The organism is Streptomyces sp. NPDC041796 (genome assembly GCF_055590785.1).
This window is the reverse complement of sequence record NZ_JBVJAH010000008.1, coordinates 57159-170874: the sequence shown is the minus strand read 5'-3', so window position 1 is coordinate 170874 and position 113716 is coordinate 57159. Positions and strand designations below refer to the sequence as shown.

Here is a 113716-nt window from a genome sequence, read left to right as displayed (position 1 = left end):
CGATGGCGGCCGCGACGCTCGGCGGCGCGATGATCTGGGCGACGTCGCCCCTGGCGAAGACGTGCGCCTGCGGCGGGGTCTCCTCGTCGGCGTTCCTGGGTCCCTCGCCGAGTGCCTGGAGGTCCTTGTAGACGGCCATGCCGCGCAGTGCGGCGGGGCTGTCCAGGGTGCCCGTCCACGTGCCGTCCTTCTCGACCGCGAGCTCGCCGCCCTCGTCCCAGACGAACCCGGCGAGGGTGTACCAGTCCTGCCCCGCGAGGTAGATGCCCTGCGTGCCGCCGGGGCCGTCGTCGAGCTTCTCGGTGTCCTCCAGCCACTGTTCGCGGGTCCTGGGCGGCGTGGTGATGCCGGCCCGGGCGAACAGGTCCTTGTGGTAGATGACGACGCGGTTGGCGGCGTACCAGGGGATGCCGAACTGGGCGCCGTTGATCCTGCCGGGTTCGGCGAGGCCGGGGAGCCACTCCTCGTAGCCGAGGTCCCGCACCGATTCGAGCGTCAGGTCGTGCAGCAGTTCGGTCTCGGCGTACTGGGCGACCTGGGTGTTGCCGACCTCGATCACGTCGGGGGCATCGTCGCTCTCCAGCGCGGCGGTGACCTTCTTGCCGATGCCGGTCCACTCCTGGAAGGTGACCTCCAGCTCGACACCGGGGTGGTCGTTCTCGTAGGCGGTGGTGAACCGCTCCAGGAAGGCGTCGGAGACGCTGCCCTTCATCAGCCACACCGTCACCGTGCGGGTGTCGTCCTCCCCGACACCGGGCAGGACGCCGCACCCGGTCAGCCCGGGCAGGGCGGACATGAGCGCGCAGGCGCAGGCCAGGAAGCGCTTCTTCACGGACGTCACGTAGGCCACCTTTTGCGTGTGCGAGGACAGTGGACCCGACGTGGGGGGAGGCGAAGCGGGTTCGCCGCGGGCGTGATGGCTGGATTTTGGTATAGACCAAGAGGGGGGTCAAGGGGTGAGCGTCGAGGGGCGGGGTCGAGCGGTGGTCCAGGGTGGGGTCAGCCGTGGGTTCAGGGTGGGGTCGAGCGGCGGGTTCGGGGCGGGGCCGAGCGGCGGGTTCCGGGCGAGGTCGAGCGGTGGGTCGGGGGCAACGCGGGGGGCGACGCCCCACCCCTGACCCGTTGCCGCGCGGACCCGGGCGTGGTGGTGCACCGTGGAAGGACGCACCACCGGACGATGACGACCGGGCGAACGAGGAGACCCCATGTCGCACCACACCTACCGCGTCACCGAGATCGTCGGCACCTCGCACGAAGGCGTGGACGACGCGATGCGCAACGGCATCGCGCGTGCCTCGGAGACGCTGCGGAACCTGGACTGGTTCGAGGTCACGCAGATCAGGGGGCACATCGAGAACGGGCGGATCGCCCACTACCAGGTGGGTCTGAAGGTCGGCTTCCGTCTGGAGGAGGGCGCCGGGGCCGCCGACTGATCAGGTCCGCCCCTCCTTCTCCTGGGCCTCCTCGAGCGCCTGGGAGCTCTGGGCCCAGCGGGCCCGTACGACCCGGAAGCCCGCCCGTTCGGCGGCGTCGCAGACCAGTTCGTCGTCGTCGACCAGCATCCGGATCTCGCGGTTCGCGGAGAGCCGGCGAAGGATCTCCAGCTTGGTGACCCGGGCCGGGCGGCGGTCCTGGTTGCGGCGCATGTGGACCGGGCCCTCGGGCAGGCCGTGGTCGGCCAGCCAGGTGAGCGTGTCCACACGGCACCGTTCGGGCCGTCCGGTGAGGTACACCACGTCGCAGTCCTCGGCCGCCTCCAGGCACAGCTCCACACCCCGCGCGAGCGGCGGGTCCTTCGGGGCGGCGGCGAAGAAGGCGTCCCAGTCGCGCGGCCTGCGCTCCAGGAAGCGCTGCCGGTGGCCGGCGTCGGACAGCGTGTTGTCCAGGTCGAATACGGCCAGTGGCCTGCTGATTCGTGTCACGCCCCCAGCGTAGGGAATCCTCACCGGGCAGAGGCGTTGAACCAGGGCGTGAGCTCATTGATCGCTGCGACGCGTCTTTCGGTTCTGGACCGGTCCCGCACCCGCGAGGGCGAGGACGGCCGGGAGGCCCTGCGCGCCACCGTGGACCTCGCCCGCGAGCTGGAGGGGCTCGGCTACCACCGCTTCTGGGTCTCGGAGCACCACGGTGTGCCCGGTGTCGCGGGTTCGGCCCCGACCGTGCTGGCGGCAGCCGTCGCCGCCGCGACGCGCACGATCCGCGTGGGTACCGGCGGGGTGATGCTGCCGAACCATCAGCCCATCGTGGTGGCGGAGCAGTTCGGGGTGCTGGAGTCGCTCTTCCCGGGGCGGATCGACATGGGCCTGGGCCGTTCGGTGGGCTTCACGGACGGGATACGGCGGGCGCTGGGCCGTGACAAGAAGGACGCCGACGACTTCGCGGGTCGGCTGGCGGAGCTGCTGGGCTGGTTCACGGGGACGCAGTCGGCGCATCCCCAGGTGCACGCCCGCCCCGCCGAGGGGCTGCGGGTGCCTCCGTACGTCCTGGCCACCGGCGAGGGCGCGGCCATCGCCGCGGACGCGGGGCTGCCACTGGTGATGGGGGACCTGAAGGGCCGGTCGAAGGTGGTGGCGGCGATCGAACGCTACCGCGCGGACTTCCGCCCGTCCGTCTGGTCCCAGGAGCCGTACGTGATCGTCGCGGGTACCGTCGCGGTCGCGGGCACGGAGGAGGCGGCGGCGCGGCTGCTGATGCCGGAGGCGTGGTCCCTGGCGTACTCGCGCACCCGGGGGGTCTTCCCGCCGCTCGCGCCGCCGGAGCGGATCGAGCGGCTGACCATGACGGACCGGCAGCGGGAGTTCTACGAGTCGGCGCTGTGCGGCCACGTCCACGGCACCGAGGAGCAGGTGCGGGACGCGCTGGAGAAGGTCGTGAAGGAGACGGCAGCCGACGAGATCATGGTCACGACCAGCACGTACGACCGTGCGGCGTTGCGGGACTCCTATGCCGGGCTGGCCCGTGTCGCGGGTCTGACCGGTGCACACGCCTGATCCGGCGGTCGCGCCCGGTGGTGGAGAGCCACCGCGGGCCGGGGGGATCGTTCCGGGGCCTACCGGTGGCGACGGGGGCGGATCGTCGCCACCGGTAGGCCGGCCGAGTGGCGGTGCGGCGGGCGGCCGCACCGCGCCGTACCTCGCGGCGGTCCGGGAACCCTAGGCGGCCGTGTCGTACGTGTAGTGGCGGGTGTGGTCCAGCATGTCGGCCGGGGTGACGTCGTTCCAGGGGCGCATGGTGTCGTTCAGGTCGACGACGTCGGGGGTGCCGGCGGTGGGCAGATAGCCGGAGCGGGGGTGGCGGGTCTGCCAGTCGGCCCACAGCTTGTCGATGAAGGCGTGGTGGAGCCAGAACACCGGGTCGTTCGGGGAGGCACCGGTGGACATGTGGCCGCCGACCCAGACGTGGACGCGGTTGTGGAGGTTGGTGCCGCGCCAGCCTTCGAGGTGGTTGCGGAAGCCGTCGGAGGCGCTGTTCCACGGCGGCATGTCGTACGTCTCCATGGCGAGGACGCTGTCGACCTCGGCGCGGGTGGGGAGTTGACGGCCCCCGGCGCCCAGGGCGCGGCGCAGGTAGTCCCGGCCGTCGACGCGTACGGAGATCGTCCAGCGGTTCCCGGAGCGGGCGAACGGGCCGTCGGTGACCTGGCCGTCACGGGCGCGGCCGGTGCCGCCGAGGAAGTCGGGCGCCCACAGGGACGCGCGGGGCGTGCGGTCCACGGTCCAGTCCCAGTAGGGCAGGGCGACGGTCGGGTCGACGGCCTGGAGGGCCTGCTCGAACTGCAGGAGGAACCGCCGGTGCCAGGGCAGGAAGGACGGCGAGCGGTGCCCGACCCGGTCGCCGCTGTCGGTGTCGCTCATGATGAAGGCGTTGTGGGTGGTGACGAACGTGTCGTACTGGCCGGTGCGCTTGAGCTCCAGCACCGCGTTGACGAAGGTGCGCTTCTCGGTGGCGCTGAGCTGGGCCTGGTTCTTGCGTACGGTCATGGTGGTCGCGGCTCCGGGTGGCGATCAGGCGGTGACGACGGGTACGAGCGAGGCGCCCTGCAGTTCGCGGACCGCGGCGCGGGCGACGGCGCGGGGTGTGGCGAGCGGCTCGTAGTGGTTGATCACGCTGATCCAGGTGCCGTCGGCGTTGCGCATGACGTGGAGTTCCCGGCCGTCGACGCGTACGGCGTAGCCGCCGCCGTGGCCCTCGTGCCCGTGGTGGCCGTCGCCGTGGGAAGCGGCTCCCTGTATATGGCGTCCCAGGTAGATCTCGTCGAACTCCTCGGGTGCGGTGCCCGGGTGGGCGGACGCGGCGGAGGCCTTTGTGGGAGCCGTGAGGGCGCGCCCGGCGGCGAGGCCCGCGGCGGCCGAGGCTGCGACGCCGAGGGCTCGGCGGCGCGTGATGGTGGTCATGGGTAACCCCCTGTGTGATGCGGTGGTCGGGTGCCGCCGGGGGTGTGGTCAATTGCCCCCGGCACGACCCATGACTATCGGGGGTTTCCGGAGCCGGGAATTCCGCACGTGTCGGTGAGCCGTGATTCGGGCAACTCGGTATCTATAGTGCAGAATTGAACGGAGTTGATCTTACTGATGCGAGACAGAAAGAGACCCCGGAACGAAAGTCTTTCAGCGAATGTGGCAACTTCGTGAAAAATCTTTCGCCCCGGGGCGGTTGGCGTGGTAGGGGTCACGCCCTGAGACTGTCCTGATTCAGGTGCGGCGCGGCGCCTTGCGTGTCGCCCGCAGCCACTCCTTGTTCATCGCGGCGATGGACGGCAGCGGGATGCCCTTGGGGCAGGCGGTGGCACACTCACCGGTCAGGGTGCAGCCGCCGAAGCCCTCCTCGTCCATCACGCGAACCATGTCCAGGACGCGCGTCTCCCGTTCCGGCGCACCCTGCGGCAGCACGTTGAGGTGGTTGACCTTCGCCGACGTGAAGAGCATCGCCGAACCGTTGGGACAGGCCGCCACACAGGCGCCGCAGCCGATGCACTCGGCGTGCTCGAAGGCGAAGTCGGCGTCCGCCTTGGGCACGGGCGTGGCGTGCGCCTCCGGCGCCGAGCCGGTGGGGGCGCTGATGTAGCCGCCGGCCTGGATGATCCGGTCGAAGGCCGAGCGGTCCACGACCAGGTCCTTGACCACCGGGAAGGCGGCGGCCCGCCAGGGCTCGACGTCGATGGTGTCGCCGTCCTCGAACGCCCGCATGTGGAGCTGGCAGCTCGTCGTGCGCTCGGGGCCGTGCGCGTCGCCGTTGATGACGAGCGAGCAGGCCCCGCAGATGCCCTCGCGACAGTCGTGGTCGAAGGCGACCGGGTCCTCGCCCCGGAGGATGAGCTCCTCGTTGAGGGTGTCGAGCATCTCCAGGAACGACATGTCCTGGGAGATGCCGTCCACTTCGTAGGTGGCCATGGCGCCGGGGGCGTCGGCGTTCTTCTGGCGCCAGACGCGCAGGGTGAGCCTCATGCGTAGCTCCGCTGGGTGGGGTGGACGTACTCGAAGACGAGGTCTTCCTTGTGCAGGACGGGGGCGTCGCCGGTCCCCGCGAACTCCCAGGCCGCCGCGTACGAGAACTCCTCGTCCTTGCGGGCCGCCTCGCCGTCCGGCGTCTGGGACTCCTCGCGGAAGTGACCGCCGCAGGACTCGGAGCGGTGCAGCGCGTCGAGGCACATCAGCTCGGCGAGCTCCAGGTAGTCGACGACGCGGTTGGCCTTCTCCAGCGACTGGTTGAACTCCTGTCCCGTACCCGGGACCTTGATCCGCCGCCAGAACTCCGCGCGGATCGCGGGAATCCGGTCGAGTGCCTTGCGCAGACCCTCGTCGGAGCGGGCCATGCCGCAGAACTCCCACATGAGCTCGCCCACCTCGCGGTGGAAGGAGTCGGGGGTGCGGTCCCCGTCGACCGCCAGCAGGAGGTTCAGGCGGTCCTCGGTCTCGGCGAGCACTTCCCGTACGACCGGGTGCTCGTCGGTGACCGGCTCCGTGAGCGGGTTGCGGGCGAGGTAGTCGTTGATGGTGGACGGCAGCACGAAGTACCCGTCCGCCAGGCCCTGCATCAGCGCGGACGCGCCGAGCCGGTTGGCGCCGTGGTCGGAGAAGTTGGCCTCACCGATGGCGAACAGGCCGGGGACGGTGGTCTGGAGGTCGTAGTCGACCCACAGGCCGCCCATCGTGTAGTGCACGGCGGGGTAGATCCGCATCGGCACCTCGTACGGGTTCTCCGCGGTGATCCGCTCGTACATGTCGAAGAGGTTTCCGTACTTCTCCTCCACCTTCGCCCTGCCCATGCGCCGGATGGCGTCGGCGAAGTCCAGGTACACGCCCTGGCCGCCGGGGCCGACACCGCGGCCCTCGTCGCAGACGTTCTTGGCGGCCCGGGAGGCGATGTCACGCGGGACGAGGTTGCCGAAGGACGGGTAGATCCGCTCCAGGTAGTAGTCGCGCTCGTCCTCGGGGATCTCGTTCGCCGGCCGCCGGTCGCCCCGCGCCTTCGGCACCCAGATACGGCCGTCGTTGCGCAGCGACTCGCTCATCAGGGTCAGCTTGGACTGGTGGTCGCCGGTGCGCGGGATGCAGGTGGGATGAATCTGGGTGAAGCAGGGGTTGGCGAAGTACGCGCCGCGCCGGTGCGCCCGCCACACGGCGGTGGCGTTGGAGTTCATGGCGTTCGTCGACAGGTAGAAGACGTTGCCGTAGCCACCGGACGCCAGGACGACCGCGTCCGCGAAGTGGGTGGATATCCCGCCCGTGATCAGGTCGCGGGCGACGATGCCGCGCGCCCGCCCGTCGATCACGATCAGGTCGAGCATCTCGGTGCGCGGGTGCATCTCCACGTTGCCCGCCGCGATCTGCCGGGACAGCGCCTGGTAGGCGCCCAGCAGCAACTGCTGGCCGGTCTGGCCCCGGGCGTAGAAGGTGCGCGAGACCTGCACGCCGCCGAACGACCGGGTGTCGAGCAGACCGCCGTACTCGCGGGCGAAGGGCACGCCCTGGGCGACGCACTGGTCGATGATCTCGACGGAGATCTGCGCGAGGCGGTGGACGTTGGACTCGCGGGCCCGGAAGTCGCCTCCCTTGACGGTGTCGTAGAAGAGGCGGTGGACGGAGTCGCCGTCGTTGCGGTAGTTCTTCGCCGCGTTGATGCCTCCTTGCGCGGCGATGGAGTGGGCGCGGCGCGGTGAGTCCTGGTAGCAGAACTGGACGACGTGGTAGCCCTGCTCGGCGAGGGTCGCGCCGGCTGATCCGCCGGCGAGGCCGGTACCGACGACGATGACGGTGTGCTTGCGGCGGTTGGCCGGGTTGACCAGCTTCGCCTCGAAGCGGCGCTTGTCCCAGCGCTCGGCGATGGGTCCCCGGGGAGCCTTGTCGTCGGTGATCGGCGCGCCGATCTCGTAGTCCAGATAGGTCATGTCAGCTCACCACTCCGGTCATGACGGCGACGGGTACGGAGATGAAGCCCGCGGTCAGCACGAGCGCGAGGACGTTGGCGAGGGCCTTCAGGGCCCGGTCGCGGGAGGCGTTGCCCACGCCGAGGGTCTGGGCGGCGGACCAGAAGCCGTGCCGGATGTGCAGCCCGACGGCGAGCATGGCGACGATGTAGATGACGTTGCCGTACCAGGTGGAGAAGGTGGCGACGACGTTCTCGTAGGGGTGGCCGGCCTGGGCGTTCGGGTTCACGGTCAGCGTCGTCAGGTCGAGGATGTGCCAGACGATGAACAGCGCCACGATCACACCGCCCCACCGCATGGTCCGGGTCGCGTAGCTCGCGCGGCGGCGCTTGTGCACGTACGCCGTGGGCCGGGCCCTGATGTCGCGCCTGCTGAGCTGGTAGGCCGAGACGCCGTGGGCGATCACGGCCGAGAGCAGGACCACGCGGGCGATCCACAGCCCCCACTCGTAGTGCAGGACGGGCTCGCCCATCGTGCGCAGCCAGTGGCCGTACGCGTTGAACTCGCCGGGGCCGAAGAACACCTTCAGGTTGCCCATCACGTGTGCGACGAGGTAGGCGATCATGATGAGGCCGGTGACGGCCATGACCGTCTTCTTGCCGACCGTCGAGCGCCAGAACGTGCGCGGGAGGGACGGTTTCCGATCCGTCCGCGATGCCAGAGCCATGGCACCGACGCTAAGCGGCACCCCCTCCAGAGGTCCAAGACATGCTCCGGCTGATCTCCATAGGCTTCGCCTATCGAGCGCTTAAGCTGGGGCCATGCAGTTCCAGCAGCTTCAGTACTTCGTGGCGGTGGCCGAGACCCGGCACTTCACCCGGGCCGCCGAGCGGGTCCACGTCTCGCAGCCGTCGCTGTCGCAGCAGATCCGGGCCCTGGAGAAGGAGCTGGGGGCCGAGCTCTTCAGCCGGGCGCGCGGCAACATCGCGCTCACCGCCGCGGGCGAGGCGCTGCTGCCACTGGCCCGCCGGATCCTGGCGGACGCCGACACCGCGCGTCACGAGGTCCAGGAGCTCGCGCAGCTCCGGCGCGGGCGGGTACGGCTCGGGGCGACGCCCAGCCTGTGCACCGGGCTGCTGCCCGATGTGCTGCGCGCCTTCCACGACCTGCATCCGGGCATCCGGCTGCTGATCGAGGAGAGCGGTTCCCACGACCTCGTCCGTGAGCTGGCGCGCGGGGCGCTGGACCTCGCCCTGGTGGTGCTGCCACTGCCGACCCCGTCACCGGCGCTGACCACCGTCGAGCTGCTCCACGAGGACCTGGTGGTCGTCTCCTCGGCGGCGGCCCCCGCCCCGCGCCGGCCGGTGCGGATCGCGGACCTGGAGGGGCAGCCCCTGGTGATGTTCCGGCACGGCTACGACCTGCGGGAGCTGACGGTGGCGGCCTGCCGGGCGGAGGGGTTCGAGCCGTCGTTCACGGTGGAGGGCGGCGAGATGGACGCGGTGCTCGGCTTCGTCCGGGCGGGGCTGGGTGTGGCGGTGGTGCCGGCCATGGTGGCGGCGCGGGCGGGGCGCGACCTCAGGGTCACGGCGCTGGCGCGGCCGGGGCTGAGCCGCACGATCGCGCTCGCGCACCGCAGCGACGTGGAGCCGCCCCGGGCCGCGCGGGAGCTCCAGCGGCTCCTGCTGGCGCGGCGGGGGTGACGGCGTTCCGGGCGGGACACCCGCCCCCGCCTTCCCCTGCCGGGGGCGGCAACGCCTGAGTACGCGTACTCAGGTCGTCTGCGTCGCTCGTCCCTGCCGGGCCGGCCCGCGTTCTTCGACGATGAGGCGACCCAAGCCCGCGTCGGAAGAGGTGTCCATGAGGCGTGACGTGCAGCTCCGTACTGCCACCCCGGAGGATCTGGAGTGGATCCACGAACTGCGTCACCGGGTGTACGCGCAGGAGTTGGGCCAGCACGCGCCCGATCCGGCCGGCCGGCTCCGCGACGGCCTGGACGGCGACAACGTCTACCTGGTCGCGGCGCGCGGCGAGGCCCGCCTCGGCTTCGTCAGCCTGACCCCGCCCTGGCTGGGCCGGTACGGGCTCGACAAGTACCTGGACCGCGAGGAGTTGCCGCTGCTGGCGAAGCCGGACGTGTTCGAAGTGCGCATCCTCACCGTCGAGCCGCGCTGGCGGGCCACCGCGGTGGCGCCGCTGCTGATGTACGCGGCGCTGCGCTGGATCGCCGGCCGCGGCGGGCGCCGGGTGGTGGCGATGGGGCGCACCGAGCTGCTCGACATGTACGTGGCCGCCGGTCTGCGCCCGGTGGGACGCACCGTCCGCGCGGGTGCGGTGACGTTCGAGGTGCTGACCGGTGAGGTGGCCGCGCTGACGCGGGTGGTGAGGGACCGTTACGGCAGCGTGGTGGAGCGCCTGCGGTCGCGGGTGGACTGGCGGCTGGACGTGGCGTTCGAGCCCCGGCCGGACGGGTGCGAGCACGGCGGCGCCTCGTTCACCGCCATCGGCACGGACTTCCGCGACCTCCACCGGCGCCACCGGGTGGTCGCGGCCGATGTGCTGGACGCCTGGTTCCCGCCCGCCCCCGGTGTGCGGGCGGCGCTCGCGGAAGACCCGGGCTGGGCCGCCCGCACCTCGCCGCCGACCGGCGCCGAGGGCCTGCTGGCGGAGATCGCCACGGCTCGGGCGCTGCCCGTGGAGACCCTCGCGGTGGGCGCCGGTTCGTCCGACCTGATCTTCCGGGCGTTCGGGCGGTGGCTGACGCCGGACAGCAGGGTGCTGCTGATGGACCCGGGCTACGGCGAGTACGCCCATGTCACCGAGCGGGTGATCGGCTGCCGGGTGGACCGGTTCCGGCTGCGCCGCGAGGAGGGCTGGCGGATCGATCCGGAGCGGCTGTCCGCGGCCGTCGGGGCGGGGCGGTACGACCTCGTGGTGGTGGTCAACCCGAACAACCCGACCGGGCGCCACGCACCGGCCGCCGAGCTGCGTGCGGTGATCGCCGGCGCGCCGGAGCGGACCCGCTGGTGGATCGACGAGGCGTACCTCGGCTACGTCGACATGGGCGAGTCGCTGGCGGAACTCGCCGCGACGGACCGGCGGGTCGTGGTGTGCAGCTCGCTGTCCAAGATGTACGCGCTGTCGGGCGTGCGGGCCGCGTACCTGGTGGCCGAGCCGGACACCGCGGCGTCGCTGCGGCGGTGGACACCGCCGTGGCAGGTGAGCCTCCCGGCGCAGCTCGCGGCGGTGGCGGCCCTGCGGGACCCGGAGCACTACCGGGCGTGCCGGCAGCGCACCCACGTGCTGCGCGGGCGGCTGGCCGCCGGCCTGGCCGGGCTGGACAGGTCCCTGGTGGTGGAGGAGTCCGTGGCGAACTTCCTCTCGGTGACCCTGCCGTCCGGTGGGCCGAGTGCCGCGCGGCTGGTGGCCGAGTGCCGCCGCCACGACGTGTACCTGCGCGACCTGTCGCCGCTGTCGCCGGAGTACCGGGGCCGCACCGTGCGCGTCGCGGTCCGGGACACCGCCGAGAACGCGCGCATCGTGGCCGCGTTCGGGGCGGCCCTGGACGCGCTGCGGCACGGCCCGGCCGCGTCCGGTGCGGCACCCGTGGGCCTGCCCGTCGCCGGTGGCGCCCGGTGACCACCGTGGCCTCACTGGCGCCCTTCCTCGGTGGCGCGCTGGCGCTGAGCGGCGTCGCGGTGGCGGCGTCCCGGCGGCGTGAGCTGCTGGTCAGGTGGTGCGCCTGGGCGGTCGGGGTGCCGCTGGTCACGGCGGCGTTCTGGTGGGGCCGCCCGGGTACGGCGGCCATCGCCTGCGTGGTCGGGGTGATCGCGGTGGTGGAGTACGGCGGGCTGGTGCGGCTGGGGCGGGCGGACCGGGCGGTGCTGGCGGCCGCGGTGGTGGGCGTGGTGCTGGCCGCCTGGCTGGTGCCGGGAGAGGTGTTCCGGGTGGCCGCGGCCGGGGCGCTCGCGGTGGCCGCGGTACCGCTCGTGGCCGGTGACGCCGACGACGGTCTGCGCCGGCTGGGTGCCGGGCTGCTGGGGCTGGTGTGGCTGGGTGTGCTGGCCGCGCTGGTGCCGCTCGGGGCGGACGGGCTGGCGCTGTTCGTCGCGGTCTCGGTGGCCGACATCGTGGCGTACTTCGCGGGCCGGAGGCTGGGCGGGCCGCGGTTGTCGCCGCTCTCGCCGGCCAAGCGGTGGAGCGGGACGCTGGCGGGGGCCGTGGCGGGCCTCGGCACACTGGCCGTGCTGTCCGCGCCCGGCTGGCCGATGGCGGTCGCGGTGGCGGTCGGCGGCCCGGCCGGTGACCTCCTCGAGTCCATGGTGAAGAGGGGTGCGCGGGCGAAGGACGCCGGTGACTGGCTGCCCGGTTCCGGCGGCCTGCTGGACCGGATCGACTCCCTGCTCGTCGCGCTGGCGGTGCTGCTGGTGCTGGGCTGACCGCGGGCCGCGGGCTGCGGGCGGCCCGCGGGGAGGCGGGTGGAGGCCGGTCGGGGGCCCGTGCGAGGGCCCCGGGGGGCGGGCCGGGAAGGGCCCGCCCACCCCGGCGGAGGGTCACACCGCGTCGGCCAGGACCAGGGAGTGGATGCGGTCCGGGGCGCCGGGGCGGGCGTAGTACCAGCCCTGGGCGGTGTCGCAGCCCAGTTCGCGCAACTGCTCGGCCTGGGCGCCGGTTTCGACGCCCTCCACCGTCACCGCGAGTTCCAGGCTGTGCGCCAGGGAGACGATCCCTTCGACGATCTTGAGATCGACCGGGTCGATCGGGTGCTGCTGCATGCTCTGGGTGAAGGAGCGGTCCAGTTTCAGCACACTGACCGGGAGGCGGCGGAGGTTGGCCAGGTTGGAGTAACCCGTGCCGAAGTCGTCCAGGGCTATGTCCACGCCCATCTCCGCCAGTTGCCGCAGCGGCTTGAGCAGGTCCTCGTCGGCGCCGATCAGCGCCGACTCGGTCACCTCCAGGCACAGCGCGCCCGGGTCGAGCCCGGAACGCTCCAGGACGTCGACGGTGTCGGCGACCAGGTTGGGGTGGTGGAGCTGCGTCGGCGACAGGTTGACGTTGATGCGCAGGGGTCCGCCGTCCGCGTGGCTGCGGTTCCAGAACCGCGCCTGCCGCACGGCCTCCTGGAGCACCCAGCGGCCGAGCGGCACGATCAGCCCGGTGTGCTCGGCGAGCGGGATGAACCGGTCGGGTCCGAGCACACCGTGCTGCGGGTGGCACCAGCGCACCAGCGCCTCGGCGCCGTGCACACTGCCGTCACCGAGGTGCACCAGCGGTTGGTACTCGATGAAGAACTCGCCCCGGTCCAGGGCCGCGGGCAGTGCGGTGGTCAGGCCGTGCCGGGTGATGGCACGGGCGTCCGCCTCGGGGTCCGCCCGCTCGAAGCGGTTGCCGCCCGCCGCTTTCGCCCGGTACATGGTGATGTCGGCACTGCGCAGCACCTCCGCCGGCCCGCGTTCCCCGGCGGGCCCCTCGACGACGCCGACGCTGCCGCGCACGGTCAGCTCGCGTCCGTCCAGCCGGACGGGCGTGGCCAGGGCCGCGAGGATGCGGTGCGCGAGCTCGACCGCCTGCTGTTCGGTGTCCGTGCCGGTGGTCAGCGCCACGAACTCGTCGCCGCCCAGCCGGGCCACCATCTCGCCCGGCCGGGTCGCGACGCTCTGCAGCCGGTCGGCGACCTCGACGAGCAGCCGGTCGCCGGCCGCGTGGCCGAGGCTGTCGTTGATGGCCTTGAAGCCGTCGAGGTCGAGGTAGCACAGCCCGAAGCGGCTGCCGTCGGTGGCGGCCAGTGCCTTGTCCAGCCGCTCGAAGAAGAGGGTCCGGTTGGGCAGCCCGGTCAGCGCGTCGTGTGTCGCCTCGTACCGCAGCCGCAGGTTGAGCAGCCGGCGCTCGGTGGTGTCCTCCATCAGCGCGAGCTGGTACTGGGGGCGGCCCTCGGCGTCCCGCAGCAGGGAAACCGTCAGGTTGGTCCACAGGACCGTGCCGTCGCCGCGGTAGAAGGGCTTCTCGACCCGGAAGTCGTCCCGCTCGCCGCGCACCAGCTCCCCGTACAGCTTCCAGACGTGCGGCGCGTCCTCGGGGTGGACCCACTCGCTGACCTTGCGGCCGCGGACGTGGTGCTCCAGACCGCCGAACATCCGGGTGAGCGCCCCGTTGACCTCCAGGATGTTGCCCTCGAGGTCGGCGATGCCGATACCGAGGGCGGCGCCCTCGAACACGGCGCGGAAGCGGGCCTCGGTGGCGTGCAGGGCCTGTTCCGCGAAGCTGCGGGCCATGAGCGCCGAACGGGCGATGGCCTCCTGCTCGGCGAGGGTGCGCTCGCGCAGCGCCTGGGCGAAGCCGGCCGCCAGCGCGTGCTGGAGGCGGGAGCAGCGGGCCCGCAGCTCCTCCAGGACGGCGGTCTCGCCGTCGCCCCCGCAGTACAGCACCAGATAGGAGTCGACCACGCCGAGGGTACGGCTGAGCGCGTCCGGGTCGGTGCAGTGGGCGGACACCAGGGCGGCGCCCACGCGGTGCGCGGGCGCCGGGTCGAACGGCCGCGTGTGCAGGGCGTCGCTCAGGTCCCGTGCCAGCGGCAGCAGATGCCGCTCTATCTCCGGGCGGGTCAGCGACGTGGCCGTCACGGGGAAGATGGCCCGGCTCCAGATGGTCGCGAACCGCTGGAGTCTGTCCTCCAGGCCGTCCGGTTCCGCGGCGGAACCGGGGGCCTGCGCCGGCATGTTCACGCCTTGCGCCCCACCCCTGCGAAGCCCGAGAAGGCGTATGGATCCTCCTGGTCGACGGGGTTCTCGGGCCGCCAGTGCGGCATCTGCACGAGGCCCGGTTCGACCATGTCGAAACCGTCGAAGAAGCGTGCCACTTCCTCGCGTGTACGCATGATCAGGGGGTTGCGGATGTCCTTGTAGACCTTCACCGCGCCACCCGCCCGCTCCGGGGGCACCGGGACGCCCTCGTACGAGGCGTGGGTGAGGATCAGGAGGCTGCCGGGCGCGAGGGCGTCGCGCAGTTCGGCGAGGGCCCGGTCCGGTTCGTCGGCGTCCTGCGCGAAGTGCAGCACGGCGACCAGGAGCAGGGCGACCGGCCGGTCCAGGTCGAGGAGGGCGCCGGTCTCGGGGGCGGTGAGGATGTCCTGCGGCTTGCGCAGGTCACCGGCGACGACACCGGCAGTCTCGTTCCCCTCCAGCACCGCGCGGCTGTGGGCGACGGCGACGGGGTCGTGGTCGACGTACACGACGCGGGCTTCGGGGTCCGCGCCCTGGGCGACCTCGTGGACGTTGCCGAAGGTGGGTATGCCGGAGCCGATGTCGAGGAACTGGGTGATGCCCTCACTCACCGCGTACCGTACGGCGCGGCGCATGAAGGCACGGTTGGCCTGCATGATCTTGGGAAGGCCCGGCATGAACTCCATGGCTTTGCGGGCCGCTTCCCGGTCCACCTCGAAATTGTGCGAACCGCCCAGGTAGTAGTCGTAAATGCGGGACACGCTCGGCACCGAAATGTCGATGCCCGGCGGGGCCCAGGCGGGACGCTCCATCGATGTCTCCAACAAGTCGCCACGGGATGCGGCCATGTTCATGGCCAGTGTTCGAGCCGAGGCTACTGATCGCCCGCCTGGAGGGCGAGGGGAAACGGAAATTATAGATCCGTTCTTGGTCACACGTCTCGGTCATCGGACAGCGGCACGTGCGCTTCCGCGGGAGCACGACCGGGCCCGCCGCTCACGCGGGGGGCGTGGGCGGCGGGCCGGCGGGGGGAGCGGGCCGGCTGGGCCGGACCCCCCGAATCGCGACGTACGTGGGGACTCTACTTGGACGTCGCGACCATCTTCCCGGCGGGCGAGACGGCGAACCAGGTGCCGCCGACGCCCTGACCGTTGGTGTCACCGGGCTTCTTGTCGCCCGCGAAGGTGTAGAGGGGCCAGCAGTCGATGGTCTGCTGCTTGATGCCGTCGGGGCGGTTGAACGTGACGTACCCCTTCAGCGAGATCCCTTCGGTGTCGTTCTTGTCGACCGGTTCGACGACGGGCCACTTCTTGAGGCAGTCGTCGGTGCAGGCGGTCTTCATGGGCCACGCCGAGTCCTTCTCGAACCGGTAGACCGTCATACCGTTCTTGTCCACGACGATCTCGCCGAGCTTGGGGTCCTTGCGGACGGACAGACCGGCCAGGTCGGCCGGCGCGCCCGCGCCCTCGCCGCCCTGGTCCTCGGCCGCCCCCTCCTCGGCGGCACCCTCGTCCTCGGCGGCCCCCTCGTCGCCGCCGCCCGCGAGGGCTGCCTTCTTGCCGTCGGGGGCGGCCGCGAACCAGGTGCCGCCCACGCCCTGGCCCTTGGTGTCGCCCGGCTTGCTGTCCTTGACGTACCGGTACATCGGCCAGCCGTCGATGGTGAGTTGCTTGGTGCCGTCGGCGCGGGTCACCTCTCCCATGAGGGAGGCGTCAACACCGGCCGGGGGCTTGGCACCCTCGGCGGGCACGATGGGCCAGGCCTTCGCGCAGTCACCCTCGCAGTTGGACTTGGGCGGGTTCGGCGTGTCCTTGTCGAAGCGGTAGAGCGTGAGGCCCTCGCTGTCGGTGACGACCTTGCCGAGTTCCTTGCTGTCCCAAATGGCGAGCTGGCCGGCCGACTTGGCGGCGGCCTCCTGTCCCCCGGAACCGGCACCGGAGCCGTAACCCGCGCCGGAGCCGTAGCCGGCGCCGTTCTCGGCGGGCGCACCCGCCGGGGCGGCGGCGCCGACCGATCCGGCCGGGGCCTGGTCACCCTTCTCCTGACCGCACGCCGTCGTCAGCGCGAGCACGGCCGCCGCGGACAGCGCGAGCGAGGCGTTCCGCCAGGTCTTCATGTCAACTCCCGTTGTATTGAGGTACTTTGGCGACGCCCCAGGTGCGCCGTTCATGGCCCTATGTACGCGTGGGAGGGCCGCGTGCGTTCAACGCGTCGGAAAAATTTCTCCGGATGCGGTAACGGCCCACGCCCGAAAACCCCTCCATCAGGGGAATTACGACACTTCGGGACGCGCCCGGACCGTTGAACGATCATGCTCTTGCGCGTGTACGGAACCCTCGTCGCGCGGCTCCTGGCGGCCGCCGCCCTCGGCTGGCTGCTGGCCGCCCCCCTTCCCGCGGCGGCCGACAGCTGCGCCGTCGCCCACGTCGGCCCCGGAACCCCCGACCCGGTGGTCGCGGTCGCGGGCGGTGCGACCTGCACGACGGCCCCGGCCCCGTCGCCGAAGCCCCCTCCCCCGCCGGAGCCACCCCCGCCCCCGCCACCCCCGCCACCCACACAGGCGGTGCCGGAACCCCCACCACCGCCACAGCCACCGCCACCTCCCCCGCCACCGCGACCGGCCCCGCCGCCGCCCGCACCGGCCCCGCCCCCGCCGACCGAGCCGGAGCCGGCCGCACCACCCCGCCTCGCACCGCCGCCGCAGCCCACTCCGTCACCGGCCGAGTCGCTGCGCCCGCGACCGTCGCCACCTGCCCCGGTCCCGCTGCCCGCCTACCGGCGCATGCAGCGCGCCGAACCGGCGGGCGGCCCGTCCACCGTCACCGTGATGCTCCTGATCATGGCCCCCGCGGTCTTCGCCGCCGCCATCCTGCGCCCCCGCTCATCCCGCTAGCACGGCCCGGTACCGCCCAGTACCGCCTAGTACCGCCCGGAGAAGACCTTGTCGGAATGGCTTGTCCTGTCCATCGCGATGGCTGCCGCCTGTGCGGTCGTCCTGACCATCGTCGTCATCAACAACCGCCGGATCGGCGATGACGACGACCCGTCCGAGACCCCGGACGTCCTCGAGTACATGACGATGATGATCGGCGTGGTGTACGCGATCGTGCTGGGTCTGGCGATCGCCGGCGTCTGGGAGGGCCGCAGCGCCGCCCAGGAGAGCGTCCGTCAGGAGGCCCAGGCGCTGCACGAGGTGTCCGTCAGGGCGGAGGTGTGGCCCGCGGACGTACGCGCGCGGATCCGGGCCGACGTGGACGCCTACGTCTCGCACGTCGTCGACACCGAGTGGCAGTCCATGGCCGAACGGGGCGAGCTGACCGACGAGGGCACCGAACTGCTGGACCGGGTGCGCCGCAGCGTCTCCGACTACCGGCCCGCCGACGCCCACCAGGGCGAGGCGTACCAGCCGCTGGTGGACCAGGTGGCGGTCGCCGACGACGCGCGCAGCGCCCGTGGCGAGAACGCGGGCGCCACCATGCCGGGGGTGGTGTGGTTCGGCCTGATCACGGGTGCGCTGATCACGGTGGGACTGATCTTCACGCTGCAGATCCGGCGCACCTTCCGCGAGTTGCTGCTGGCCGGTCTCTTCAGCGCGCTCATCGCCTTCCTGCTGTTCCTGATCTGGGCCTTCGACGCGCCGTTCGGCCGCGGGATCTCCGCGACCCCCGACCCCTTCCTGAACGCCTTCCCCCACCTGACGGGCCTCGGAGACTGACCGGCGGCGGCGTGGTGACGTCCGCCGTCCGGGGGACCCCGGTGCCCCATTCGCCCGTCAGCGATCGCGGTTGTGGTAAGGCGCTCCTAGCGTTTCCGGCATCGAGGTGCATATCAGACGCTTTGTGGAAATCCGTTCCGCAGCTGCCCCTCGGGACCCGGAGGATTGACGATGCGCGCGATAGGTGCCGCCTCCGCCGCTCTGCTCGGAGCGGCCGCTCTCGCCCTGACCGCCCCCGCTCCGGCGGTGGCTTCCGGCAAGTTCGCCCCCGGTGACTTCGCCATCAGCCCGTCGACCGTCCAGCCGGGGGGCAGGGTCGTCCTCACGGCGCCCGGCTGCTCCGGCACGGCCATGGCCTCCTCGGGAGTCTTCGACACCGTCACCATCCCGGCCGGCCGTTCGGCGACGGCCACCGTCGACTGGGACGCCAGGCGCGGCGCGGTCTACACGGTGTCCTTCACCTGCGCCGGTGGCACGCCGGGCACCCTCGACCTCACCATCGCGCGGGCCACCAGCTCCCCGACCGCCAACTCGACCGCCGTGCCCACGGTGACCGCGACGCGGACGGTGACCACCACGGCGCCCACCCAGGGCGTACGCGGCGGCGAGGGCGGCAGCATCGGCGGTATGAACGCCGGCGAGCTCGCGGCCGGGACCGGTCTGGTCGTGGCGGCCGCCACCGGGATCATCTACATGCTGCGCCGCCGCGCCGAGAGCCGTCGCCACTGAGCGGCTCCGCCCCTCCCGCGAAGAGCCCCGTACGCCCGTCGCCCCGAGTCCTGGTCGGTCAGGACTCGGGGCGACGGGCGTATTCGGCCGACCGGGAGGTTCGGCCGGTCAGACCTTTCCGCCGTTCAGACGGCGACGGCGGCTGATGAACAGCCCGCCGCCGACGGCCGCAGTGGCGACCAGGGCACCGCCGATGGCCATCTCGGTGGAGCTGGGCGCCATCGAACCGCCGAGGCCGCCCTCGGAGCCACGGCCACGGATGACCGTGAAGGTCCTGGTGACCACCATGGGGTGGTCACTGCACTTGACGGCCAGGTTGTACTGGCCCGGCGTGGCGTGGTCGAAGATCCTGGGCGTGGCGGCCGAGTGGCCCGAGGCGTTGACCGTGAGGGCGGTCCTGGGGAAGGCGTTGGACGTGACCGTGCCGCCGTGGCCGCACCCCATGGCGCTGACCGCGAGCTGGCCACCCTGGTGGACCCGGGTAGGGGAGACCGTGACGTTGGTAGGACCGTTGTTCGCGACGGCCAGCGGGGCGCAGAGCCCGATGGCCGCGCCGGCGGTGGCGGCCACCGCGAGAGCGCGTGAAGCACGCATCGTTGAACCTCCAGTGGAAGACGCCCCGAAGCGGCGCTCCGGGAGGATTCGACGAGTACGTCTTCCACGACGAACCTTCACAAGTCAGTCTGATTACCGCATTTCGGCACTCGTCCACCCCGGTGAGCCGACACGCCGTGCCCGCGCCCGCATATCTGACGGAGCCGCAGGTCACGGACCGTCAGAGGCGGTGCGGGACGTTCCGGACGACGATGACTCGGATGGGTCATCCCCTCTGGCGCGCGCCACCCGTTCGCCCCTCTCCTGATCGCCGGTGCGGCACGGCGCACTTAGCGTGCGTACTACGCCGCGAAGGGAGAACCATGGGCAGGGGCCTGGACCACTGTGGCTTGGAGTCGAGGAGACGCTCACCGTGGGGCGCGCTGGCTCTCGTCATGCTCACCGGTCTCGCGATGATGCGGAACGGCGTCGACATTCAGCCCGGCCCGCCCCAGCCGGCTCCCGCCGCCGTCTCGGAGGGCCGCCGCGTGGGCGCGGCACCCGTCCCGCCCGCCGGGCTGCGGCCGCTCGCGTACGCGCCGGCGTCCCGGATCCGTATCGAGTCGATCGACGTCGACGCGCCCATCATGGACGTCGGGCTGGACCGGGAGGGCTGGATCGACGCACCCCCCGCCCAGGACCCCAATATGGCGGGCTGGTACCAGAACGGCATCTCGCCGGGGCAGCGCGGGACGTCGGTGATCGTCGGTCACGTCGACAACGAGGCCGGCCCGGCGGTCTTCTACGGCCTGGGCTCGCTCAAGAAGGGCAGCCACGTCGAAGTGACGCGCTACGACGGGCGGGTGGCCGTCTTCGAGGTGTACGGCATCGAGGTGTTCTCCAAGGAGGACTTCCCCGGAGTGCGCGTGTACGGCGACACCGGGCAGCCGGAGCTGCGGGTGATCACCTGCGGCGGCGGCTATTCCAAGACCAACGGCTACGACGGCAACGTGGTCGCCTTCGCGCGGCTGGTGGCGACCCGCTGAGCGGGCCGGTGGGCCGCGGGCGGCCCGGCCCGCTCGTGGGGCACCGGGCCGCGGCTCATCGACGCGGCACGGTGAGGTGATAGCCGGCGGCCAGCAGCTCCGGCAGGTAGGTGCGCAGTGCGGCCACGCTCTGGGAGCGGTCACCGCCCGCGTCGTGGGAGAGGACCACCACGCCCGGCCCGGCGCCGTCCAGGACGCGGCGTACGATCGGGCCCGCGCCCGGTTCCTTCCAGTCCAGGGTGTCCACCGTCCAGGCGAGCGGCTCCATGCCGAGTTCGGCGCCGATCTCGAACGAGTGCCGGTTCCAGGCGCCGTAGGGGGCGCGGTACCACAGGGGTGGGGAGCCGAGGGTCCGCTCGATGAGGTCGCTGGTGCTGCCCAGTTCGTCACGGATGCGGGAGGGGCGGAGCCGGGGGATCAGCGGGTGGGACCAGGAGTGGTTGCCGACCACGTGTCCGTCGTCGGCCATCTCGCGCAGCAGGTCCGGGTTCACGGCGGCCATTTCCCCGCAGACGAAGAACATGGCGCGTACGCCGTACCGGCGCAGGATCTCGAGGACGGCGGGGGTGTAGCGGGGGTCGGGTCCGTCGTCGAAGGAGAGGACCATCGACCGGCCGGCGCCGGAGACCCGCAGGAAGGGCCGTTGCCGCACGGGCGGCAGGGCGCGCCGGTAGCGGGGCGGGGCGTACGAGGTCATCGGCTGGAGGCGGTACGAGGAGGGGGGTGCCAGGCGCGGGCCCGCCTGGGCGCCGACCTGGGGTCCGGCGGCGCCGGGGTACGCGGGGGGCGTGGGTCCGGCCGGCCGTGGCGGCGCGCCGCCCGGGCGTTCCAGGGCGAAGAGGCCGAAGGTCGTGGTGGCCCCGAGGGCGGCGGCGATGCGCAGCACCACCCGCCGCCCTGTGGGCATTTGATCTTTTTTCATGACTAATAACTCGCATGGCGGATGCCGTGCGGCCCTCACCCACACCGGCCGGGCATCCGATTGCACCCGATGGGACCAGGGGGCCACGGGCGGTGCCGGGCGGTGCGTGGCGTCTTCCCCGGGAGCCCCGGGTCGGCCATCATGATCCGCCGTCAGCCGATGCCGTCTGCAAAGAGGTGACGCTCATGGCCCGAATCCGTGCGGGGCAGGGAATTCTGCGCCGCAAACCCATCGCACTGATCGAGGAGGGTGTCGAGGAGGAACGGCTCACCCGGACGCTGGGGCTGTGGCAACTGACCGCCATCGGTGTCGGCGGCATCATCGGCGCGGGCATCTTCACCCTCGCCGGTACGGTCGCCAACGGCACCGCCGGGCCCGCGGTGCTCGTCTCGTTCCTGATCGCGGGCATCGCCAGCGCGGCCGCCGCGTTCAGTTACGCGGAGTTCGCGGGGCTGATTCCCAAGGCCGGGTCGGCGTACACCTACGGGTACGCGGTGCTCGGTGAGCTCGTCGGCTGGCTGATCGGCTGGGACCTGTTGCTGGAGTACACCGCCATCGTCGCGGTCGTCGCCATCGGCATCTCCGGATACTTCAACTTCCTGCTGGGCGAGGTGGGCGCGGAGCTGCCCGCCTGGATGCTGGGCGCGCCGGGGACGGGCGAGGGCCACCAGGTCGACCTGTTCGCGGCGGTGCTGTGCCTGCTGATCGCCTACCTGCTCACCCTCGGCATCAAGAACGCGGCACGCTTCGAGACGGTCGTCGTGATCCTGAAGGTGCTGGTCGTGCTGCTGGTGATCGTGGTGGGCTTCTTCCACATCACCACCGACAACTACACCCCGTTCTTCCCGTACGGGCTGGGTGGCGCGTTCACCGGCGCGGCGACCGTGTTCTTCGCGGTCTTCGGCTACGACGCGATGTCGACGGCGGCCGAGGAGTCCAAGGACGCCCAGCGCCACATGCCGAAGGCCATCCTCTACTCGCTCGCCATCTCGATGGTGCTGTACGTGCTGGCCTGCCTGGTCCTGACCGGTATGCAGAACTACACGGAGATCGACCCGGAGAGCGGCTTCTCCACCGCCTTCAAGTCGGTGGGCCTCGACGCACTGGCGGACGTCATCGCGGTGGGCGCGATCATCGGCATTCTGACGGTCATGTTCACCTTCATGCTGGGTGTCACCCGTGTCTGGTTCTCCATGTCGAGGGACGGGTTGCTGCCGCACTGGTTCGCCAAGACGCACCCGACCCGCCACGTGCCGACCCGGGTGACGTGGATCGTCGGTGTCGCGTCGGCGCTCATCGCGGGGTTCCTGCCGATCGGCGAGGCGGCCGAACTGACCAACATCGGCATCCTGCTGGCGTTCGTGGTGGTGTGCATCGCGGTGATCGTGCTCCGCTACAAGCGGCCGGAACTGCCACGGACGTTCCGTACGCCCGGTATGCCGTTCGTGCCGGCGATCGGGGTGATCTTCTCCGTCTGGCTGATCACGTTCCTGCAGTGGCAGACCTGGGCCCGCTTCGCCGTGTGGTTCGCGCTGGGGCTGGTGGTCTACTTCGGCTACTCGTACCGCAAGTCCAACCTGGCGAAGGCCGAGGCCGCGGCCCGGAACCGGGCGGGGGCGGACGGACCGCCCGCGCCGTAGGCCCGCACAGCCGCGCACCCCATGGCGAACGGCCCACCGGGAGAACCGGCGGGCCGTTCCCCATGGTCCGGCCAGCGCCCGGGTGGAACGAACGTGGGACGCAGGGCGGGCGGCAGGCCGGACACCCGTCCGAAGACCAGGACGTGCTCCGGATTCATGGTGTCGTTCCCCGGAGTCGCGATGGTCCCCTCCGACAGGAGGATCCTGATCAACGCGCTCTGCATCCTGGCACGGCGGATGGGAGCAGCGGGGTGAGCGCCCCCGTGCGGTGTGAGCGTTGTGCACGGGGTCAGCCGGCCGACCCGGCGCGGCGCAGGCTGCGGGGAGCGCCGACCGGGCCGGTTCACGATGAGCCGGTGGCACGGCATGATGGTTCGTCCCCCCTGAGCCCCTTTTTCGGGCCGCGCCTACTCCCCCATGACCAGGCCGTCCTTGGCCGCGCCGCGGCTGAGGACGACCTGCTGGATACGGTCGCGCACGACGGTGAGGTTCTGACCGCCCTTGATCGCGGCGTTGAGGTCGACCACCCGGCCCGTCCCGGTGTTGAACCACGTCGGCAGGAACTCCGCCTTCGCCACGTTCCAGCGGCCGCCGGGGGTGGCCGGCGGGGCGAACGTGAAGCGGCCCATGGTGCCCTGGTTGCCGCGCGGGTCGAACGCGCCGCTGTAGTTGATCATGTCGCCGGCGATCTGGTCGCCCATGCCGTAGACGATCCAGGTGCCGTTGACCTTCTCGTACGCCTGGGGGACGTGGGCGTGGGTGCCGATGATCAGGTCGATGTCCGGGCGGCGGCCGGTGGCCGAGGCGGTGAGGCTCCGGCCGAGGTTCACCTGCTGCCGGTCGGGGGCGGTCTGCCACTCGGTGCCCCAGTGCAGGCTGACCACGACGACATCGGCACCGGCGGTGCGGGCCGCCCGCGCGTCGGCGAGGATCTTGTTCTCGTCGATGAGGTTGACCGCCCAGGGTCTGCCCTGGGGCAGCGGGATGCCGTTGGTGCCATAGGTGTACGCCAGGTGGGCCACCGTGGCGCCGCCCGCCTTGAGCAGGGTGGGACGGACGGACTCGGCGGCGGTGCGGGCGGAACCGGCGTGGCGGACGCCCGCCTTGTCCAGGGCGTCCAGGGTGCGGCCGAGGCCCGCGGCGCCGTCGTCGAGGGTGTGGTTGGAGGCGGTGGAGCAGGAGTCGTAGCCGGTGGCGGCGAGGGCGGGGGCGACTTCGGGCGGCGACTTGAAGGACGGGTAGCCGGTGTAGGGACCGCCGTCCTTCCCGTACACCGTCTCCATGTGGCAGATGGCGAGATCGGCCTTGGAGACGACCGGTTTCGCGCCGGAGAGCATGGGGCGGAAGTCGTAGCCGGTCCCGCCCGCGTCCGCCTGGGCCTGCCGGATGATCGAGGCGTGCGGCAGGACGTCACCGCTGGCCACGAGCGTGAACCCGCCCGTGGGCGCGGCGACCGGGCCGCCCGCGGAGGAGGGCACCGGCCGGCCGGCCGGGACGGCCGCGGTGCGCGGCTCCGGTTGCGGACCGGCACAGCCTGCCGCCGCGGAGAGAAGAACGGTGGCGACCGCGAGCGTGGTCCGTCGCGTGGGTGTGAGGGTCATCAGCCGGGCTCCGTGGGGCTTCGGGGTGCTGGGGGAAGAGAGGGGCGCTCCCCCGGATCCCTACGGGAAATGAGGATCAGTCAATCCTTAAATACGCAAAATCATACAAACGCAGTGATGGTGGACTTATCCCTGTGGGTGACCGTTCACCGCGCCATTCACCGCTCGGTGTGACCGCTCGTCGCACGTCCCGGTGCGGCGCCTGTCCCTTCGGGCACGGATGCGTTCGGATACGCGTCGAGGGTCTGAAGTACGGCGGGAAAGGGTGTGACGATGACGACGGCGACCACCGACGAGCGGGCCTTGGAGGAGCTCCAGCGGGAACACGGACCCGCGCTGCTGAGCTTCCTGCTCGGCCTCACGTACGGCGACAGACAGCGCGCCGAGGACCTGCTCCAGGAGACGCTCGTCCGCGCCTGGCAGCACCCCGAGGCGTTCGAGGCCCCGTACGAGTCGATGCGCCCCTGGCTCTTCACCGTCGGCCGGCGCCTGGCGATCGACGCCCGCCGGTCCCGGATGGCCCGCCCCACCGAGATCGGGGACGGCGTGCTCGCCGGCACCCCGGACCCCTCGGACGTCACCGAGTCCGCCGTCGCCGCGCTGGACGTACGGGCGGCGGTACGCGAACTGAGCCCCGAGCATCGCGCGGTGCTGGTGCGGATCTACTTCGACGGCCTCTCCGTGAAGGAGGCCGCCGCGGAACTGGGTATACCGGCCGGGACGGTCAAGTCGCGGTCCCACTACGCGCTGCGGGCGCTCGGCCGGTGCCTGCCCGGCTACAGCCGGACGCTCTCCGGCTCGCTCCCGGCATGACCCCTCCCGCCCCACCGTCCCCTCCGGGCCCGTCGCCGCCCGTGCGTCACCGCTCCGGCCGGAATGTAGGCGAAACCACACCGCCGAGTTGAGCAAAGAGCGGCCCCGGGCCGTGCCTGACGGTAGAGGCTCGTCGTCAAGGACCACACGCACGCGCAGAACGTCCGGGAGAAGGTGGGAACGTTGCGGCCCGAGAGCACGAACGGCACCGGCGGGGGCGGAGGGCTGGCCGTCCCGATGGCCTGGCTGTGTGCCGAGTACATCGCCGATGAACTACTGAGAGCCGGCGGCCTGGTCGAACCGGGCTCACTCGAGTACCAGGCGGGCCGCCGGACGCTCGCGCTCACCGTCTACCTGGGCGACGGCACCGACGACCCGCCCGGTCCGGGCGCCGAGGACCGGCTGGAGGAATGGCTGACCCGCACCGCGTACGGCCACCCCTGGGAGGACTGGGTACGCGAGCGGCTGACCGCCCGCCGGGAACGCGACGGTGACGACGACGAGGGCCTCGCCCTCGCCCGGGAGACCTGGCGCCGGCTGGAGGGCACCCACCTCCTCGCCACCGACCTGGGCGCCCTGTCGGCCGGCCCGGCCACCGGGCTCACGGTCGACGAGTCGGAGGCGGTCTGGCTCCCCTCCTGGCGCCTCGGCGTACCCCTGGGACACCTGGCACTAAGGCTGTACTGAACCGCGGTGCGGCGACCTCAGTGCGGCTGGACAGGGCGCGCGCGGACTCTGGCGGGCAGGTCCTGGTGGCCGCTGCTGGCCAGCATCCTGACCTCGCCCCGGTCGCTTATCTCCGCCAGGACGATGCCGGTGTCGTCCGCGTAGACCGGATGCCCGCCGGCCCCGGTGCGCTCGGTGCGGTGCACCTGCACGACGTCCTCCTGCCCGAAGTCCAGCTCGTAGTGATCATGGATGCTCATGGCTGCCTCCCGGTGAGCGTTCACCGCCACGCACCCGCGTCCCCAAACCAGGACTTTTCATGCCTGAACGGACGCCGGTGGGTCGCGGTGCACACCCGGGCGATACTTGGGGACACGCACCGTGACCTTCATGCCCGCGCCGACGCCCGTCTCGACGACGAGCCCGTAGTCGTCCCCGTACACCTGGCGCAGCCGTTCGTCGACGTTGGACAGCCCGATGCCGGAGATCCGGGGGCGCTCCCCGGCGAGGATGGCACGCAGCACGTCCGGGTCCATGCCGACGCCGTCGTCCTCGATGGTGACGACCGCCTCGGCGCCCGCGTCCTCGGCCGCGATCGTCACCCGGCAGGTGGTGCGGGAATCCTCCAGGCCGTGCTTGACGGCGTTCTCGACCAGCGGCTGGAGGCAGAGGAACGGCAGCGTCACCGGCAGCACCTCGGGCGCCACCTGGAGGGTCACCTGCAGCCGGTCGCCGAACCGGGCGCCCGCGAGCGCCAGGTACTGCTCGATGGAGCGCAGCTCGTCGGCGAGCTGGGTGAACTCGCCGTGCCGCCGGAACGAGTAGCGGGTGAAGTCGGCGAACTCCAGGAGGAGTTCACGGGCGCGCTCCGGGTCCGTGCGGACGAAGGACGCGATGGCGGCGAGCGAGTTGAAGATGAAGTGCGGGGAGATCTGCGCGCGCAGGGCCCGGATCTCGGCCTCGATCAGACGTGTACGGGACCGGTCCAGCTCCGCCAGTTCGAGCTGTACGGAGACCCAGCGGGCCACCTCCGTCGCGGCCCGCGCCAGCACCGCCGATTCGTGCGAGCCGTACGCCACCAGGGCGCCCAGCACTCCCTCCTCACCGGTCAGCGGCGCGATCACCGCCCAGCGCAGGGGGCAGTCCGGCTCGTCGCATGCGGCACGCACGCTCTGGCCCCGCCCCGAGCCGAGCACCTCGGCGACCCGCTCCATCACCTGGCCCCGGTGGTGGTCGCCACCGGGACCGTCCCAGGCGAGCACGGCCGTGCGGTCGGTCAGGCACAGGGCCTCCGTGCCGAGCAGCGAGCGCAGCCGCCGGGCGGCCTTGCGCGCGGTGTCCTCGGTGAGCCCGGCCCGCAGGGGCGGGGCGGCGAGGGACGCGGTGTGCAGGGTGTGGAAGGTGGCGCGCTCCACGGGGGTGCCGAGGTCCAGGACGTCCTTGCCGGCCCGTCGCGCCGTGAGCCGCCCGAGCGCGAACCCGGCGGCGAGGAGCACGGCTCCGGCGGCGGCGAGGGCCGCGAGCAGCGTTCCGCTCATCGGGCGGCTCCCCCGCGCTGTTCCGGCGCCCGGAGGCGTGGCCTGCCCCGTGGCCTGCCCACCAGGTCCTCGGGCAGGTGGAGCCGGGCCAGGATGGCCGGGGTGCCCGCCGGGACGCGGCGGGGCGTGGCGAGCGACACGGCCACCATGGTCAGGAACCCGAGCGGCACGGACCAGACGGCGGGCCACGCCATCAGTGTGTGCGGCCACCCCTCGGGGGCGAGCCCCGCGCGGGTCGCCATCACGGCCGTGAGCGCGGCCCCGCCGCCCGCCACCAGACCGGCCATCGCGCCGGGCGGGGTGAGCCGCCGCCACCAGATGCCGAGGACCAGCAGCGGGCAGAACGAGGACGCCGACACGGCGAACGCCAGGCCCACGGCGTCGGCCACCGGCACGTGGGTCGCGACCAGGCTGAGCGCCAGAGGCACCGCCATGGCGAGCACGGTCGCCAGCCGGAAGTGCCGCACCCCGCGCGAGGGCAGCACGTCCTGGCTCAGCACGCCCGCGACGGACATGGTCAGCCCCGACGCCGTGGACAGGAACGCGGCGAACGCCCCGCCCGCCAGGAGGGCGCCCAGCAGGTCACCGGCCGGCCCGCCCACGACCCGGTCGGGCAGGACGAGCACGGCGGCGTCGGCCGCACCGGTCAGGGTCAGTTCGGGCGCGTAGATCCGGCCCAGCGCGCCGTACACCGGAGGAAGCAGGTAGAAGGCGCCCACGAGGCCCAGGACCACGAGCGTGGTGCGGCGGGCGGTGCGCCCGTCGGGGCTGGTGTAGAAGCGCACGGCGACGTGCGGCAGCCCCATCGTGCCGAGGAACGTGGCGAGGATCAGCCCGTACGTGGCGTACAGCTGGTGGCCGTCGCGGCCGTCCGCCAGCGGCTGCGACCAGCCGAGGGGGTCGTCCCCGGTGGCGGCGCGCTCGGGCACGTGCGCGCCCTCGGGGAAGCGCAGTGTGGTGCCGGCCTCGACACGGTGACTCCCCTCGGTCAGGGTGACCCGGTCCTCCTCGTACACGCTGGAGTCGACCCGCCCGGACACGGTCAGGGTCAGCGGCGCGTCGATGTCGATACGTACGGTGTCGTCGACCGTGACGGCGGTGTGCTCCCGGAAGACGGCGGGCGCGTCGAACCGGGCGCGCGGCGCGTCGTCGCCCCACCAGGCGGCGACCAGGAACAGCGCGGGAACCAGTAGGGCGGTGAGCTTGAGCCAGTACTGGAAGGCCTGGACGAAGGTGATGCTGCGCATCCCGCCCGCCGCGACGGCCCCGGTGACGACGACGGCGACGACCAGCCCGCCGACCCACCCGGGGGCGCCGGTGAGGATCTCCAGCGTCAGGCCGGCGCCCTGGAGCTGCGGCAGCAGGTACAGCCAGCCGATGCCGACCACGAACAGGCTGGCCAGCCGGCGCGCCTCGGGCGACTCCAGGCGGGCCTCGGCGAAGTCGGAGAGCGTGTACGCGCCGGAGCGGCGCAGCGGGGCGGCGACCAGGACCAGCAGGACGAGGTAGCCGGCGGTGTAGCCGACCGGGTACCAGAGCATGTCGGGTCCCTGGAGCAGGACGAGTCCGGCGATGCCGAGGAAGGAGGCGGCGGAGAGGTACTCGCCGCTGATGGCGGCGGCGTTGAGGCCGGGGCCCACGGTCCGGGAGGCGACGTAGAAGTCGGAGGTGGTGCGGGAGATGCGCAGTCCGAGCGCGCCGATGAGCACGGTGGCGAGGACGACGGCGGTGACGGCGGCCACCGCGTAGGTCTGGTTCACGGCCGGTCCATACGGGCTCAGCGGCCTTCCAGGAGACCGGTGAAGTCACGCTCGTTGCGCTCGGCGCGGCGGACGTACCAGCGGGCGATGAGCCAGATGACGGGGTACGCGCCGACGCCGAGGGCGGCCCAGGCGAAGGGCTCGGCGGAGCCGCGCCCGAGAGCCGTCGGGAGGGTGAACAGCAGGGGCAGCGAGCCGACGAGCAGGGCGAGGGTGGCGAGGGCGTAGAGCGCGGCGCGCAGCTGGCTGCGCATCAGGGACCGTACGTAGGTGTGGCCGAGGGTCGTCTGCTCGCTGATCTCGGACCGGGCGGGCGCGTGACCGGGCGGACGGCGGGCGGAGCGCGGCACACCGGTGACCGTCTCGCGGCGGGGGCGGCGCGCGGGTTCGTGCTCTGCGTGCATCGGCGTCCGTGGGTCGGCTGGCGGGGCGGCTGGCTCGGATGGTGGAGTCTACGCAGAAGCCATATCCGAAGGTAGACCCGGTTTTGTCCGCCCCGCGGCTCCGGGGTCCCGGGTCCCGGTGCCGGCTCCCGGGTCCCGACTCCCGGGTCCCGGCTCACGGCTCACGGGTCACGGCCCACGGCTCCCGCGTCCCGGATCCCGGATCCCGGATCCCGGATCCCGGCTCAGGGTTGTCGGCTCACGGCTCAGTGTCCGGGCGTACGCCCGGTGGCGTCACCGAGCGCGATCTCCAGTTCGACGTAGGACTCCTCGGCCCGGCGGTAGGCCACCTCCAGGGCGGCGGTCGTACGGGGCCCGACCAGGCCGTGCGTCGACTCCTGGATCTCGTACAGCACGTCGGCCCAGCGTGCGGCGGCGCTCTTGACGCGGGCGAGCAGGGCCTCGGCCTCGTGCGGTTCGGCCGGCCGGAGGCCCGGCAGGGCGCGCACCTCGGCGAGCAGCGCCTCGATCTCCGTGGTCACGCCCCCGCCCCTCTCCGGTGATCGGCCTGTCGGTGATCAACTGTAGGCGCCGCTCGGCCCGTACCGGTGCCGGAGGGGTCACCCGTCGCCGAACGGCACCTCCCGCGCGTCGAACGGCGGTCAGCGGCGTGCCTGGCGCATCAGCAGGTCGCGCAGGTGACGCGCGTGCCGGCGGCTGACGGCGAGCTCGGCGCTTCCGACCCGGACGGTGGTCGCCCCGGCGTCGAGGCGCAGTTCGTCGATGCGGCTCAGCGCGACGAGGTGGCTGCGGTGGATCCGTACGAATCCGCGCGCCGCCCACCGTTCCTCCAGCGTGGACAGCGGGATGCGGACCAGGTGGCTCCCCTCGTCGGTGTGGAGGCGCGCGTAGTCGCCCCGCGCCTCCACGTACGCGATGTCGTCGACGGCCACGAACCGGGTGACGCCGCCCAGTTCGACCGGGATCTGTTCCGCCGCCGTGGGGGCGATCGCGGGTTCGGCGAGGTCGCGGACGCGGCGTACGGCCTCCGCCAGGCGTTCCTTGCGGACCGGTTTGAGGACGTAGTCGACGGCCTTGAGGTCGAACGCCTGGAGGGCGAACCCCTCGTGAGCGGTGACGAAGACGATCAGCGGCGGTCTGGCGAACCCGGCTATCAGGCGTGCGATGTCGAGGCCGGAGAGCCCGGCCATGTGGATGTCGAGGAAGACGACGTCGATGGCGTCCTCGCCGTCGGGGCCCGCTTCGAGGGCGCGGCCGATGCGGCGGAGCGCCTCGGTCGCGTCGGTGGCGCCCTCGGCGCTGCGCACCCGCGGGTCGGAGCGGAGGAGGTAGAGCAGCTCTTCGAGAGCGGGCTTCTCGTCGTCGACGGCCAGTACGCGCACCATGGTGCGGAGTGTAGGGGTGGGGCGATTGAGCGAGGAACGGCTCGTATGCGTACTGCATGACGTAAGGCTTCACGGAAGCACAGGGCATCGGACGCGTACGCGGGAATGAGGCACCCCCATGAGTCTGCGGGAGCGGCATCACGATGTCGCCGCCTATGCGCTGGGCGTGCTGGAACCGGCCGACGCCCTCCGCTGCGAGGAGCACCTGGCGCGGTGCCCGGCCTGCGCGGCCGGACTCGAGGAATTCCGCTTCACCACTTCGGTGCTCGCCCAGCTGGCGGGCCGGGAGCCGTTGCAGCCCCCGGTGTCGCGGCGGGGCGCGGCGGCCGGGGCGGGTCCGGTGGGCCGCCGGCGGGGCCGTCGTACGCGCCGCCCGCCGGCGCGGCGGTGGCGGGCGCGTGTCGTCGGGGTGGCCGCGGCGCTGGCCGTGGCGGTGCCGGGCGCGGTCCTGTTGGGCGCTCAGGATCCGGGCGGCGGTGATCCGGCGGTACGGCGGGCGGCGGCGACGGACACGGCGACCGGGGCGTCGGCGTCGGTCGCGCTGCGGGAGCGGGAGTGGGGCACGGAGGTGGCTCTGCGGGTGGCCGGGGTGCGGGGGCCCCATGTGTGCGAACTGGTCGTCGTCGGCACGGACGGCCGGGCCTGGCCGGTGATGACGTGGGCGACGGACGAGGGTGAGAAGCCGCTGATGGAGGGGGTCATCGCGGTGCCGATCGGTGAGATCGAGCGGCTGGAGGTGCGGACCGTGGAGGGCGAGCGGCTGGTGTCGGTACGGCCCTGAACCTATTTGAGCAGCCGCGACAGCCTGCGGTCGGCGAGGGGTTTGCCGCCGGTCTGACAGGTGGGGCAGTACTGCAGCGACGAGTCGCTGAAGGACACCTCCCGGATCGTGTCGCCGCACACGGGACACGCTTCACCGGTGCGGCCGTGCACCCGCAGCCCGCTCTTCTTCTCGGCCTTGAGCCGGCCGGCGGCCAGTCCGTGCGAGCGTTCCACGGCTTCGCTCAGGGTGGTGCGCACCGCCTCGTACAGCGTGGTGATCTCCTCGTCGTCGAGGTTCCGCACCGGCTTGAAGGGTGACATCCGGGCGGCGTGCAGGATCTCGTCGCTGTACGCGTTGCCGATGCCGGCGATCAGGCTCTGGTCGCGCAGGGCGCCCTTGACCTGGCGTCGTTCCCCGGCGAGGAGGGCGGCGAAGGCGTCCCGGTCGAAGCCGGCGGCGAGCGGGTCCGGCCCCAGGCGGGCGACGCCCGGCACGTCGGTGGGGTCGTGGACGAGGTGGACGGCGAGCCGTTTGGTGGTGCCGGCCTCGGTGAGGTCGAAGCCGTCGCCGCCGGTGAGCGCGACGCGCAGCGCGAGCGGGCCCTTGCCCGGGCGCGGCGGTCCGGAGGGCAGCACGTCCCGCCACTGGAGCCAGCCGGCCCGGGCGAGGTGGATCAGCAGATGCAGCCCGTCCGCTTCGATGTCGAGGAACTTGCCGTGCCGGCCGACGGCGGTGACGGTCGTGCCGTCGAGCGCGGACAGTGGCGGGTCGTAGGTCTTGAGGACGCTGATGGCGACGGGCAGCGCGCGGGCGATCTCCTTGCCCACCAGGGTGTCGTCGAGGAACTCTCGCAGGGCTTCGACCTCGGGCAGTTCGGGCATGGTTCCAGCCTGCCGCAGGGCGGCGGGGCGCGCCGCTCGGGTCGGCCCCGCTCGCCGGTCAGTGCGGGCCGTCGGTCGCCTTCACGAGTTCCGCCAGTTCGTCGTGGACGGCGGCGGCGAGCCGGTCCACGTCCGGCACGGCCTTGCCGTCGGCGACGAGTCCGACGTGGACGCGCCCGCCGTACGGGGACATCGCCACGGCCAGGGCCTGGCCGCGGGCGAGCGGGGCCATGGGGTGGAGGGCGCGCAGCGGGGAGCCGCCGAGGGAGAGGGTGGAGCGGGGCAGTGGCACGTTGGTGACCAGGACGTCGAACAGCATCCGCGCCGCTCCCTGGGCGAGCGGTGCGCCGAACCGGTGGGCGAGCGGCGGCAGTTGGTCGGCGAGCACGGCGACGGCCCCGGCCCCCCGGGTGGGCCCGGCCGCCTTGTTGCGGTCCATGGCACGGCGTACGGAGCCGAGCCGGCCGAGCGGGTCGGGGTCGGACAGGGGCAGGTCCAGGAGGTACGCGGAGAAGGTGTTGCCGGGGCCGGGCGCGCCGCCGGGGCGTCGCCGGGAGACCGGTACGAGGGCGCGCGGGTCGGTCGTGGGCAGCCGTTCGCCGCGTTCCAGCATCCAGTGGCGCAGCGCCCCGGCGGTGACCGCGAGGAGCACGTCGTTGGCGGTGCCGCCGGTGACCCTGCGCACGCGCCGCACCTCCTCAAGGTCGAGGTCGGCGGTGGCCAGGCGGCGCGTCCCGCTGGAGCCGGCGGTGAGGGCGGGGGTGCCGCGCGGGTCGAGGCGGCTGGCCCGTACGACGGAGGCGCCGACGCCGAGGGCACGGCCGAGTTCCTCGATGCGTCCTCGTGCCGCGCCCGCGACGTGCAGGGGGCCGGGCAGCCAGGAGCGGGGCGGCACGGGGCGCGGGCGGCGGCGGCCGGGCGGCCGGGCGCCGGCGATCTGGTCGAAGATCCCGGCGCCGATGGCGACCGCGCGCATCCCGTCGGCGAGCGCGTGGTGCAGCTTGACGAGCACGGCGAACGGTCCGCCCGGCGCCCCGCTCAGCAGGTACATCTCCCAGGGCGGCCGCCCGCGTTCGAGGGGGCGTTCCATCAGTTCGCCGGCGAGCCGGGTCGCCTCGGCGGTGAACCCGCCGGGGTCGCCGTCCGGCAGGCGGATGTGGCGGACGTGGCGGTGTACGTCGAATGCGGGGTCGACGCTCCAGGCGGCCCCGCCGACCGGCAGCAGGACGTCGCGGACCCGCATCCTCAGCCGGGGGATGGCGGCGGCCCGCTCGGCGAGCAGGTCCAGGAGGCTTCCGGCGTCTCCGGAGTCACCCGGGGCGGGGTCGAAGCGGGCGAGAGCGCCCAGGTGCATGGGGTGGTCGGCCGTTTCCAGGTGCCAGAAGGCCAGGTCGAGAGGTGCCAGCAGCTCACTGCTCAAGAGATCCCCATGTCGTACGAGGGCCGTGGAAGGCTACGGAGCAGCAGTCAATCGCCTTCGGTCGGTTACGGTCAAGTACGATCACGTCACGTAGAGTGAACAACGGGTGTCGATTGATTGTCCGGCCTGCCGGGGATCGTGAACTCGCACCAGACGCATTTGCCACTGCCGCGCGAGTCCACGCCCCACCCATCGGTCAGCCGGTCGACCAGCAGCAGTCCCCGGCCCGAGACACCCGAAAGGCCCGCCTCACGAAGGCGCGGGAGGGCGCTGGAGCGGTCCTCGACCTCGACCCGCAGCCGCCGCTCGGACCCGGCCAGCATCCGGAGGGTGACGATCGCCCCGCCGTCGGTGTGCAGCAGCGCGTTGGTGATCAGCTCGTCGGCGACCAGCTCGATCTCGTCCGCCCTCTCCCCCGCGCCCCAGGCCCGTACCGCCGCCCTGATCATGTGCCGGGCCGAGCTCAGCGCCTCGGGGTCGCTCTGGGCCACGTGCTGCTGGAGGCGGCCGCCGGCCTGCGCGGTGTAGCCGCCCTTGCGGCGCAGCAACAGGATGGCCACGTCGTCCTCGCCGCCCCGCTCGTCGACCACGTCGCACAGGTGGTCGGCCAGCTCCTGGAGGTCGTGCGGCCCGTTGCGGACCAGCGCCGTGAGCCACTGCATGCCCTCGTCGAGGTCGGCGCCGGGCTGCTCCACGAGCCCGTCGGTGTACAGCAGCAGGGCCTGCCCGGGGTCCAGTTCCAGGATGGCGACCGGGTAGTCGAGCCGCCCGAACTCCGCCGACAGACCCAGCGGCATCCCGCCCGGCACCGGTACCCGGCGGCAGCTGCCGTCGGTGTTCCGCAGCAGCAGATCGACATGGCCCGCCCGCACCACCTGCACCACACCGGTCGCCAGATCGGCCTCCAGGTACGTGCAGGTGGCGAACCGGTCGGTGTCCAGCTCGTGCAGGAAGGAGGAGGCCCGGGCCATGACGGTGGCCGGGGTGTGCCCCTCCGCCGCGTACGCCCGGAGCACGATGCGCAGCTGGCCCATCACGGCGGCGGCGTGCGTGTCGTGCCCCTGGACGTCACCGATGACGGCACCGACCCGCCCGCCGGGCAGCGGGATGACGTCGTACCAGTCGCCGCCGATGTCCCGGCCGAGCCGGGCGGACCGGTAACGGACGGCGATCTGCGCGCCGGGGATCTCGGGGATCCGGCGCGGCAGCATGGCCTGCTGGAGCCCTTCGGCGAGGTCGTGCTCCTGCTCGAAGAGCATGGCGCGCTGGATGCTCTGCGCGATGCTGCTGCCGAGGGCGACCAGCACGTTGCGGTCCTCGGGCGAGAAGCCGTTCTTGTCGCTGTAGAGCAGGCCGAGCGCGCCGATGGGCCGGGCCTGGGCGATCAGGGGCAGATAGGCGGCGGAGGTGATCCCGAGCCCGCTGATGTGCGGCCAGAGGATGGGGTAGGAGGTGGCGAAGTCCTCGGGCGACTCGATGAACCGGGGGGCGAGGGTGCGGACGACCTCGCTCATCGGGTACTGCTCGTCCACCCGGGTGTAGCGGGTGCCGGGCACGAAGGAACCCCGGGGTCCGTCGGCGACCAGATGGATACGGCCCGACTCCAGCAGCCCCATCACCAGACTGGTCGCGCCGAGGTGCTCCAGGCCGTGCGAGTCCTTCAGGACGTCGATGACGTCCTGGACGGTCCGGGCATGGGCCAGGGCCGCGGTGGTGGACTCCACCACGCTGGTCTGGCGCCGCCGCTCCTCGTCGACCTCGCGCCGCGCGGTGGACTCGGCGAGCTCCTGGGTGGCGTCCCGGACGATGCCGATGATGCGGCGTGGACGGCCCGTCTCGTCCCGCCGGATGAACCCCTGGGTGTGCGTCCAGCGCAGACCGCCGTCACGCGTACGGATCCGGAAGTACGCGCCGTAGTGGGCGCCGCCGCTCTTGAGGGCCTGCGCCACCATCGAGTCGAGGCGGATGGACTCGCCGGCCGGGACGCGGGGGGCAAGACTCTCGGGCCGCCCGTCGTACTCGGTGACGTCCACCTGGAACACCTCGAGGGCGGTCCGGTCCATATGCATGAGCCCTGTGTCGAGGTCCCAGTCGAAGCTGCCCATGCGGTTGAGGGTCAGACTCAGATCCGGGTGGGCGGGCCAGTCCTCGGGAAGCGACAGGGCATCCGCTGCCGGATCAACCATGGAGCCACTCTGCCATCATTTGTCGGGTTTTTCGACTGTTCGCGTCACCGGCGGAACCATCAGCCCTCGTAGGGCTCCGGTCCGAGGAGCATTCCCTCGGGCTCGCCACCCATGTCCGGCGGAAGGCCTTCCGTGTCGGATACGCCGGGGTCGTCGGATACGCCGGGGTCGTCGGGTACGCCGGGCCGGTCGGGCGCACCGGGTCCGTCGGGTGCATCAGGGCCGTCGGGCGCACCGGGTCCGTCCGGCGCGGCTTCCGGCACACCGGGACCGTCCTGCGGGGCGGGTTCACCGCCCGGGTCGGCCGGACGGTCGCCCGGGCCGTTGGGCGCGGGCATGACCGGTGGCGGCGGAGGTGGCGGCGGGGTGGGGCAGCCGGGCGGGACCGTCAGGGTGCCGGTCGCGGTCGGGCAGTCCGCCGGTGCCACCGGCTCGGGCACCTGGGGCTGCTCCGGTGCCGGTGAAGACTCGAGGTCACGCTCACCGGGGGCGTACGGGGGCGGTACCTCGGGCCGCTTGTCCCGCTCCCCGCCGGTACCCGTGAGGCGTTCGATCCAGGTGTTGTCCCGGAGGTCCACGATGATCAGGCTGTGCACCACCTGCTGGGTGGGCGTGACGATCACGACCCGCCCGGGGTCGTAGCCCGCCCAGGGCCTGCCCCGGTCCACGGCGGCACCGTTCACTCCGGCGGGACCGGCGGCCTCCCGGGCGACGGCCGGCGACCGCAGCGGCCCGCCGCACGCGCACCGCACCCGCGGCGCCCCGTAACTGTCGACGAGGATGGCCGTCCCGGCCTGGAGGACGGACTGGAAGGGCAGGGCCGAGCCGTCGCGGTAGCCGTGGGCCGTGACCCGGGCGTCGGCGCGCAGCACCACCGGGGTGAGGCCGCGCAGCCAGGACGCGACGCCCGCGGCGCCGACGCCCGCGGCCTGCGCGAAGGCCCGCGCCTTGGTGTCGTCGTCGGTCAGGAGGCGGGCCTGCCGTTCGACGTCGCAGCTCGGGGCCGAGCGCGTACCGCCGTAGAGACCGGGCGTGGAGCCGGAGACCATTCGGGGGCCCCGGCTCCCCGCGGTCCGCCGGGGCGGCGCGGGGGGCGTACGCGGGGAGGGGCGGGCCGTCGACGCGGTGAACGGGTGGGGGCCGCGGGCGCCGGCCGGCTGAAGACGCGCGTCCCGCGTGTCCACCGCCGTCCTGGTGCCCGCCGTACCGGAACCCTCGCCACCCCCACCGCCGCAGCCCGTCACCAGCAGCACGGCGGCCAGCAGCAGCGCGGTCGGTACGGCGAATGCGGTCGGCCGGGCCGGCGCGGTGCACCGGCGGCGACGACGTATCGGTGAACGCACACCATCCTCCTCTTCGTGATCCCTGTCTGCCGGATCACGCGGCGCTCCGCAACCGGAAGGGCAGCCCCCGAAGGGGTTTGAATGCGTTCAAGAAGCCTCTGCGCCACGGTGGAGAGCTCGGCGCCGGACCGCTGCGGATCCGCGCGCCGTGCCGGTGGTGTGGGCGGCGTACGGGGAGGACGGCTTCGGGTTCGCGTGCCGAACGCCGGCGGTCACCCCGAGAGCGGTGAGGAGCAGCTCGTGGTGGACCGGCGGCAGGACGGTTCCGTGGCGTTCACCCTGACGGCGTTCGGCATGTACCAGCGGCCGGGCCGGGGCGCGTACGCGCGGCACCTGGGCCGGACGCTCCGAAAGATCGCCACGGGATGGCCCTCGTCCGATACTGGAACCGATGGAGTGGTTCTGGTTCGCCTCGTCCGACTACTGGCTGAGCCGCCTGGTCTTCCAGCGGGCGCTCGCCGGGGTCTACTTGGTCGCGTTCCTCGGTGCCGCCCTGCAGTTCCGGGCGCTCATCGGCGAGCGCGGCATGCTGCCGGTCCCCGCCCACCTGCGCCGCGTACCGCCCCGGGTGGCACCCAGCGTCTTCCACCTGCACTACTCGGACCGGTTCTTCGCGCTCTGCGCCTGGGCGGGGGCGGCACTGTCGCTCGCGATGGTCGCGGGGGCGGGCGACGCGGTGCCCCTCGCGGTCTCGATGCTGATGTGGGCGGTGCTCTGGGCGCTGTACCTGTCCATCGTCAACGTCGGGCAGACCTGGTACGGCTTCGGCTGGGAATCGCTGCTCCTGGAGACGGGCTTCCTCGCCGTCTTCCTCGGCAACGAGGACACGGCCCCACCCCTGCTGATCCTCTTCCTGCTGCGGTGGCTGCTGTTCCGGGTCGAGTTCGGGGCCGGTCTGATCAAGCTGCGCGGCGACGCCTGCTGGCGCGACCTGACCTGCCTGTACTACCACCACGAGACACAGCCGATGCCCGGCCCGCTGAGCTGGTTCTTCCACCACCTCCCGAGGCCCCTGCACCGGGTGGAGGCCGCGGCCAACCATGTGACGCAACTGGTCGTACCGGTGCTGCTCTTCACCCCGCAGCCGGTGGCGAGCGCCGCGGCGGGCCTGATCGTCCTGACCCAGCTCTGGCTGGTGCTGTCGGGCAACTTCTCCTGGCTGAACTGGATCACGATCGTGCTGGCCCTGTCGGCCGTCGACGGCTCCCTCGTGGCCGACGCGCCCACGCTGCCCGCTCCCCCGCTCTGGTACGGGATCCTGGTCATCGCCGTCACCGCCGTCGTCGTGGTCCTCAGCCGGCGTCCCGCGCGCAACCTGCTCTCCCGTCGGCAGGCCATGAACCGCTCCTACGACCCGCTGCACCTGGTCAACACCTACGGGGCCTTCGGGACGGTGGGCCGGGTCCGGTACGAGATCGTGATCGAGGGCACCGACGAGGCGACCGTGCACCCGGGCACGGTGTGGCGGGAGTACGAGTTCAAGGGCAAGCCCGGCGACGTACGCCGGCTGCCGCGCCAGTTCGCCCCGTACCACCTGCGCCTCGACTGGATGATGTGGTTCGCCGCGCTCTCCCCCGCGTACGCGCACGGCTGGTTCGCGCCGTTCGTGGAGCGGCTGCTCGAAGGGGACCGCGACACGCTGCGGCTGCTGCGCCACAACCCCTTCCCGGACGCCCCGCCCGTACGCGTCCGCGCCCGGCTGTACCGCTACCGCTTCACGACCTGGCGCGAACTGCGGGAGACGGGCGCCTGGTGGCACCGGACCCACGTCCGGGAGTTCCTGCCGCCGACCCGGCTGTCCTGACCGTCCGGGAAGCCGCGAAGGGGTGGCCCGGAACGCAGTGCGCCGCACACACGCGTGCCCTCCGCCCCTGGGGGCGGAGGGCACATGCGCGGCGTACTGATCAGTCGATGCCGGGCAGGATGTGCGGCTCGGCGAGGTCTTCCTCGTAACCGGCCAGCCGGATGGGGGCCGAACGGGCCCACACTTCGAGGCTGCCGAGGGTGTCGGGCTCGGCAGACCGTTCGCCGTGTTCCGCCGGCCGATGCTCCTGCTTCATGAGTTCTGGTGTCACCGCGCACTCCTTCGTGTCGCGAACCTATGAGGACATGTACTGCCGTTCGGTCGCGGTGGCGCCGGTACTCGGGCGGAAACGCAGCCTTGGTGGCAGGCTTGTCCCCGAGGCCCGCCTGAGGGGGTTTCGTGGATCCCTGGCGGCGGGCCGTTCGCCTCAGGTTAACCAAATGAGCGGACTTCCGCTCGATGGAACGCGTCACATAGTCAGGATCCGGACACCTTGCCCGCTTCCGGACAGGACGTGCGGGTCACCGGGTGGCACGTGCGGAACGCCCTGTGACGCTCACCACTTGGAGGGCGCGTAGTCCTTCAGGAAGCAGCCGTACAGGTCCTCGCCCATCTCCCCCCGCACGATCGGGTCGTAGACCCGGGCGGCGCCGTCGATGAGGTCGAGCGGGGCGTGGAAGCCCGCCTCGGCGAGCCGCATCTTGTCGGGGTGCGGGCGCTCGTCGGTGATCCAGCCGGTGTCCACCGCGGTCATCAGGATGCGGTCGGACTCGAACATCTCCTGGGCACTGGTGCGGGTGAGCATGTTGAGCGCGGCCTTGGCCATGTTGGTGTGCGGGTGCCCGGCGCCCTTGTAGCCGCGGCTGAAGACGCCCTCCATGGCGGAGACGTTCACCACGTACGTACGCCGCGCCGAGGACGAGGCCATCGACCGGCGGAGCCGGCTGATGAGGATGAACGGCGCGGTGGAGTTGCACAGCTGGACTTCGAGCAGCTCGACCGGGTCGACCTCGGAGACCGTCTGGATCCAGCTGTTGGTGTCGTGCAGGTCCGGCACCAGGCCACCGGCGTCGATCGCGGTGCCCGCGGCGATGCGTTCGAGCGACGCCGAGCCGCTCACCAGGGCGAGCTCCGTGACGTCCTGGGCGGTCAGGCCCTCGCCGTTGCGGGGCGACGGAAGGGCGGCCATGGTCTCCACGGCGCCGCTGCCGAAGGTGCCGATGACCTCGGCGGGCGGCAGCTCGCCCGCGGGCAGCGGCGCGGACTCCGCGGCGAGCAGCTCGCTGTACGCCTGCGGGGAGCGGCGCACGGTCTGGGCGGCGTTGTTGATCAGGATGTCCAGCGGGCCCTCGGCGGCGACCGAGTCGGCGAGGGCGACGACCTGCGCCGGGTCGCGCAGGTCGATGCCGACGATCTTCAGGCGGTGGATCCACTCGTCGCTGTCCGGCATCGCCTTGAAGCGGCGGATCGCGTCGTTGGGGAAACGGGTGGTGATGGTGGTGTGAGCACCGTCACGCAGAAGCCGCAGCGCGATGTACATGCCGATCTTGGCCCGGCCGCCCGTGAGCAGCGCGCGCCGGCCGGTCAGGTCGGTACGGGCGTCGCGGCGGGCCCGGTTCTCGGCGGCGCACTTCTGGCACAGCTGGTGGTAGAAGGCGTCGACCTCGATGTACCGCGTCTTGCAGATGTAGCAGGAGCGGGGCCGCTGGAGTATGCCCGCGATCTCGCCCACGACCGAGGAGGACGGCAGCAGCCCCTGCGTCTCGTCGTCGATCCGCTCGGCCGAGCCGGTCGCGGTGGCCTCGGTGACCGCCTTGTCGTGGGCGGTCTTCGCTGCCCGGCGCTCCTGGCGGCGGCGCTGCTTGACGGTCCGGTAGACACCGGCCGTGGCACGGCGGACGGCGATGGCGTCCGGGTGGTCGACGTCCAGCGTGTCGAGCTCCTCGAGGACGCTCAGGCAGACGGCCAGGCGCTCGGGGTCGATTCCCGGCCCGTACGCCTGGTTCTCTTCAGTCACCGTCATGGCCGTCGCTGTCCTTCGATCACTCGTATGCCACGTTTACTTTTCAAAGCTTTCAAAAGCCGAACTTTACGTCAGCGAGGGCCCCGGCCGCCAAACGCCCGCAACCCGGCCCCCGAGAGGGCGCCCCACACCAGGTCGGGGGGCTGTGTCCGCCCGGCCGGGACGAGCAGGACACCCGTCCGCCACGCAACGGGGGCGGATCATGTACTCCCGTACTACGACGGCAGTACACGCGACCGGGTGCTCAGGGACGACGACGCGGACGCCCCTCGCGGGAGATCGTTGGCGCATGAGCTCCCTGGCGCTGTCCGTGCTGCTGTCACTGGTCTCCGCCGTCGCGTACGCGGCCGGGGCGATCGTGCAGGAGCGGGTCGCCGCGTCCGGCACGACCGCCGTGTCCTCGGCCGCCTGGTGGGCGGCCGTACTGCTGAACGGTGCGGGAGGTCTGCTGCACGTCGTGGCGTTGGCGTACGGCCCGCTGAGCGTGGTGCAGCCGCTGGGCGCGTTGACGATCGTGTTCGCCCTGCCGATGGCGGCGCTCTTCGTGGGACGGCGGGCGAGCGCCACCGCGTGGCGCGGCGCGGTCCTGGCGACGGTGGGGCTCATGGGGCTGCTGGCGTCGGCCGGGGCGGGTGGCGGGCGGTCGTTGGACGGCGGGGCGCGGGTGCTGCTGGCGGTGGTGTGCGCCGGGGCGGTGGCGGCGCTGTTCCTCGGGGCGCGCGGCGTGCGCCGGCCGGTGGTGCGCAGCGTGCTGCTGGCGGCAGCGGCGGGGCTGGCCTTCGGGGTCGGCTCGGTGTTCACCAAGACCGTGGCGGCCACCTTCGTGGCGGACGCCCCGCTGGCCCAGTGGCCGAGCCTGCTGGTGGTGGCGGCGCTCGCGGCCGCCGGGCTGCTGCTGTCGCAGGCTTCCTACCGGGGTGCCGGGCTGGCGGCGCCGCTGGCGACCGTCACGGTGGTCAACCCGGTGGTGGCCGCCGCCGTCGGTATCACGCTGTTCGGCGAGCAGTTCCGGTACGGACCGGCCGGCACCGTGCTCGCGCTGGGGTGCGGCGTGGTGGCGGCGGGCGGCTTGGCCCTGCTCACCGCCACCACGCCGCCGCCGTCACAACCGGACGCCGCCCGCCCGCAGGTAGGCCAGGGGATCGATGTCGGAGCCGTACCCCGGCCCCGTCCGCACCTCGAAGTGGAGATGCGGCCCGGTGCTGTTGCCGGTCGATCCTGAACGGGCGATCCGCTGGCCGCTGGTGACCCGCTGCCCCTCGCGGACGGTGAGCGCGGAGAGGTGCGCGTACTGGCTGTACCTGCCGTCCTCGTGCCGGATGACGACCTGGTACCCGTACGCACCGCCCCAGCCCGCGGAGACGACCCGGCCGGAGGCGACGGCCTTCACGGAGGTACCGGTCGGGACCGCGAAATCGACGCCGGTGTGGTAACCGCTGGCCCAGGAGGAGCCGGCTTTGCGGTAGGCGGTGCTGGGACCGGCGTCGACGGGCGCGCTGAATCCGGCGGTCCGCGGCTTGGGGGCTGCGGGCTTGGCGGTGGCCGGTTCGGCTGTGGCCGGTTTGGACGTGGCGGGCTTCTGGGTGACGGGCTTCGGGGTCGCGGGCTTCGGCCGGGCCGGCTTCGCGGCGGGCGGTTTCGGTGCCGCCGGGGCCGGCTTGGCCGCGGGGGGCCTGGGCGCGGTCGTACGCAGCGTCAGTTTCTGCCCCGGCATGATCAGGTCGGGGTCGCTGCCGATGACCGTGCGGTTGTCGGCGTACAGCCGCTGCCAGCCGCCCCTGACCTTCTCCGCCTCGGCGATCCCGGACAGGGAGTCGCCGTGGGCCACCGTGTAACTCTCCCGCTTGCCGGGGACGGTGGTGGGGGTCGCGGGCGGCGAGGAGGTGCGGGGCTTCTTGCTCTGTGCCTCCGACGTCCCCCGGTGTTTCGCCTGCGGGGCGATGTCGGGCGCGTCGCCGCCGCGGGTGAGGCCCGCCTTGACCGAACAGGTGGGCCAGGCACGCGGTCCCTGGCCCTTGAGCACCTTCTCGGCGATCGCGATCTGCTGGTCCCTGGTGGCGAGGTCGGCGCGCGGCGCGTAGCGCGTACCGCCGTACGCCTCCCAGGTCGACTGGGTGAACTGGAGCCCGCCGTAATAGCCGTTGCCGGTGTTGATCTGCCAGTTGTTGGTGGACTCGCAGGCCGCGACCTTCTCCCAGACGTCCACCGACGCCGCGTGCGCCGAACCCGCCCCTATCAGCGGCAGCGCCATCCCGGCGCCGCTCGCCGTGACGGTGAGCGATGCCCGGTTGATACGGCTCGGCTGATACCGGCGGTGTCGTCCGCGTACGGCCATGGGTCGGTCCCCCCTTGCACACGTCAGCAGCGGCCCAAGCTAGAGGCACTCCGCATGCCGTGACAAGGGGGCGCGTGGTTCGTCAAATACCCGTTCGGCGCCGCTGGTTGGGAATGCGCCGGTGAACGTCCCGCTCGCGCGGCGCGTATGGACGCGTACCCATACGCGCAACCCAGGAGTACACACAATGAGTGGCACTGCTCAGATCGGCGTGACCGGGCTCGCGGTCATGGGCCGCAACCTCGCGCGCAACATCGCCCGCAGCGGTTTCACGGTCGCCGTGCACAACCGGACCTTCGCCAGGGCGGAGGCGCTCGTCGAGGAGTTCGGCGACGAGGGCACGTTCATCGCCGCGAAGAGCGCCGAGGATTTCGTCGCGGCTCTGGAGCGGCCGCGCCGTCTGATCGTCATGGTGAAGGCGGGCGAGCCGACCGACGCGGTGATCGACGAGTTCGCCCCGCTTCTGGAACCGGGCGACGTCATCATTGACGGCGGCAACGCGCACTTCGCCGACACCCGGCGCCGGGAGAGCGCGCTGCGGGAGCGCGGGATCCACTTCGTCGGCGCGGGCATCTCCGGCGGCGAGGAGGGCGCCCTGCACGGGCCGAGCATCATGCCGGGCGGGTCCGCCGAGGCGTACGCGTCGCTCGGCCCCCTGCTGGAGCGGATCGCCGCCAAGGCCCCGGACGGCACACCGTGCGTGGCCCACGTCGGCCCGGACGGCGCCGGCCACTTCGTCAAGATGGTGCACAACGGCATCGAGTACGCCGACATGCAACTGATCGCGGAGGCGTACCACCTGCTGCGCGACGTGGCGGGCTTCGCTCCCGCGCAGATCGCCGAGACCTTCCGCGGCTGGAACGCCGGGCGGCTCGGCTCCTACCTGATCGAGATCACAGCGGAGGTGCTCGCGCACACGGACGCGGCGACCGGGAAACCGTTCGTCGACGTCGTGGCCGACCGGGCGGAGCAGAAGGGGACGGGCCGGTGGACCGTGCAGATCGCGCTGGACCTGGGGGTGCCGGTGTCGGGGATCGCGGAGGCGGTGTTCGCCCGTTCGCTCTCCGGACACGCGGCACTGCGCGAGGCGTCACGCGACCTGCCGGGCCCCACGTCACAGCCGCTCACCGAGGCGGAGGCCGCGCGGTTCGCAGAACAGGTGGAGCAGGCGCTGTACGCGTCGAAGATCGTGTCGTACACCCAGGGATTCCACCAGATCCGCGCGGGCGCCGAGGCGTACGGGTGGAAGGTGGACCTGGCGGCGGTGGCGTCGCTGTGGCGGGCGGGCTGCATCATCCGAGCGGCGTTCCTGGACCGGATCCGCGGCGCGTACGCGGCTCATCCGGGGCTGGTGACCCTGCTCGCCGACGCGGGGTTCGCGGAGGAGATCGGGGTGGCCCAGGACGACTGGCGCGCCGTGGTTTCGACCGCGGCGCGCCGGGGCGTCCCGACGCCGGGGTTCTCCGCCGCGCTCGCCCACTACGACGCCCTGCGGGCACCCCGGTTGCCCGCCGCGCTGACCCAGGGCCAGCGGGACTTCTTCGGGGCGCACACCTACCGGCGAACCGACCGGGAGGGTTCCTTCCACACGCTCTGGGGCGGTGACCGCTCGGAGGTGGACGCGGGCTGAGCGGGGCGCGGGACGGGGGGTGGGTGGGCCGGGAGCGGGGCGCGGTGGGTGGTCGGCGGCTGAGCCGGGGGCGGGGGCCGGTCGAGGGCCAGGGGCTGAGGCGGGGTCGGCGGTCGGGCGGACCGGCGGTCGGGTGAGCGGGGGCCAGCCCCGGGGCCGGGTGGCGCCGGACCGGCACCGGCGGTCGGGGTGGCGCCGGTCCCGGGGTCGGGGGCTGGGCTGAGCTGGGGCCCGGGGCGGGGTGGCGCCGGGGATCGGGGGCGGGGCTGAGGCCGGCCCGGGCGGGCCGGGCCGGGGGCGTTGGCTCAGCTCGCCGGGCCGGGCTCCGGTTCCGGGCCGGGCACCGGGTCGGGTCCGGGTGGCTTGGGCACCGGGTCCGGGGCCGGCCCGGGCGGCGGCGGCCCGGGGTGCGGCGGCGGCGTCGGGGTCGGTACGGGGCCGGGCGCGGGGCCCGGCTCCGGACCCGGCGGGCCCGGCTGCGGCACAGGTGTCGGTGGCACCGGGTCCGGCGGGCCGGGCGGCGGCGTCGGCGCGGGCGGTACGGGGTCGGGGGGATACGGGTTCGGGCTGGTCATGGCGAGCTCCCTGGGCGGTTCGGCCGTGTACGTTCCACGTTCTCGCGCTGCGCGTTCCCCCGCGCGGTGGGATCACTCCTCGGGGGTACGGCCGCGCGGTACGGCCGACCCCCGGCCGCCCCTTGGTCGGTTCCCGGCCGTCCCGTCAGCCTCGGGCGGCCGGGACGGCGTGCGGGCTCCGCGCGGTGTCGCTGCCGGGCACGGGCGCCGACGCGTCCGAGCCGAGGTCCACGATCTTGTTGGCCGCGTCGACATGGACGACCCGCGGCACGAGCGACCGGGCCTCGGCGTCGTCGACCTGGGCGTAGCTGATCAGGATCACCAGATCGCCGGGGTGCACGAGGTGGGCGGCCGCGCCATTGATGCCGATGACCCCGGAACCGCGCTCACCTTCGATGACGTACGTCTCCAGACGGGCACCGTTGTCGATGTCGACGATGTGCACGAGCTCGCCCGGGAGGAGATCGGCCGCCTCCATCAGGTCGGCGTCCACGGTGACCGATCCCACGTAGTGGAGATCCGCCTGGGTCACGGTGGCCCGGTGGATCTTGGACTTGAACATGGTACGAAGCATCGAGGTACTCCTGGATCTAGGCTCCCTGCCTGCGTTTGTGCAGGTCAAGGGCGGTTTCCCTACCTTACAACGAGTCGCATGTTCGGTCAGCTTTCACCAGGTTTTTGAGGACTGATGCTGACCAATTGCCGACTTTTCTGACGCACCATCAGGTGACTGCAGGAGAACTTCGCCAACCCTCCTGGACCCACCGCGACGACTACACAAGCCTAGCCAGCAGCCTCCGAACGGTGTCCGTGATCACCGTCACTCTGGCGGCCTGGGAGGCTAGGAGCGAGGGCGGCCGCAAGGGATCCGGGGTGCGCACCGCCAGGGGCCAGTCGGCCCAGGCCCCTCCCTATCCCCTTCAGGGGGAGGTCCCCATGCTTCAACAGGAATCCGATGGGCCGAAGCGGCACCGCAACATAGCCGCGGATCGCCGGTTAGCCAAACCGGCGATTCTCATGACCATGGCTCCAGCTCGTCCGGTACCTCCTGGCGGTGGCACAGGGCGGGCATCAAGGACGTTAGGAATTCGGTCAGAGCAGAGCGCGCGTCGATACCGCGATCAGGCTCAGGCCAGCCCCGAGGAGCCATCTTGCCCACCATGGAACCGCAGTCGCACTCCGACGAGACCCGCACGGATATCAACTCGTCGGGCAGGCGCCGCAGCGTCGAGTCCGTCCTCATGGACACTTCCGAGGTCGCCACGATGCTCAACATGTCCACGAGCTGGGTCTATAAGGAGGCATCGAAATTGGGCTTGAAGGGCTACAAGCTCGGCCGAGGCAAGAACGCCAAGGTGCTGTACAAGAGGGCCGAGATCTTCAAATGGCTGGAGCAGCAGAAGATCCACTAGCCGCTGCCTCGTTTCCCGTACTTTGCCACCCTCCACCACTAATCGAACAGCCACCTCTCCCCGGCGCCCAAAGGGACACACTCATTCGCGCCGGCGCTCGCGAAGCCGTCGGGGGCCCAACCCATCCGGAGGACCGAGATGGCAGCGACCCCCCGCAGGAGGCGGGTTCGCCGTAGCGGCAGAGGAGCGCTTGGCGCCCGTCGCTGCTGCACGGCCCGCCCAGTGGGCGGGCCGTGCAGCCGTTAAGGACCCCCAGCACTGGCGGCGTGATGACTACAGGTCGTGAGGGTCACGCTTGTTGCCCTGGATACGCAGCATGATCACTGTGCGGGGCCTTGGGTCGCCAGCAGGGCCGGGGACGGTGCGGACGTGGACGCAGGCGGGTACTGAGGCCAGTCCGTCGGGTTTGTCTGTGAGGTCCAGGACGACGAGGAAGTTCAGAGGCGGGCCGTTGACCTGGTAGGAGATCGCCTGTGAGAGGAAGGCTCTGTTGTAGGCGTCCCAGGAGGGGTTGGCCCAGTCTCGTTTGAGTTCGAGCGTGATCAGCTCGTCGTGGGGGCGCCAGGCGATGTCGACGCGTCCCGCCCCGATGTTGCTGACTTCGAGTTCGACGCGCAGGCCCTGGCCACGGAGGAAATCGCGGAGGTCTCTGCCCATCTCTTTTTCCAGTGGCTTGACTTCGTCCTTTTTGAGGCGGCGGAGGTACTTGCGGGCGTCGCCACCGAACTTCTGCGTCTCGTTGAGCCGCAGGTCCAAGAAGCGGAGCAGGTAGAGCAGCATGCGGTCGATATCGGCGGCGAACTGGCCGGTGTAGCCGTCGGGACATTGCTGTCGCAGATCGGTGCGGGTCTGGCGGTAGGCGGTGGCGATTGCCGGAATTTCATCGACGGGTTCTCGAGCCTGGCGTGCCTGCCACATGTCGGCTAGGCGGCCGGCGAGTTCGGGCGCTGCAGCGAGGAAGCCGGACAGGCGGTCGGTGTCGTCAGGCGGCAGGGGAAGCCCGGCAAGGACGGTTGCCGGGCCTTCAGGTTTTGGGCGGGGGTCCTGCCTTCCGGATGACAGGGCTTCGCGGAGAGCGGTGGCCTGTTCCCGTACGACCGGGGTCGTGGGGTCCTGGTCGGACTCGCATGCACTGCTGAGTTCGGCGAGCCACTGGTCGAGCATGGCTAGGCCGCCTTCGCGGGCGAGCAGAGTCTGTTCCACACGCGGGGCCAGCAGGGCGTGCAGGCCCGGCGTCGAGACCGAGGCACCGGGTGTGCCTGCCCGTGATAGGGAGCCGTCGGTAGGGGTGAGCAGGTCAAGACTTCGGTGAGCTGCGTAGACGTCCACCAAGCTGGTGATGACGGCGGCGGCGTGCAGCCACGACCCGTCTCGGTCAGCGTCCTGGGCGTGGACGAGGGTGTCGAGGAGCTGCTGCCAGGTGACAAGGGTGTCCAGGCGGGGAGTGCGCCAGCCGGGCGGCAGGCCGAGAAGATTCAGGCGGATGTCCAAGATCGCGTCCTGAAGCCGTCCGAGGGTGTCGTCGGAGACGGTGGCGCCTGTCGTGTAGGCGAGGACGGCGTCCAGGGCGGCGCCGAAGCCGACTGCGTCCGGGCGTTCTTCCATGCAAGCTGCGTCGCTCAGATATTCGCGGGCTTTGAGGAGCTTGGGACGGGCCTCGTCCACGGTAGCGGCGGTGAAGGCTTGGCGTAGCGTGAGCATGCCCAGCTCGAAGGCTGCGTCGTCGGCGACGTCGTCGTGGTCGAGGAGATGCTCCAACAGCGGTGGGATTTCCGGGGCCGGAAACTGTTCGGCGAGCGCGCCAGCCACACGGACGGCGCGGGCGGCGAAGCCCTCGTCGACACGTGCCAGTTCCCTGCGCATGCGGCGCAGTCTGTCCACAAGGCCGTGGTGGCTCGCGATGCCAGCCAGAACGAGGCGGGCGCAGGCTTCCAAAGCGATACCGCCCAAAAGATCCAGGCGGGTGCGGCTCGCGTCCAGCCAGACGTCGGCGAGATCCTCACCGAGCACCCGGACGGCATCGGGATGGGTGAGCAGGGCCGTGACGACGCCTTCGAGGAGAAGCGGGTCGTCGGGGGACTCGGCCGCGGCGAGAAGGAAATCCTGGCCGACTGAGCTGGCCAGTGTGATGCTCTCGTTGCAGAGGAGTGACACCAGAGCGGGCAGGTCGTCGTGGTCTAGTAGTTCGTCCCGGGCCTCGGTCAGGAGCATCAGACCGCCAAGTTCCGCCAGGGTGGGCGGGGGTGCGCCAGTCCGACGCGCGTCGGCCAACAGGTGCAGAGGGTCGGTGGCAGGGCCTGTCATCGTCGTGCCTCCTTCCTGCTGCCGGACCGGTGTGCGCCTTGGACTTTATGCCGGACGCCGCCGGCGGGCGCTCGGGCAGGGTGGGGATGCCAGCCTCACCACAGGCGCTGTCCGGGCGGAGCGAGCCGCAGCTGGCCTTCGGGGATGAGGGAAGCCACGTCCTGGCCGCGGGCAGTGGCGATGATGACCTGCAGTCCTGGCGCCATGTCGGTGAGCTTGACCAGGTCCTGCACCATGAGCCGCAGGTCCTTGCTGTCGACTTCCTCGGCTCCAGGGGAATCTACGATCAGAAGTCCTGGGTGCCGGCCGACACCGCTGCGGATGCCGTGCCGCAGCAGTGCCGTCGTGGTGACGATCTTCAGCCGCAGCTGTTCGCCTTCGGTAAGGGAGCCATAGGGGTGCTGCTGGCCGCCCTTCCACACCGTCAGGGTGGCGCCAGTGCCCAGTTCGACACGTTGGAGCATCTCCAGCCCGAGTGCACGGCCCATGGTGACGATGTCCTGCTCAACATCCCGGAGGACCTGCTTCAGCGCCGCGGTCCGGCGGGTGTGCGCGGCCTTCTCCGCCGATTTCAGGACCGTGTTGGCTACTTCCAGGGGAGTGATGTCGATAGCGGCGTCCAGATGGGTGAAGCGGCCCTTTCGCTCGGCGACCGCTCCCTCCAGGCGGGCCACGGCCAGCTCCACGGCCCGCCGTTCGCCGGTTCCAGGGTCCTTAAGCGCCTCGTTGAGGGCAGCCTCCGCCCGGTTGACGGCGTCGACTGCGGCCGACGCCCGCGTTTGTGCTGCGGCCAGGGCACTGGCGGCTTCTTCCGCTTCCTGCTGGACGCCGGCCAATGCCTGTCGCAGGGTTTCCGGCGTGTCCTCCTCTTCCTCTCCGTGAGCGTCATCGTGGTCGGAGGGGTCTGGCAAGCGGGAGTCGCAGAGCGAACAGTGTCCCTCCTGCTCGCGGGCCCACTGATCCTTGGAAACCTTCGTGTCGCAGCGAGGGCAGATCGTCGGCGTCAGGGTGTGAAAGAACGCTTGGGCCAGCACTGCCTCCTGAACGGTCTGCACAGCCTGCGCGAGGCTGTGTCGCTGCTCCTCCAAGGTGTCGTGACGCAGACGGGTCGCCGCGAGTTGGCGCTGCGCCTCGCTGGCCGCGGCCGTGGCGTCGGCCAGCGTTCGGTAGGCCACGCCGAGGTCGGCGGCGGCCTGACCGTGATCGGGCAACGCCTCCAGGCGGGCGCGTTCGGCGTCCAGCTGCCGGGTCAGCTCGCCCAGCTGGGCCCGCCGTGCCTCGGCGTCGGCCGCCGCTCGCTGGCGAGCGGCGGACAGCTGAGCAGCCACCACCTTCTGGGCCACCGAGGCGGCGACCATGGTCGCCGCCCACGGGGCACCCAGGAACAGCTCCAGCAACCGGGTTGGCAGCGCATTCTTCGAGTCGTTGCCCAGCAGATGGCCCAGGCCCTTGCGATTGATGTACAGGCCGCTGGCGTAGGAAGGCCAGGACAGCTCTCCAGTGACGGGCAGCGCCTCCACGTCTCCACGGGCCTTCTGCTGGGTACGCAGGGGCTCCAGCCCCAGACGGTCCAGCATGAACGCGTCCATCGACTCCTCGAACGCCTTGACTCCGTCGAACGAGACCAGGACGACCCCGGTCTGCTGGGAGACCACCCGGCCGGCGGGTACGCCGTCGGTCACCGTCATCGCCACCTCGAGCGGCTCGGCATCCAGAACGAACTCGCAGCGCACGCGGCGCAACCAGCTGCGCACATCGCGCTGCAGGCCCGCCCGGCCGCGCAGGCACCACAAGATGGTCTCAAGGACGCTGGTCTTGCCCGCCTCGTTCTTCCCCGTCGAAGCCAGACACCACACACCGGGCCCGGGCCGCCACTCGAAACGGAAGGGGATGTCGGCCGTGTCCTGCTGCTGGCCCTCCGGCGCAGGCCGGATTCCCTCGAACTCCACAGCCGTCACCAGGATCCGATGCGGACGCGGTAGCGCCGTATGGGCCCTTACACCGTGCTCGGCAAGCACCGCACGCACGACCTCTACTGGCTGCCGGGCTGCCTTGGCGATTTCCGCCAACCATGCTTCAACCGGGCCCGTGGCATCGTCCTCGACCTGTGTAATGCCCTGGCTCACGCTGCTAGCCCCTCCCGTTCGAGTGCCGCCTCCAGACGCCGTCTCACCCGCGCGGTAATGCCGCCGATGAGCCGGCCTTCCGGAGTGCCCGCATACTCCTCGTGCCCGTACTGCAGTGCCTTCAGCTGCCCCCCGGACATGCCCTGCGCTGCAATGGACACATACGTGGCCTGCTGGTCGTACCAGGCAAGGAGCGGCTCCGTTGTCCGCAGCTCCTGCGCCCGGATGGCCCCGGCTTCCAGCAGGTAGTAGTCCCGGCGCCGCACCTTCCCGTCGGATACCCGCCCGGCTCGCCGGATGGCGATCAGCTCCAGATGCCGCAGCACACTCAAGGCGTTGTTCAACTGCTCGAATGCACCGTGCCGTCCGCGCAGCATCCGGTAGGTGTGCAGCGCCGGTTCTCGCTCCTGCAACACCGCTCGCGCGTCGAGGAGGCGCTCTCCGGGCAACCGGCCCTCTTCCCATCCGGAGATGATCAAGTTGGCGAGATAGTCCGGGTTGCGGATGAGGAAGTCGAGCTTCTGCAGCTTCCGCTCGGACTGGATCACCTTGACCGCCGACGGCGGCACGTCTCCGCCGGTATCGCACCCATCACCGAGCCGATCCAGGATGAAGAGCATGCGCACCGCTGTCTGCCCAGTGGTCGGAGCGACGATCCCGAACACCCCCTGATCCAAGCCATCGCAACCTCACGCACCGCCACCGCTTCGCCACGGGACGCATGCGTGCAGTGACCATACAGGCCCAACATCGACATAGGGAGATGTTCAACAAAGACTGCCTTGAACATCGTCGGCGTCGCCAGCATCGGCTCTGGGACGTGCAGGACCATGCCCTTCTGGTTCCGCTGCGGGACTCCGGCGCTAGGCAGCCTGCAGGGACGTTTGGTGGCGGGAGGCGACGGCACGCAGTTCTTCGGCCACGGCCCTGATGCCGTAGGTCATGAGAGGGTGTACGGCGCTGACATCACGTCCGCCGTCCCAGAGCCCCTTCGTCGGCGTACGGAAGGGAATGACGGCTATCCCTCGGGCCGCGAACGTACCCACCTCGAGGTAACGCGTGCCGCCGGTCCCGCAGAGGTACCCGCGCGCCCGGGTGACCGCTGCGAGGCCGGCGAGTCGCTGTGACCGCTCCGAGCGGGCCGGTAGCTGGCTGCTGTACAGGATCCGGCCTTCCCATCCCACCAGGTTGAGGAGCATCCGCGCGGACGCCTCGGCCACATCGGCGGTCTTGTCCGACTGCCGGAACTGGACCAGCGCGGAGTCCAGCTCATACCTGAGAACCGGCCAGTCAGGGCAGCTGCCGTAGTGCTGCGCGAGCATGTACATGACTCGCCGACGGGACGTTCCGGGTCGGCCAGCACGGCATCCCGGATGATGGTGGAACGACCATGAGGGAGGTGGGTCGGGATCGAGAGCCATTGGTGCCGGCCTGGGTGGGACACGCTGGCCAGCCGGGCTCGGTGCTGGTAGTCGCGGCGGGTGAACTGGACGTCGTCGAGCACGATCCAGTAGTCCGCCGCGAACAACTTGGCCAGGGTACTCAGCCGAGGCAGGAAGTTCGGCTGGTGGATCGCGCACAGACCGCCGGGCAGGGGCAGGTCATGAAGCGATGAGTCTGCTGGTGAATCCGGCGCGGATGAGGGACTCGTAGGCGGCATGTACGTCCTCCGGGACATGCTGCTCGATGGCGAACCCGAGCTTCGGGTACTCGATGAGGCGCTGGAGGTCACCGACGAGCATGTCAATGACGAGCTTCTCGTCGCCGATGCTCTTGAGATAGTCGTCGAACTCCATGGGCTCCGAGGCGCAGGTCACCTCGACCTCGGGCCAGAGCTTGCGGGCGGTGGCGAAGGAGCGGCGCTCCATGTACGGCTTGGCGACGAGGAGCACCGCCTTCGGGGTGATGCCAGCAGATGCGAGAGCCTCGCGGGACAGGGTGATGTTCTGGCCTGTGTTGCCGGCGTTCGGCTCCACGAGGATCGCACTGTCCGGCACTCCGAGGGCGAGGGCGTGCTCGCGGAAGTGCACGGCTTCCCCTCGGGGGAACACCTTGGCGGTGGTGGGGCTGTTGCCGCCGGTGAACACGAGAGTGGGGAACAGGCCGGCGCGGTACAACTCGGCGCTGAAGGAAGCCACGCCCAGGTCGTGGCTGCCGAGCCCGATCGCGACGTCGACGGGGCGCACGTCGTTGCATCTGGTGGTAGTCCCAGACCAGCTTGGCGTTGCTGATCTGCTCCTCGGTGATCGCCGGCTGGTTGTCGGTCACTCGCTCGTCTCCCTGGTCACCGTCGCGTGGGGCGGGCTGCCCCGTCGGCCGTCCTCCGAATGTCCGTGATGCTGCGGAGCTGGTGGCTCAGCCCGTACTGGGCCGCCTCCCTGGCAGCAGCGTCGAGGACGTGTAGCCCATCATCCAGGGTGGCGGGATCGGAGAGCAGGATGTGGCCATACGCGGTGTCCAGGCGTACCCGCTGCATGGGCGATTCCGTGACCCCCGTACTGCGGGAAAGGTCGATGAGGCGAAGGGCGGCGTCAAGGTTCCCGGAACCGCGGTGAGCGAGGGCCAGCTTCTGTTGCGCGACCGACCAGTCCTCCTGCTCGGAGAGGTCCTCGAAGGCGCGGACCGCTGTTTCCATCACGCTGACCGCGTAGTCGTGATTGCCTCCTTGCTCAGGGCGGTGCCCACCCACAGACGGGCACGGGCACGGTCACGAGGGGACAGTCGGTCGTCGGCGGCCAGATCTTCGTACTGGCGCGTCGCTGTCTCAAGTTCGCCGACCATCTCCGTGACGACGGCGAGGGAGAGATCGAGCTGAGCTATGCGCCGCGGAATCTCCAACTGCGTATAGAGCGATCGAGCGTTGGCGTAGGAGCGCTGTGCCGAGAGAGGGCCGATGACGGCCCCTTGGTCCCGCATCAAATCTCCCTGTAACGCGGTGGAACGCGCCAGCAGGGACAAGCCCCGTTCATCCAGTTCCGAGGCTTGGTACCGAGAGGTCCAACGGTGCAGCAGAGATTCTGCGAAGGGGAAGTTCTGACGTGAGGCGGCCACGACTGCGCGTTCGATGTCGTCGGCCCAGGTCTCGTAGTCCCAGGCTCGCGGGCGGGGAATGATGACACGCCCGGCCGCTGCCAAGGAGGTACTCCCCTCGGCGAGTTTGACAAGCTCTGTCTCGAAACGCACATGAGTCGCCGCGTTGGCCGGGGCGAGCGCTGTGTCCAGGATGGCCTGGCTCTCCGTGTTGGGCCGCCTCTTGGCCAGGAACTTCTCCCAGTTGCTGACCGTGTTGACCGAGACGCCCAACTTTTCGGCGAAGGCGCGCACGCTCAGGCGGAGAGCCTTGCGGAGGGCAAGCGCCTCCAGGCCGGTCCATTCATGAACGGTCGCCACGTGCCACTCCTTTCCGTCGCCATCGAAGCACGCTGTGTCGCGCCAGGTGGACGGAAGTGGGACAGAAGTGGGACGGCCGTGGATTCCCCGTCGGCCCGGCCGCCATCAGGCTCGAAGTGCCCCTCCCGACGACGGCCCGATGGACGGTCATGATCACGGAACCCCTCACGGAGCAGCGGAACGTCACCGGTCCGCGAGTGTTCGGCTTCCTGCGTCTGGTGCGTGTGTCACGCGCTCGGCAGTTGGCCCTGACGACAGCGATCACCGAGTATTGCCGTCGTCACGAGCTGACGCTGGCCGGCGTCTACATGGAGCGTTGTTCGGCCACGCCGTCCGCGTTCATCGGCATGCTCGATGCCCTCACAGCCACCCGGTCCTATGGGGTCGTACTTCCCACCCCGTCACACCTCGGGCCCAAGGCCATAGCGGCTGAACGGCGCAGCCAGCTGACCGAAGCCGGCGCCCATCTGCTGCTGATTCGCGGTGAGCAGACGGCTCCGCCGGGTGAAGCCTCGCCGACCCTCGCCGCCGGAGGCACCGAGTGATGGATGCCTGCCGGTACGGCCCTGCGCGACAGCTGTCGTTGGCGCCCGCTCGGGCGGCTACGTCCCATCGGGCCGCCAGTCTCGGTTCCGGACGATGTCCCGAGTCAGCGTTCGGCGGCGTCCCTCCAGTAGTCCTTCAGCATCTCGCCGGGCCACGCGGGCTGGGTGACGGTGCCCCTCGGCAGGAACTCCTCGAAGGCCGCCACAAGGTCCACCACGAGGGTGCCGTCGTCGGCGTCGAGGTCGGTGACGTGCAGGTCCCGACCGTCAACGCGGAGCAGCCGTGGGAACGAGGTCGCGAGCCGGGCGGGGCGCCGGTGGTTGTGGTGCACGAAGGTACCCGTCGCAGGCCACGCAGGGTTGTTGCGCGGGCTGCGGGCGTGGAGGGCGACGTCTTCGGGGGAACCGAAGTTGAAGAACCAGGTGACCTGGAGGTGGGAGAACTCCTCGATCCCCTGCAGCGTCTCCTCCGGGTACTCCGGTCGCAGTCGGATGATCGACTCCACACCGCCCTTGAAGTCGTCGAGCCGCCCCTTGTGGCCTCCGACCACATCGGCGATCACCGGCACCTCGATGAACTGTGTGGACACGGGTTCCCCCTTCTGCGCTCGCGGCACGGCGAGGCGGTCGGCCACAGCATGCCCGCCTTCACCACCATGGCGCCGTCAGGCTACTCGTTCGAGTACGGTCTTCGCCCGCTCGTCGATCTCCGCCGCCGCGCCGATTCCCCGATTCCGGAAGGGGGACAGCACCCGACGCATGTTCACGGCAGCTTCGCGCGCTCTGCCCGACTGCACCCCTTCCATCGCGTCCAGCGCCTGTGTCCATGTGTGGCACGCGGCCTCCACGTTTCCCTGGCGGGCCTGAACGGTGCCCATGTAGCCCAAAGTCACCGCGTGGGTCCGGCTGAAGGTGTCGGCCTTCCTCGTCAGCACGCTGTTATTGAACTCGCGGAGCGCTCCGTCGAGATCGCCGAGCGTCCAGAGTGTGCGGGCGGTCTCGTGGGCCAGGGAGGCCCGCTGGAAGAACCACACCCGACTCGGATCATCGTCACCGGTCTCTGCGGCAGCGAGGTCGTCCTCGGCCCGGAGGAGCGCTGCGATCGCGACACCCTTCTGCCCGTCGGCGGCGAGGCTGCGTGCCTGCACCACGCCGAGCAGTGCCCGCTCGCGGGGGGTCGCCAGGGTGTACCGCTTGCGCTCGACGGAGGCCGTGGCGAGGTCGACGGCGACCCCTGGGTGGCCGAGATCCGTTGCCTGGTGCGCCATCGCTCGCAGGATGTGGCCGGCGAGCGGAGCGTCGTCGGCTTCGGCCGCCAGCTTCAGGGCCAGCGTGAAGTATCGCCGGGCGGGCTCGTGGTGGGAGGCGTCGAAGCTCATCCAGCCTGCGACATAGACCGCTTCGGAGGCGGCGGCGAGGAGGGCGCGACGGGTGTCGTCGCTGGTGAACACGCCGCCGATGTACCTGGCTACGTCGTCGACGAGGTACCGGTACAGAGCCGTACGGCCGTCCATGCCGCCGTGTCGCTGGTCTCTCCGGGAGAAGAACTCTGTCATCTCACGGACGGCGGCGACTTCTGCGGCCCCTACCCTGCGGCTCGTTGCGGATTGACGGGACTTTGCACGCTGAGGGGCCTCATCCCACCACTGTTGTCCGGGCAGGACGAGGCCGCCCACCGAGTAGGCAGCGCCAGCCAGCAGTCGGCGGCGTTCGAGGTCCACGTCGCTTCTCCCAAGGTCTACCAGCGCATCCAGCGTATCGACGTTCCACTCCGACGCCGAGACTGCACCCGCGTCCGGCACGGAGAGCCCGATCTCAGCTGGAGTGACGGGGCGTTGGAGCCGCCGCGACAACGTCTCGCACAACATAAGGGGCGCTCTGCCCGAGGGCTGTGTTCCCGCCACCCACATGGCGATATGCGAGCGGCTGGTGCCCAGCAGTTCCTTCGCTTCCACCTCGGCCGCGACCCTCACGAAGGCGGCCGCCAGCTTCGGCTGCGACCAGCCGGTTTCCGCGATTGCGTCAGCCAGCTTCACGTTCCGCTCGCGCGCCATCGAATACCTCGGTTCACCAAAACGATCTTTGACGGGTTTGACGGCCCCGGCAGCCGCCCGGAGATACCGCCGCGATGTGATCCACGGTTCGCTCGTGGTCAACGAAACCACCAACTGCCTTTGTCCGGGAGGGAACCGGTGAAGACCAGCCACACGACTGGCGTCGACGCCCGGACTGCTTCGAGCAACCCCCGCGCTGCCTCCTTGACGTCCGACGAGCGGTACTTCAGCTACCTCCGCCGGCGGCCGTGCTCGCGGAGAACCTCCGCCGCTTCGACCGCTCCGACAAGACCGCCGATCGAGTCCTCCGCGGGCTCAAGCACACGTGGTGAGAAGGCAAGCATGGACCGAATCGAAAGCCTGAGCAGCGTCATCAGCGCCCCGGAACGCCAGAAGCGCCTGACCCTCATTTCCAACGACAGGGCGCCGGGCATGGCTCGGTCCTTTACGCGCGAGGCGCTGACGGCGTAGGGGGTGGAAGACCTCCTCGACCAAGCCGTGCTGATCGTCAGTGAGCTCACCACCAACGCCGAGCGCCATGGACGGACTCCGGCTGATGGTCGGAGCCGGGAGGACGAGCACGTCGACGAGATCACGCTGACGATCGCCCTGCAGGCCGACGTCGTGGGGATCGAGGTGGAGGACAACTCCCCTGAGCCCCCGGCGCCTCGGATTTCCTCGCTCTACGCGAGCAGCGGACGGGGCCTGCAGCTCGTGTCGGCAGCGGCCGACACCTGGGCTGCCTGCCCCACGGAAGACGGACGCGGCAAAAGGGTGATCGCCTTCGTGAGGCGCCCCGAGTCACCCATCACCTCCTGACCACCTCCCCTTGGAGACCCGTGATGCCATCCTGGCTTGCGCCCTCGCCCACGCCGACCTCCGGCGGAAAGAGGCTGGGCCTCAACACCGAAGCCGCACGTGTGTTGCTGCTCGACCTGGACGGCGTGCTCGTCGACACCCGCCCGGTCATGGAAAGCGCGTGGCGCCAGGTCCGTGAGGACCACGGCCTCGACGTGCCGTTCGAGGAGTACGAGCGCCATTTGGGCCGGCCCTTCGCCGACATCATGGATCAGCTTGGGCTCGATGACGCCGAGCCGATCCACCAGACCTACTCGAAGGCGTCGACGGCCGCCTCTCATCTGGCCCGACAGTTCGATGGCGTGGCAGAGGTTCTGCACGCTTTCGCCGCTGCCGACTGGCTGCTGGGGATCGTGACGTCCAAGCCATTGGACCGAGCCACACCTCTCCTGGCCCAGCTCGGCGTCCCGTTCGCCTCGGTACGCACCCCGAACGGAGTGGGGCGGGGCAAACCCGCACCCGACCCGATCCTGCTCGCCCTGGTCGACCTCGGCGCCGACCCGGCCGACGCGCTGTACGTCGGGGACATGGCAGTCGACCAGGAGGCGGCCCTCCGTGCCGGCGTCTCGTACGTACACGCGGGCTGGGGCTACGGCACCCCGAGCTCCCCGGCCCCCGTCGTCGCCGAATCGCCGAAGGACCTGCTGCGCTTCCTGAACACCGGGCCGTTCGTCGAAGGGAGCCTGGTGTGACGCCGCCCAAGGGGAACGCCCTCGGCATCGCCCGGGTCGAGTCCAATGGCAAACCCTTGTGGGCGCTGGTGGGCGGGGGCGCGCTCGCGACCATGAAATCCGACCGGATCACCACGTCCGCACTGGAGGCTCTGCCGTTCGACCCGGACGAAGCGGAAGCATGCCCACATCGGCCAGACCCCCACCGATCGCGACCGCGAGCGCGATATCCAGCAGGTCCTTCTCCCGGTCGTGCACCGCCCGCGGCTACACCCTCGACTGAACCCTTTGAGTTTCGGATCAAATAGGTCCACAGCACATTCTCGCAAGGGTCGATGAGGATCGCCTCGTCCCGGTCGTGGGCGGCTCCGGTCGTGCTGTAGACGCGAACGCCGATCTCGAGGTAGACGCCCGACCGGCGGTCCTGGTCCTGTGCGGCCGCGATGGCGGTGGACTCGTGGGACTTCTGGGTCTTGACGGCCTCCTCGGGCTAGATTACGATCTTCGCTCCGGCGGTGGCCTCGCGCCGGGTGGCGGGCCAGCAGGTCGTTCTCCACGGCGTTCATGGCGGGTTCGGCCTTCGCGGGGGGTGCCGTGGCGATGTCCGGGACCTGGGCGAATGACCTGGCAACCGATTGACCGTGCGCCGGCTCCACCAGCCGCACGTGCCCCGGGAAGGCGTCTCACCATGGCGGAGTTGGAATTCCCGCTGGGGCAAAGGAACCGCCGTGTCCAGGCTGCTGTGGCCGTCGTCAAGGGACGGCTGGTTTCCGACAGTGCGTCCATCACGGGGATCCCCGCGTTACGGTCCGCGAGACACGTCACCGCAGTGAGGTCGATGGCACGGCGGCAACGGCGGGTGCGACCCGCAACGGCCCGCCACCGAGGGTGAGTCGTGCGGACTTCGGGCCCGTGGAGGACACGCTCGATGTGGGAGCCGATGTACCGGCGAGGTCACCTCTGACCTGCCACATGAGTTGCTGTACACGGAGACCGCGGGCCTGACCGGCGTCCCGAAAGCCCTGGTGATGCCACGCGGAACAGTGCGGCGACCCGTGTCGGAGAACACCGCTCAGTGCCGACGGTCCCAGAACGGGGTGTCCCAGCGTTGTTCGCGTCGGTACTGTGCGGCTTTGGCATGCAGATACTCGGCGTGGACGGCCGTGATGCGCCGAGCGTAGGCAGGCAGGGCACCGGTGTCACCGGCCCGGTCCGCGAGGATCGCACGCGCTGCGGCCAGGCCGGTGGCCAGGGCGGTGATGATACCCCGGGCGGCCAGGGGGTCGGTCGCGGTGGCGGCATCGCCGACTGCTGCCCAGCCCGGTCCGGCCGCCGGACTGGTGCGGGCGGAGCCGGCGGCCAGCACCCGCAGCCGCTGGGGTGGGCCCTCCCAATCGGAGATGCGGTCCTGGATGTGACCGGCGCGCTGCGCCTGGGCCCACCACACGCCCGGATTGAGCAGGTGCAAGCCGGTAAGGAGGTCGGCGTCGGTCATGGCCATCACCACCCGTCCACCGTCGGGCAGCGGGGCGGTGTACCACCAGCCCCAGCGAGTGGACTCCACCAGCGACGTCCGGTCCGGCTCAGCCGCCCCCACCCCCGTCGTCGGCGGGCCCAACTGCCCGACGACCGCCATCAGATGGTCCGAGCGGATCACTGCCGCTCCGAGACGGCGGGCCAGCCGCGCCGACCGGCCCGTGGCGTCAACGAGATAGCCGGCCTGCAGCACACTGCCGTCACCCGTGGTGAACTGCCAGTGGTCCGGTAGCCGCCGGACGGTGCGGACGCGCCCGGCATGCCGGCAGACACCTTCGGCTCGGGCCGCCTCCAGGATCGCGGCGTCGAACCGGGCCCGGTCCAGGTGCCAGCCCTCACCGTACGGCCCGAACGGGAAGTCCGTCGCGGTGAGCGCATCCCGGCCCCAGGCGGCGTGGTTGCCGTAGCAGGCAGCGTGCCCATCGGCGGCGAGACGGTCGAGCATTCCCAGCCGTTCGAGCAGTGGGCGGGCGGCGGGAGCAAGACTTTCCCCGACCCGCCAGTCCGGTGCGTCCGCCGGGGCCACGAGGGCGACCCTTGCCCCGGCCCGGACAAGGGGCAGCGCGGCCGCGCACCCGGCGGGGCCGCCACCGGCGATGAGAACGTCGTAGCGCTGGATCCTTGCGCCGTCGTTCGACCCGTTGCTGCGCACTGCGCCGCTCCTGGCCGGGCCGGCCTAGCCGGGTTCGGGAGCGGTCCGCTCCGTCTCGACGAAGATCTCGCGGCCGTCCGGACCGCGCCGGGCGACGATGAACCCGAGAGTGCTCCACTTCTCGACCATCTCGTTCATCCCCGCACGCGGGTGCTTACCATCGCTGACACCGCGGTCCCACTCCTGGAACGCCTTGGCCGCGTCCTGAATGAGCGCGTCATGCGCCAGCTCGGGAAGGACTTCATCGGGGCGGGCAGCCGGCCACCAGTGGTCCATGCACATGTAGAAGTCGGCCTGCCAGGGCAGGGCCATGTACTTGGTGATATCTCCGGCGACCAGGTCCTCGCGCAGCCGGAAGGGCTCGGCCCAGGTGGCCGGGTTATCAGCGATATACGTCATCTCGATGCCCGGGAAGAATCCCCCGCCGTTGCCCGCCTCCAGCGCAGCCCGTACGAGGGCGTGTGGCTGGTCTGCCGGCGCGATGGCCTCGAAGGGCACCGGCGTGGGCATGCCCGTCCAGTCGGCCAGGAAGTCGCCGACGGCCCAGCGGCGCATCCGCTCGTACTGGCCGGGCAGCAGCGACAGCCAGGTCCGCGGCTCGCCGAGCCTCCGATGGCCGTCCTCGTCGCGGGAATCGCCGATCGGATCGCCACCGTCGCCGGCGAGGACGGGCATGAACCCGCTGTTGGCCTGGTTGACGTCCATCAGGCCAGGTGACGGCCTTCGCAGCATGTCGAAGACGGCCTGACGGAAACCGGTGTTGGCTTCGGTGTTCGAGGACAGCCGGGCGAGGCGGGTAGGCGTGAGGAAGTTGCGTCTGGGATCGCCGTGCATCACTCGCGCGCTCTTGTTGACCCACGCCAACGCGACCGGGCGGGCGAGCAGCGGGTAGATGTCGCGGGTGAAGGAGACCTCCGGCGGTGCGGGCAGCCGGCCCGACACGCGGGCGACCTCCACGGCGACGTCGTACAGGGTGATCAGGCTTGGGGTGTCGGGGACGTGGTCGGGCGGGGCCACCACGACGCAAGCCGGGGTCACCGGTATCTGGCGCCCCTGCGGACCCAGGACCACGGTTGCGCTGACCCGGCCGTCGGAGATGTCGTCGTACCAGTAATCATTGTTGGCGTAGTCGTGGATCGGGTAGTACGGCTCGACCGAAGCGGACTTTCCGAAGCCGCCGAGGACGAGGAGCCGCCCGGCGTCGTCGGTGCGCAGTTCGCCCAGCGGTACCGGGGTGCCCAGGAAGGTCCCGGTGTCGAACCGGGCATCTGTGCCGTCCTGCGAGGGACCGGTCACGCTGCGGGGGCCCGGCCGGATGGCCAGCCGTGCCCGAGCGGAGGGATCAGCCGGATCAATGTGCTGGTTACGGCGGTTGGAGTCTGCGGTGGACTCGCGGAAGCGACCGGCGAACTTGAACCACTCGCCCTTGGTGTTGGCCAGTTCAGCGGTCCAGGTGATCTGCGCGTCGGCCGAGGTGAGCTCGCCCAGGACAGTACCGGCCTGGTCATAGGCGTAGATGCGGAACCTGGCTGCCTGGCGTTTGATCCGCCCTGCGGAGTCCTTGAAGCCGCCGTCGGGCCGCGACCGTATGCCGGGAGCCTCCGGGCCGATGAAGAAACCGTCGGGACTGTTGCCCAGCCGGGCGATGCCGATCGTGGGATGGACCTCGCAGTGCACGACGTCATCGAGATTCATGGCTGCTCCCGGTAAGAGGGACAGATGTCAGCAGATGGGAGGAGTCCGGCAGCAGAATCGGAGACACGGAAGGCTTTGGGGCTCAGCTTGAGGGGGAGGCCCGCACCGGCTTCCGCTGCGAAGCTCATCTGCCGTTCCAGCAATGGGCCCTCTGCAGAGCCACATCAAGGCTTGCACAGAGCCTCGATGATCGCATGCAAGGTCGGGTCACGCCCGCTGGAACCCTGCCGCATACGCACATCGGTCCGAGATGCATGACACCCAGGCCCGTCGCATGATGGGAGCAGGTGTAAGCCCCGGCAGGGCACGCCCGTTGACCTGCCGCCGTCGTCCCACCGCGGCGGGCCAACGGCGGCCTGACGGAGGGGGCGACGGATCACCGACCGCGCTCTTGCGCCGGGGCCAGTTCGACAGTGGCCCCTTGGGGTCCGAGCGAAGGGCGGCAAGCGATGAACATGGGTCACATGGACATGGACCATTCCGGCCACATGGGCGGCAGCGGGCCCTCGTCGGCCGACCCACCCAAGCCCCACGGCATGGCGGTGGTCGGAGACGACAACGTCTTCCTGTCCCACCTGGCGATGCCTCACAGCCCGCACGACTACCAGGCCGTCATCCAGGGAACCTTCGGTGCCGTTGACCGGCTGTATCACGACGACCGCAAGGCGCACCCGGAATCCAGGCTCTATACGTTCAATCCCGAGCCGTTCGTGCTCCCTGAGCTCTTCCCCGGACCGGACGGCCAACCGCCCGCCCGCACGTCATTCACCGGGAAGCTCTACCGCAACCACTTCGAAGAACCGCCCGCCCACCCCGAGACACGCGTCGAAATCGCCTCTGACGTCGTTGTGGACGTCCGCAACGTCGTCTTTCACCACAGGTTCGACCCGCACACCCAGCCGCTCGCGAATTTGGCGTACATCCTCTTCGGCCAGGGGCCGGAGCGGTTGTTGGCACATCGGATCACCGGGCCCTTCGACATGCGGCACCAGGAGTTCGACCACCTGCTGTCGGCCGACATCCAGGGCATCCAGGTCTCCGACGATCAGCTGCGCCACGGAATCGAGGTCACCGTCACCGGCCGCCCCAACGAGCCCGGCTCGAAGCTGGAGGAACGGGACAAGGTGGCTGCCGTCGCTGCGGTGAACGGCCAGGCCGTACCGGTGGAGATCGACGTCAGGACCGAGATGTATTTCGAGACCGGCGATTTTCACTAACCCGACCGCACCATATCGACGGCTTCACCCCTGGACTCGATGCCGGCCCGTGGCATCGATGCAGGGCCGCACCTCCACGTCTCCGCATCCCCTATTGAATCTCACCGATGGAGTCGTGTCATTGCCAGAGAATCGTGCACATTCCTGGCGAGTGGAGAGGAGTGGACAATGGTTCATCTCGCGAATGTCCAGCCGGGCAAAAACAATGACGACGTGCTGGTCAGCCATCTTGGCCACCTACTCCTCTGAACGCCTTCGCCCGGATCGTCCTTCTTCGATCACGACTGGTCATTCACGCAATCGCGGACAGAACCGCGTAATTCCCCACCCCGAACGTCACATAATGGGCCAAGGGGACGGTGGCGTCGCGACCGTCGTGGACAGTGGGGACGATGGGCCGTGCGTCGAGATCCCCAAGGTGCCAGAAGTTCCCGGGCCGCCCGATAGCCAGACCGTCGTTCAGGCTGGTCAGGGCTGTCCAGGGTGGCCGCAAGACCAGCGCGGAGCGCCGCCGAAGGCGCCCTTGATTGTGCTTGGCCTGTACGGGCCGGTTCTGAGCGCAACAGAGAGCCTCCGCGCCGGATGGTCGTCCGGGGGGACTTACCGCTCGGAACCCGCCGCAACTGGTCGCTTCAGGTGACCGCGTTGCGCGCCTGGCACACCCCGGCGGGCCGACCTGGTCTTCTGGGCGGGTGTGCCGCGCCGAACGACGGCCGGCGAGGAGGAAGCATGCGCGTGACCAACTTCGGCAACGAATCTGCTCAGTACACCGCCGCCAGGGAAGAACTGGGCCGGGCGGAGGCCGAGCTGATGCGCCAGCGCGAGCACGTCGCCGAGCTGAAGCGACAGCTGCCCGAGGGCCCGGTCGTCGAGGACTATCTGTTCCACGAGGGGCCGGCCGAGCTGGCAGCCGGGGACGATCCTGCGCCTCGTGCACGATGTCGATCGACGGCTTCAATTCGGTGGCCGACCACCTGGCCGGAACCGTTGACTTCGCCGTCGTGGCCGCCGCCGAGCTGCCCGCGCTGCGCGCGTATGCCAGGGACCGGGGCTGGACGGGACTGCGGCTGCTCAGCGCGGCACCGAGCCGCTTCAAGTACGACCTGGGCAGCGAGGACTCTGCCGGTGGTCAGGACGCCACCTTGTCGGTGTTCACCCGCGACGAAGGCGGCGCGGTCCGCCACTTCTATAGCACCCGTGTGCGGATGGCCGACGGCAATGGCCAGCAGGCCACCGACCTGCTCAGCCCCGTCTGGCACCTGCTCGACCTCACCCCGCAAGGCCGTGGCGACTGGTACCCCCGGCTCTCCTGGTGACGGGCAGGAGGCGCCGCTGCGTCAATGAGAGGGTGTCAGTTCGCCGGCTTCGAAATACAGCTCGGCCCCGGCCTCGATCTCGACCGTGATGCGTCGGCCGTCGACCGCGGCGACGGCAGCCGCTCGTTCCCGTTCCCTGAGCTTCCGGGCTCGTCCGGACGACCGGTGGCGGTGACCTCGACGCCATGGCGCAGCAGGCCGTCGGACACCTCCAGGCCCTGGACGTCGGCCGTCAGCAGGTGATCGAACTCCTGTCGGCTCGTGGGCCTGGAAGGGGCCGGTGATCCGATGCGCCAGGAACCGCTCCGGCCCCTTGCCGCAGTAGCGGGCGGCGCCACCGCCGCGACGACGACATTCGACTCGCTGGCGTACTTCAACGGCCATTCCGCCGAGGACCAGGCCAAGATCGCGCGCTGCATCGCCGACATCGCCAACTGACACCGCATTCCCCTTCCGCATCGGTCGAGGATCTTGCCCGCTCCGTCGTGCGGTCCGAGTCACTGCGCTGACCTGATAGCTGACCGTGGCGCTACACGTCGCCCGGTGCCGAGCGCTGTGCTCAGCCGGGACGTGACCTGTGCCGTTTCGGCCCTCGTGGCACGATGTGGTCCGCCTTTATGCAGGCCCCCGTTATAGGGGCTCGTGAGACGACGGCGCCCCGCCGGGATGCTCCGGCGGGGCGTCTGCGCGCGGTGGGCTACGACGGCGTGCAGTGTCCGGCGAGGGCACCGTTGTACTCCGGCTCTCCGCTTTCCAGGACGCGGAGCAAGGATGCGGTGACGACACGTGCCGTACGGCCGATGCGTATTGAACTTGAATGCGTGATGTCGGTCTGATCGTGGTCAGTCGTCCATGGTCAGGCCGGTTCCCGCGAGGCATCCGTCGACCCTCGATCGCCCGGCGGGCCGGCTGCTGCCAGGACCAGCCGTGGCGCTTGAGTAGCCGCCAGGTTCCCTCCACCGTGTAGGTGACGTGGAACAGGCGGCCGATCAGCGTCTTCACCCGGGCCAGCGTCCACCGCTGATCCGCCCAACCGTGGGCCAGCGGGCCGCGCTCCAACTCCCGCTCAAGCCTGTCTACTTGCCTGTCGCTCAGCCTCGGCCGGCCCGGTGATCCCTTCGAGTGGACCCCGGCCTGGCCGCGCTCCCGCCATTGGCGGCGCCAGCGTTCCACCGACCGCTCGCTCACCCGCAGCGCGGTCGCGATCTCTCTGTTCTTCTCCCCGCCCTCGAAGCGGACCACGGCCTGCAGCCGGATCCGCTCCCGCGCGGCCCTCTCGGCGTCGGTCAAGCCGCCGCCCTGCGCGTACCTCACAGCCAAGAGCTACCGGAACGGTCCGGACGCTGTCAGGCGAACAGCCCCGACATCACCCAATCAAGTTCAGGTAGCACTCGACAATCAGGTCACCCCGCAGGTCGTCGAGCTCGCTCCGAGCCTCCCGCAAGAAGGTGGTAACCCACGCCTCCAGGGACGAGCCCCTCAACACCGCAGTCGGAACCTGGCTGAGATCCGGTCCGCCCAGCCCTACCACCTTTGAGGCGGCGAAGTCGTCACTTTGGAGCCGACGCCACCAACAGACCGCCCGAGAAAGTCACTACAAGCGCCGAAACGACCATCTACAACTAAGTACCAGCCTGACGGAAGCATTCATGGATCTCCCCGTCGGTGCCGACATAGGCGATGTGTTCCACATTGTCCGGCATGGAGACCCAGCTGGTCGGCTGCGGCGCTGCGGCTCCGCCGAAATGGGAATGATCCCTGGCTAGCTGCTGACCTGCGCTGGGTACTGTATGGCGCCATAGCCCGTCGCCTTCAAGTTGCTCGAAAAAGTAGCATTCGTGAATCTGTTGATCCCTGCCGATGTAGGCGACGTGCTGCACATTCTCTGTCGAGGTGTACCAACTTGTAGGACTCATGGTAAACCCGGGCTGCATCTGGCCAGCGTTGCAGACCTCATGCTGCCAGCCATCTGGCCCACCGATAAACTCGAACCATTGATGAACGAGTCCGTCGGTTCCGCAGTAGGCGACGTGTTGGACGCCGTCGGTCGGGGAGTGCCAGCTGGTAGGGCTGGTCAAAAGCTGGAATGGAAAGAATTCTGTGCCTGGAACCACACGATGTTCCCAACGTGGAGTGGAGACGAGGACTCTGTGGATGTACTCGTGCACCCGTTCATCTTGGCCGCGGAAGGCGACGTGTCCGATCTTGGTGTCAAAGGTGCTCCAGCTTGTGGGGTTGCTGCGGTTGAGCATCTTTTCCTGGCCGAGGCTAGGGACGCTATGTTCCCAACCCTCGGCCGAGCCAACGAGGCGGAAGCATTCGTGGAGATGTTCGTCATCTCCGGCGTAGGCGATGTGATTGACGCCGTCAAAGGCCCCATACCAACTGGTAGGGCTAGTTGGCCATGATGCTGGCTCCTGGCCCGCACTGGGGATGCTGTGGTCCCATGAGTCAGTGCCGGCTCGGCGAGAGCACTCATGAATCATCCGATCATCGTCGCCCACATAAGCGACGTGGTCGACGTTGTCCGCGGTGCTGTGCCAGCCGGTCGGACTGGTAAGCTCTACGACAGGTTCTTGACCGACATTTGCTATGGATTCTTTCCACTCCTGGCTGCCGACCCTTCGGCTGAGAACTACGACTCTGGCAGCGTCGCCGACCGTACTGACGAATGCCAGGTGCTCGACCTTGTCCGTTGTGTTGAACCAGCTGACCGGGTGGGTTCCGGCGTCAACCAGAAATGGGATGTCAGCGGTGGGCACCGCGTGTTTCCAGTCGGTTCCAATTCGATCTGGCCCATGCCAGATGAATTGACCGTCGCGTGAGAAGAAGTCGAACCCGTGCTGGTGACGTCGGCGGGCGACCATTTCGAAGTTGCCGTGGTCGCCGCCGAAGTTGCTCTGGATCAGCGAGACCTCGTCGTACAGGGGACCGGCGATACGAAATGGCCCGTGCCAACGGGCGGCTTCTCCAACGGAAAGGTTGTTGTCATTTGGGTTGCCGCAGTCGTAGAAGAAATGAATCAGTCCGCCGTGCGCACTGGGTACCACGAGCTCCAGGTTGCCGAAGTGGCCTGGGTCGGCGAAGCTGACGCTGTCCCACGCGTGGTCCCCCTGGATCAGGCACGGCCTGCCGAAAAACTCCCCGGCGAGTTCAGGGAAGAGGTCCTGCCCGAAGACCGTTCGGTCACCCCAATTGATCAGCATGTCTTTATCGGTCCTGTACATCTCGAGCAGGCCACCAGTGGTAACAGCAGCTACGAACCTTTCGCTACCCGGACCGAGATCCGCATAGCCGGTCTCTGATAGATGGTGGTGCCCGTTTGTCGCGGCGAGGCCGACACCGACCAACTCCCGTTCCCCTGCTCCACCTACGTCGAACCACTTCATCGTCTCGGGATTGTCTTCGTTTGGTGGGGGCTCGTTGGCGCGTTCCCAGTATGCGAAGCCGGTCGTTGCTTTGGGAGCCGCAACGTAGAAGTCACTGCGGAGGTGTTCGTCAATCGCATCGTCGCGAAAAAACGCGCCGGAATAAGCCATACTGGGCGCGCCCCGAGCGGGCGGGAATGCCTTGCCGGCACTAGAAACAACTTTACTTGGCCCGTGCCATGTGAAATTTCCTCCGTTGTCGCGCCAGTAGGCGTCCACAGTCCCGTCTACCTGCGTCGCCAAGACTTCGAAATTGCCCAGCCGTTCGTCGGCCAGGAAACGGAAGTCAGATTCGATGACCGTGGCCCCTATATACTTTCCAGCACCAAACAGAACCGGCCCAAGCCACACAAATGCGTCATTGTCGTTTGCCCGCACATAATGGGCGAGACCGCCGTCCGGCCAAGAGATGACAACCTCGAAGTTTCCTTCTTCGCCGCCCCTGCTCTGAATCAGAAATCCACCGAGCGGCGACATCATAGGACGCGACCGCCAGTCAAATTCCCCTTCATTTGCGCCACCCATGGGAATCTTCTCCCTAATCCCAACTCGACAACTCGAGCGTATTTTCCATATTTTACCTTGTTGTCCGGGTGTTGGCAGCTGTGTACGACAGGGCAGGTTCAGACGGTCGTAGCATGTGATCTTGGTGTTCGGTGGGGAAGGCGAGGTCCGTGACGGCGAGCAGCCGGCCGGAGTCGTCGTGCAGGGTGCGGCGTACGGTCAGGCCGCAGGCCGGGGCGGCGGCCGTGCGGCGGCCGCCGAGGGTCATGGTGATGGTCTCGGCGGTGCGGCCCTGGGCGGCGGCCCGGTCGAGCCACCGGTGCAGCGGGCCGAGGTCCTCGTCGTGTACGGCCGTGCGGTCGCGGTAGCCGGCCAGTTCGGGGGTCTGCGCGACCGCGCGCGGGCACAGGTAGGTCACGGCGTGCTGGAGGGTCTGCCCCGTCGGTCCGCGTTCCCGGCGGTGGTGCACCAGCCTGCGCTCCCCGCCGCGCATGCCGAGCAGTGCGGCGAGCGAGGGCGGTACGGTCACCCGGACGAGCCACCTCTGGGTGAGTACGGCCGCCGGCGCGGCCCCGGAAGCGGAGCCGGCCGCGGGCCCGGGGCCGGGTGAGGATGTCGCCGACGGTCTCGGTGTCGAGTCCGGAGTGTGGTGTCCAACAACCGATCCATGCGATCACGCCTACTGCTTGTGGGGGCGCGGAACATTGATCACCATGGGCCGAATGTGAACACGACCTGCCTGGGAGAGGCTCGCCGCTTGGTCCCGCAGATCGACCAGCAGCTTGTCAGGCTGGAGCTTCCTCGCCCTGGTCTTACGACTGTCCCCCGTGGCATCCCAAAGATCGATGGGATACCAGCCGACGATGTAGATACCTGCATCCGTCCCCGCTTCGGGTAGATACCGGCCCGCCAGCTGTTCCCTTTGAGCCGTGGGAACTTCATCGTTCCAGGAACCCTTGACCTCGATGACCAGTTTTATGGACTCCCTCGAAGCGATGTTGGGGTCGTCACCCGGTGAGGGCAGCGCCTCGATGAGGAGGTCAGTGCGGTCGCCGGCGCCGTACGGATCGGTGGGGTGGATCAGCACCTCACGGTTGATCGCGACACGGTGACCGGCCAGCCTCAGAGTCAACTCGTGTGTGAGGTAGGCACACAGGGCTGCTTCGGGTTTGGGGCGCCAGACGTCGGGGATTGCTGGGTTGTCTGCGGACGGCTTTCGAGGAGTCTTCCCCGGTGTACGGTCCCATAGCAGTTCGCAGTGTGCGGGAAGGTCCTGACTCATGTCCTCGAGGGCCTGCTGCACCATGTCCAAGAGGTCAGTGGTGGTGCGGATGATGCGCCGAGCTGGGTCCTGTAGGAGCCGTATCACGTCCTCTGTGCGCACTTGACTCCAGCTCGCAGCGGCATGTTGCTTGGTCGCCGCGACGAGTGCTGCGGCGATGGCCAGTCGAGTGGGATACCGGGCCGCAAGTTGGTGCAGTTGATGAACAGCCTCTGACGTGGCTCGTCGGCTGATCTCAGGGAGTAGGCGATCTCTCCACTCTCGGGCTTGATCATCAGCGTCGATCCAGCGCGCGCCGCGAAGGGGCCGGTCCTCCTCGGGGTCGTACAAGCCGCTGAGCCACTGGTACAAGTCGACAACACCGGCCTCACTGAGGGAGCTTTGGATTCGCTCCGTCTCAGTCCTGGCGCACGCTTCGGCCAGTCTGCGGCCGAGCTCCGGATCGGTTGCAGCGAATGCCTCAACACGTGGCCAGTACGTCTCAGCGTCTGCGGTCAGCAGGGCCTTGGCGGCGAGAACCGCGGCTCGTGTGGCAAGCGGCGTTTCTCGGGGCGCGTCGAGGGTGCTGTCAATGATGCCGTGCACAATCCTACTGTCGGTGGTGAGGAGAGAGGCCAGGGCGCTGTGCCAGGTCCGCAGCGCGGCCTCGCGTGCCTCATCGCTCTCAGGCAGGCGTATGCGCTGGTCTTCGCCTGCTGGGGAGCCTGCTTCGGCCCTGTCCGCCGCGTTGGGCACGAGCCCGAGGCAGGTAGAAATTTCAGTGGCGAGGTGCTCTACGGCCGTGCACAGTTCCGCGGCCCAGCGTGGGTCAACGGGGTTAAGTTCGATGGGTTGTTGGCCTGTCGTGAGTGCGGCGCGAGCTGCCTGGGTGACACGCAGAGCCAAAGACTCAGGGGCGTGACGGGCTGCAAGGCGCAGCAGGTCCACCCGTGCGGGTTCCATGTAGCTCGTCGACATGCCCAGGTACTCGGTCAGAAGCGCGGCGGTCCACGAGCCCCACACCGAGGGGGGCAGTTCGAACAGGCGGTTTGTTCGGTGGAGCTCGGTCAGCAGGGCGTAGCCAGCCCATGAGCACTTGTTGCGGCGCGAATGTTGCAGCCAGGAATCCGCGCGGTCATGTTCGGTTGTGAGATAGCGAAGGGCTAGCTCAGGGAGGTCCGTTAGATCGTCGTCGAGGGCTACGGCACCCGGCCAGGTTGACATGGCGTCCGATGCGTCCTGCACCAGCCTTCCCGTCCGCGGGTCCACGCGGAGGCCCCAGACGAACTGCCACAGACTGTCGTTGTCCCCCTTCCTAGCCTCAACGAAAAGTCGCAATTGCTCAGCCATGAAATCCGCTGCTTCCGGCCAATGCTTCTTGCCGGCGCTGTGGTTGCGACGCAGCGCCTGAGCAAGCGGACCGTCGAGGACTATCGCCTCGTAGAAGGAACGCACATATGGCCAAGCTGGGTGCTTGTCGTCATAGGCCAGTTCGAACGCACGGTGGTCGTCAGGAGGAAACGTGCAGGAGGCCAGCTCGCCATAGACCTGGATGTGCGCCTCGTCGGCGGACGCTGCCGCCTGGACCGTCTGCTCCAGCACCCACGCGAAGTCCTTCCGATCCACCAGCTGATGACGAACAGCTGGCTCGGGGGCCGAGGGTCCGTCGAGCCGCAGCGATGGGCGGCGTTCCCAGTCGTACGCGATCAGGCAGGCCGCCTCCCGCGGGTCGAAATTTGCCCGCACGGCTTCCGTGACGAGGGCTTGGGTCAGAAGCCTGCGCAGTGACTGAGTCTCCTGGGTTTCGTGCCCGTGCTCGTCGGGTTGCAGGCAGTCCGGGACCTCGACCTTGTGGTGGTCACGGAGGAGGCAGATGATGATCTTCGCCAAGGTGTCCGTGTGCTGAGCCGCCTGCGGGCTCTGAAGCGCGCGGTCGAGCACCCCATTGATCAGCGAGATCTCGAAGCGGTCATGCGTGAAGACGAAGCCACTGTCCGGCTGGAGGATCGCTTTATGTGCCCAAGCAAGGAGGTCGGGCAGATCCTCGTCCCTGCACTGCAGGGGCATGCTCCTCAAGAAGTGGGCATAGTTGCCGTATAGGTCTGGGGACGGGGGGCGAAGGGCCGCGAGCATCGTCGCGGCGTCCAGATAGTGCGGCCACAGCAGGCTCAGCAGGGTGCCTCGCAGCTCGTGGTCGGGGTCCACGCGCTCGGCGTAGGAAAGATCGGATAGCGAGTCGAGAGTCCCAGCGAGGACAGACGCGGCACGGCCTGGGGCACACGTGAACGCGGCACGCGCCGCCAGACGACGTTCCGTCTGGTGCCACGCATCGTTCTTCACCAGTCGCAGCAGCACATCAGCCAACCTGGGGTGAGCCGTGCCGGCCTCCTGGGCCAGCTGGACCGCCAGGCGGATCTGCGCTGTGGTCTGCCAGTCGGCCGCACCTTCGCCGGAGGTCGTCTCCAGCACGTCGGCGAGCTGGTCAGCGAGCCCAGGATGGCGCAGGTCCCAGCGAGAGAGCTGCCATCTTGTGTCGCTCAGTTCGACCTGTGCCGCACGTTCCAGCAGTCTGCTCACGGTCAGTTGGCGGACCTCGTCGGAACGCAACAGAGCGCTGTGAACCGCCAGGCTTTCCGGATCGGCGGTCGCCAGCCAGCTGCTGGCAGAGGGGTTCATGGCCACCAACCAGGCGGCGGTCTCCCGCAGAGGTGCTGGGATTGTTGCCGTCTCTCCGCCCGGTGAGCCGATCAGAAAGAGGTTTTCCAGCTGTCGCGGCGTGGTCTTCCGATCGGTCAGGTACCGAGCAGCGAGGTAGGCCGCTACGGAAGAGTGCCGGAAAGCCACCCTGTCGTCGTCCGGTGCTGTGAACAGCGCGGTAGCCAGGCATTCCTCGACCACCTGGGGCGTCACCTCAAACGGGCCAGCAGCGGTTCGCTCCTTGCCACCCGCCAGCATCTCGCCTACGAGGTCGTAGGTGCCGGCCTCGAAGGTGGCGCCGCGCCAAACGGTGCGGTGGCCGGACAGGAGCATCCACGCCGCAACGCGGCCCGCTACCGTCAGGCGCTGCGGGGCCGTGGTGATCAGGGACTTCTTAAGTCGGCGAGCGTCGGGGTCTTCAGCAAGCCGTGCCACACCGCGAGCGAACAGCTCTTCTGGCAGCCCGTGCAGCTGGCCGTCAGCCCGATAGGTCATGACCAGCAGTTCCAAGGTCAGCGGTACGCCGGCCAGCGCGGCGGCACCAGCCGCCTCAGCCGCCGCCACCAGCTCTTCCCCCGGCACGTCGGCGCTGTCAGCCAGCGCCACAGCTTCCTGTCGACTCAACGGAGCGAGATCAACACACCGACAGGCACCGAAAGCCTCGGACAGTACAGATGTCAGCGTCGCCGGATAGTCGGCTGTGCGGCAGGCCATGAGAAACCGAACCCGGCTGAGATCCCGGCCACTGAGCGACCTTCTCAACCGCCTGGGCAGAGACGGCAGAAGTGGGCTCTCGTCAGCCTGGTCCAGGACTACCGTCAGAACTCCACCACGCCCGGTGGTGCCGCCCTCCCGAGGCAAGGAGGCAAGATGGCTTCCAAGCTCCTCCTGGTAAGAGAGCTCGGTGAGGTCACCACCCGTCACCCAGAGGCACGCGTCGGAGCCTCCGTCCCAAGCATCGACGACGACGCGGGGCAGCCGATCTGTGAGCTGTGTCAGCACAGAAGTCTTCCCGGCGCCCGGCTCCCCCAGCACAATCATCGCGCCCGCCGCCGCGACCACAGAGGGAAGCGCCAAGGCTCCCTCACGAAGCCGCCCGGCCTCACTGGCCACGTCATCATCATCCGCACGGAACGCCTCGGCGACCTGCGGGATCAGATCTTCGGCGGCGGCACGTTCCCCCCGCACCCTGCACACCCGAGGAACCTGAAAGCCAAACACATAACCTGCCACTCCCCCATCCTCTCAGCGCTCACTGACAAGCACCTCTGTCGGCCCCTGTGCTGACCTGAGAGCGGCCCTGCGACCAAGCTGAGCAACGGCCACATACCGGAGCTTCCCGTCGCGGAGCAGGACCGGACGCGGTGACGGCCAGCCATGCCGGCAAGCCTCGCCATTGGGCTCGTAGCAACCGGCACCCTGCCATCACCAACTGCCTGATCCCCCACACGGAGGGCCTCTCCGTCGGTCGACCGGCCAGACTGAGGACCCGATACGCGCCTGGGACGAATCAGGCCGCTTCCCAGAGACCGGCATCCAGAATGCGGGCGGCCTTGGTGATGCTCCCCGGCATCAGGTGCCGGTAGGTTCGGTACGTCTCCTCGATGGACTTGTGCCCCATCCATTCGGCGACGTCGGTGATGGGTATGCCGCTCCCTAGGGCGTTCGAGGCAAAATAGTACCGGAAGCTGTACATTCCGACGCCGTTCTCCGCAGGGAGGTCTTTGAAGAGTTTCTGCACACGACGGCGTTCCATCGGCTCCGTGTAGTAGCCGCTCGGGCCGCGCAGCAGGTAGCCGTTCTTGGTGGTGCCGTGCTGCTCCTCGTAGCGCTCCAACGCCTCCTTCACCGAGCGTGGGAGCGGAACCTCCCTGAACTCGCCCGCCTTGCGGTGCTTCAGCTTCGCCGGCTTGTGCGTGTTGGAGTGGATCTGCTCGTGCACCCTATAGACGTCGTCCGCCACGATGTTGTTGACGTTCACCGCCCGGGCCTCACCGTTGCGCAGGCCGCAGCCGACCATCATGACGATCTCAAGCGCGAGATGTTCGTCGGCGACAGCCAGCGCCTTCTTCACATAAGCGAGGGACGGGATAACCACCTTCTCGCGGACGTACTCCGGCTCTTGGACGCCCTTCACCGGATCGTCTGCCATGGCACCTTTGCCGTAAGCGTCTCGCAAGATGGACTTCAGGGGTGCGGAATATGTTCACCTGATTTCCGCGACCGACCTTGTCGGTCTCCAGTTCGTCCAAGAAGCACTCGACGACGATCGGCGTGACCGAGTTCAGCTTTCGCGATCCGAGGCGGGGAACGATGTGCACATTGATCGAGCTGTCGACGTGCTCGCCGGTGGAGTACTCCGTCATCTTGCGCTGCCGGGGTCGCCACTGCTTGGCATATTCCTCGACCGTCTGCTGGCCCAGCTCACGTCGGGCTTCGGCGACGGATGGCGCCGTGTTCTTCTTCTCGGCGTAGATCTGCGTGAGGCGCTCGATCGCCTCGTCCTGCGTGTCGTACCCAGATCCTCGCGCTGCTTGCCGAGCGCGTCCCTGAAGCGGATCGTGTACGGGTGCGGGCAGCGGGTGGGCTTGGCGCAGTCACATTCCTTGAAGAAGGAGCCCATGCCGCGGGCGAGCTGTCGAGCCACGTGTCGAACCTTCCGAACAGGAGCGAGGAACCATGCACAGTCGCTGCGCAGGGGGCGGAAGTCAGCAAGCGGAGACAGGGCTGCGACGCATGCTGACCTTTTGCTGACCCGAGGGGCCCCTATCATGCCCCTGACCTGCACAGACGTCCAAATGCTAGATCTTGGACTTGAACATGGTACGAAGCATCGAGGTACTCCTGGATCTAGGCTCCCTGCCTGCGTTTGTGCAGGTCAAGGGCGGTTTCCTACCCTACGAGTCGCATGTTCGGGCAGCATTCGCCCCCTTCGCAGGGACTCATGCCGACCATTGCCGACTTTCCTGACGCGTCGCCAGGCAAGGTCGGAAGGGCTGCGCATGCCCGTTCGCACCCCCGCCACGACGACCATGCCAGCGTACGCAACGCCCGTCGGCGGTTCGCCGTGATCGCCGTCACTGTGGGGTCGGCGGACGGCCCCTGTCCGGCGAGTGCGGGCCGTCTCTGTGATCCGGGCCGCCGGGACCGGCTCGGCACCCGCGTATCGCTGCGCTTCCGGCAGCGCGCCGTGCTATGTCACGGCTCCTCGTCGACGTAGCGGAATTCCGGTCCGTAGCTCTTTTCGCTCCCGTCGGGCAGCCGCGTGCGCATCAAGGTCCGGGCGGGGGCCTCCATGGCGAACATCTGCCCGATTGCCTCGCCGAGCAACTGCGTGCCCGTGCCGAGCTGGTCCGCCTGCCAGGCCCGCTCCAGGAAGCGGAGCAGCGCGCTGTAGTGGCGATTGAAGGCGTCGAGGTTTCTTTGCACGTCCTCGGAGACGGGAACGCCGCCCTGCGCCCAGCCGCCCGCCGGCACCGTTCCCATCCGCAAAACGCGGGGCAGGGGGATTTCGTCGCCCCGGAAGTCGAACCGTGGCGGATCGTCCGACACGCGGATCAGTCTGCGCCCGCGGAACATTTCCCGGAAAGCGTAGAAGTGGGCGAGTTCCCCGGTGCCGCCGGGGAAAGGGTTGTCCGGCGAGGTGGTGGTGCCCTCGCCCTGCTCCTTGATGATTATCACGGCCGCCTCGACATCGTCGAGTGAGGTGAGCGGGACGATGTTGTTCCCGGCGCCGTGGGACGGCATGTTCTTGGTCAGTTGTCGGGTGCCTTTGATCAGCTCCGGGTGGGAGCGGAAGGCCTCCAGGATCGCCTCGTAGAAGGCACCGATCGACGTGTGTACATCGAGGTTCTCGACAACGGGGTCGTCCGGCCTCTCGATGCGGGAGTACATGTCGAGGGCCTCTTTGCTCAACCCCATGAGCGAGACCGACAACCGGGGCTGCACACCGCCGGGCAGCGGCCCCGGATACGTCGGCACGAGGGCGGCGTCGGCGATGCGCGGTACCCCGCCGATGGTGGTGAGCATGTTGCAGGCCAGGCCCATGTGAGACATCTCGTCGAAGACGATCGCGTGAATCATCCGGAAGACGTCCGAATCCCGGTCCTCGTCCTCGATCGACCAGAGGCCGCACAAATACGGGGGAAGCGTGGCGAGTTCCAGGATGATCGCCTGCTGCAGAGCATTCTTCAGCCAGACTTCGTCGTGCTCCGCGGCAGGCGCCCGCATGAGTTCGACGATCGCGTTTCTTCCATGGTTGACAACACTTGACACGAGACTTCCTCATCTCCTGTGACGATTCGGCAATCATGAAGGGGGCGAAGCGGGACCGCCGGGCCGACGATTGCGTGCGGCATGGCCGGCGGGGTCAGGCGTCGTCGCGCTTCACCGCCAGGAAGCTGGCCGTCTGTCCGGCCCTCGCCAGGCTGGAACCACTCCCGTGGTCCGCCGCGCGCAGCACCGTTCCGGCGAGGGTCATCCGCTGGCCGACCCCGGCCTCCCAGTGGCGCAGGACGATGCCGTCGTACTCGTAGTGGAAGTCGGCGATGGGGCTGTTGGGGCGGCCCTTGCCGGTCAAGGTGAACGCCACGGGCGACGAACCGGAAGCCCGTCCAGTCATTTCCATCGCGATGGATTCGGTTCCGGGTTCCTCCGAGAAGACCAGGGCACCGTTGACGGCGCCGTCCGGTTCGGCGACAAGCCTCAGCTCCAGCTGCGCGAATCGAAGCTTGTTGAAGTCGTCAACGAGCTCCGGCCGGTTGAGAAAGCTCCGGTAGGTGTACGTCCCGGTCAGCTCTGCGATGTTCATTTCGTCCCTTCTGGACAGGCATGTGCCTCGAGCACACCCCTCCAGGGTGTTGGGACCCGCGCGATCTCGCGAGCCGGACAGCGCCCACCGTGCGGGACGTGCGGGGGCGCTCCTGCCGAATGGGTGAACGGCACGGCGGTCGCGAGAGCAGGACGGGCGTCCGGGATCCGCCGGCGTTGGGCCGGCACCAGGGCCGTGCCGGCACGCGGCAGCGGTACGCCCGCGACCAGGGCCAGGTCGCCTCACATGTGTCGATCGCGGTGGCGCCGACGATGACGGAGACGGCGAAGTGCAACCGTCAACTACCCAGCACAGTTGCGCATAACAGGCAATTTCCATAGATTTGTGGTAAAGGGCTGAATCTTTGGTACACCTGCCGTCAACCCGGGCCGACCCGACGACCAGGCACCTGATCGAGGGACAAGGCACCAGCGGCCCGGGGCCCAACCGAGCAGGCATTCGCGGGGGCTCAGGACAACCATCCGACGCGCGGCCGCACGCCCACGGCATTGCTGCCGGCGGACGGAGAGGAAGGCCGCATCATGGCCAAGATCAAGTTGCTGCTCGAAGTCGAACCGCTCCATCCCGACCAGCGTGAGGGGTTCACTGCTTTCAGGGAAGCCGTGGCCTCCGAGGCATCGGCACTCGGCCAAGCCCTCCCCGGCCTCGACCGGGTGGCGGGGCTCGGCGTCGAGCCGGACGAGAACTTCGTACCCGTCCCGATGTTCAGCACGCCCCTTGAAGGGGAAGGCGCGCACGAGCCGCTGGGCGCACTGCTGGAGTTCGCGGTTCCGGAGACCAATCCCGACTTCGCTCCCACCTCGGAAGTCCTGCCCGTGGAAATCGACCCGACCAAGCTGGCGGAGCTGCGGGAGCGCGAGGGAGTCCGGGTGTGGGCGCGCTCCCCGCTGGTGCTCGACGAGGACGAGCGGAGCCCCGGCGCGGACGTCGCGGCGAGCGCGTTCGACCTCGCCCGCTCGCGTACCGGCCTCGACTGCCGGCCCTTCCGCCCTGGGGCCACCATCGACACCATCCGTGCCCTGCTGGGCGTCGCCAGGCCGTGGCAGGACGGTTTCCGGGGGCAGAACATCGTGGTCGGCATCATCGACGAGGGTGTGAACGGGCAGGTCTACCCGGTCTCCGGCGCCTTCACCCGCCCCGGAGCGTCCCTCCAGCCGGGTGCCGCCCCCATCACCAGCCACGGTTCGATGTGCGCCGCCGACATCCTCGTCGCGGCACCCGCGGCGAGGTTGTACCACTACCCCTTCCTCGGGCGTCCCGACTCCGGTGGGGCACTGACGATGTTCCAGGCGGTGCTGGAGCATCGCAGGCTCGACGGCACGCCGCATCTGACGAACAACAGCTACGGGTTCACCGGCGTCCCGCGCCACGAACTCGCCCCCGGGCACGAGATCTGGGAGTTGGACCATCCGCTTCACCGCAAAGTCCGCGAGGTCGTGGCCTCCGGAGCGGCGGCGTTCTTCGCGGCCGGGAACTGCGGCGTCCAGTGCCCGAGCCGTGCGTGCGACCGCAGCGGAATCGGCCCCGGGCGCTCCATCCACGCCTCCAACAGCCTTGCGGAGGTCCTGACGGTCGCAGCGGTCAACAGCCGCCAGGAGCGGGTCGGTTACTCGTCGCAGGGGCCCGGCATGTTCGAGGAGAAGAAGCCGGACTTCGCCTCGTACACGCACCTCTTCGGCAACTTCGGCCCGGGCCGTCCCGGCGGAGTGCCGGCGCCCCCGTTGTCGCCCTTCGACAACGGGACGTCGGCGGCCACCCCGGTTGCGGCGGGTGTTGGGGCGCTGCTGCTGTCCGCGTTCCCGGAGGTGACTCCGGGCGAGCTCCGCGAGGCCCTGCTGGCCGGGCTGGTCAACCCGACGGGGAAGGCATGGGATCCCGGCTATGGTCGTGGGATCGTCAACGCTGCGGCGTCGTACTCGTTCCTGCTGCGCAAGACGTGAGCCGCGGAAGCTTCGATCGGGAAGCGACCGGCCCGCGTAGGGCGGACGGCGAGAAGCCCGTGGACCGAACGGCCGGGGAGGTCATGGATGAAGTGGCTCCTGACGGTGCCGGTCAGCACCGACCTCGGCCAACTGGCGACCCGGCTGTCCACCATCGGCGGCACCCTGCTGGATGTCGCCCCGGTGCCGCTCGGTGACGACGAGTTGGTGGTGCAGGCCGAGGGTCCTGCCGATCTACGGACGCGGGTGGGCGGCCTCGGCCTCCCAGTCGAGGCGTATCCCAGTTCCGAGTTCGACCTGGGTGGCTGAGGCCGCGTCCTGAGCGGTGGTCGCACGGGGTGCCGGCCGAGGAGCCGTCGGCCGGACAGGCCGGACCGGGACACGGTGGCGGGCTCCCTGCCGTACCACCGCGCGACGCAGGCGTCAAGCACGGAGGCGCTCGCCCCGGAGGTCGCGCGGTCCGCGGGTGAACGGTCGGGAGGGCTACGTCGGCCGCTTTCCAGCCGTCGACGACAACGCCCCGTACACGCCCGTCCGAGGCGACCGGCCCTCGCCTCGCCGCCCCGGAGGACGGTCAGTCGAGACAGAACTCGTTGCCCTCGACGTCCCGCATCACGATGCACGACTCGTTGTCCTCATCGGCGAGCAGAACTCGCTCGCGCACCGCGCCGAGCGCGACCAGTCGTGCGCATTCGGCCTCAAGGACGGAGAGGCGCTCCTCACCCACGAGCCCGGTGCCGACCCGCACGTCAAGATGCAGCCGGTTCTTCACGACCTTGCCTTCGGGAACGCGCTGGAAGAACAGCCTCGGGCCCACACCTGAGGGATCCACGCATGCGAACCACGAACCCCGGTCCTCAGGAGCCTGCGAGCGATCGAAATCGTCCCACGTGGCAAAGCCCCGCGGTGGCGGCGGTACGACGTACCCCAACACCTCGCACCAGAAACGAGCGACGCGCTCCGGTTCCGCGCAGTCGAAGGTGACTTGGAACTCCTTGATCGAAGCCATCGGACCACCGTAGCAGGGGGATTCCGACGCTCATCTCCCGCTCCGGAGCCGCACGTTGACATGAGACCGCCTTCTCGTCCCGGCGGCCCGCAAGGAAGCGCGGTCGGCCGGGGCGGGCGGAAGCCTGTCAAGCTTCACGCAGGGCAGCGGCGACCAGGCCTTCGACGGCCTCGCGGGCTACCTCGCCACCGCTGACCAGCCGGTCGAAGACGAGTCCGTCGACGCAGGTCAGCAGGGTGTGTGTGCGATTCTCGACGTCCCTGACGCCATGCGCGGCGAGGCACAGCCGGACGGCCTGGCGGCCGGCGTTCTCGCGCGGTACGAGGATGTCGCGCAGCTCGGAGTCGCGCACGCTCTCGACGGCGCAGGCGTAACGGGCGAGCGAGCGTCGGCGCCCCTCGCCGGTGAGCCGCTGCCGGGTCAGCAGCAGGATGCCGTCCACCAGTTCGTCGGCCGTGCGCAGGGGCGGAAGCTCCTCGGCCATCGATTGCAGTTCCGCCTGGTCGAGTTGGACCAGGCGGGTGACGAGTCCGGTGAGCAGCGCGGCCCTGGTGCGGAAGTAGGCCGACGTGGTGCCGGGTGGCATGGCCGCCTTACGGTCCACCGCGCGGTGGGTCAGGCCGCGGATCCCTTCGTCGGCGAGTACGTCGAGAGCCGCGTCCGCGAGGTGGGTGCGCCGATCCGAAGCCATAGCTCCTTTCTACACCTGTAGAGACTCGGATAGGGTTGGTTTCTACAGATGTAGAAGAAGGGGGGCTCGGACATGGGCAGCACGGCAGTGGTGGTCGGAGGAGGTATCGGTGGGCTGGCCGCCGCGATCGGTCTGCGCCGCATCGGATGGGAAGTGACGGTGGTGGAGCGCGCGTCCATCCCCGAGGACGCGGGGGCGGGCATCTCACTGGCCGCCAACGGCCTGCGGGCACTGGACGAACTCGGCGTCGGCGAGGCGGTACGGAATGCCTCGCGAGGCCAGTACACCGGCGGCACCCGCACGCCACAGGGCGGTTGGCTGGCCCGGATGGACGGCGCGGCACTGGAGAAGGCGGTTGGCACGCCGATCATGGGCATCCCCCGATCCACCTTGCACCGGCTGCTTCGCGACTCGCTGCCCGCCGAGGCACTGCTGATCGGATCCGAGGCGGGTTCGGTCGAGCAGATCACCCCCGGGACGGTCCGGGTCGGCTGCGGCGACACGGTTCTGGACGCCGATCTCGTGGTGGCCGCCGACGGCATCGGGAGCAAAATCCGCAACCGTCTCTTCCCGGCCCACCCCGGCCCGGTCTACAGCGGCTCGACGGTGCTGCGCGGCATCACCCGGCGGGCGGTCGACCTGCGCACGGACTTCGAGCTGACCTGGGGGCACGGCGCCGAGTTCGGGCACATTGCTCGTCGGCTGGGGCCTGTTCAACCTCGTCGAAGGCGTCCTGGACCACCACATCCTGGGCATCCACCACGTCTACGCCGGAGATGGCCAGGTCTGGTGGGACATCGGTTTCCTCGGCCTCGGTGCCGTGCTGGTCTCCGGTGGTCATCTGCTCCAGCGCAGCGGCCGGCCCTTCGACCCGGGCGCTCCCGCCGAGCGGGAAGGCCGCCGCGCCTGATGGACCACGACATGCCCGGCCATGGGCACACCGCGGGCAGCGCCCTGGAGACGCTGCTGCCCGCACTGGTCCTGCCGGCTGCCGCCTGCGCCTACCTGCTGCTCGCCCGTCGGGCCCGCCGCCGCAACGCGGTCCTCGGCTGGAACCGGTGGCGGACCATCAGCTTCCTCACGGGCATCGTCCTGCTCGGCGTGGCCTTGCTGCCCTCTGTGGCCCCCTTCGCGCTCGTGGACTTCCGCGGCCACATGGCCCAGCACATGCTCATCGGCATGTACGCGCCCCTCACGCTCGTCCTGGCGGCCCCCGTCACCCTCCTGCTGCGCGCCCTTCCCGCGGCCCGGGGACGGCGGCTGACCACCGTGCTGCACAGCCCGCCCGCCCGCGTGATCGCCCACCCGGCGGTGGCGCTGGCGCTGTCCACGGGCAGTCTCGGAGCGCTCTACTTCACCCCCCTCTACAACGCGACCATGGACAACACGGCGGCGCACTGGCTGCTGCACGCGCACTTCCTGCTGTCCGGATGCCTGTTCGCCCACGTCATCGCCGGACCCGATCCCGCGCCCGCCCGCCCCGGCGTGCGGGTCCGGCTCGTCTACCTCGGCGTCGCGATCGCGGCGCACGCGGTGATCTCCCAACTGCTGTACGGCGGCTTCTGGGTCGATGTCCACGCACCGATCCACCAGGTCCAGGGCGGCGCGGAGATCATGTACTACGGCGGCGACATCGCCGAATTGCTGCTGGCCGCCGCCCTGGTGGCCACCTGGCGCCCCGAACACCGGCGCGCGGCGCCTCGTGAGACCGTCGCTTCCGGAGGGGCATCGGCACCCGTCTGACGCCGGCGACGGTCCGGGCATGAGGGGGGCGAGCGAACCCGCGGCGAGGAGTGTCGAGTTCCGGACCGGGAGGCACGCCACAGGAGTTGACGCGCCCTCGCCGTACTGGGCGCGATTGCCGGTTCCCGGTTTCCTCCTGGGGATGCTGCGTAGACTCCCCGTAGTCATCCTCCCGGGAGGGGCATGCGATGAAGGGCATACGAGCGGGCACCGCTCTCGCCGTTCTGGGCGCCGCCGGTGTGGCGGCGGCGCGGGCGGCCGCCGATCGGATCGCGCGGAACCCCGATCCGTATCCACAGGACCGGCTCGCTCGTGAGCCCGAAGGCGAAGAGGTGTTCATTCCACGGCCGGACGGAACGGTGCTGCGCGCTCTCGTGGCAGGGAAGGGACCAACGGTGGTGCTCGCCCACGGCTACGGCGCCTCACTGCTGGAGTGGAATCTGATCTGGGAGGAGCTACGCTCGGCCGGTCACCGTGTCGTGGCCTTCGACCAGCGCGGCCACGAGCGGTCCACGCTCGGTCGTGACGGCGCCGGCGCCGCGCCCATGGCGGAGGACTACGCCGCCGTGCTGGAGCACTTCGACGTCACGGACGGTGTGCTGGTGGGCCACTCCATGGGCGGCTTCCTCGCGATCCGTGCGGTCCTGGACCACGGCGAGGTCGCCAGGCGTCTGCGCGGCCTGGTGCTCGTCGCCACATGGGCGGGCCGGATCTACGACGGAGCGCCGCAGAACCGGCTGCAGATCCCGCTGATCAGAGCCGGCATCATCCAGCGCTGGATGCGCACGCGAACCGGCGCTCTCCTCTTCGGCGCCGTCCAGTGCGGCCGTCTGCCGTCCCCCGCGATGATCTCGGTCTACCGCGATGTCTTCCTACGGCAGGACCACGCCCCGTTGTTGCCGGTGGTGCGGGCCTTCGCCGCGGAGGACCACTATCCGCGCCTCGGTGAGATCACCGTGCCCAGCGTCGTCGTGGTCGGCGGCGATGACCGCTCGACACCGCCCGTCCACGCGCGGCGGATGGCCGCGGGCATACGCGGTGCGCGGCTGGTCACCGTGCCCGGCGCGGGTCACATGATCAACTGGGAAGGCGCCGACGCTCTCGTCGAAGCCGTCGCATCAGTGGCCGCCCCTGTCCGGGACGGTTCGGAGAGCTGAGAGGTCTTTTCACTCGGTGAGCCGGCGGAACCCGACAGCCGACAGGGACGACCGGGCCCGAACAGTCGGCTGACGGCCGCGGTGACTGCGGGCGGCCGGAGCCCCGAGTGCTGCCGGTGGGACTCGGCGGCACTCGGGGCGGAGTGGCGAGGTGGGCGAGGATGCTGCCCGGTCTGCCGAGCCCGGCGTCAGCTGGACAGGACCCTGATGTCGTCGATGGCCATGTGCGCGGGTGCCCCGACGCCCCAGAAGCCGGCGAAGGCGGTCACGGTGGTGTGGTCACCGGAGTTGAAGGGCACGCTGATCTGCCCGTAACAGGTGGGCGTCGTCGCCGGGCACCAGCCCGGTGCGGGGCCGAAGTGGCGTTCGACGGGCAGCCGGACACCGGGCTTGCGGACTCCGAAGAAGGCCGTGTTGACATTGCTCGAGGTGCGGAAGAACCCGGTGATCACGTAGTCGGTGTGGGGGCGCACCGGGATGGGCTGGGACACGGCGTTCCACACACGCGTGCCGGGCGAGCTCAACACGACGGACTTGCCGCCGGAGTTGGCCCCGGTGGGCGAGGTGGAGACGGTCTTGAAGTCGGGGCCCTCCACGTTCCAGGGCTGGGAGACGGTGGAGGTGCGCTGCTCCTCGAATCCGCCGTCCTGCAGGGGATTGCGGTAGAGCTGGACGTCGACGTTCCAGGCGCCGAAGTTGTCCCAGTCCTGGGGGTCGTTGATGCGCAGGTCCAGTTTCCCGGAGACACCGACCTGACGGCAGCCGAGACGGTTGAGGACCTCGAAGGGCTGGGCGCCGGTGAGGCGGCCGATGAGGCTGTACGTGTTCAGGCCGGGCGCCGGGTAGCCGGCGGGGGCGGGCTGCCGAGGGTCGGTGCCGGCGGGGGTGACCCAGTTGGAGCCGTCGGCGGGCTGCCACCAGAAGCCGGTGGTGGAAACCTCGTCGTTCATGCGCGGGACGATGCGGATGACGTCGCCGGGGCGCAGGCCCCGGGCGTCCGAGGGGAAGCTGGTGCCCCGGCCACCGGACAGGTGCAGGGCGGCGGACCCGTCCGGGTCGAATCCGTTGGTGCAGCGGGCCATCGCGGTGGTGGGGACCGGGCTGGGCCCGGCGTGGGCCGGCACGCTGTGCAGGAGGGTGGCCAGAACGGCCAGGAACAGGGTCACGGCCAGGCCGCGGATCCTGCCGGGGTGGGTGCGGAGGCCCATGACGGCCGGTGCACCACGTCGGGCACGGCCGTCGGGGCGCGGACGGGGCGCGACGCGGCTTCCCGGCCGGCCGGATCCGGCAGGAACAGGACCGGGAACGGGACGGATGGCGGCGCGGCAGCGCTGCCGGAGCTTGTTCATGCTGTTCTCCTCAGTGGTGATCGGTGCGGCGTCATGGCGTCCGGCGGCCCCGGCAGGACGGAGGGAGAAACCGGGGCCGACGGATGTCCGGATGTCCGGAGTGCAGGTCGGAGCGGTTCGGCAGGCAGGCGACCGGACAATGGCTCCTGCTCGTGGAGGTGTCGGAGCGGACCGTGATGCGGGTCCGGGTGCTGTCGGCCGGCTGTCCGGGCCCCGCGGTCAGCGGCGGGTGGGGCGGAGGTAGGCGGTGACGCCGTGGGCGGCCGGCAGGGGCGCGTAGCGCACCACCGGGCGGGTGGCCTCGAGGATCCGGCCGCCGCCGGCGTACATCTGGACGTGGCCGAGGCGGTGGGTGAAGACCAGGTCCCCCGGGCGCAGCTTCGTGCGGGGAATGCGGGTGCCGGCGTGGACCTGCTCGTAGGTGGTGCGGGGCAGCGTCACACCGGCGGAGCGCCAGGCCGCCTGGACGAGGCCGGAGCAGTCGTAACCGCCCCTGCCTGTGCCACCCCACAGGTAGGGGGTGCCGAGCCGGTTCCGTACGAAGGCCACGGCGGCGCGGCCCGGGCCTGCGGCGCGGGCGGACGGCCCGCGGGTGTCGCCGGTGTTCCCGGGCGTGGTGCCCGCCGCCCTCGGGTGGGGCGCAGTATCGCCGGCCGGGAGGCGGAGGCGGTGTCCGGCGTGGATGAGGGTGGAACGGCCGAGGCGGTTGGCCTTCTGCAGGGCGGCGACGGTGGTTCCGTGGCGACGGGCCAGTGACCAGAGAGTGTCGCCGCGCTGCAGCACGACCGAGCCGGCAGCGGCCGGGTGGGGGGCGTAGGGCGGCGACGGGTGGGCCGCCGCCGTGGTGGCCGGCCGCGGGGCGGACAGGTGGTGTGCCAGGTCCGGGCCGAGGAGCACGGCCAGCAGGCCGAGGACCAGGACCGCGGCGAGCTTCGCCGCGGCGGCGGTGGCCGTGACGGGACGGGTTCGGGTGCGCATCGGGACTTCTCCTTGGACGGAAGCGAAGGGCGGGTTCTGGGCCGGTGAGGCGCGGACGGCGTTCGGCTGCGGTGTCCCACGGCCGTACGCCGGGGCCGGTGGGCCGGTTTTGGGCATGACGGGGCCGTGCCGCGGCATGGCGCGCCGCGTGCCGGTGAGGAGAGGGGGAGCTGTCAGGGGGCAGGCCCGGGGAGAGGCCGCACGCGGGCCTGCCCTCGACGAGGCGTCAGGAGCAGGTCAGGTAGAACTGATCGCCGACCTTCTGGCGGTCGACCTCGGGGGAGCTGACCTGCACGGCCATCTCGCCCTGTACCACCTGGCCGGACTGGGTGCCCTGAAGCTGGACCTCGAAGGTCTCGTACTGGGTGTTGGGAGTGGTGAAGGTCATGCTGCCCGCGCGGGGCCGGTAGCCCCGGTCGGTCAGGCGCTCGTCGGGGTACCAGGTGTAGTTGATCGTCCCGGTGCGCCGGGCGGTCGCGGAGAAGGTGAACGTGATGGGCTTGGTGCAGTCCACGGTCTCGGAGCGGGGCTGGACGTAGACGGAGGTGCCCATAAGGATGGGCTCCGGCGGGTTCTTGACCTGTTCAGTGCCTTGCGAGGTGCCTTGCGACGTGCCGTTGGAGGTGCCTTGCGAGGTGCCCGTGGAGGTTCCCTCCGAGGTTCCCTCCGAGGTGCCTTGTGAGGTGCCTTGTGACGTGCCGGGCGACGGCCCGCCGCCTCCGGGGCCCTGGGTGGTCCCGGCCGTCTTGCCGGCCGTGGTCCCAGTGGTCGCCCCCTGTGTGGGTCCGCTCGACGTGCCGCCGGTCGGCCTGAGGCCGCCCTCCGTGGTACCGCCGGTCGCGCCGCCGGTGACGGTTCCCCCGGTGACGGGGCCGCCGGTCGGGCCCTGGCTGGCGTCGCCCGTGGCGCTGCCGCCCGGTCCGCCGGTGACCGTGGGCGTGGCCCCATCCGTAGGACCGGCCGTGGATCCCCCGGTCGGGCCGGCCGTCGCCCCGGCGGTCGCCCCGGCGGTCGCCCCGGCGGTCGAGCCACCGGTCGGGGAACTGATGACGGGCGGATTGGCACGGTCACCCCGCGACGGCGGGTTCAGGTTCAACAGCGCTCCCACGAGGGCGATGACCGCCGTCACCGCCGCCGTGGCGAGCATCACCCGTGCGGCCCGCGGGCGGGAGTCGCCCGCCTTCGGTCCCGGGTCGGGCACACGGACCTCGGCGGCCTCCCGGGCGCGCTGCCGGATCATCCCGGTCAGCGGGGCGGGCAGCCAGCCCGGCCCCGGCTGGCCGGCGCGTTCACAGCACCAGTCGATCACCTGACGGGGGCTCGGGCGTTCGTCCGGATCCTTGGCCAGACACCACGCGACCAGTTCCCGCAGGTCCTCGGGCACCGGCTCCAGGTCGGGCTCGCCGTGCACGATCCGGAAGCCGATCTCCGACGGTTCGGTACCGAACGGCAGCCGGCCCGTCGAGGCGAACGCCAGCAGCGCGCCGAGGGAGAACACATCGCACGCCGGCCCCACGTCTCCCTTCGTCAGCCGCTCGGGCGCCACGTAGCCGGGCGTGCCCATCAGCATCTGCGTACGGGTCAGGGTGGTGGCGTCCCGCGTGCGGGCGATGCCGAAGTCGATGACCTTCGGCCCGTCCTTGGCCACCAGCACGTTGCCCGGCTTCAGGTCGCGGTGCACCACGTCGGCGCCGTGGATGGCCGCCAGTGCCTCGGCGATCCCCGCGGCCAGCCGGATCACCGTGTCCACCGGCATCGGGCCCTGCTCGCCGACCATCTCCTGGAGCGAGGGCCCGGCCACGTACTCGGTGGCCAGCCACGGGTCCTCGGCGTCCGGGTCGGACGCCACCACCGCCGCGGTGAACATGCCGTGCACCCGGCGGGCCGCGGCGATCTCCTGCCGGAACCGCGCCCGGAACTCCGCGTTCCCTGACCGCGCACCGTCGATCACCTTGATGGCGACCTTGCGGCCACCCAGGCTCTCCCCCAGGTAGACGCGCCCCATCGCGCCGGCCCCGAGAAACCGCAGCAGCGTGAAACCGCCGACCTCACGCGGGTCGTTGGGGCCCAGCGGACGCAGCGTCTCCTGCCGTGTCTCCCCGCCGGCGTCCGGCCGGACGCCGGCTCCGGAGCGGCTGCCGGCCGCGGGGGGCTCCTCGGCGCTGGACCCGCCCGTGTCCTGCGCGTCCTGCGCGTCCTGCGCGTCCTGGTGATCCAGGTGATCCAGGTCCTGCTCGAGCCGGGCCTTGGTGTTCTCCCAGCGCCGTGCCCACTCGCGTACGGCCCGCTCATTGCCGCCGCAGGCCCGTACGAACGCCAGTGCCACGTCCTTCGAGGGGAGGTTGTGGCCTCGGGCCGCCGCGTGCAGGGTCGCCCTGCCGTAGGTGACCCGCTTCGACATCACGTCGTACGAGGGGCTCCCCGCGTCCTGCCGTAACCGGCGCAGTCCCGCGGCGAACTCGACCACCGGCCCCCCGCCCGGATCCAACGGCTGTTCCCGACGCCCCACCATCACTGCCTCCCTGGCTCCGCGTACGGGCGAAAACCCGCGCCGCGGTCGTTGCCACCGCGCCGACCGGTAGCGGCGGCGCGGACTTGCTGCCTATAGGAGTAGCGGCAAATCACCCCCCGCGGACAGCAATCCGGCGTCCCGGGACGTCCATGGATAACCGGCCTGCTCCACCGCAGGTCAGCGACGTCCGGCGGACGCTCTCCGGACAATTCACGGGGCATTCCGGGGGGGCGCACGGGTCGGTTCCGCACCCCCACCCCGGCGCCACCCTCCACCGCCACGTCCCGGCGCTCGGGAAGTTGCGTGCCGGCGCCGTGCTCGCCGGCTGCACCGCGGCTCGCTCTGCCCCCGCGCCTCACGCCCTTGACCTTCGAGCCGGGTCGAAGGTCTACCGTCGGGGTGTGGGCACGATGCGGATCTCCCAGCTCGCCGAACGCTCCGGTGTTCCGGCCACCACGCTGCGGTTCTACGAGAGCGCCGGGCTGCTGCCCGCCGGCCGTTCCCCGGCCGGCTACCGCCTCTACGGCGAGGACGCCGTCGAGCGCCTGGCGTTCATCGGCGAGGCCAAGCGCCTCGGGCTGTCACTGGAGGAGGTCTCGGAGCTGCTGGCTGTGTGGGAGTCCGGCGCGTGCGCGGAAGTGAAGGCCGACCTGCGGCCGCGGATCGCCGCACGGATCGCGGACGTCGAAGCACGCGCCGCCGAGCTGGCGGCGTTCACCGCCACCCTGCGCACGGCGCTGGCCCACCTCGACGCGCTGCCCGACCGGTCCGGCCGCTGTGACCCGCGGTGCGGTTTCCTCGTTCCCGCCGCGCCTGCCGCCGTGCCGGTCGACGGTGGCGTGCTGCCCGGCCACCGGGATGCCGAGCGGGCCGGTGAGGGGTGGCGGGGTGCGCCGGTCGCCTGCTCCCTGAACGGTGAGGGCCTGGGCGAGCGCACCGCCCAGTGGCGGCGGCTGATCGACGGTGCGGAGCGGCAGAACATCGCCGGGGGCGTCCTCCTCACCCTGCCCGTCGGCCGGGCGGGGGCCGTCGCGTCCCTGGCCGTCGCCGAGCAGCGGTGCTGCCCGTTCTTCGACTTCCGCCTTCACCTCGACGGCCCCGTCCTGCACCTTCGGGTACGGGCCCCGTCCGAGGGGGCCGCGCTGCTCGCCGAGCTCTTCGGCCCGGCCGCCTGACCGGCCCCGCTCCATCCGGTCCCCGGCTTCAAGGGACCGGCGGGCATCAGCCACGTCCGCGGTGCCGGCACCCCCGCAGCCGCCATTCGAGCCCGTCGGCTGAAGGTGCGGCCTACGGCCTCACCGCGCCCCTCGGCCCGCACCGGCCGCTCCCCCGGGGCTCCTTCGTTCCGTCACTGCTCCTTGCCGTCTCGCCCGGCCCTGCCGTCCGCCCGGCGCCCGCCCGGTTCGCCGGGCTCGGCCGGGACGACGTGTTCGCCCGGCGTGGCGAGTTCCGCGACCGCGTCGGCGCCGACCACCGCACCGGTGGACTTCTTGCCGCGGCGCAGTCTGCCCTCCAGCCAACTGGCGAAGCTGGTGAGCAGGAAGTTCAGTACGACGAAGATCACCGCCACGACGGTGAAGCTGGCGATGGTGTTCGCGCCGTAGTTGGCGCTCATCGGGCGGACCGACGCCAGCAGCTCGGAGAATCCCAGGAGCGCGCCGCCGAGTGCGGTGTCCTTCACGATGACCACGAGCTGGCTGACGAGCGCCGGCAGCATCGCGGTGACCGACTGGGGCAGCAGGACGTACGTCATGGTCTGGCCCTTGCGCATGCCGATCGCCTTGGCCGCGTCGGTCTGGCCGTGGGGCAGGGACAGGATTCCGGCTCGTACCACCTCGGCCAGGACCGAGGCGTTGTAGAGGACGAGACCAGTGACCACGGCGTACAGCGGCCGGTTCTCCGGGCTGATGTCGGTGAACTCGGCGTACGCCGCGTTGGCGAACAGCATCAGGATCAGCACCGGAATGGCGCGGAAGAACTCCACGACCGTTCCCCCGATGCCGCGTACCCACCAGTGGTCGGAGAGCCGGGCGATCCCGAGGAGCGCTCCGAGGGGCAACGCGATGGCCATGGCGAGGGCTGCGGCGATGAGGGTGTTCTGGAGTCCCGGAAGGAGGAAGGTGCTCCAGGCCCGGGCATCGGTGAAGAACGGATCCCACTTGATCCATTCGAGCTGGCCCTTGTCGGCCAGGGCCAGTGCCACCCACCAGATCAGTGCGCCGAGGGCGGCCAGGAACATCACGGTGTACAGGACGTTGCGCCGTCTGGCGCGCGGGCCGGGGGCGTCGTAGAGGACGGAGGTCATCGCTTCACCGCCACCTTCTTGCTCACCCATCCGAGAAACAGCCCGGTCGGGAGGGTGAGACAGATGAACCCGAACGCGAAGATGGCGGAGATCAGGATGAGCTGCGCCTCGTTCTCGATCATTTCCCGCATCAGGAGAGCCGCTTCGGCGACACCGATCGCGGCGGCCACCGTGGTGTTCTTGGTGAGTGCGATCAGCACGTTCGTCAGCGGTCCGACCACGGAGCGGAAGGCCTGTGGGAGGACGATCAGCCTCAGGGTCTGGGTGAACGGCAGGCCGATGGCGCGTGCCGCCTCCACCTGGCCGATGGCGACGGTGTTGATGCCGGACCGCAGTGCCTCGCAGACGAACGCGGAGGTGTAGGCGATGAGGCCGAGCACGGCGAGCCGGAAATTGATGGTCTTGAAGTCGTCCGCGCCGAGGGTGACGTTGAGCGTCTGGAAGAGACCCAGTGACGTGAAGACAATGATCACTGTCAAGGGGATGTTCCGCACGATGTTGACGTACGCGGTACCGAAGCCTCGCATCAGGGGCACGGGGCTGACCCGCATCGCGGCCAGCAGGGTTCCCCAGATCAGGGAGCCGATGGCCGAGTAGACGGTGAGCTGCACCGTCACCCAGAAGGCGCCCAGGATGTTGTAGCCCTCAAGAAAGTCGAACACGGTCTCCCGCCCTTTCCCGCGCGGGGAAGGCTCGGCGCGCCACCGTGAAAGGCGGCGCGCCGAGCCGGTCCTGCCTCACTGGACGATGTTGCCGATCTTCGGGGCGGGCTCGTTCTTGTAGTTCGCCGGGCCGAAGTTCTTCTTCACTGCCTCGTCCCAGGAACCGTCCGAAACCATCTTTCCGAGAGCGGTGTTGATCCTGTCCTTCAGGTCGCTGCCCTTCTGGACGCCGATGCCGTAGTTCTCGTTGCTGAGCTTGAAGCCGCCGAGCTTGAACTTCCCCTGGTGCTCCGGTTGCGCGGCGTAACCGGCGAGGATCGAGTCATCGGTCGTCAGGGCGTCGACAGCCCTGTTCTCCAGGCCGGTCAGGCACTCGGAGTAACCGCCGTACTCCTGGAGCTGGGCCCGGGGGGCGATCCTGTCCTTCACGTTCTGCGCGGAGGTGGAGCCCGTGACCGAGCAGAGCTTCTTGTCGTTCAGGTCCTCGGGCTTCTTGATGGAGTCGTCGTCCGCACGGACGAGGACGTCCTGGTGCGCCAGGAGGTAGGGGCCGGCGAAGTCGACCTTCTGCTGGCGCTCTTCGTTGATGGAGTAGGAGGCCGCGATGAAGTCGACGTCGCCACGCTGGAGGAGCGTCTCGCGGTCGGCGCTCTTGGCTTCCTTCCATTCGATGTCGCCGGGCTCGTAACCGAGCTCCTTGGCGACATAGGTCGCCACGTCGACGTCGAAGCCCGTGTACTTGCCGTCCGGCGTCTTCAGGCCGATGCCCGGCTGGTCGAACTTGATGCCGACGGTGACCTTGTCGCCACCGTCACCGGCGCCGCCGTCGTCGTCGGAGCCACAGGCGACGGCGGTCACGGACAGCACGACCGCGGCGGCGGCCGCCACGGTGGCCTTGAGAGGTTTCATGGTGATCATCCCTGCCGGATTACTGGGAACGGACTGAGACGGCGTGACCGGACCGGTTCGTCACCGGGCCGGCTCAGTGGTGAAGGATCTTCGACAGGAAGTCCTTCGCACGGTCGGTGTGTGGGTTGCTGAAGAACTCGTCGGGTGTCGTCTCCTCCACGATCCGGCCGTCCGCCATGAACACCACGCGGTTGGCGGCCGAACGGGCGAAGCCCATCTCGTGGGTGACGACGGCCATCGTCATGCCCTCACGGGCGAGCTGCTGCATGACCTCCAGCACCTCGTTGATCATCTCGGGGTCGAGTGCCGAGGTCGGCTCGTCGAAGAGCATGATCTTGGGTTCCATGGCCAGCGCTCTGGCGATGGCCACGCGCTGCTGCTGGCCACCGGAGAGCTGTGCGGGGTACTTGTCCGCCTGGGAGGCCACGCCGACCCGGTCGAGGAGTGCGCGCGCCCGCTCCTCGGCCGCCCGCTTGTCCTTCTTCCGGACCTTGATCTGCCCGAGTGTCACGTTCTGCAGCACGGTCTTGTGCGCGAAGAGGTTGAACGACTGGAAGACCATTCCCACGTCGGCCCGCAGCGCGGCCAGCTCACGGCCCTCGGCGGGCAGCGGCTTGCCGTCGATGGCGATCTCACCCGAGTCGATCGTCTCCAGCCGGTTGATGGCTCGGCACAGAGTGGACTTGCCGCCACCGGACGGCCCGATGACGACGACCACCTCGCCTCGGGCGATGCTCAGATTGATGTCCTTCAGCACATGCAGCGCACCGAAGTGCTTGTTGACGTTGCTCAGCACCACCAGGGCGCCCTGCGTGCCCGGCATGTCATGTGTCTTGGCCACTGCTGCTCCCTCGTCGGCTTCATCCTCCATCCGCCTCCGGTCCGCCGCACGCCGAGCCGCTCCCGGAGGGACGGGGAGACCGGAGGGACGGGGAGACCGGAGGGACGCGGGGAGCCCGCGCCGCCGCACCGCACCGCACCGCACCGCCCTGACCGCTACCACCGCCACCACCGCGATGACCGCCATCACCGCCACGACCGGCCCGGACGCCGACGCTGGTAAATTGGAGGAACGCTTCGACACCGCCAGGGCCCGTACCAAGGGGTACGGGCCCTGGTGCGTTCCGGGCGCCCGACCGAGGAAGGTTCCCCCATGAACGCGAAGCCGCCGGCCCCTGGACCGTCCCGCCCCGGCAAGCCCCACGGGGCGACAGCGCCGCAGGGCGACCCCTCGACGCCGCCGACAGCGGCCCCGGGCCTGCCGCCGGCCGAGTCCTTCGACGCGCTCGGGCTGCCACCGGAACTGATGCGGACCATGCTCGACCTCGGGGTCACGGAGCCCTTCCCGATCCAGGCCGCCACCCTGCCCAACGCGCTGGCCGGCCGTGACGTCCTCGGCCGCGCCCGGACCGGATCCGGCAAGACCCTCGCCTTCGGGCTGGCGCTGCTCGTCCGTACGGCGGGCCTGCGGGCCGAGGCGAAGCGGCCGCTCGCGCTGGTGCTGGTGCCCACCCGGGAACTCGCGCAGCAGGTGAGCGACGCGCTGGCGCCGTACGCGCAGGCGCTGAAGGTGCGCCTGGCTACGGTGGTCGGCGGACTGTCGATCAACCGGCAGGTGGCACTGCTGCGAACGGGTGCGGAGGTGGTCGTCGCGACGCCGGGGCGGCTGGCCGACCTGCTGTCACGCCGGGACTGCCACCTGAATCAGGTGCGGATCACCGTCCTGGACGAGGCGGACCAGATGTGCGACCTGGGGTTCCTGCCACAGGTCACGGAGATCCTGGAGCAGGTCCGCCCGGACGGGCAGCGGCTGCTCTTCTCGGCCACGCTCGACCGCGACGTCGACCAGCTCGTACGCGGCCACCTGCACGACCCGGTGCTCGCCTCCGTCGACCGGGTGGCGGGCTCGGTCGCCACGATGGAACACCATGTGCTGAACGTCCACGCCGCCGACAAGTACGCGACCGGCACCGAGATCGCCGCGCGGGACGGCCGGGTACTGATGTTCCTGGACACCAAGGCCGGCGTGGACCAGTTCACCCGTCATTTGCGATCCGTCGGCATACGGGCCGCCGCCCTGCACAGCGGGAAGTCGCAGCCGCAGCGCACGCACACGCTCGGCAGGTTCAAGGACGGTGAGATCACCGTGCTGGTGGCCACCAATGTCGCGGCGCGAGGCATTCACATCGACGCGCTCGACCTCGTCGTCAACATCGACCCGCCGGCCGACGCCAAGGACTACCTGCACCGGGGCGGGCGCACGGCACGTGCCGGCGAGTCCGGGAAGGTGGTCACCCTGGTCACCCCCAACCAGCGGCGCGAGGTCAACCGGATGATGTCCGAGGCCGGGATCCGGCCGACGGTCACCCAGGTGCGCTCCGGCGAGGAGAGGCTGACCGCCATCACGGGGGCGAAGCGTCCGCCGGCCCCGGCGAAGACCACCAACGGCAACGCACCCTTCCGCGGCCTGGGCACCCGTCCGGGACGCCCGGCGAAGGAGTCCCGCAAAGCGGCCGAGGCGCGCAAGACCGCGGAGGCCCGCGCCGCGGCCCGGGTGCGCAAGGGCCGCTGACGCCGGACGGGGCAGTGGCGGGACGTCCGTACGTCCCCGTGCGTGTGCGGGCGGCCGTCCTGCGCCGGACCGGCGCGCCGGACGTCCGTACGTCCCCGTGCGTGTGCGGGCGGCCGTCCTGTGCCGGACCGGCGCGCCGGACGTCCGTACGTCCCCGTGCGTGTGCGGGCGGCCGTCCTGCGCCGGCCCGGCGCGCCACGGGGTCGGCGTTGCCACCGGGGCCGGCACCGGGGTGTTCCCCGCCTCGCGGATGCGAGGTGCGTCGGGGACCACGATCTTCACCACACCGATCACAACGCCGATCTTCACAACACCGATCCGCATGACGCGATCTCCAGACGCGATCCGCGCAACACAACGGGCGCGACGGCGACGGCATCGGGCGTGTGCGATCCACGACCGGTTTCTCCACAAAACCCGTCGTCCAGTCGGTGGAATGCCTCTTACGCCGACGCTCTACCGGTGAGTAACATGCGCGCACCAACCGGCACCCACCCGCCCGCCTGCCCCCACCGGCGGCTAGGAGCACGTCGATGTCGCACCACCGCCCCTTCCCCGACCCACCCCCCTCCCGCCGGCCCGATGACATGGCCGCGTACTTCTGGGACACGCCCGCCGCGCCCGCCGCGCGGCAGCAGGACCACCGCGAGCCGCACCGCTCCCCCGGTGATCTCGACTCGCTGCGGTCCGGCTACCGGAGGCTGCGCCGCGTCTCGACGCTCACCGCGCTGGGGTATTTCACCCTGTTCCTCCTTCTCTCGGCCTTCACGCCCGGGCTGATGACCAGCGAGATCACCGGCGGCCTCAATATCGGCCTCCTTCTCGGGCTCTGTCAGCTCCCGGTCGCCCTCGCGGCCATCGCGCTGTACGAACGCATCGCCCGCGACCGCATCGACCCGCTCGCGACCGCCATCCGGGAGCGCACCTGGCAGGCGGCGGGCGAGACCCGCGGTCGCGGCCCAGGAGCCCGTGGTGGCTCGTGGGAGGACGTTCCCGCACACCCCGCCGGCCAGGACCAGTGGCAGTGGCCCGCCGACCGCGCCGGAGGTGCCCGGTCATGACCGAGTTCAGTTCCGACGCCCAGACCATGTCGCTGGTCGCGTTCATCGCGGTCATCACGGTCACCCTGCTGGTGTGTGTGATGACCGGGCCCGACCACGGTGACCTGGGCGAGTTCTACACCGGCTACCGCTCGTTGTCGCCCGTGCAGAGCGGCCTCGCCATCGCCGGCGACTACATCTCGGCGGGCACGGTGCTCGGCACCATCGGCATCATCGCGCTTCTCGGGTTCGACGGAGTCACGCTCACCCTGAGCACCGTGCTCTCTTTGGTCCTGATGATGTTCCTGCTCGCCGAGCCGCTGCGGAACACCGGCCGGTTCACCACGGGCGACGTCCTCACCCGCCGCGCCCCCGGCCCGGCCGTGCGGATCACGGCGGCCATGGTCACCCTCACCGCGCTGCTGCCCCTGGTGATCTTCCAGCTCGCGGGGGCGGGCGATCTGCTCGCCGTCGTCCTCGGTTTCCACGCCGACGGCTTCAAGACCGGGGCGATCGTGTTCCTCGGTCTGCTGATGATCGCGTACGCGGCGATCGGCGGCATGAAGGGCACCGCGTTCATCCAGATCGTCAAGACCGTCGTCCTCCTCGGCGCGGCCACCGTCATCGCGGTACTCGTCCTGGAGCGGTTCGACTTCAGCCTGCCGGTCCTGCTGGACGCGGCCAAGAACGGGAGCGGCGCGGGAGACGCGTACCTCGCCTCCGGGCTGCAGTTCGCGGGCGACGACTTCGACATGATCGGCACCCAGCTGACGGTCGTGCTCGGAGCGGCGGTACTGCCGCACATCACGATGCGCATGTTCAGCTCCCGCAGTGCGACGGCCGTGCGGCGCTCGATGTCCTGGGCCGTTTCGACCGTCGTCGTCACCTGTGTGCTCCTCGCGGTGATCGGCTTCGGCGCGGCCGCGATCGTCGGGCACAAGGATCTCGTCGCCGGAGACCCACAGGGGCAGACGGCGTTCCTGATGGTCAGCCAGGCCGTCATGGGCACCGATCCGACGATGCTGGAGACCCTGCTGTTCACGGCGGTGGCCACCGCGGTGTTCCTGACCCTGCTGGCCTCGGTCGCCGGGATCACCCTCGCGTGCGCCAACACACTGGCGCACGACCTGATCGCGCACGGGCTGCGCAAGGCCACGCTGAAGGGCTCCACGGAGATGGCCATCGCCCGGGCAGCCGCGCTCGGCGTGGGGCTCGTCGCGATCGCGATCGCGGCCGGGGTCCGCCACCTCAACCTGCAGGCGCTGCTGACCCTGTCCTTCTGCGTCGGCGCCTCCGCGATCGCCCCGGCGTTCGTGTACACCCTCTTCTGGCGCCGCTACACCCGCACGGGGCTGCTCGCCACCCTCATCGTGGGCACCGTCTCCGCATTCGTGCTGATGGTCGGCAGCAACCTGGTGTCCGGGTCGCCGCAGTCCATATTCCCCGACGAGGACTTCAACTGGTTCCCGTTCACGACGAGCGGCATCGTCTCCGTCCCGCTCGGCTTCCTGGCCGGCTGGCTCGCCACGGTCCTGCGCGACGAGGACGCGGGCGACCGGGGCCGTCGGTACGAGGAGGTGGAACCGACGATTCTGGCCGGTACGCCCACGGCGGCGGGCAGCGACACCGCCTGACCCCTCCCCGCCGAGGAGAGGCGCCCGGTCTGCCCGGCCTGCCCGGTCTGCCCGCGGGCGGGCCGGGCGCGGGCGAGCAGCGGAGTGACCGGCGTAACGGCCGTCACTCCCGGTCGAACCGCGGGTAGGTGACGCCGGTGAGTTCCTCGGAGACGCGCCACAGTTTCCGGGCGGTGGCCCGGTCGCGGGCGCGGGCCGTGCTGCCGACGCGCACCGGTGCGCCGCGGGTTTCGAGGAACCCGGCCGGTCCGAAGTAGTCGCCGCCGGTGACCTCCGGGTCGGTGGCGGCCCGCAGGCTCGGCAGGGCGCCGTCGTCGGCGCTCTGGTTCGTCAACCCGGTGACGTGCCCGGAGAGGGCGGCCGTAAGGGTGCGTCCGGACATCAGAGGGCCGGCCTGGGCCAGGTTGGTCGCGGAGGTACCCGGGTGGGCCGCGACGGCGGTGAGGTGCCCGCCCGCGGCGCGGGAGCGGGCGTCGAGTTCCAGAGCGAACAGCAGATTGGCGAGTTTGGACTGCCCGTAGGCGGACCATTTGCCGTACCGGCGCTCGGCGTTGAGGTTGGTGAAGTCGATACGGCCGATGCGGTGGGCGAGGGAGGAGACGGTCACCACCCGCGGTGCCGGGGCGGCGAGCAGGGCCGGCATCAGGTGGCCGGTGAGGGCGAAGTGCCCCAGGTGGTTGGTGCCGAACTGCATCTCGAAGCCGTCGGCGGTACGCCGCAGCGGCAGGGCCATCACTCCGGCGTTGTTCACCAGCAGGTCCAGTACGCCACCGGTCCGGTCGAGGATAAGAGCGGCGGCGTCCTTGACGGAGGTCAGGTCGGCCAGGTCCAGTGCGACCAGTTCGAAGGCGCCGTCGGGTACTTCGCGCGCCAGCCGGTCCGTCGCCTCCTGTCCCCGCCCGGCGTCGCGGCAGGCGAGCAGCACGCGCGCCCCCGAGCGGCCCAGTTCCCTGGCGGTGCCCAGCCCGATGCCGCTGTTGGCACCCGTCACCACGGCTGTCCGGCCGTCCAGCCGGGGTATGTCGGCGCTCGTCCAGCTCATGCGGAACCACTCCTCCACTCGGTACGCGCGACTCACACCGTCACCCAGGTGACCACGCCGTGCTCGACGCACGGGGACCCAACTTACCCGTGGGCGTACGCCAGTTGCGTCACGTCCTTCGTGTGGGGCCCGCCACTCGCGGCGCGCGGTCACGATTCGGATTACCCCGCCGGAACGCCGGAAACGGCCGCCTACGCTCGGGACATGTACCGAAGAGGCTCCCTGCGGTTACTTCTTCCGGCTGCCGCGATGCTGCTGCTCACCGGCTGTCCCGGCGTGCACGGCAGCCATGCCGAGGTGCACGGTGAACCGGGCGCGCCCGGTGTGGGTGACCGGCTCTTCCCCGCGGCGGGAAACGGCGGCTACGACGTCCGGCATTACGACCTCGACCTGGCCTACGAGCCGTCCACCGGGCACTTGTCGGGCACCGCCGACATCATCGCGAGCGCCACGCAGGACCTCAGCGCCGTCAATCTCGACCTGCGCGGGCTCACCGTCGAAAGCGTCGAGGTGGACGGCGAGAACGCTTCCTTCGACCGGGTGGGCGACGAAGTGACCGTGCGCCTGGACCGCCATGTGGCCGAGCGCGGCACGTTGCGTCTGCTCGTCCGCTACGCGGGCCGCCCGCAGCCCGTCGTCCACGCCGGTGCCAGGACGGGCTGGCTGAGGACGACGGACGGCGCCGTGGCGATCGGCGAGCCCAACGGCTCGATGGCGTGGTTCCCGGGCAACCACCACCCGAGCGACAAGGCCGGCTACAGCGTCAAGGTGACCGTGCCGAAGGGGCTGCGGGCGGTGACGAACGGGGTGCCGGGCAAGGAGCGGCCCGCGGGCGGGCGGACCACCTTCTCCTGGAAGACGGAGCACCAGGTGCCGTCCCACGCGGTGACGCTGGCGATCGGGCGGTACGACATGAGGTTCTCCGCCGTGCCCCGCACCGGCCAGCCGGTCGTCACCGCGATCGCCCCGTCGGCGGCCGGGCGCGGCGAGGCGGTACTGGCCCGTGTCCCGGGGATCATGAACTGGTCGGCGAAGAGGTTCGGCCGGTATCCCTTCGGTGCATTCGGCGCGGTCGTCCTGCCCGAAGGGCAGCTTGCCCGGCCGGTGGCCGCGCTGACCCGTCCGGTGTTCCCCGTCGACCGGCTCGACGAGGCCGCCCTCGTCCGCGCCGTGGCGCGGCAGTGGTACGGCGGCTCCGTGACGCCGCGGACCTGGCAGGACGCCTGGCTCAGCGAGGGGTTCGCCACCTACGCCGTCTGGCTCTGGAACGAGGACCATCACCGGGTCCCGGCCGAACGCGCTTTCCACGACGCCCTGGCCGCCGGCACCGGGCAGAGCTTCCCGCCGGCCGCCCCGCCGAGCGCCGCGCACCTCGACGGCCGGCCGCTCGGTGACCGGGGCGCGATGCTGCTGCACAAGGTGCGCCAGGCGGTGGGCGACGCGACGTTCTTCCGGATCCTGCCGCTGTGGGCGCAGACCCGTATGTACCGCGATGCCACGACGGCCGACTTCACGGCGTACGTGGAGAAGATGTCCGGACGCGCCCTGGACGGCCTGTGGGACACGTGGCTGTACGGCACCGGGGACGCCGGGGGGAGCAGCCGGTGAGAGACGGGCGGGCCCTCCCGGCTCAGCCCGGCGGCGGGCCGAGCGGGCTCTGTCGCAGGGCCTTGGCCACGCCGTACAGGTTCGCCGCCATCGCCCGGCCCGTCCTGTCGGACCAGTCGTGTCCCCGCTCGTCGTCCAGGTAGTCGGGGCCCGCGCCCGGGCCGAGGTGCCAGTACGTCCACGCCTGGCCGGGGACGGTGTAGCCGATGTCGCCGAGGGCGCCGGCGATTTCGCTGATCACATGGTGCGCGCCGTCCTCGTTGCCGGTCACCACGACCCCGGCGACCCGGTTGTACGCCACCGGCCTGCCCTCGTCGTCGGTCTCGGAGAGCATCGCGTCCATCCGCTCCAGCACCCGCTGGGCCACTGAGGAAGGACGTCCGAGCCAGGTCGGCGAGGCCATGATGAGGATCTGTGAATCCAGGAGCATGCGGCGCACCTCCGGCCACTGATCGCCCTCGCCCTCGTCGCTGGTCACTCCGGGTTTGATGGTCAGGTCGACCGCGCGTACGAAGCGCACCTCCACGCCGTACGCCACGAGTTGCCGGGCCACCACGTGGGCCAGCGCGTGCGTGTTGGACTGCTCGGGTGACTCCTTGAGCGTGCAGTTGATCACCAGTGCTTTCATGCCGTCCCGCGTACCCAGGGCACCCCCGACGAGACGTCGGCGCTGTTGGCCGATCCGTGTCCGGCCGCCGGGAACCCCGCGTGTCCCGGGCGGAGGAGCCGCCCAGGGTGCCGAGGTCCTCAGTCCGCCCTCAGGAGGGCGAGTGTGGCGGTCCGTAGCCATGTTGCCGCTTCTTCCACCGACATGCGGTCCGCCCTGACTTCGTCGCCTGCCGCGTGGCCGAGAGCGGTGACCGCGGCCGCCAGCCAGGTGGCCGGCGGTGCGGGGTCGAAGTGGCCCGACTCCTGGCCCCTCTCGATCAGCCGGGCGAGCCGGGCCGCGACGGGCTCATGCCGGGCCAGGTCGGCGTCGGCGCGGGCACTGCCGAGCTGGAGGAGCACCGGGTTTTGTGTGAACAGCCGCCAGCCGATGTCCTGCAGCCGCAGTAGCGCGTCCAGGGCGGAACCGCTCCGCTCTTCAGCCTCGTCCATCGCGGCCATGGCCTGGTCCGTGATCCGGTCGGCGACAGCGTCCAGCAGCGCGTCACGGGTCCCGAAGTGCGCGTACACGGTCTGGCGGGTGACGTCGGCCGCGGCGGCGATGGCGGCCATACCGGCGTCGGGCCGCTCGGCCAGCAGTCGGACCGCGGCGTCCAGCACTGCGGCCCTGCTGCGCTCGGCGTCGGCGCGTCGGCGGGGCCGAATCCGCGGTGAGTCGTCCGGGGTCTCGAAAGCAGTCAACTCTTACACCCTTGTCAGATATGAATCCCCGCTATATCTTACAGCTCTGTAAGAGATCGTAGCGGGGGCCGGCCTCGCACGCATGGCAGGAGCACGGTGAACCCTCTCCGCACGAAGCCTCCCGAACAGTTCATCGCCGACTTCTTCACGACCTTCACCGACGCCGTGGTCCATGGCTCGGAAGACGCCTCTGATCTGATGTCCAGGTTCTGCACCCGAGACGTCGTTCAAGTCGCCGACGGCGTACCACTCGACTGGGACCGCCTCGTCGCCCACCTCCGTCCGGTGCGCAACAACCTGCACGAGTTCCGGTTCGAGGTGCACGAGGCGTTCACGGACGGAGACCGAATAGCGACCCGCTTCACGATTCACGCGCGGATGCGCAAGGGCGGACCGGTTTCCACACGAGTCCATATGTTCGCGGAGTTCACCGCCGACGGCCTGTTGCGACGAGCTGAGCAGCTCACGCGAGCCGTCGCCCCCGGCGAACCCGAGACGGAGAAGTGATCCGCATGCGCGTCCGACTCGTCCTCGGCCTCGCCCTGTTGTCCACCGGTGCCCTCGCCGGCGCCTTCGGCTACGGAGCGGCCAACCTCGTCCCGACCTTCAACGCCGTACCGCTCGCCATGAGGCTGGACTTCCACAGCCAGTTGATGCAGATGAACGGCATCACCATGCAAGGCGCCATGGGCGTGTCGGCGCTCAGCGCCGTCGCGCTCGCAGTCATGACCCGAGGGACCTCACGGTGGCTGGCCGGAGGGGCGGGACTCCTTGCCCTGGCATCCTTCCTCATCACCCGTCTCGGCAACGTCCCCATCAACGGCCGCATCAAGCAGTGGGCCGCCACCTCGGCGCCCGCCGATCACGCCGAAATCCTGGCGCGCTGGGAGGCCTTCAACTACGCACGCACAGGCGCCGCATTCGCAGCCTTCGCGCTGCTGATCCTTCTCGCCCTGCGCGGTGCTGACGCCGACCGGCCGACAGGTGGTCGCCGCCCGTAGCGGGGGTTTCGGATCCCTCACGGACCACGCGCCGGAGCCCCAGGCAACCCGCGCCACGGGCCGTCTCCCCAGGAACCCCGTCGGTCCCCTTGGCTCGCGATGAAACCGGCACACCCTTCCCGGACAGAACGTCGGCCCGCACAACCGCAACGGGTCGTGCGGGCCGGCGTCACGTTCGCTCTCGGCGCGGTCTTGAGCCAGTCGTCAGCGCAGTCTCATCGCGAACGCCACGGTACTGCCGGTGGGACCCCGGGAGATGGTGAGGCGGTCGGTGATCAGGCGGGTGAGCCACAGGCCCCGGCCGTGGCAGGCGCCGTCGAGACCGGGAGCGAGGTCGGGGATGACGTCCTCGGTGAAGCCCGGGCCCTGGTCGGTGATGCGGCACTCCAGTTCCTCCGGGGTCCTGGCCAGTACCAGCACGCCGTGTCCGCCTCCGTGCTGGACGACGTTGCCGGCCACGGCGTCCATGGCCACGACGAAGTCGCCGCGCCGGGGCTCCGGGAGGCCGGACAGGGCGGCGCAGCCCTCCACCAGGACGCGCAGTCGCGGGATGCCCGCGCTGTCGAAGCGGCGGCGCAGCAGGAGTTCCTCACCGATACCGGGTGGCCCGGCCGATTCCACGGTCATGGCCCTACCCCGTCACATCGAGGCCGGCCGGGTCCGCACCGAGGCGGCACAGCAGGCGTGCGTGCCGCTCGGAGCAGCGGATCCGTACGGGCGGGTGGACCGGCGCCCGGCCGAGCAGGCGGACGAGCTCGGCCGCGGGCTCGGCACCGAGGAAGCCGGTGCGCAGCAGGTCCACGGTGAGCGGGCCGGGTGGCGGCGCGGGGGTTTGGAGCAGGTCGGTGACGGCCCGGGTGAGCTGCCCGCACGTCGCCTGGTCCACCTCGCCGATCACGTGGAGCGTGCCCTGTCCGGGCAGGCACCTCAAGTGTCCGAGCCCGGACAGCAGGTTCTGGGGGTGGGCCCGGCACATGGCCTCCAGGACCGGCTCGGGGAAGCGTCGCCGGTCGTACGCGCAGATCTCGCTGTAGAAGCCGTCGGTGAAGAGGTGGCCGGCCCGGCGCTCACGGTCCATCATCATGTCGAGATCGGCGCCCAGATCGGCGACCCAGCCCATGTCGATGTACGTACGCAGTCCGGTGTACCCCTCGTCGCGGGCGGCCTCGGACTCCTCGACGATGCGCTGCCACTGCCGGTCGGCGGTGAACCGCCGCGCGGGCAGGATCAGTTCCCGCATGCTGCTCAGCTCCAGTTGCGCCCTCTCGTATCCGGACGCGGCCAGTAGCCCTGGGGCCTCCTGCAGTCGCGACCGGACCTGTTCCTCGGTCAGACGCGGCGGTCCGAAGACGATGACCTTCTCGCCTCGGGCCAGTCCGGACCAGACGAACGCGGCCAGCACGTCCCAGCCGGGTGCATCGTCGTCGTAGCACAGGAACGCGTGGTGCCCGGGGCCCATGCGCTGCACGGGAAGCGTCCCGGGATGGTGCTCATCGCTCGCGAGCACGCCCACCTCTCCCACCCCCCTGTAACCGCCGTGTGGCGCTACGTTACCAACCTCCGCGGGGTGTTCACTGCCGCTCCTCGGCGTCGGGGTGCCTCTCGCGCAGCGCGTCGCCGGGCACCGGGCCCTTCGGCGGGGCCGGCTCCGGCGGCTGTTCCGCCCGTTCGGCGCCGCCGTCCTCGCGCTTCCGCCGGGCCTGCCGCTTCTCCTCCTCGAGCCGCTTGCGGACCTCTTCCGGCTTGTCTCCGAGCTGGTTCACGACCCTCTCCGTCCCGTCGGGTGACTCGTCCCGCCGTCAGCGTCACACAGACCCGCCACGTCCGCATTCTCCGCGTACCACGCATTCCGCCGCCCGCCCTGGATCCGACCCGAAAGCGGCCCGGGCGCGACCGGCCGGTCCGCTGCAATGGAACGCGGGAGAAGAAGACGGAACCGGCTTGTGAGGCGGGTGGCGGTGGTGCGATCCTTTCCGCCATGCCATCCCACCCTCCTCACCTGCCTGAACACGGGTCGGTCCTTGCGGAGGTGAGGAAGGTGAGGCGAGCCGGTGTGGTACGGCTGCGCGAGCTCGACGTGCCCGAACTCGGCCGCATCGCAAGGGAGTTCTTCGCCGGTGCCGCCGCGGCCGCCCCGGGCGGCGGCGTCGAGCGGCTGTTACGGACCGCGGTCTCCCGCATCGGTGGCGGGACGCTGCAGACGGCCGCCGAGTACAGCCTCGGGCTCGCCCAGGGCACCCGGGACTGGCCGGCCGCGGACCGGCGCCGCCGGGCGGCCCAGGTGTACGGCGTGAGCGTCGAGCGGTTCCGCAAGCACCACGAGCTGATGGTGCTCGGGCAGATCGCCGAACAGGTCGTGGGCCTCGCCGCGAAGGGCGAGGGGGACGGCACGCCCCTCGCCGTCGCCGCCGTGCACCGCACGCACCGCACGGTACGGACCCGGGGAGCGGCGACCGTACGGATCCACGTCCACTCGGTGGACCTGCTCCGCGACGTCGACGTCATCGTGTCGCCGACCAACACCTACTTCGTCCTGCCCGCCGCCTACAAGTCGTCCGTGTCCGCCACGCTGCGGCGCGCCGGAGCGGACCTCGACCCGACGGGGGGACTCGTCGCGGACCACGTCCACGACGAGTTACGGGGGTGGACCGCCCGGCACGGGACGCCGGGCCGGGCGGTCCCGCCGGGCACGGTGGCGCCCACCTCGGCGGGCGCCCTGGCCGCCCAGGGCATCCGGCGGATCTACCACCTGGCCGTGGCACAGCCCAGGCCCGGCACCAACGACTACGACGTCCAGCCCGCCGACGTCACGCGCGGGGTGACCCGGGCGTTCGCGCTGCTGGCGGAGGAGTCCGCCCGGTTCGACCCGCCGCTCCGCTCGGTGTGCCTGCCGCTGCTGGGCGCGGGCCGGGGCGGGCTGACGCCGATGGAGAGCTTCGGCGCGCTGTGGCCGGCCGTGGAGGCGGAACTGTCCCGCGGCAGGGAGAACGGCAGGGAGTGGGAGGTGCATGTCGTCGTCCGCGCCCACGCCCGTGCGGACCTCGTCGAGAGACTGCTCGCCCACGACGGCGCTCAGGACCCTGCCCATGGAATCACCCATGACATCGCCCACGACGTCGCCGTTGACGTCGCTCACGACGTTGCCCACGACGGGGGGACCCCATGAATCCGTACGCCGTGCTGGCGGCCGCGGCGGCCCACTGGGACCGTGTCGCCGGCCGCGTCGACGGCCCGCTCCGCGACCGGCTGGCCGCGCTCCTCACCGACGTACGCCGCAAACGGGCGGCGGGGGCGGGCGAGCCCGAGGTGCGGGGCGCGGCGGAGGCGGCGGCCCGGGTGCTGCGGGAGGAACTGCCCGAGGAGTTCGGCGCGCAGGGCGAGGGCCGCGCGGTGGCCGGCCTGCTGGACGCCGTGGACGACACGTATCTGGGTTTCCGTATGGAGGACCTTGCGGTGCTGCTGGTCGACGGGCACCGGATGGTGGGCCCCGTGCTCGGGCCGGTGCGCGAGCGGCTGCTCGCGGCACCCGCCCTGAGCGCCGACACCGTGCTGCGGCGGGGCGGCGACCCGTACGCGCCCGAGCTGATCCGGCTGCGGGGCGAGGGCGGCACGGTGCGCCTGCCGAGCTTCCAGTTCTCGGAGGACGTCCTGCCCTGGATGGTGGTCCTGGAGGTGAACGCCCTTCTGGGGGCGGACCGCGACCCGTGGGGCGCCGCCGACTGGTGGCTGTCCGGCAACGCCTGGCTGGGCACGGCACCGGCCGAACTCCTCGGCATGGGCAATGACCGCCGGCTCGTCGACACGGCGGGCTTCTTGATGGACGGGGAGTAGCAGCCGTGCCCAACTACCGGCCGCCCGCGGCCATGACCGGTACTCCCGGCAAGGTCACGTTGGAGCGCGGTACCACGCTGTACCGGGTGCACGCCGCCCACCGGGACGCCGCGGCGTTCAACCCGGTGCCGTCGCACTGCCTGTACGGCGGTGGACGGTTCGACGGTACGGCGTGCGACCCGTACGGCTACCTGTACGCGGGCCTGGGCGCCGAGGCGGCGCTGTGCGAGACGCTGCTGCGGTCGCTGCCGTTCGACCCGGCGGGTGGTCCCCGGCTGCTGCCCCGGGCGGGCGTGGCGCGGCGGCGGCTGTCGCGGCTGGTGCTCGGCGCGGACCTGGACGTGGTGTCGCTGGTGTCGGCGCGGGACCTGGCCGCCGTCCACCAGGACAGCTGGCTGGTCCACACGGAGGCGCACGACTACGCGTACACGCGGGACTGGGCGCACTGGATCCGGCAGCACACCGGCCCCTGGGCGCAGGGCCTGGTCTGGTCCTCCAAACGCGAGCCGGCCGACCGGACCGTGGTCCTCTTCGGCGACCGCTGCCCGCCCGGGGCCGTCGAGGCGGTGCCGGAAGGCGCCGTCGACTTCGGAACCCCGGACGGCGAGGAATGGCTCGACTCCGTCCTCCAGCCCTACCACGTGAGGCTCGCTCCTTGACCATGGCGGACGACGAGCTGCGCACCGAGCGTGACGAACTCCTCGGCGCCCTGGCGCAGATGCCGGCCGACGACCCCGACGCGCCCGTGTACTGCGCGCACACCGGCCGGATCAGTTACGTGCTGTACCTCCGCCACCGGGAGCCGGAGGACCTGGAACTGGCCCGCGAGGCCTTCGAGCTGGCGTTTCGCGATCCGGGCGACGACCACGACTGGCACATGTGGCGCGTCCAGTACGGGCACGTCCTGGCCTTCGGTCACGACGAGGACCCGACGGCCGAACGTCTCGACCTGGTCATGGAGTCGGTCCGCTCCGGTGTCGCGGGCCTCCCGCCGGACGACGAGGAGTACGCCCCGGTGCGGGCCGTCGGTCTCCATCTGCTGGCGCTCGGCTCCAAGGCGCGGTACGAGTCCCGCGCGGACGACGCCGGGCGGGCGGACCTGCTCGACGAGGCGCTGCGGTGGCACGAGGAGGCCCTGGCGGTGTGCGAGCCGGACACGGAGGAGGCGGTGGACCTCCGGGAGTCGCTGGGTCACCTGTACCTGGAACGCTGCACGCTGCACGACAGCATGGCGGACGCCGCCGTCTCGGCCGCCCACTACCGTGCCGTCCTGGACGCCGCGCCGCCCGGGACCGATGTCCCCTTCGTACGCGGCAGTCTGGGCATCGCGCTGATGCTGCACGGGCGGGCCGCGCGGGACCGGGACGAGCTGGAGGAGGCCAGGGACGCCTTCGGCCGGGCGGTGGCCGAGGCGCGGCGGGCCGGCGGTCCCGAGCCGGAATGGGTGTGGGAGGCGCAGGTCCGCGGGGTGTTCATCCGGGCGATGATCTGGGCCACCTGGAAGGACCAGGGGCACGCGGCCGCGGCCGAAACGGAGCTGAAGTCGCTACTGGCCGTGGAGGGCGCCCTGGACCGGCTGATGCCGCAGTACCTCGACGCGTTCGGGCGGTTGCTGTACGAGCGGGCCGCCGCCCGGCACGACGCGGCGGGCCGTGACCGGGCGCTGGCGTTGATGCGGCGGGCCGTGGAGGAGTGGGTGCCGGAGCGGGACGGGAGCGTGGCCGTCGCCGCCTTCTGCCTGGCGGCGTTCCAGCAGATCCGCCACCAGGAGGACCCGGACGACCCCCAGCGGCTGACCGACGTGGCGCGCGGCGCCGCGCTCGCCCTCCAGGAGGAAGGGCTCGATCCGGAGCTGCGGAGCGGGGCCCGGATGATGGTCGGATGGGCGCGGCAGCAGATGGCGGAGCGCGGGATCGAACCGGACGGCGAGGGCCTTCCGGAGGGTCCCGGCTACGAGGAGATGCGCCGGATGTACCTGGAGATGCTCCAGGGCATCCAGGAGGGCCGGCTGTTCTTCGACCTCGACACCGACCACGGGTTCCCGGGAATGTCCGGCGAGGTCACCGACGCGGACCGGCTCGCCAGGGGGTTCGACACCCTGTACGCGAGCTGGTGCGAGCTGGAGGAGGGCAGCCGGGAGCGGTCCCAGGGCGCCGCGATGATCCTCACGCACCTGCCGTTCTTCGACCCGCACGGCAACCGGGTCGACGAGGAGCGGCGCACCGAGCTGATGGCGGCCCTGCTGCGGCCGGGTGACGAGGACGACCCCGCGTGGCGCAGCAAGGCGCACGCCGTGGCCGGTGCCGTACGGATGCGGGAGGAGATGGCGGGGACGGGCGCGCGGATGGACGAGGTGCTGGCCCACTTCGCCGAGGCCCGTACGGCGTCGTCCGCGGACGGCGGCATCCCGGAGGGCGACCTCGACTTCGTGACGCTCCTCGCCCGCACGCACCGTGGCCAGACCGGCGGTGCGACGGACGACGTCGAGGCCGGGATCGACACCTGGCGCCGGATCCGCGACGATCCGCGCATCACCCCGCACCTGCGCCTGGTGATGGACGCCCAGCAGGCCTCCCACGAGGTGCACCTGGCGGCCCGGCGCGGTGACCTGGCCACCGTGGACGACAAGATCGCCCTCATGCTCGACGTCCGCGACAGGCTCGACCCCGAGGACCCCTCGCGCGTGGAGCTGTGGACGTCCATCGAGAACTGCTGCCTCACCCGCGACGACCTGGCCCGCCGCCTCGGGGCGCCCGCCGCCCCGCCGCTGCCGGGACGCCCCACGGCGGCGCGATTGCGCAAGGACGCGGCACGGCTGCCGCGCGACCACCGGGCCTGGGTGCTGGGCGACGGCGGGCTGACCCGGTTCGTACGGGCGGCGAGCACCCAGGACATGGCCGGGATCGCCGAGGCGATGGAGCTCGTCAAGGAGGCGCACGGCCTGGTCGACGAGGGCAGCGACAGCTGGCTGAGGTACACCAACTGCCTGGGGGCGGGGCATTGCACGCTCGCGTCGGTCCAGAGGGACCGGCGCTCCCACGACGCGCACCTGGCCCAGGGCATCGCCCTGCTGGAGGAGGCGAACGCGGCGGTCGCGGGCCCGGAGCACCGGCTCCACGCGACCGTCCGCCTGGGCCTGGGCCGCGCCTACCGCATGCGCGGTTCGCTGTACCGCGGTGACCGGGAGGCCGGCCGCCGGCACGGGCTGGAGGCGCTGCGCGGGCACGCCTGGGCCGCGTTGCTCCAGTCGGGTACGGATCACGCGGCGGAGGCCGCGGCGACGGCCACGGGCACGGCGCTGGAGGTCGCCGGCTGGTGTCTGAAGGACAACGTGCCGGAGGAGGCCGTGACCGCGCTGGACTCGTGCCGCGGGCTGGTCCTGCACGCCGCCACCACGTCCATGACGGTGCCCGAGCGGCTCGTCGCCGCGGGCCGCCGGGACCTCGCCGACGAGTGGCGCACGGTGGCCGGCACCGGTGCGGCCGCCGATCCGCTGACCGCCGCGCGGGAGCCGCTGAGCGTGCCGAGCGAGCTGCGCCGCCGGGTGCTTGCCGTGCTCACCGGTGAGGGCGCCCTGCAGGGGAGGCTGCTGGAGCCGCCCACGCCGGAGGAGATCGGGCGGGCGCTGCGGGCGGTCGGCAAGGACGCGTTGGTGTACCTGGTGCCCGCGTCGGAGGAGTCGGCCGGTACGGCGGTGGTGGTGACGTCGTCGGGCGAGGTGCACGCGGTGCCCCTGCCGACGCTGAGCGAGCGGGCCGCGCCGCTGCGGGACTACCTTCCGGAGCCGGGCGGCGCGCGGGACATGGGCCCGGTGACGGGGGTCGGCGGGGGCGGTCCGGGCGCGCGGCCGGCGCCCGAGTTGCGGGCGCAGCTGGACCGGCTGTGCGGGTGGGCGTGGTACGCCGGGATACGGCCGCTGTTCGACGCGTTCGCGGCGCCGAGCCGCCCGGGGCGGGTTCCCCGGCTGGTGCTCGTGCCGATGGGGCGGCTCGGGCTGGTGCCCTGGCACGCGGCGTGGGAACCGGCCGTGGGCGGCCGGCGCCGGTACGCGCTGCAGGAGGCCGAGATCTCGTACGCGGCGTCCGCGCGGCTCCTGTGCGACGTGGCGGCCCGTCCGGCGGTGGCGCACGGCGGTGCGGGCGGCACGGGCCGGGCCGGGGCCGCGGCGCTGATCGTCGGGAACCCCACGGGTGATCTGCGGTTCGCGGGTGAGGAGGCCGACGCCGTACAGCGGGTGTTCTACCCGGAGGGGCAGTTCCTCGGGCGGCGCGACGGCGGGCCGGTGGACGGGGCGGGAACGCCTGGGGATGTGGTGTCCTGGCTGCGCGGGGGCACGGTCGACGGCGGGGTGCTGCATCTGGCGTGCCACGCGACGGTGGCCGAGAGGGCGCGGCGCAGTGCCTATCTCTCGCTGCACGGTGGTGAGTTGTCGGCGGAGGAGCTCACCGAGGCCGTGAGTGACAGCATGCGCGGCAGCCTCGGGCTGGTGCTGCTGGCGGCGTGCCGCAGCCATGTGTCCGGGCGGGGGCACAACGAGGCGTACAGCCTCGCCACCGCGTTCATGGTGGCGGGGGCGAGGTCGGTGATCGGCTCGCTGTGGCCGGTGCCCGACGACGCGACCTCGGTGCTGATGTTCATGGTCCACCACTTCCTGCGCAAGGAGGGCGAACCACCGGCGAAGGCGTTGCGCCGGGCCCAGTTGTGGATGCTGGACCCGGCGCGGGAGCTGCCCGCCGGGCTGCCGCCGATGCTCGCCGACCGGGCGGGTCGGGTGGACCCGGACGACCTGAGCTCATGGGCCGGGTTCACGCACCTGGGGCAGTAGGGCCGGCTGTCAGGCCTCGGACTCCGGTACGACGGTGCGGAGGCGGACGGTCCGGGCCGTCCACCTGCCGGCGGGTGCGGCGACCGCGCCCAGGTCGCGGGCGGCGCCGGGGGCTTGGGCGTCCCACGCGGGCAGGTGGTAGGGAACGGTGTTGAGTTCACTCTCCGAGACGATCAGTTTCAGCCAGTCCTGGGTGGACGCGCCGGGCACGAGGGGCCGGGTGGCGGGCAGGGAGAGCTGCACCGGTTCGCCGTCCAGGGCGTGGCCGGTGCGGCCGGGTCCGATGAAGTGGCCGGGATACAGGAGCGTGTGACTGGCGTAGCTGTCGGTCAGGTCGATCAGGACGCACCACAGGGTGCGGTCGGCCGAACGGTTGTGCAGCCGTACGGAGACCCTCGGCGGCTGCGGTCCTCCGGGGCCGGGGGTGTAGGCGCAGACGATCTCCCCGTGGCCGTCGGGGGTGAGCGGCCCGGTGCCGTCCCAGGGGGTGATCTCCACGCGGACCAGTCCGTCCAGCACGCTGGGAGGGGGTGTCAGGTCGCGGATCTGATGCCAGCGGGTCAGGTGCGTCAGGCACGCGGCCACCCGATCGGCGTCACGGCCGCCGGTGAGCGGGAGGGGGTCCGTGAAGGGCGTGCCGTCGTCGCGCAGCACATGGGCGCGGGTGCCTTCGACGTGGACGCGGAAGTGGATTCCGGTGGACGGCGCCGTGCCGTCGGCGGGCTTCAGCAGCGGGGACGCGGCGATGCTGCGGCGCAGGTCGTCCTCGGTACCGGGCCGGTCGGGTGCGGTGAGGGTGACGGTGGCCGGCGGCCGGGGCAGTGCGGCGAGCGTGACGGGGTAGACCTGGGCGGGCGAGGGTGCCCAGCCGACGGGGTCGACGAGGGTGCGCCCGGCCTCCACGGTGCGGGCCCGGACGGCCGGGGCGGAGGCGGGGGCGAGGTCCGGGGCGGAGACCGGGGTGCCGCCGGTGGCGCCGGGCTCCGGCACCGGCACCGGCACCGGCACCGGCACCGGCACCGGCACCGGCACCGGGGTGAACGTCGTGCCCGCCCCTGCCGTACCGCCGGGCAGGCCGTGGCCGGAGCCGCAATCCACCTCCCAGCCGTCGCGGCCGAAGCGCAGCAGATACGGGCCGGTGGGCCGGGCCGGTGCACCGCCCAGGAACGGCAGGTCGGCGACGCCGCCGGGGTCGGGCGGATACAGCACGGGCTGCTGCCTGCCGCCGGAGCGCCGCAGCCGTGCGTCGGCGGCGGACAGGAGCCG

96 protein-coding genes and 7 pseudogenes (2 of these 103 only partly in view) are annotated in these 113716 nt (G+C 70.8%); 41 read left to right on the top strand and 62 right to left on the bottom strand.

Annotation, left to right across the window (positions count from 1 at the left end; genetic code table 11):
* Positions 1-832, bottom strand: the 5' portion of a protein-coding gene (locus ACZ6C1_RS18360; protein ID WP_469242316.1) for an extracellular solute-binding protein. It extends 437 nt beyond the left edge of the window; the window shows 832 of its 1269 coding nt (coding positions 1-832); it begins with the start codon at positions 830-832; its stop codon lies off the left edge, out of view.
* A 373-nt stretch (positions 833-1205) separates the two neighbouring features.
* On the opposite strand from ACZ6C1_RS18360, the gene ACZ6C1_RS18355 reads away from it, so the two are divergent.
* On the top strand, positions 1206-1433 hold the full coding sequence (locus ACZ6C1_RS18355) for a dodecin (RefSeq protein WP_469242126.1): 228 nt from the start codon (positions 1206-1208) through the stop codon (positions 1431-1433).
* Here the strand turns inward: ACZ6C1_RS18355 and ACZ6C1_RS18350 are convergent, their stop codons facing one another.
* On the bottom strand, positions 1434-1922 hold the full coding sequence (locus ACZ6C1_RS18350) for a phosphatase domain-containing protein (RefSeq protein WP_469242125.1): 489 nt from the start codon (positions 1920-1922) through the stop codon (positions 1434-1436). It lies immediately after the preceding gene.
* Between the two features lie 57 nt (positions 1923-1979).
* Here ACZ6C1_RS18350 and ACZ6C1_RS18345 point away from each other — a divergent pair, with 57 nt between their 5' ends.
* Positions 1980-2990, top strand: coding sequence for an LLM class flavin-dependent oxidoreductase (locus tag ACZ6C1_RS18345; RefSeq protein WP_469242315.1), 1011 nt, complete (start codon positions 1980-1982; stop codon positions 2988-2990).
* A 162-nt stretch (positions 2991-3152) separates the two neighbouring features.
* On the opposite strand, the gene melC2 is transcribed toward ACZ6C1_RS18345, so the two are convergent.
* The 5 genes from melC2 to ACZ6C1_RS18320 all read right to left on the bottom strand — a co-directional run bounded on the left by melC2 (position 3153) and on the right by ACZ6C1_RS18320 (position 8093).
* Entirely contained in the window at positions 3153-3980 is an 828-nt protein-coding gene (melC2, locus tag ACZ6C1_RS18340; protein ID WP_469242124.1) for a tyrosinase MelC2, read from the bottom strand.
* 24 nt (positions 3981-4004) lie between these two features.
* Positions 4005-4394 (bottom strand): apotyrosinase chaperone MelC1, encoded by a 390-nt coding sequence (gene melC1 / locus ACZ6C1_RS18335; RefSeq protein ID WP_469242123.1) that lies wholly within the window; start codon positions 4392-4394, stop codon positions 4005-4007.
* Between the two features lie 297 nt (positions 4395-4691).
* Complete coding sequence (locus ACZ6C1_RS18330; RefSeq protein ID WP_469242122.1) at positions 4692-5444, bottom strand: succinate dehydrogenase/fumarate reductase iron-sulfur subunit; 753 nt, start codon at positions 5442-5444, stop codon at positions 4692-4694.
* Positions 5441-7387, bottom strand: coding sequence for a fumarate reductase/succinate dehydrogenase flavoprotein subunit (locus ACZ6C1_RS18325; protein WP_469242121.1), 1947 nt, complete (start codon positions 7385-7387; stop codon positions 5441-5443). The genes ACZ6C1_RS18330 and ACZ6C1_RS18325 overlap by 4 nt, the downstream gene beginning before the upstream one ends.
* 1 nt (position 7388) lies before the next feature.
* The gene (locus tag ACZ6C1_RS18320) at positions 7389-8093 is read right to left on the bottom strand and encodes a succinate dehydrogenase cytochrome b subunit (RefSeq protein WP_469242120.1); all 705 of its coding nucleotides are present in this window, start codon (positions 8091-8093) and stop codon (positions 7389-7391) included.
* Between the two features lie 94 nt (positions 8094-8187).
* On the opposite strand from ACZ6C1_RS18320, the gene ACZ6C1_RS18315 reads away from it, so the two are divergent.
* The 3 genes from ACZ6C1_RS18315 to ACZ6C1_RS18305 all read left to right on the top strand — a co-directional run bounded on the left by ACZ6C1_RS18315 (position 8188) and on the right by ACZ6C1_RS18305 (position 11805).
* Complete coding sequence (locus ACZ6C1_RS18315; RefSeq protein ID WP_469242119.1) at positions 8188-9069, top strand: LysR family transcriptional regulator; 882 nt, start codon at positions 8188-8190, stop codon at positions 9067-9069.
* A 157-nt stretch (positions 9070-9226) separates the two neighbouring features.
* Positions 9227-11005, top strand: coding sequence for an aminotransferase class I/II-fold pyridoxal phosphate-dependent enzyme (locus ACZ6C1_RS18310; RefSeq protein ID WP_469242118.1), 1779 nt, complete (start codon positions 9227-9229; stop codon positions 11003-11005).
* Positions 11002-11805, top strand: a complete 804-nt coding sequence (locus ACZ6C1_RS18305) for a phosphatidate cytidylyltransferase (RefSeq protein WP_469242117.1) — start codon at positions 11002-11004, stop codon at positions 11803-11805. Before ACZ6C1_RS18310 ends, ACZ6C1_RS18305 begins: the two co-directional genes overlap by 4 nt.
* 114 nt (positions 11806-11919) lie before the next feature.
* Here the strand turns inward: ACZ6C1_RS18305 and ACZ6C1_RS18300 are convergent, their stop codons facing one another.
* The 3 genes from ACZ6C1_RS18300 to ACZ6C1_RS18290 form a co-directional block, all read right to left on the bottom strand.
* Complete coding sequence (locus ACZ6C1_RS18300) at positions 11920-14088, bottom strand: putative bifunctional diguanylate cyclase/phosphodiesterase (RefSeq protein ID WP_469242116.1); 2169 nt, start codon at positions 14086-14088, stop codon at positions 11920-11922.
* Positions 14085-14897 (bottom strand): SAM-dependent methyltransferase, encoded by an 813-nt coding sequence (locus ACZ6C1_RS18295; RefSeq protein ID WP_469242115.1) that lies wholly within the window; start codon positions 14895-14897, stop codon positions 14085-14087. Before ACZ6C1_RS18295 ends, ACZ6C1_RS18300 begins: the two co-directional genes overlap by 4 nt.
* A 269-nt stretch (positions 14898-15166) precedes the next feature.
* On the bottom strand, positions 15167-16201 hold the full coding sequence (locus tag ACZ6C1_RS18290; RefSeq protein WP_469242114.1) for an SCO0930 family lipoprotein: 1035 nt from the start codon (positions 16199-16201) through the stop codon (positions 15167-15169).
* 207 nt (positions 16202-16408) lie between these two features.
* On the opposite strand from ACZ6C1_RS18290, the gene ACZ6C1_RS18285 reads away from it, so the two are divergent.
* The 3 genes from ACZ6C1_RS18285 to ACZ6C1_RS18275 all read left to right on the top strand — a co-directional run bounded on the left by ACZ6C1_RS18285 (position 16409) and on the right by ACZ6C1_RS18275 (position 18529).
* Positions 16409-16978 carry a hypothetical protein gene (locus ACZ6C1_RS18285; protein WP_469242113.1) on the top strand — a complete coding sequence of 190 codons (570 nt, stop codon included), beginning with the start codon at positions 16409-16411 and terminating at the stop codon, positions 16976-16978.
* 48 nt (positions 16979-17026) lie between these two features.
* On the top strand, positions 17027-17800 hold the full coding sequence (locus tag ACZ6C1_RS18280) for a bestrophin-like domain (RefSeq protein WP_469242112.1): 774 nt from the start codon (positions 17027-17029) through the stop codon (positions 17798-17800).
* 171 nt (positions 17801-17971) lie between these two features.
* On the top strand, positions 17972-18529 hold the full coding sequence (locus tag ACZ6C1_RS18275) for a hypothetical protein (protein ID WP_469242111.1): 558 nt from the start codon (positions 17972-17974) through the stop codon (positions 18527-18529).
* A gap of 108 nt (positions 18530-18637) precedes the next feature.
* On the opposite strand, the gene ACZ6C1_RS18270 is transcribed toward ACZ6C1_RS18275, so the two are convergent.
* Positions 18638-19123: a hypothetical protein gene (locus ACZ6C1_RS18270; RefSeq protein ID WP_469242110.1), complete on the bottom strand. Its 486-nt coding sequence runs from the start codon at positions 19121-19123 to the stop codon at positions 18638-18640.
* Positions 19124-19446: 323 nt separating this feature from the next.
* Here ACZ6C1_RS18270 and ACZ6C1_RS18265 point away from each other — a divergent pair, with 323 nt between their 5' ends.
* Entirely contained in the window at positions 19447-20109 is a 663-nt protein-coding gene (locus tag ACZ6C1_RS18265) for a class F sortase (RefSeq protein WP_469242109.1), read from the top strand.
* Between the two features lie 55 nt (positions 20110-20164).
* Here ACZ6C1_RS18265 and ACZ6C1_RS18260 read toward each other — a convergent pair whose 3' ends face one another.
* Positions 20165-21031: a polysaccharide deacetylase family protein gene (locus ACZ6C1_RS18260; protein WP_469242108.1), complete on the bottom strand. Its 867-nt coding sequence runs from the start codon at positions 21029-21031 to the stop codon at positions 20165-20167.
* Between the two features lie 185 nt (positions 21032-21216).
* On the opposite strand from ACZ6C1_RS18260, the gene ACZ6C1_RS18255 reads away from it, so the two are divergent.
* The gene (locus tag ACZ6C1_RS18255; RefSeq protein ID WP_469242107.1) at positions 21217-22671 is read left to right on the top strand and encodes an amino acid permease; all 1455 of its coding nucleotides are present in this window, start codon (positions 21217-21219) and stop codon (positions 22669-22671) included.
* Positions 22672-23078: 407 nt separating this feature from the next.
* Here ACZ6C1_RS18255 and ACZ6C1_RS18250 read toward each other — a convergent pair whose 3' ends face one another.
* Complete coding sequence (locus ACZ6C1_RS18250; protein WP_469242106.1) at positions 23079-24272, bottom strand: CapA family protein; 1194 nt, start codon at positions 24270-24272, stop codon at positions 23079-23081.
* A 273-nt stretch (positions 24273-24545) separates the two neighbouring features.
* Here ACZ6C1_RS18250 and ACZ6C1_RS18245 point away from each other — a divergent pair, with 273 nt between their 5' ends.
* Together ACZ6C1_RS18245 and ACZ6C1_RS18240 are read left to right on the top strand one after the other, a co-directional pair.
* On the top strand, positions 24546-25085 hold the full coding sequence (locus ACZ6C1_RS18245; protein WP_469242105.1) for a sigma-70 family RNA polymerase sigma factor: 540 nt from the start codon (positions 24546-24548) through the stop codon (positions 25083-25085).
* A 183-nt stretch (positions 25086-25268) separates the two neighbouring features.
* Positions 25269-25772 carry a hypothetical protein gene (locus tag ACZ6C1_RS18240; RefSeq protein ID WP_469242104.1) on the top strand — a complete coding sequence of 168 codons (504 nt, stop codon included), beginning with the start codon at positions 25269-25271 and terminating at the stop codon, positions 25770-25772.
* Positions 25773-25789: 17 nt separating this feature from the next.
* On the opposite strand, the gene ACZ6C1_RS18235 is transcribed toward ACZ6C1_RS18240, so the two are convergent.
* The 6 genes from ACZ6C1_RS18235 to ACZ6C1_RS18210 all read right to left on the bottom strand — a co-directional run bounded on the left by ACZ6C1_RS18235 (position 25790) and on the right by ACZ6C1_RS18210 (position 30838).
* A complete protein-coding gene (locus ACZ6C1_RS18235; RefSeq protein WP_469242103.1) occupies positions 25790-26011 on the bottom strand; it encodes a DUF6296 family protein in 222 nt (73 codons plus the stop codon).
* Between the two features lie 57 nt (positions 26012-26068).
* A complete protein-coding gene (locus ACZ6C1_RS18230) occupies positions 26069-27289 on the bottom strand; it encodes a histidine kinase (RefSeq protein WP_469242102.1) in 1221 nt (406 codons plus the stop codon).
* Positions 27286-29049, bottom strand: a complete 1764-nt coding sequence (locus ACZ6C1_RS18225) for a sodium/solute symporter (RefSeq protein WP_469242101.1) — start codon at positions 29047-29049, stop codon at positions 27286-27288. Before ACZ6C1_RS18225 ends, ACZ6C1_RS18230 begins: the two co-directional genes overlap by 4 nt.
* Positions 29050-29066: 17 nt before the next feature.
* Complete coding sequence (locus ACZ6C1_RS18220; protein ID WP_469242100.1) at positions 29067-29453, bottom strand: hypothetical protein; 387 nt, start codon at positions 29451-29453, stop codon at positions 29067-29069.
* Between the two features lie 245 nt (positions 29454-29698).
* Positions 29699-29974: a hypothetical protein gene (locus ACZ6C1_RS18215; RefSeq protein WP_469242099.1), complete on the bottom strand. Its 276-nt coding sequence runs from the start codon at positions 29972-29974 to the stop codon at positions 29699-29701.
* A gap of 120 nt (positions 29975-30094) precedes the next feature.
* Complete coding sequence (locus ACZ6C1_RS18210) at positions 30095-30838, bottom strand: LytR/AlgR family response regulator transcription factor (protein WP_469242098.1); 744 nt, start codon at positions 30836-30838, stop codon at positions 30095-30097.
* 118 nt (positions 30839-30956) lie between these two features.
* On the opposite strand from ACZ6C1_RS18210, the gene ACZ6C1_RS18205 reads away from it, so the two are divergent.
* Positions 30957-31619, top strand: coding sequence for an anti-sigma factor family protein (locus ACZ6C1_RS18205; RefSeq protein ID WP_469242097.1), 663 nt, complete (start codon positions 30957-30959; stop codon positions 31617-31619).
* A gap of 2 nt (positions 31620-31621) precedes the next feature.
* Here ACZ6C1_RS18205 and ACZ6C1_RS18200 read toward each other — a convergent pair whose 3' ends face one another.
* The 4 genes from ACZ6C1_RS18200 to ACZ6C1_RS18185 all read right to left on the bottom strand — a co-directional run bounded on the left by ACZ6C1_RS18200 (position 31622) and on the right by ACZ6C1_RS18185 (position 37431).
* Entirely contained in the window at positions 31622-32482 is an 861-nt protein-coding gene (locus tag ACZ6C1_RS18200) for an Fpg/Nei family DNA glycosylase (RefSeq protein WP_469242096.1), read from the bottom strand.
* Between the two features lie 58 nt (positions 32483-32540).
* Positions 32541-33902 (bottom strand): wax ester/triacylglycerol synthase family O-acyltransferase, encoded by a 1362-nt coding sequence (locus ACZ6C1_RS18195; RefSeq protein WP_469242095.1) that lies wholly within the window; start codon positions 33900-33902, stop codon positions 32541-32543.
* A gap of 86 nt (positions 33903-33988) precedes the next feature.
* Positions 33989-36088 carry a SpoIIE family protein phosphatase gene (locus ACZ6C1_RS18190; RefSeq protein WP_469242094.1) on the bottom strand — a complete coding sequence of 700 codons (2100 nt, stop codon included), beginning with the start codon at positions 36086-36088 and terminating at the stop codon, positions 33989-33991.
* A 59-nt stretch (positions 36089-36147) separates the two neighbouring features.
* Positions 36148-37431 (bottom strand): DUF6777 domain-containing protein, encoded by a 1284-nt coding sequence (locus ACZ6C1_RS18185; RefSeq protein WP_469242093.1) that lies wholly within the window; start codon positions 37429-37431, stop codon positions 36148-36150.
* A gap of 391 nt (positions 37432-37822) precedes the next feature.
* Here ACZ6C1_RS18185 and ACZ6C1_RS18180 point away from each other — a divergent pair, with 391 nt between their 5' ends.
* Complete coding sequence (locus tag ACZ6C1_RS18180) at positions 37823-39235, top strand: lipase maturation factor family protein (RefSeq protein WP_469242092.1); 1413 nt, start codon at positions 37823-37825, stop codon at positions 39233-39235.
* Between the two features lie 100 nt (positions 39236-39335).
* On the opposite strand, the gene ACZ6C1_RS18175 is transcribed toward ACZ6C1_RS18180, so the two are convergent.
* Both ACZ6C1_RS18175 and ACZ6C1_RS18170 read right to left on the bottom strand, forming a co-directional pair.
* Positions 39336-39506, bottom strand: coding sequence for a hypothetical protein (locus ACZ6C1_RS18175; RefSeq protein WP_469242091.1), 171 nt, complete (start codon positions 39504-39506; stop codon positions 39336-39338).
* Between the two features lie 285 nt (positions 39507-39791).
* Positions 39792-41258, bottom strand: a complete 1467-nt coding sequence (locus tag ACZ6C1_RS18170; protein WP_469242090.1) for an SDR family NAD(P)-dependent oxidoreductase — start codon at positions 41256-41258, stop codon at positions 39792-39794.
* 289 nt (positions 41259-41547) lie between these two features.
* Between ACZ6C1_RS18170 and ACZ6C1_RS18165 the strand changes: the two genes are divergently transcribed.
* Positions 41548-42480 (top strand): DMT family transporter, encoded by a 933-nt coding sequence (locus tag ACZ6C1_RS18165; RefSeq protein ID WP_469242089.1) that lies wholly within the window; start codon positions 41548-41550, stop codon positions 42478-42480.
* On the opposite strand, the gene ACZ6C1_RS18160 is transcribed toward ACZ6C1_RS18165, so the two are convergent.
* Positions 42361-43593 carry a transglycosylase family protein gene (locus ACZ6C1_RS18160; RefSeq protein ID WP_469242088.1) on the bottom strand — a complete coding sequence of 411 codons (1233 nt, stop codon included), beginning with the start codon at positions 43591-43593 and terminating at the stop codon, positions 42361-42363. The genes ACZ6C1_RS18165 and ACZ6C1_RS18160 overlap by 120 nt on opposite strands.
* Positions 43594-43780: 187 nt before the next feature.
* On the opposite strand from ACZ6C1_RS18160, the gene gndA reads away from it, so the two are divergent.
* The gene (gene gndA / locus ACZ6C1_RS18155) at positions 43781-45223 is read left to right on the top strand and encodes an NADP-dependent phosphogluconate dehydrogenase (protein WP_469242087.1); all 1443 of its coding nucleotides are present in this window, start codon (positions 43781-43783) and stop codon (positions 45221-45223) included.
* A gap of 720 nt (positions 45224-45943) precedes the next feature.
* Here gndA and panD read toward each other — a convergent pair.
* The gene (gene panD / locus ACZ6C1_RS18150) at positions 45944-46372 is read right to left on the bottom strand and encodes an aspartate 1-decarboxylase (protein WP_469242086.1); all 429 of its coding nucleotides are present in this window, start codon (positions 46370-46372) and stop codon (positions 45944-45946) included.
* Positions 46373-46958: 586 nt separating this feature from the next.
* Between panD and ACZ6C1_RS18145 the strand changes: the two genes are divergently transcribed.
* Complete coding sequence (locus tag ACZ6C1_RS18145; RefSeq protein WP_469242314.1) at positions 46959-47210, top strand: helix-turn-helix domain-containing protein; 252 nt, start codon at positions 46959-46961, stop codon at positions 47208-47210.
* A gap of 273 nt (positions 47211-47483) precedes the next feature.
* Here the strand turns inward: ACZ6C1_RS18145 and ACZ6C1_RS18140 are convergent, their stop codons facing one another.
* From ACZ6C1_RS18140 to ACZ6C1_RS18110, 7 genes and pseudogenes are all read right to left on the bottom strand, one after another.
* Positions 47484-49514, bottom strand: a complete 2031-nt coding sequence (locus tag ACZ6C1_RS18140) for a hypothetical protein (RefSeq protein ID WP_469242085.1) — start codon at positions 49512-49514, stop codon at positions 47484-47486.
* 95 nt (positions 49515-49609) lie between these two features.
* On the bottom strand, positions 49610-51640 hold the full coding sequence (locus ACZ6C1_RS18135; protein WP_469242084.1) for a hypothetical protein: 2031 nt from the start codon (positions 51638-51640) through the stop codon (positions 49610-49612).
* On the bottom strand, positions 51637-52260 hold the full coding sequence (locus tag ACZ6C1_RS18130) for a hypothetical protein (RefSeq protein ID WP_469242083.1): 624 nt from the start codon (positions 52258-52260) through the stop codon (positions 51637-51639). The genes ACZ6C1_RS18135 and ACZ6C1_RS18130 overlap by 4 nt, the downstream gene beginning before the upstream one ends.
* A gap of 243 nt (positions 52261-52503) precedes the next feature.
* A complete protein-coding gene (locus ACZ6C1_RS18125; protein WP_469242082.1) occupies positions 52504-52968 on the bottom strand; it encodes a WbqC family protein in 465 nt (154 codons plus the stop codon).
* An 80-nt stretch (positions 52969-53048) separates the two neighbouring features.
* Positions 53049-53300 (bottom strand): annotated as a pseudogene (locus ACZ6C1_RS18120) (WbqC family protein); the annotation flags it as partial.
* Positions 53242-53908: pseudogene (locus ACZ6C1_RS18115) on the bottom strand (YdcF family protein). The pseudogenes ACZ6C1_RS18115 and ACZ6C1_RS18120, both read right to left, overlap by 59 nt.
* Positions 53909-53924: 16 nt before the next feature.
* Positions 53925-55030, bottom strand: a pseudogene (locus ACZ6C1_RS18110) (helix-turn-helix domain-containing protein).
* Positions 55031-55179: 149 nt separating this feature from the next.
* Between ACZ6C1_RS18110 and ACZ6C1_RS18105 the strand changes: the two are divergent.
* Positions 55180-55575, top strand: a complete 396-nt coding sequence (locus ACZ6C1_RS18105) for a hypothetical protein (protein ID WP_469242081.1) — start codon at positions 55180-55182, stop codon at positions 55573-55575.
* A gap of 104 nt (positions 55576-55679) precedes the next feature.
* Here ACZ6C1_RS18105 and ACZ6C1_RS18100 read toward each other — a convergent pair whose 3' ends face one another.
* Both ACZ6C1_RS18100 and ACZ6C1_RS18095 read right to left on the bottom strand, forming a co-directional pair.
* On the bottom strand, positions 55680-56165 hold the full coding sequence (locus ACZ6C1_RS18100) for a TrmO family methyltransferase domain-containing protein (protein WP_469242080.1): 486 nt from the start codon (positions 56163-56165) through the stop codon (positions 55680-55682).
* A gap of 75 nt (positions 56166-56240) precedes the next feature.
* Positions 56241-57629, bottom strand: coding sequence for a Tat pathway signal protein (locus ACZ6C1_RS18095; protein WP_469242313.1), 1389 nt, complete (start codon positions 57627-57629; stop codon positions 56241-56243).
* Between the two features lie 342 nt (positions 57630-57971).
* Between ACZ6C1_RS18095 and ACZ6C1_RS18090 the strand changes: the two genes are divergently transcribed.
* From ACZ6C1_RS18090 to ACZ6C1_RS18080, 3 genes are read left to right on the top strand one after another with little or no spacing between them, the layout of a single operon-like run.
* Positions 57972-58100 (top strand): hypothetical protein, encoded by a 129-nt coding sequence (locus tag ACZ6C1_RS18090; protein ID WP_469242079.1) that lies wholly within the window; start codon positions 57972-57974, stop codon positions 58098-58100.
* A gap of 3 nt (positions 58101-58103) precedes the next feature.
* On the top strand, positions 58104-58448 hold the full coding sequence (locus tag ACZ6C1_RS18085) for an ATP-binding protein (protein WP_469242078.1): 345 nt from the start codon (positions 58104-58106) through the stop codon (positions 58446-58448).
* Between the two features lie 23 nt (positions 58449-58471).
* The gene (locus ACZ6C1_RS18080; RefSeq protein WP_469242077.1) at positions 58472-59179 is read left to right on the top strand and encodes an HAD family hydrolase; all 708 of its coding nucleotides are present in this window, start codon (positions 58472-58474) and stop codon (positions 59177-59179) included.
* A gap of 1051 nt (positions 59180-60230) precedes the next feature.
* On the opposite strand, the gene ACZ6C1_RS18075 is transcribed toward ACZ6C1_RS18080, so the two are convergent.
* Together ACZ6C1_RS18075 and ACZ6C1_RS18070 are read right to left on the bottom strand one after the other, a co-directional pair.
* Positions 60231-61346: an NAD(P)/FAD-dependent oxidoreductase gene (locus ACZ6C1_RS18075; protein WP_469242076.1), complete on the bottom strand. Its 1116-nt coding sequence runs from the start codon at positions 61344-61346 to the stop codon at positions 60231-60233.
* 24 nt (positions 61347-61370) lie between these two features.
* Positions 61371-63041 carry a LodA/GoxA family CTQ-dependent oxidase gene (locus tag ACZ6C1_RS18070; protein WP_469242075.1) on the bottom strand — a complete coding sequence of 557 codons (1671 nt, stop codon included), beginning with the start codon at positions 63039-63041 and terminating at the stop codon, positions 61371-61373.
* 488 nt (positions 63042-63529) lie between these two features.
* Between ACZ6C1_RS18070 and ACZ6C1_RS18065 the strand changes: the two genes are divergently transcribed.
* From ACZ6C1_RS18065 to ACZ6C1_RS18055, 3 genes are all read left to right on the top strand, one after another.
* The gene (locus ACZ6C1_RS18065) at positions 63530-64258 is read left to right on the top strand and encodes a hypothetical protein (protein WP_469242074.1); all 729 of its coding nucleotides are present in this window, start codon (positions 63530-63532) and stop codon (positions 64256-64258) included.
* Between the two features lie 938 nt (positions 64259-65196).
* Complete coding sequence (locus tag ACZ6C1_RS18060) at positions 65197-65574, top strand: DUF899 family protein (RefSeq protein ID WP_469242073.1); 378 nt, start codon at positions 65197-65199, stop codon at positions 65572-65574.
* A 288-nt stretch (positions 65575-65862) separates the two neighbouring features.
* Positions 65863-66012 (top strand): hypothetical protein, encoded by a 150-nt coding sequence (locus ACZ6C1_RS18055; protein WP_469242072.1) that lies wholly within the window; start codon positions 65863-65865, stop codon positions 66010-66012.
* A gap of 450 nt (positions 66013-66462) precedes the next feature.
* Here the strand turns inward: ACZ6C1_RS18055 and ACZ6C1_RS18050 are convergent.
* The 8 genes and pseudogenes from ACZ6C1_RS18050 to ACZ6C1_RS18015 form a co-directional block, all read right to left on the bottom strand.
* Positions 66463-66888: pseudogene (locus tag ACZ6C1_RS18050) on the bottom strand (winged helix-turn-helix domain-containing protein); the annotation flags it as partial.
* A gap of 308 nt (positions 66889-67196) precedes the next feature.
* Entirely contained in the window at positions 67197-69527 is a 2331-nt protein-coding gene (locus ACZ6C1_RS18045; protein ID WP_469242071.1) for a hypothetical protein, read from the bottom strand.
* A 52-nt stretch (positions 69528-69579) separates the two neighbouring features.
* Positions 69580-70035: a hypothetical protein gene (locus ACZ6C1_RS18040; RefSeq protein ID WP_469242070.1), complete on the bottom strand. Its 456-nt coding sequence runs from the start codon at positions 70033-70035 to the stop codon at positions 69580-69582.
* A 150-nt stretch (positions 70036-70185) separates the two neighbouring features.
* A complete protein-coding gene (locus tag ACZ6C1_RS18035) occupies positions 70186-74697 on the bottom strand; it encodes a hypothetical protein (RefSeq protein ID WP_469242069.1) in 4512 nt (1503 codons plus the stop codon).
* Between the two features lie 277 nt (positions 74698-74974).
* Entirely contained in the window at positions 74975-75616 is a 642-nt protein-coding gene (locus ACZ6C1_RS18030; protein WP_469242068.1) for a tyrosine-type recombinase/integrase, read from the bottom strand.
* 148 nt (positions 75617-75764) lie between these two features.
* A pseudogene (locus ACZ6C1_RS18025) lies at positions 75765-75830 on the bottom strand (hypothetical protein); the annotation flags it as partial.
* Positions 75831-76662: 832 nt separating this feature from the next.
* Positions 76663-77739, bottom strand: coding sequence for a ferritin-like domain-containing protein (locus tag ACZ6C1_RS18020; protein ID WP_469242067.1), 1077 nt, complete (start codon positions 77737-77739; stop codon positions 76663-76665).
* A gap of 94 nt (positions 77740-77833) precedes the next feature.
* Complete coding sequence (locus ACZ6C1_RS18015; protein ID WP_469242066.1) at positions 77834-78274, bottom strand: hypothetical protein; 441 nt, start codon at positions 78272-78274, stop codon at positions 77834-77836.
* Between the two features lie 542 nt (positions 78275-78816).
* Here ACZ6C1_RS18015 and ACZ6C1_RS18010 point away from each other — a divergent pair.
* Positions 78817-80235: a S8 family serine peptidase gene (locus ACZ6C1_RS18010; RefSeq protein ID WP_469242065.1), complete on the top strand. Its 1419-nt coding sequence runs from the start codon at positions 78817-78819 to the stop codon at positions 80233-80235.
* Between the two features lie 87 nt (positions 80236-80322).
* Positions 80323-80544 (top strand): hypothetical protein, encoded by a 222-nt coding sequence (locus tag ACZ6C1_RS18005; protein WP_469242064.1) that lies wholly within the window; start codon positions 80323-80325, stop codon positions 80542-80544.
* Between the two features lie 265 nt (positions 80545-80809).
* Here the strand turns inward: ACZ6C1_RS18005 and ACZ6C1_RS18000 are convergent, their stop codons facing one another.
* Together ACZ6C1_RS18000 and ACZ6C1_RS17995 are read right to left on the bottom strand one after the other, a co-directional pair.
* Entirely contained in the window at positions 80810-81244 is a 435-nt protein-coding gene (locus tag ACZ6C1_RS18000) for a VOC family protein (protein ID WP_469242063.1), read from the bottom strand.
* A 127-nt stretch (positions 81245-81371) separates the two neighbouring features.
* Entirely contained in the window at positions 81372-81935 is a 564-nt protein-coding gene (locus ACZ6C1_RS17995; RefSeq protein WP_469242062.1) for a TetR/AcrR family transcriptional regulator, read from the bottom strand.
* A gap of 72 nt (positions 81936-82007) precedes the next feature.
* Between ACZ6C1_RS17995 and ACZ6C1_RS17990 the strand changes: the two are divergent.
* From ACZ6C1_RS17990 to ACZ6C1_RS17975, 4 genes and pseudogenes are all read left to right on the top strand, one after another.
* A pseudogene (locus ACZ6C1_RS17990) lies at positions 82008-82643 on the top strand (FAD-dependent monooxygenase); the annotation flags it as partial.
* Positions 82621-82845: pseudogene (locus ACZ6C1_RS17985) on the top strand (DUF2243 domain-containing protein); the annotation flags it as partial. The pseudogenes ACZ6C1_RS17990 and ACZ6C1_RS17985, both read left to right, overlap by 23 nt.
* Before the next feature lie 11 nt (positions 82846-82856).
* A complete protein-coding gene (locus ACZ6C1_RS17980; protein WP_469242312.1) occupies positions 82857-83678 on the top strand; it encodes a cytochrome c oxidase assembly protein in 822 nt (273 codons plus the stop codon).
* Positions 83679-83866: 188 nt separating this feature from the next.
* On the top strand, positions 83867-84835 hold the full coding sequence (locus ACZ6C1_RS17975) for an alpha/beta fold hydrolase (RefSeq protein ID WP_469242061.1): 969 nt from the start codon (positions 83867-83869) through the stop codon (positions 84833-84835).
* A 188-nt stretch (positions 84836-85023) separates the two neighbouring features.
* Here ACZ6C1_RS17975 and ACZ6C1_RS17970 read toward each other — a convergent pair whose 3' ends face one another.
* The 3 genes from ACZ6C1_RS17970 to ACZ6C1_RS17960 form a co-directional block, all read right to left on the bottom strand.
* Positions 85024-86043: a hypothetical protein gene (locus ACZ6C1_RS17970; RefSeq protein ID WP_469242060.1), complete on the bottom strand. Its 1020-nt coding sequence runs from the start codon at positions 86041-86043 to the stop codon at positions 85024-85026.
* Between the two features lie 360 nt (positions 86044-86403).
* Positions 86404-87162 carry a C40 family peptidase gene (locus ACZ6C1_RS17965; RefSeq protein ID WP_469242059.1) on the bottom strand — a complete coding sequence of 253 codons (759 nt, stop codon included), beginning with the start codon at positions 87160-87162 and terminating at the stop codon, positions 86404-86406.
* A 226-nt stretch (positions 87163-87388) separates the two neighbouring features.
* Positions 87389-89674: a serine/threonine-protein kinase gene (locus ACZ6C1_RS17960; RefSeq protein WP_469242058.1), complete on the bottom strand. Its 2286-nt coding sequence runs from the start codon at positions 89672-89674 to the stop codon at positions 87389-87391.
* Positions 89675-90084: 410 nt separating this feature from the next.
* Here ACZ6C1_RS17960 and ACZ6C1_RS17955 point away from each other — a divergent pair, with 410 nt between their 5' ends.
* On the top strand, positions 90085-90849 hold the full coding sequence (locus ACZ6C1_RS17955; protein WP_469242311.1) for a MerR family transcriptional regulator: 765 nt from the start codon (positions 90085-90087) through the stop codon (positions 90847-90849).
* Positions 90850-91022: 173 nt separating this feature from the next.
* On the opposite strand, the gene ACZ6C1_RS17950 is transcribed toward ACZ6C1_RS17955, so the two are convergent.
* The 4 genes from ACZ6C1_RS17950 to ACZ6C1_RS17935 form a co-directional block, all read right to left on the bottom strand.
* A complete protein-coding gene (locus ACZ6C1_RS17950; RefSeq protein ID WP_469242057.1) occupies positions 91023-91979 on the bottom strand; it encodes an amino acid ABC transporter permease in 957 nt (318 codons plus the stop codon).
* Positions 91976-92641, bottom strand: a complete 666-nt coding sequence (locus ACZ6C1_RS17945) for an amino acid ABC transporter permease (protein ID WP_469242056.1) — start codon at positions 92639-92641, stop codon at positions 91976-91978. The genes ACZ6C1_RS17950 and ACZ6C1_RS17945 overlap by 4 nt, the downstream gene beginning before the upstream one ends.
* A gap of 75 nt (positions 92642-92716) precedes the next feature.
* Positions 92717-93550 carry a glutamate ABC transporter substrate-binding protein gene (locus ACZ6C1_RS17940; RefSeq protein ID WP_469242055.1) on the bottom strand — a complete coding sequence of 278 codons (834 nt, stop codon included), beginning with the start codon at positions 93548-93550 and terminating at the stop codon, positions 92717-92719.
* Between the two features lie 73 nt (positions 93551-93623).
* Positions 93624-94373, bottom strand: coding sequence for an amino acid ABC transporter ATP-binding protein (locus ACZ6C1_RS17935; RefSeq protein ID WP_469242310.1), 750 nt, complete (start codon positions 94371-94373; stop codon positions 93624-93626).
* A gap of 330 nt (positions 94374-94703) precedes the next feature.
* On the opposite strand from ACZ6C1_RS17935, the gene ACZ6C1_RS17930 reads away from it, so the two are divergent.
* From ACZ6C1_RS17930 to ACZ6C1_RS17920, 3 genes are all read left to right on the top strand, one after another.
* Positions 94704-96122 carry a DEAD/DEAH box helicase gene (locus ACZ6C1_RS17930; RefSeq protein ID WP_469242054.1) on the top strand — a complete coding sequence of 473 codons (1419 nt, stop codon included), beginning with the start codon at positions 94704-94706 and terminating at the stop codon, positions 96120-96122.
* Positions 96123-96655: 533 nt separating this feature from the next.
* On the top strand, positions 96656-97183 hold the full coding sequence (locus tag ACZ6C1_RS17925; protein ID WP_469242053.1) for a DUF485 domain-containing protein: 528 nt from the start codon (positions 96656-96658) through the stop codon (positions 97181-97183).
* Positions 97180-98796, top strand: coding sequence for a sodium/solute symporter (locus tag ACZ6C1_RS17920; protein ID WP_469242052.1), 1617 nt, complete (start codon positions 97180-97182; stop codon positions 98794-98796). Before ACZ6C1_RS17925 ends, ACZ6C1_RS17920 begins: the two co-directional genes overlap by 4 nt.
* 103 nt (positions 98797-98899) lie before the next feature.
* Here the strand turns inward: ACZ6C1_RS17920 and ACZ6C1_RS17915 are convergent, their stop codons facing one another.
* Positions 98900-99838 carry an oxidoreductase gene (locus ACZ6C1_RS17915; RefSeq protein WP_469242051.1) on the bottom strand — a complete coding sequence of 313 codons (939 nt, stop codon included), beginning with the start codon at positions 99836-99838 and terminating at the stop codon, positions 98900-98902.
* A gap of 249 nt (positions 99839-100087) precedes the next feature.
* Between ACZ6C1_RS17915 and ACZ6C1_RS17910 the strand changes: the two genes are divergently transcribed.
* Entirely contained in the window at positions 100088-101446 is a 1359-nt protein-coding gene (locus tag ACZ6C1_RS17910) for a M1 family metallopeptidase (protein WP_469242050.1), read from the top strand.
* Between the two features lie 22 nt (positions 101447-101468).
* Here ACZ6C1_RS17910 and ACZ6C1_RS17905 read toward each other — a convergent pair whose 3' ends face one another.
* Both ACZ6C1_RS17905 and ACZ6C1_RS17900 read right to left on the bottom strand, forming a co-directional pair.
* Entirely contained in the window at positions 101469-102074 is a 606-nt protein-coding gene (locus ACZ6C1_RS17905) for a flavodoxin family protein (protein WP_469242049.1), read from the bottom strand.
* 119 nt (positions 102075-102193) lie between these two features.
* Positions 102194-102793 carry a TetR/AcrR family transcriptional regulator gene (locus ACZ6C1_RS17900; RefSeq protein ID WP_469242048.1) on the bottom strand — a complete coding sequence of 200 codons (600 nt, stop codon included), beginning with the start codon at positions 102791-102793 and terminating at the stop codon, positions 102194-102196.
* A gap of 96 nt (positions 102794-102889) precedes the next feature.
* Here ACZ6C1_RS17900 and ACZ6C1_RS17895 point away from each other — a divergent pair, with 96 nt between their 5' ends.
* Together ACZ6C1_RS17895 and ACZ6C1_RS17890 are read left to right on the top strand one after the other, a co-directional pair.
* Positions 102890-103300, top strand: a complete 411-nt coding sequence (locus ACZ6C1_RS17895) for a nuclear transport factor 2 family protein (protein ID WP_469242047.1) — start codon at positions 102890-102892, stop codon at positions 103298-103300.
* A gap of 5 nt (positions 103301-103305) precedes the next feature.
* Positions 103306-103794, top strand: a complete 489-nt coding sequence (locus tag ACZ6C1_RS17890) for an anthrone oxygenase family protein (protein ID WP_469242046.1) — start codon at positions 103306-103308, stop codon at positions 103792-103794.
* 204 nt (positions 103795-103998) lie between these two features.
* Here the strand turns inward: ACZ6C1_RS17890 and ACZ6C1_RS17885 are convergent, their stop codons facing one another.
* From ACZ6C1_RS17885 to ACZ6C1_RS17875, 3 genes are all read right to left on the bottom strand, one after another.
* On the bottom strand, positions 103999-104421 hold the full coding sequence (locus tag ACZ6C1_RS17885; protein WP_469242045.1) for an ATP-binding protein: 423 nt from the start codon (positions 104419-104421) through the stop codon (positions 103999-104001).
* 4 nt (positions 104422-104425) lie between these two features.
* The gene (locus tag ACZ6C1_RS17880) at positions 104426-105301 is read right to left on the bottom strand and encodes an MEDS domain-containing protein (RefSeq protein ID WP_469242044.1); all 876 of its coding nucleotides are present in this window, start codon (positions 105299-105301) and stop codon (positions 104426-104428) included.
* 64 nt (positions 105302-105365) lie between these two features.
* Positions 105366-105557 carry a hypothetical protein gene (locus ACZ6C1_RS17875; protein ID WP_469242043.1) on the bottom strand — a complete coding sequence of 64 codons (192 nt, stop codon included), beginning with the start codon at positions 105555-105557 and terminating at the stop codon, positions 105366-105368.
* 215 nt (positions 105558-105772) lie between these two features.
* On the opposite strand from ACZ6C1_RS17875, the gene ACZ6C1_RS17870 reads away from it, so the two are divergent.
* From ACZ6C1_RS17870 to ACZ6C1_RS17855, 4 genes are read left to right on the top strand one after another with little or no spacing between them, the layout of a single operon-like run.
* Entirely contained in the window at positions 105773-106960 is a 1188-nt protein-coding gene (locus ACZ6C1_RS17870) for a macro domain-containing protein (protein WP_469242042.1), read from the top strand.
* Positions 106957-107625: a hypothetical protein gene (locus ACZ6C1_RS17865; protein WP_469242041.1), complete on the top strand. Its 669-nt coding sequence runs from the start codon at positions 106957-106959 to the stop codon at positions 107623-107625. Before ACZ6C1_RS17870 ends, ACZ6C1_RS17865 begins: the two co-directional genes overlap by 4 nt.
* Positions 107626-107630: 5 nt before the next feature.
* Positions 107631-108284 (top strand): RES family NAD+ phosphorylase, encoded by a 654-nt coding sequence (locus ACZ6C1_RS17860; protein ID WP_469242039.1) that lies wholly within the window; start codon positions 107631-107633, stop codon positions 108282-108284.
* A 2-nt stretch (positions 108285-108286) separates the two neighbouring features.
* The gene (locus ACZ6C1_RS17855) at positions 108287-112450 is read left to right on the top strand and encodes a CHAT domain-containing protein (protein WP_469242309.1); all 4164 of its coding nucleotides are present in this window, start codon (positions 108287-108289) and stop codon (positions 112448-112450) included.
* 9 nt (positions 112451-112459) lie between these two features.
* On the opposite strand, the gene ACZ6C1_RS17850 is transcribed toward ACZ6C1_RS17855, so the two are convergent.
* Positions 112460-113716, bottom strand: partial view of a caspase family protein gene (locus ACZ6C1_RS17850; protein WP_469242037.1) — the 3' portion only. It continues 690 nt past the right edge of the window; 1257 of the gene's 1947 nt are visible here — the last part of the coding sequence; the start codon falls outside the window, past its right edge — the gene reads right to left on this strand; its stop codon occupies positions 112460-112462.

Coding starts and splice junctions, on each gene's coding strand:
- ACZ6C1_RS18355 (WP_469242126.1), top strand. CDS start 1,206: ATGTCGCACCACACCTACCGCGTCACCGAGATCGTCGGCACCTCGCAC.
- melC2 (WP_469242124.1), bottom strand. CDS start 3,980: ATGACCGTACGCAAGAACCAGGCCCAGCTCAGCGCCACCGAGAAGCGC.
- melC1 (WP_469242123.1), bottom strand. CDS start 4,394: ATGACCACCATCACGCGCCGCCGAGCCCTCGGCGTCGCAGCCTCGGCC.
- ACZ6C1_RS18330 (WP_469242122.1), bottom strand. CDS start 5,444: ATGAGGCTCACCCTGCGCGTCTGGCGCCAGAAGAACGCCGACGCCCCC.
- ACZ6C1_RS18325 (WP_469242121.1), bottom strand. CDS start 7,387: ATGACCTATCTGGACTACGAGATCGGCGCGCCGATCACCGACGACAAG.
- ACZ6C1_RS18320 (WP_469242120.1), bottom strand. CDS start 8,093: ATGGCTCTGGCATCGCGGACGGATCGGAAACCGTCCCTCCCGCGCACG.
- ACZ6C1_RS18315 (WP_469242119.1), top strand. CDS start 8,188: ATGCAGTTCCAGCAGCTTCAGTACTTCGTGGCGGTGGCCGAGACCCGG.
- ACZ6C1_RS18310 (WP_469242118.1), top strand. CDS start 9,227: ATGAGGCGTGACGTGCAGCTCCGTACTGCCACCCCGGAGGATCTGGAG.
- ACZ6C1_RS18295 (WP_469242115.1), bottom strand. CDS start 14,897: ATGGAGCGTCCCGCCTGGGCCCCGCCGGGCATCGACATTTCGGTGCCG.
- ACZ6C1_RS18290 (WP_469242114.1), bottom strand. CDS start 16,201: ATGAAGACCTGGCGGAACGCCTCGCTCGCGCTGTCCGCGGCGGCCGTG.
- ACZ6C1_RS18275 (WP_469242111.1), top strand. CDS start 17,972: ATGCGCGCGATAGGTGCCGCCTCCGCCGCTCTGCTCGGAGCGGCCGCT.
- ACZ6C1_RS18270 (WP_469242110.1), bottom strand. CDS start 19,123: ATGCGTGCTTCACGCGCTCTCGCGGTGGCCGCCACCGCCGGCGCGGCC.
- ACZ6C1_RS18265 (WP_469242109.1), top strand. CDS start 19,447: ATGGGCAGGGGCCTGGACCACTGTGGCTTGGAGTCGAGGAGACGCTCA.
- ACZ6C1_RS18260 (WP_469242108.1), bottom strand. CDS start 21,031: ATGAAAAAAGATCAAATGCCCACAGGGCGGCGGGTGGTGCTGCGCATC.
- ACZ6C1_RS18255 (WP_469242107.1), top strand. CDS start 21,217: ATGGCCCGAATCCGTGCGGGGCAGGGAATTCTGCGCCGCAAACCCATC.
- ACZ6C1_RS18250 (WP_469242106.1), bottom strand. CDS start 24,272: ATGACCCTCACACCCACGCGACGGACCACGCTCGCGGTCGCCACCGTT.
- ACZ6C1_RS18245 (WP_469242105.1), top strand. CDS start 24,546: ATGACGACGGCGACCACCGACGAGCGGGCCTTGGAGGAGCTCCAGCGG.
- ACZ6C1_RS18235 (WP_469242103.1), bottom strand. CDS start 26,011: ATGAGCATCCATGATCACTACGAGCTGGACTTCGGGCAGGAGGACGTC.
- ACZ6C1_RS18230 (WP_469242102.1), bottom strand. CDS start 27,289: ATGAGCGGAACGCTGCTCGCGGCCCTCGCCGCCGCCGGAGCCGTGCTC.
- ACZ6C1_RS18220 (WP_469242100.1), bottom strand. CDS start 29,453: ATGCACGCAGAGCACGAACCCGCGCGCCGCCCCCGCCGCGAGACGGTC.
- ACZ6C1_RS18210 (WP_469242098.1), bottom strand. CDS start 30,838: ATGGTGCGCGTACTGGCCGTCGACGACGAGAAGCCCGCTCTCGAAGAG.
- ACZ6C1_RS18205 (WP_469242097.1), top strand. CDS start 30,957: ATGAGTCTGCGGGAGCGGCATCACGATGTCGCCGCCTATGCGCTGGGC.
- ACZ6C1_RS18200 (WP_469242096.1), bottom strand. CDS start 32,482: ATGCCCGAACTGCCCGAGGTCGAAGCCCTGCGAGAGTTCCTCGACGAC.
- ACZ6C1_RS18190 (WP_469242094.1), bottom strand. CDS start 36,088: ATGGTTGATCCGGCAGCGGATGCCCTGTCGCTTCCCGAGGACTGGCCC.
- ACZ6C1_RS18180 (WP_469242092.1), top strand. CDS start 37,823: ATGGAGTGGTTCTGGTTCGCCTCGTCCGACTACTGGCTGAGCCGCCTG.
- ACZ6C1_RS18170 (WP_469242090.1), bottom strand. CDS start 41,258: ATGACGGTGACTGAAGAGAACCAGGCGTACGGGCCGGGAATCGACCCC.
- ACZ6C1_RS18165 (WP_469242089.1), top strand. CDS start 41,548: ATGAGCTCCCTGGCGCTGTCCGTGCTGCTGTCACTGGTCTCCGCCGTC.
- ACZ6C1_RS18160 (WP_469242088.1), bottom strand. CDS start 43,593: ATGGCCGTACGCGGACGACACCGCCGGTATCAGCCGAGCCGTATCAAC.
- gndA (WP_469242087.1), top strand. CDS start 43,781: ATGAGTGGCACTGCTCAGATCGGCGTGACCGGGCTCGCGGTCATGGGC.
- panD (WP_469242086.1), bottom strand. CDS start 46,372: ATGCTTCGTACCATGTTCAAGTCCAAGATCCACCGGGCCACCGTGACC.
- ACZ6C1_RS18145 (WP_469242314.1), top strand. CDS start 46,959: ATGGAACCGCAGTCGCACTCCGACGAGACCCGCACGGATATCAACTCG.
- ACZ6C1_RS18140 (WP_469242085.1), bottom strand. CDS start 49,514: ATGACAGGCCCTGCCACCGACCCTCTGCACCTGTTGGCCGACGCGCGT.
- ACZ6C1_RS18130 (WP_469242083.1), bottom strand. CDS start 52,260: ATGCTCTTCATCCTGGATCGGCTCGGTGATGGGTGCGATACCGGCGGA.
- ACZ6C1_RS18125 (WP_469242082.1), bottom strand. CDS start 52,968: ATGTACATGCTCGCGCAGCACTACGGCAGCTGCCCTGACTGGCCGGTT.
- ACZ6C1_RS18105 (WP_469242081.1), top strand. CDS start 55,180: ATGATCACGGAACCCCTCACGGAGCAGCGGAACGTCACCGGTCCGCGA.
- ACZ6C1_RS18095 (WP_469242313.1), bottom strand. CDS start 57,629: ATGGCGCGCGAGCGGAACGTGAAGCTGGCTGACGCAATCGCGGAAACC.
- ACZ6C1_RS18090 (WP_469242079.1), top strand. CDS start 57,972: ATGGACCGAATCGAAAGCCTGAGCAGCGTCATCAGCGCCCCGGAACGC.
- ACZ6C1_RS18080 (WP_469242077.1), top strand. CDS start 58,472: ATGCCATCCTGGCTTGCGCCCTCGCCCACGCCGACCTCCGGCGGAAAG.
- ACZ6C1_RS18070 (WP_469242075.1), bottom strand. CDS start 63,041: ATGAATCTCGATGACGTCGTGCACTGCGAGGTCCATCCCACGATCGGC.
- ACZ6C1_RS18065 (WP_469242074.1), top strand. CDS start 63,530: ATGGGCGGCAGCGGGCCCTCGTCGGCCGACCCACCCAAGCCCCACGGC.
- ACZ6C1_RS18060 (WP_469242073.1), top strand. CDS start 65,197: ATGTCGATCGACGGCTTCAATTCGGTGGCCGACCACCTGGCCGGAACC.
- ACZ6C1_RS18055 (WP_469242072.1), top strand. CDS start 65,863: ATGCGCCAGGAACCGCTCCGGCCCCTTGCCGCAGTAGCGGGCGGCGCC.
- ACZ6C1_RS18045 (WP_469242071.1), bottom strand. CDS start 69,527: ATGGGTGGCGCAAATGAAGGGGAATTTGACTGGCGGTCGCGTCCTATG.
- ACZ6C1_RS18030 (WP_469242068.1), bottom strand. CDS start 75,616: ATGGCAGACGATCCGGTGAAGGGCGTCCAAGAGCCGGAGTACGTCCGC.
- ACZ6C1_RS18015 (WP_469242066.1), bottom strand. CDS start 78,274: ATGAACATCGCAGAGCTGACCGGGACGTACACCTACCGGAGCTTTCTC.
- ACZ6C1_RS18010 (WP_469242065.1), top strand. CDS start 78,817: ATGGCCAAGATCAAGTTGCTGCTCGAAGTCGAACCGCTCCATCCCGAC.
- ACZ6C1_RS18005 (WP_469242064.1), top strand. CDS start 80,323: ATGAAGTGGCTCCTGACGGTGCCGGTCAGCACCGACCTCGGCCAACTG.
- ACZ6C1_RS18000 (WP_469242063.1), bottom strand. CDS start 81,244: ATGGCTTCGATCAAGGAGTTCCAAGTCACCTTCGACTGCGCGGAACCG.
- ACZ6C1_RS17995 (WP_469242062.1), bottom strand. CDS start 81,935: ATGGCTTCGGATCGGCGCACCCACCTCGCGGACGCGGCTCTCGACGTA.
- ACZ6C1_RS17980 (WP_469242312.1), top strand. CDS start 82,857: ATGCCCGGCCATGGGCACACCGCGGGCAGCGCCCTGGAGACGCTGCTG.
- ACZ6C1_RS17975 (WP_469242061.1), top strand. CDS start 83,867: ATGAAGGGCATACGAGCGGGCACCGCTCTCGCCGTTCTGGGCGCCGCC.
- ACZ6C1_RS17970 (WP_469242060.1), bottom strand. CDS start 86,043: ATGGGCCTCCGCACCCACCCCGGCAGGATCCGCGGCCTGGCCGTGACC.
- ACZ6C1_RS17965 (WP_469242059.1), bottom strand. CDS start 87,162: ATGCGCACCCGAACCCGTCCCGTCACGGCCACCGCCGCCGCGGCGAAG.
- ACZ6C1_RS17960 (WP_469242058.1), bottom strand. CDS start 89,674: ATGGTGGGGCGTCGGGAACAGCCGTTGGATCCGGGCGGGGGGCCGGTG.
- ACZ6C1_RS17955 (WP_469242311.1), top strand. CDS start 90,085: ATGCGGATCTCCCAGCTCGCCGAACGCTCCGGTGTTCCGGCCACCACG.
- ACZ6C1_RS17950 (WP_469242057.1), bottom strand. CDS start 91,979: ATGACCTCCGTCCTCTACGACGCCCCCGGCCCGCGCGCCAGACGGCGC.
- ACZ6C1_RS17940 (WP_469242055.1), bottom strand. CDS start 93,550: ATGAAACCTCTCAAGGCCACCGTGGCGGCCGCCGCCGCGGTCGTGCTG.
- ACZ6C1_RS17935 (WP_469242310.1), bottom strand. CDS start 94,373: ATGCCGGGCACGCAGGGCGCCCTGGTGGTGCTGAGCAACGTCAACAAG.
- ACZ6C1_RS17930 (WP_469242054.1), top strand. CDS start 94,704: ATGAACGCGAAGCCGCCGGCCCCTGGACCGTCCCGCCCCGGCAAGCCC.
- ACZ6C1_RS17925 (WP_469242053.1), top strand. CDS start 96,656: ATGTCGCACCACCGCCCCTTCCCCGACCCACCCCCCTCCCGCCGGCCC.
- ACZ6C1_RS17920 (WP_469242052.1), top strand. CDS start 97,180: ATGACCGAGTTCAGTTCCGACGCCCAGACCATGTCGCTGGTCGCGTTC.
- ACZ6C1_RS17915 (WP_469242051.1), bottom strand. CDS start 99,838: ATGAGCTGGACGAGCGCCGACATACCCCGGCTGGACGGCCGGACAGCC.
- ACZ6C1_RS17910 (WP_469242050.1), top strand. CDS start 100,088: ATGCTGCTGCTCACCGGCTGTCCCGGCGTGCACGGCAGCCATGCCGAG.
- ACZ6C1_RS17905 (WP_469242049.1), bottom strand. CDS start 102,074: ATGAAAGCACTGGTGATCAACTGCACGCTCAAGGAGTCACCCGAGCAG.
- ACZ6C1_RS17890 (WP_469242046.1), top strand. CDS start 103,306: ATGCGCGTCCGACTCGTCCTCGGCCTCGCCCTGTTGTCCACCGGTGCC.
- ACZ6C1_RS17885 (WP_469242045.1), bottom strand. CDS start 104,421: ATGACCGTGGAATCGGCCGGGCCACCCGGTATCGGTGAGGAACTCCTG.
- ACZ6C1_RS17870 (WP_469242042.1), top strand. CDS start 105,773: ATGCCATCCCACCCTCCTCACCTGCCTGAACACGGGTCGGTCCTTGCG.
- ACZ6C1_RS17865 (WP_469242041.1), top strand. CDS start 106,957: ATGAATCCGTACGCCGTGCTGGCGGCCGCGGCGGCCCACTGGGACCGT.
- ACZ6C1_RS17855 (WP_469242309.1), top strand. CDS start 108,287: ATGGCGGACGACGAGCTGCGCACCGAGCGTGACGAACTCCTCGGCGCC.